Annotated in this window: 108 protein-coding genes and 1 tRNA gene; 47 read left to right on the top strand and 62 right to left on the bottom strand. The window is 63.1% G+C overall.

The genetic code is table 11. The features are described 5' to 3' along the window. From NKI32_RS13495 to NKI32_RS13470, 6 genes are all read right to left on the bottom strand, one after another. A partial coding sequence (locus NKI32_RS13495; RefSeq protein ID WP_353002812.1) for a pilus assembly protein TadG-related protein occupies positions 1-184 on the bottom strand: 184 nt, incomplete at its 3' end. A 381-nt stretch (positions 185-565) separates the two neighbouring features. Next, the gene (locus tag NKI32_RS13490; RefSeq protein WP_353002811.1) at positions 566-1,552 is read right to left on the bottom strand and encodes a methyltransferase; all 987 of its coding nucleotides are present in this window, start codon (positions 1,550-1,552) and stop codon (positions 566-568) included. Positions 1,553-1,789: 237 nt separating this feature from the next. Continuing rightward, positions 1,790-3,181: a chromate efflux transporter gene (gene chrA, locus NKI32_RS13485; protein WP_353002810.1), complete on the bottom strand. Its 1,392-nt coding sequence runs from the start codon at positions 3,179-3,181 to the stop codon at positions 1,790-1,792. Continuing rightward, complete coding sequence (locus NKI32_RS13480; protein WP_023683941.1) at positions 3,178-3,996, bottom strand: chromate resistance protein ChrB domain-containing protein; 819 nt, start codon at positions 3,994-3,996, stop codon at positions 3,178-3,180. Before NKI32_RS13480 ends, chrA begins: the two co-directional genes overlap by 4 nt. A 140-nt stretch (positions 3,997-4,136) precedes the next feature. Beyond that, complete coding sequence (locus NKI32_RS13475; RefSeq protein ID WP_023683942.1) at positions 4,137-4,925, bottom strand: 3-hydroxybutyrate dehydrogenase; 789 nt, start codon at positions 4,923-4,925, stop codon at positions 4,137-4,139. 332 nt (positions 4,926-5,257) lie between these two features. Continuing rightward, a complete protein-coding gene (locus NKI32_RS13470; RefSeq protein WP_023683943.1) occupies positions 5,258-5,794 on the bottom strand; it encodes a TetR/AcrR family transcriptional regulator in 537 nt (178 codons plus the stop codon). 149 nt (positions 5,795-5,943) lie between these two features. Here NKI32_RS13470 and NKI32_RS13465 point away from each other — a divergent pair, with 149 nt between their 5' ends. After that, positions 5,944-7,248 (top strand): efflux RND transporter periplasmic adaptor subunit, encoded by a 1,305-nt coding sequence (locus NKI32_RS13465; protein ID WP_023683944.1) that lies wholly within the window; start codon positions 5,944-5,946, stop codon positions 7,246-7,248. Continuing rightward, positions 7,245-10,328, top strand: a complete 3,084-nt coding sequence (locus NKI32_RS13460) for an efflux RND transporter permease subunit (RefSeq protein ID WP_023696405.1) — start codon at positions 7,245-7,247, stop codon at positions 10,326-10,328. Before NKI32_RS13465 ends, NKI32_RS13460 begins: the two co-directional genes overlap by 4 nt. Before the next feature lie 164 nt (positions 10,329-10,492). Here the strand turns inward: NKI32_RS13460 and NKI32_RS13455 are convergent, their stop codons facing one another. Then, positions 10,493-10,954, bottom strand: coding sequence for a L,D-transpeptidase (locus NKI32_RS13455; RefSeq protein ID WP_023727275.1), 462 nt, complete (start codon positions 10,952-10,954; stop codon positions 10,493-10,495). Positions 10,955-11,284: 330 nt separating this feature from the next. On the opposite strand from NKI32_RS13455, the gene NKI32_RS13450 reads away from it, so the two are divergent. Together NKI32_RS13450 and NKI32_RS13445 are read left to right on the top strand one after the other, a co-directional pair. Beyond that, on the top strand, positions 11,285-11,617 hold the full coding sequence (locus NKI32_RS13450; protein ID WP_023670061.1) for a hypothetical protein: 333 nt from the start codon (positions 11,285-11,287) through the stop codon (positions 11,615-11,617). Between the two features lie 32 nt (positions 11,618-11,649). Continuing rightward, positions 11,650-11,820 carry a hypothetical protein gene (locus NKI32_RS13445; protein ID WP_023670062.1) on the top strand — a complete coding sequence of 57 codons (171 nt, stop codon included), beginning with the start codon at positions 11,650-11,652 and terminating at the stop codon, positions 11,818-11,820. A 71-nt stretch (positions 11,821-11,891) separates the two neighbouring features. Here the strand turns inward: NKI32_RS13445 and NKI32_RS13440 are convergent, their stop codons facing one another. After that, entirely contained in the window at positions 11,892-12,596 is a 705-nt protein-coding gene (locus NKI32_RS13440) for a response regulator transcription factor (protein WP_023670063.1), read from the bottom strand. 94 nt (positions 12,597-12,690) lie between these two features. On the opposite strand from NKI32_RS13440, the gene NKI32_RS13435 reads away from it, so the two are divergent. Together NKI32_RS13435 and NKI32_RS13430 are read left to right on the top strand one after the other, a co-directional pair. After that, entirely contained in the window at positions 12,691-13,419 is a 729-nt protein-coding gene (locus tag NKI32_RS13435) for a response regulator (RefSeq protein ID WP_023690130.1), read from the top strand. 223 nt (positions 13,420-13,642) lie between these two features. Further along, the gene (locus NKI32_RS13430) at positions 13,643-15,733 is read left to right on the top strand and encodes a hybrid sensor histidine kinase/response regulator (RefSeq protein ID WP_023670065.1); all 2,091 of its coding nucleotides are present in this window, start codon (positions 13,643-13,645) and stop codon (positions 15,731-15,733) included. Positions 15,734-15,968: 235 nt separating this feature from the next. Here the strand turns inward: NKI32_RS13430 and NKI32_RS13425 are convergent, their stop codons facing one another. Further along, the gene (locus tag NKI32_RS13425; RefSeq protein ID WP_023670066.1) at positions 15,969-16,349 is read right to left on the bottom strand and encodes a hypothetical protein; all 381 of its coding nucleotides are present in this window, start codon (positions 16,347-16,349) and stop codon (positions 15,969-15,971) included. A gap of 503 nt (positions 16,350-16,852) precedes the next feature. Between NKI32_RS13425 and NKI32_RS13420 the strand changes: the two genes are divergently transcribed. Next, the gene (locus NKI32_RS13420; RefSeq protein WP_023670067.1) at positions 16,853-18,055 is read left to right on the top strand and encodes an aromatic ring-hydroxylating oxygenase subunit alpha; all 1,203 of its coding nucleotides are present in this window, start codon (positions 16,853-16,855) and stop codon (positions 18,053-18,055) included. Between the two features lie 15 nt (positions 18,056-18,070). Here NKI32_RS13420 and NKI32_RS13415 read toward each other — a convergent pair whose 3' ends face one another. Next, entirely contained in the window at positions 18,071-19,483 is a 1,413-nt protein-coding gene (locus tag NKI32_RS13415; protein ID WP_353002809.1) for an aminotransferase, read from the bottom strand. 289 nt (positions 19,484-19,772) lie between these two features. Between NKI32_RS13415 and NKI32_RS13410 the strand changes: the two genes are divergently transcribed. The 3 genes from NKI32_RS13410 to NKI32_RS13400 all read left to right on the top strand — a co-directional run bounded on the left by NKI32_RS13410 (position 19,773) and on the right by NKI32_RS13400 (position 22,676). Further along, entirely contained in the window at positions 19,773-20,690 is a 918-nt protein-coding gene (locus NKI32_RS13410) for an ABC transporter permease (protein ID WP_353002808.1), read from the top strand. After that, on the top strand, positions 20,687-21,511 hold the full coding sequence (locus NKI32_RS13405) for an ABC transporter permease (protein ID WP_353002807.1): 825 nt from the start codon (positions 20,687-20,689) through the stop codon (positions 21,509-21,511). Before NKI32_RS13410 ends, NKI32_RS13405 begins: the two co-directional genes overlap by 4 nt. Before the next feature lie 91 nt (positions 21,512-21,602). Next, entirely contained in the window at positions 21,603-22,676 is a 1,074-nt protein-coding gene (locus tag NKI32_RS13400; protein ID WP_352511856.1) for an ABC transporter ATP-binding protein, read from the top strand. Between the two features lie 50 nt (positions 22,677-22,726). Here NKI32_RS13400 and NKI32_RS13395 read toward each other — a convergent pair whose 3' ends face one another. From NKI32_RS13395 to NKI32_RS13375, 5 genes are all read right to left on the bottom strand, one after another. Then, positions 22,727-24,016: a flavin monoamine oxidase family protein gene (locus NKI32_RS13395; RefSeq protein ID WP_352511858.1), complete on the bottom strand. Its 1,290-nt coding sequence runs from the start codon at positions 24,014-24,016 to the stop codon at positions 22,727-22,729. Continuing rightward, positions 24,013-25,089 (bottom strand): extracellular solute-binding protein, encoded by a 1,077-nt coding sequence (locus NKI32_RS13390; protein ID WP_353002806.1) that lies wholly within the window; start codon positions 25,087-25,089, stop codon positions 24,013-24,015. Before NKI32_RS13390 ends, NKI32_RS13395 begins: the two co-directional genes overlap by 4 nt. A gap of 116 nt (positions 25,090-25,205) precedes the next feature. After that, positions 25,206-26,288, bottom strand: a complete 1,083-nt coding sequence (locus NKI32_RS13385; protein ID WP_352511860.1) for an ABC transporter substrate-binding protein — start codon at positions 26,286-26,288, stop codon at positions 25,206-25,208. A 58-nt stretch (positions 26,289-26,346) separates the two neighbouring features. Further along, positions 26,347-27,027: a transcriptional regulator BetI gene (gene betI, locus NKI32_RS13380; protein ID WP_023670076.1), complete on the bottom strand. Its 681-nt coding sequence runs from the start codon at positions 27,025-27,027 to the stop codon at positions 26,347-26,349. 27 nt (positions 27,028-27,054) lie between these two features. Next, positions 27,055-27,855: a class I SAM-dependent methyltransferase gene (locus NKI32_RS13375; protein ID WP_352511861.1), complete on the bottom strand. Its 801-nt coding sequence runs from the start codon at positions 27,853-27,855 to the stop codon at positions 27,055-27,057. Positions 27,856-28,055: 200 nt separating this feature from the next. Between NKI32_RS13375 and NKI32_RS13370 the strand changes: the two genes are divergently transcribed. From NKI32_RS13370 to NKI32_RS13355, 4 genes are read left to right on the top strand one after another with little or no spacing between them, the layout of a single operon-like run. Continuing rightward, the gene (locus NKI32_RS13370; protein ID WP_352623557.1) at positions 28,056-29,675 is read left to right on the top strand and encodes a phytoene desaturase family protein; all 1,620 of its coding nucleotides are present in this window, start codon (positions 28,056-28,058) and stop codon (positions 29,673-29,675) included. Further along, complete coding sequence (locus tag NKI32_RS13365; protein WP_353002805.1) at positions 29,662-31,227, top strand: phytoene desaturase family protein; 1,566 nt, start codon at positions 29,662-29,664, stop codon at positions 31,225-31,227. The genes NKI32_RS13370 and NKI32_RS13365 overlap by 14 nt, the downstream gene beginning before the upstream one ends. Before the next feature lie 51 nt (positions 31,228-31,278). After that, complete coding sequence (locus NKI32_RS13360) at positions 31,279-32,505, top strand: aminomethyl transferase family protein (protein ID WP_353002804.1); 1,227 nt, start codon at positions 31,279-31,281, stop codon at positions 32,503-32,505. A 2-nt stretch (positions 32,506-32,507) separates the two neighbouring features. Next, positions 32,508-32,753: a hypothetical protein gene (locus tag NKI32_RS13355; RefSeq protein ID WP_352623561.1), complete on the top strand. Its 246-nt coding sequence runs from the start codon at positions 32,508-32,510 to the stop codon at positions 32,751-32,753. A gap of 3 nt (positions 32,754-32,756) precedes the next feature. On the opposite strand, the gene NKI32_RS13350 is transcribed toward NKI32_RS13355, so the two are convergent. The 4 genes from NKI32_RS13350 to NKI32_RS13335 form a co-directional block, all read right to left on the bottom strand. Beyond that, the gene (locus tag NKI32_RS13350; RefSeq protein ID WP_353002803.1) at positions 32,757-33,815 is read right to left on the bottom strand and encodes a dipeptidase; all 1,059 of its coding nucleotides are present in this window, start codon (positions 33,813-33,815) and stop codon (positions 32,757-32,759) included. A gap of 249 nt (positions 33,816-34,064) precedes the next feature. Further along, positions 34,065-34,364, bottom strand: coding sequence for a GNAT family N-acetyltransferase (locus NKI32_RS13345; protein ID WP_023715014.1), 300 nt, complete (start codon positions 34,362-34,364; stop codon positions 34,065-34,067). Beyond that, on the bottom strand, positions 34,357-34,989 hold the full coding sequence (locus NKI32_RS13340; RefSeq protein WP_353002802.1) for an alpha/beta hydrolase: 633 nt from the start codon (positions 34,987-34,989) through the stop codon (positions 34,357-34,359). Before NKI32_RS13340 ends, NKI32_RS13345 begins: the two co-directional genes overlap by 8 nt. Positions 34,990-34,993: 4 nt before the next feature. Further along, positions 34,994-35,926: a VOC family protein gene (locus NKI32_RS13335; protein ID WP_353002801.1), complete on the bottom strand. Its 933-nt coding sequence runs from the start codon at positions 35,924-35,926 to the stop codon at positions 34,994-34,996. Between the two features lie 217 nt (positions 35,927-36,143). Between NKI32_RS13335 and NKI32_RS13330 the strand changes: the two genes are divergently transcribed. Beyond that, positions 36,144-37,697, top strand: coding sequence for an alkaline phosphatase family protein (locus NKI32_RS13330; protein ID WP_353002800.1), 1,554 nt, complete (start codon positions 36,144-36,146; stop codon positions 37,695-37,697). 77 nt (positions 37,698-37,774) lie between these two features. Here NKI32_RS13330 and NKI32_RS13325 read toward each other — a convergent pair whose 3' ends face one another. Beyond that, complete coding sequence (locus tag NKI32_RS13325) at positions 37,775-39,079, bottom strand: PRC-barrel domain-containing protein (RefSeq protein WP_353002799.1); 1,305 nt, start codon at positions 39,077-39,079, stop codon at positions 37,775-37,777. 258 nt (positions 39,080-39,337) lie between these two features. On the opposite strand from NKI32_RS13325, the gene NKI32_RS13320 reads away from it, so the two are divergent. Next, positions 39,338-40,258, top strand: a complete 921-nt coding sequence (locus NKI32_RS13320) for a diacylglycerol/lipid kinase family protein (RefSeq protein ID WP_353002798.1) — start codon at positions 39,338-39,340, stop codon at positions 40,256-40,258. 26 nt (positions 40,259-40,284) lie between these two features. Here the strand turns inward: NKI32_RS13320 and NKI32_RS13315 are convergent, their stop codons facing one another. Next, positions 40,285-40,512, bottom strand: a complete 228-nt coding sequence (locus NKI32_RS13315) for a hypothetical protein (protein WP_023693688.1) — start codon at positions 40,510-40,512, stop codon at positions 40,285-40,287. A gap of 112 nt (positions 40,513-40,624) precedes the next feature. Between NKI32_RS13315 and NKI32_RS13310 the strand changes: the two genes are divergently transcribed. After that, entirely contained in the window at positions 40,625-42,199 is a 1,575-nt protein-coding gene (locus NKI32_RS13310) for a sensor histidine kinase (protein ID WP_502897947.1), read from the top strand. A 162-nt stretch (positions 42,200-42,361) separates the two neighbouring features. Here the strand turns inward: NKI32_RS13310 and NKI32_RS13305 are convergent, their stop codons facing one another. The 3 genes from NKI32_RS13305 to NKI32_RS13295 all read right to left on the bottom strand — a co-directional run bounded on the left by NKI32_RS13305 (position 42,362) and on the right by NKI32_RS13295 (position 44,047). After that, positions 42,362-42,823: a hypothetical protein gene (locus NKI32_RS13305; protein ID WP_023754150.1), complete on the bottom strand. Its 462-nt coding sequence runs from the start codon at positions 42,821-42,823 to the stop codon at positions 42,362-42,364. An 11-nt stretch (positions 42,824-42,834) separates the two neighbouring features. Further along, the gene (locus NKI32_RS13300; RefSeq protein WP_023670092.1) at positions 42,835-43,161 is read right to left on the bottom strand and encodes an ElaB/YgaM/YqjD family protein; all 327 of its coding nucleotides are present in this window, start codon (positions 43,159-43,161) and stop codon (positions 42,835-42,837) included. 124 nt (positions 43,162-43,285) lie between these two features. Then, positions 43,286-44,047, bottom strand: a complete 762-nt coding sequence (locus tag NKI32_RS13295; protein ID WP_023670093.1) for a Crp/Fnr family transcriptional regulator — start codon at positions 44,045-44,047, stop codon at positions 43,286-43,288. Positions 44,048-44,387: 340 nt separating this feature from the next. Between NKI32_RS13295 and NKI32_RS13290 the strand changes: the two genes are divergently transcribed. Further along, a complete protein-coding gene (locus NKI32_RS13290; RefSeq protein WP_352759397.1) occupies positions 44,388-44,705 on the top strand; it encodes a response regulator in 318 nt (105 codons plus the stop codon). A 54-nt stretch (positions 44,706-44,759) separates the two neighbouring features. On the opposite strand, the gene NKI32_RS13285 is transcribed toward NKI32_RS13290, so the two are convergent. After that, the gene (locus NKI32_RS13285) at positions 44,760-45,311 is read right to left on the bottom strand and encodes a sigma-70 family RNA polymerase sigma factor (protein ID WP_023670095.1); all 552 of its coding nucleotides are present in this window, start codon (positions 45,309-45,311) and stop codon (positions 44,760-44,762) included. 3 nt (positions 45,312-45,314) lie between these two features. Next, positions 45,315-45,518 carry a NepR family anti-sigma factor gene (locus tag NKI32_RS13280; protein WP_023670096.1) on the bottom strand — a complete coding sequence of 68 codons (204 nt, stop codon included), beginning with the start codon at positions 45,516-45,518 and terminating at the stop codon, positions 45,315-45,317. Between the two features lie 212 nt (positions 45,519-45,730). Between NKI32_RS13280 and NKI32_RS13275 the strand changes: the two genes are divergently transcribed. The 6 genes from NKI32_RS13275 (at position 45,731) to NKI32_RS13250 (ending at position 49,212) form a co-directional block, all read left to right on the top strand. After that, positions 45,731-46,525, top strand: coding sequence for a response regulator (locus tag NKI32_RS13275; RefSeq protein WP_352759404.1), 795 nt, complete (start codon positions 45,731-45,733; stop codon positions 46,523-46,525). 220 nt (positions 46,526-46,745) lie between these two features. Then, positions 46,746-46,913, top strand: coding sequence for a DUF1328 domain-containing protein (locus NKI32_RS13270; RefSeq protein WP_023670098.1), 168 nt, complete (start codon positions 46,746-46,748; stop codon positions 46,911-46,913). 163 nt (positions 46,914-47,076) lie between these two features. Further along, entirely contained in the window at positions 47,077-48,111 is a 1,035-nt protein-coding gene (locus NKI32_RS13265) for a sensor histidine kinase (protein WP_023670099.1), read from the top strand. Between the two features lie 129 nt (positions 48,112-48,240). Continuing rightward, positions 48,241-48,417, top strand: a complete 177-nt coding sequence (locus NKI32_RS13260; RefSeq protein WP_023683964.1) for a hypothetical protein — start codon at positions 48,241-48,243, stop codon at positions 48,415-48,417. Positions 48,418-48,559: 142 nt separating this feature from the next. Then, a complete protein-coding gene (locus NKI32_RS13255) occupies positions 48,560-48,886 on the top strand; it encodes a hypothetical protein (protein ID WP_023670101.1) in 327 nt (108 codons plus the stop codon). An 83-nt stretch (positions 48,887-48,969) separates the two neighbouring features. Further along, positions 48,970-49,212, top strand: a complete 243-nt coding sequence (locus tag NKI32_RS13250; RefSeq protein WP_023670102.1) for a YMGG-like glycine zipper-containing protein — start codon at positions 48,970-48,972, stop codon at positions 49,210-49,212. 39 nt (positions 49,213-49,251) lie between these two features. On the opposite strand, the gene NKI32_RS13245 is transcribed toward NKI32_RS13250, so the two are convergent. The 4 genes from NKI32_RS13245 to xylF form a co-directional block, all read right to left on the bottom strand. After that, a complete protein-coding gene (locus tag NKI32_RS13245; protein ID WP_353002796.1) occupies positions 49,252-50,898 on the bottom strand; it encodes a CHASE domain-containing protein in 1,647 nt (548 codons plus the stop codon). 156 nt (positions 50,899-51,054) lie between these two features. Further along, the gene (locus tag NKI32_RS13240; RefSeq protein ID WP_023693682.1) at positions 51,055-51,852 is read right to left on the bottom strand and encodes an ATP-binding cassette domain-containing protein; all 798 of its coding nucleotides are present in this window, start codon (positions 51,850-51,852) and stop codon (positions 51,055-51,057) included. A gap of 12 nt (positions 51,853-51,864) precedes the next feature. Beyond that, positions 51,865-53,181: a sugar ABC transporter permease gene (locus NKI32_RS13235; RefSeq protein ID WP_023742931.1), complete on the bottom strand. Its 1,317-nt coding sequence runs from the start codon at positions 53,179-53,181 to the stop codon at positions 51,865-51,867. A 144-nt stretch (positions 53,182-53,325) separates the two neighbouring features. Further along, positions 53,326-54,366 (bottom strand): D-xylose ABC transporter substrate-binding protein, encoded by a 1,041-nt coding sequence (gene xylF / locus NKI32_RS13230; RefSeq protein ID WP_023742932.1) that lies wholly within the window; start codon positions 54,364-54,366, stop codon positions 53,326-53,328. Between the two features lie 265 nt (positions 54,367-54,631). Here xylF and NKI32_RS13225 point away from each other — a divergent pair, with 265 nt between their 5' ends. Continuing rightward, the gene (locus NKI32_RS13225) at positions 54,632-55,867 is read left to right on the top strand and encodes an ROK family protein (RefSeq protein ID WP_023834999.1); all 1,236 of its coding nucleotides are present in this window, start codon (positions 54,632-54,634) and stop codon (positions 55,865-55,867) included. A gap of 30 nt (positions 55,868-55,897) precedes the next feature. On the opposite strand, the gene phoB is transcribed toward NKI32_RS13225, so the two are convergent. From phoB to NKI32_RS13190, 7 genes are all read right to left on the bottom strand, one after another. Next, positions 55,898-56,587, bottom strand: coding sequence for a phosphate regulon transcriptional regulator PhoB (phoB, locus tag NKI32_RS13220; protein ID WP_023822590.1), 690 nt, complete (start codon positions 56,585-56,587; stop codon positions 55,898-55,900). A gap of 16 nt (positions 56,588-56,603) precedes the next feature. Continuing rightward, entirely contained in the window at positions 56,604-57,308 is a 705-nt protein-coding gene (gene phoU / locus NKI32_RS13215) for a phosphate signaling complex protein PhoU (protein WP_353002795.1), read from the bottom strand. Positions 57,309-57,349: 41 nt separating this feature from the next. Beyond that, positions 57,350-58,174, bottom strand: coding sequence for a phosphate ABC transporter ATP-binding protein PstB (gene pstB, locus NKI32_RS13210; protein ID WP_023670110.1), 825 nt, complete (start codon positions 58,172-58,174; stop codon positions 57,350-57,352). Between the two features lie 17 nt (positions 58,175-58,191). Further along, complete coding sequence (pstA, locus tag NKI32_RS13205) at positions 58,192-59,508, bottom strand: phosphate ABC transporter permease PstA (RefSeq protein WP_353002794.1); 1,317 nt, start codon at positions 59,506-59,508, stop codon at positions 58,192-58,194. Further along, entirely contained in the window at positions 59,505-60,965 is a 1,461-nt protein-coding gene (gene pstC, locus NKI32_RS13200; protein WP_353002793.1) for a phosphate ABC transporter permease subunit PstC, read from the bottom strand. Before pstC ends, pstA begins: the two co-directional genes overlap by 4 nt. 96 nt (positions 60,966-61,061) lie before the next feature. Then, positions 61,062-62,090 (bottom strand): substrate-binding domain-containing protein, encoded by a 1,029-nt coding sequence (locus NKI32_RS13195; protein ID WP_353002792.1) that lies wholly within the window; start codon positions 62,088-62,090, stop codon positions 61,062-61,064. Between the two features lie 496 nt (positions 62,091-62,586). Continuing rightward, complete coding sequence (locus NKI32_RS13190; protein WP_502897945.1) at positions 62,587-67,149, bottom strand: PAS domain-containing hybrid sensor histidine kinase/response regulator; 4,563 nt, start codon at positions 67,147-67,149, stop codon at positions 62,587-62,589. A gap of 187 nt (positions 67,150-67,336) precedes the next feature. On the opposite strand from NKI32_RS13190, the gene NKI32_RS13185 reads away from it, so the two are divergent. Next, positions 67,337-67,693 carry a hypothetical protein gene (locus NKI32_RS13185; protein ID WP_023693676.1) on the top strand — a complete coding sequence of 119 codons (357 nt, stop codon included), beginning with the start codon at positions 67,337-67,339 and terminating at the stop codon, positions 67,691-67,693. Between the two features lie 110 nt (positions 67,694-67,803). Here the strand turns inward: NKI32_RS13185 and NKI32_RS13180 are convergent, their stop codons facing one another. Further along, a complete protein-coding gene (locus tag NKI32_RS13180) occupies positions 67,804-68,472 on the bottom strand; it encodes a DUF2865 domain-containing protein (protein ID WP_353002790.1) in 669 nt (222 codons plus the stop codon). 534 nt (positions 68,473-69,006) lie between these two features. On the opposite strand from NKI32_RS13180, the gene NKI32_RS13175 reads away from it, so the two are divergent. Next, a complete protein-coding gene (locus NKI32_RS13175) occupies positions 69,007-69,222 on the top strand; it encodes a hypothetical protein (protein ID WP_023690098.1) in 216 nt (71 codons plus the stop codon). Between the two features lie 134 nt (positions 69,223-69,356). Here NKI32_RS13175 and tolA read toward each other — a convergent pair whose 3' ends face one another. The 6 genes from tolA to NKI32_RS13145 all read right to left on the bottom strand — a co-directional run bounded on the left by tolA (position 69,357) and on the right by NKI32_RS13145 (position 72,992). After that, entirely contained in the window at positions 69,357-69,725 is a 369-nt protein-coding gene (gene tolA / locus NKI32_RS13170) for a cell envelope integrity protein TolA (RefSeq protein WP_023701341.1), read from the bottom strand. Between the two features lie 225 nt (positions 69,726-69,950). Then, on the bottom strand, positions 69,951-70,826 hold the full coding sequence (locus NKI32_RS13165; RefSeq protein WP_353002789.1) for a glutathione S-transferase family protein: 876 nt from the start codon (positions 70,824-70,826) through the stop codon (positions 69,951-69,953). A gap of 25 nt (positions 70,827-70,851) precedes the next feature. Continuing rightward, positions 70,852-71,433 (bottom strand): VOC family protein, encoded by a 582-nt coding sequence (locus NKI32_RS13160; protein WP_023748344.1) that lies wholly within the window; start codon positions 71,431-71,433, stop codon positions 70,852-70,854. Positions 71,434-72,023: 590 nt separating this feature from the next. Beyond that, positions 72,024-72,098 (bottom strand) — tRNA-Glu (locus tag NKI32_RS13155). A gap of 92 nt (positions 72,099-72,190) precedes the next feature. Continuing rightward, positions 72,191-72,598: a VOC family protein gene (locus NKI32_RS13150; protein ID WP_353002788.1), complete on the bottom strand. Its 408-nt coding sequence runs from the start codon at positions 72,596-72,598 to the stop codon at positions 72,191-72,193. Between the two features lie 13 nt (positions 72,599-72,611). Continuing rightward, positions 72,612-72,992: a fimbrial protein gene (locus NKI32_RS13145; RefSeq protein WP_353002787.1), complete on the bottom strand. Its 381-nt coding sequence runs from the start codon at positions 72,990-72,992 to the stop codon at positions 72,612-72,614. A 25-nt stretch (positions 72,993-73,017) separates the two neighbouring features. Between NKI32_RS13145 and NKI32_RS13140 the strand changes: the two genes are divergently transcribed. Both NKI32_RS13140 and rpoH read left to right on the top strand, forming a co-directional pair. After that, positions 73,018-74,076, top strand: a complete 1,059-nt coding sequence (locus NKI32_RS13140; RefSeq protein WP_353002786.1) for an RluA family pseudouridine synthase — start codon at positions 73,018-73,020, stop codon at positions 74,074-74,076. Positions 74,077-74,264: 188 nt separating this feature from the next. Beyond that, positions 74,265-75,176, top strand: coding sequence for an RNA polymerase sigma factor RpoH (rpoH, locus tag NKI32_RS13135; protein ID WP_023670124.1), 912 nt, complete (start codon positions 74,265-74,267; stop codon positions 75,174-75,176). A 151-nt stretch (positions 75,177-75,327) separates the two neighbouring features. Here rpoH and NKI32_RS13130 read toward each other — a convergent pair whose 3' ends face one another. The 4 genes from NKI32_RS13130 to NKI32_RS13115 form a co-directional block, all read right to left on the bottom strand. Next, positions 75,328-76,200: an MBL fold metallo-hydrolase gene (locus tag NKI32_RS13130; RefSeq protein WP_353002785.1), complete on the bottom strand. Its 873-nt coding sequence runs from the start codon at positions 76,198-76,200 to the stop codon at positions 75,328-75,330. A 145-nt stretch (positions 76,201-76,345) separates the two neighbouring features. After that, positions 76,346-77,005, bottom strand: a complete 660-nt coding sequence (locus tag NKI32_RS13125) for a peroxiredoxin (protein ID WP_023670126.1) — start codon at positions 77,003-77,005, stop codon at positions 76,346-76,348. 190 nt (positions 77,006-77,195) lie between these two features. Then, a complete protein-coding gene (locus NKI32_RS13120; protein WP_353002784.1) occupies positions 77,196-77,561 on the bottom strand; it encodes a cell division protein ZapA in 366 nt (121 codons plus the stop codon). A 12-nt stretch (positions 77,562-77,573) separates the two neighbouring features. Further along, positions 77,574-77,846 carry a DUF4164 domain-containing protein gene (locus NKI32_RS13115; protein ID WP_023670128.1) on the bottom strand — a complete coding sequence of 91 codons (273 nt, stop codon included), beginning with the start codon at positions 77,844-77,846 and terminating at the stop codon, positions 77,574-77,576. A gap of 273 nt (positions 77,847-78,119) precedes the next feature. On the opposite strand from NKI32_RS13115, the gene tkt reads away from it, so the two are divergent. The 8 genes from tkt (at position 78,120) to NKI32_RS13075 (ending at position 87,815) form a co-directional block, all read left to right on the top strand. After that, complete coding sequence (gene tkt, locus NKI32_RS13110; RefSeq protein ID WP_023730802.1) at positions 78,120-80,111, top strand: transketolase; 1,992 nt, start codon at positions 78,120-78,122, stop codon at positions 80,109-80,111. A 154-nt stretch (positions 80,112-80,265) separates the two neighbouring features. Beyond that, positions 80,266-81,276, top strand: a complete 1,011-nt coding sequence (gap, locus tag NKI32_RS13105; protein WP_353002783.1) for a type I glyceraldehyde-3-phosphate dehydrogenase — start codon at positions 80,266-80,268, stop codon at positions 81,274-81,276. Between the two features lie 207 nt (positions 81,277-81,483). Beyond that, a complete protein-coding gene (locus NKI32_RS13100; protein WP_353002782.1) occupies positions 81,484-83,370 on the top strand; it encodes a potassium/proton antiporter in 1,887 nt (628 codons plus the stop codon). Between the two features lie 145 nt (positions 83,371-83,515). Then, positions 83,516-84,718 carry a phosphoglycerate kinase gene (locus NKI32_RS13095; RefSeq protein WP_353002781.1) on the top strand — a complete coding sequence of 401 codons (1,203 nt, stop codon included), beginning with the start codon at positions 83,516-83,518 and terminating at the stop codon, positions 84,716-84,718. Positions 84,719-84,838: 120 nt separating this feature from the next. After that, positions 84,839-85,864: a class I fructose-bisphosphate aldolase gene (locus NKI32_RS13090; RefSeq protein ID WP_352853701.1), complete on the top strand. Its 1,026-nt coding sequence runs from the start codon at positions 84,839-84,841 to the stop codon at positions 85,862-85,864. 171 nt (positions 85,865-86,035) lie between these two features. Beyond that, complete coding sequence (locus NKI32_RS13085) at positions 86,036-86,776, top strand: DUF899 domain-containing protein (protein ID WP_023693666.1); 741 nt, start codon at positions 86,036-86,038, stop codon at positions 86,774-86,776. A gap of 63 nt (positions 86,777-86,839) precedes the next feature. Beyond that, complete coding sequence (locus NKI32_RS13080; protein WP_023693665.1) at positions 86,840-87,553, top strand: SGNH/GDSL hydrolase family protein; 714 nt, start codon at positions 86,840-86,842, stop codon at positions 87,551-87,553. A 25-nt stretch (positions 87,554-87,578) separates the two neighbouring features. Next, on the top strand, positions 87,579-87,815 hold the full coding sequence (locus tag NKI32_RS13075; protein WP_353002780.1) for a hypothetical protein: 237 nt from the start codon (positions 87,579-87,581) through the stop codon (positions 87,813-87,815). A 92-nt stretch (positions 87,816-87,907) separates the two neighbouring features. Here the strand turns inward: NKI32_RS13075 and NKI32_RS13070 are convergent, their stop codons facing one another. After that, on the bottom strand, positions 87,908-88,069 hold the full coding sequence (locus tag NKI32_RS13070) for a hypothetical protein (RefSeq protein WP_023683991.1): 162 nt from the start codon (positions 88,067-88,069) through the stop codon (positions 87,908-87,910). A gap of 204 nt (positions 88,070-88,273) precedes the next feature. Here NKI32_RS13070 and NKI32_RS13065 point away from each other — a divergent pair, with 204 nt between their 5' ends. From NKI32_RS13065 to NKI32_RS13055, 3 genes are all read left to right on the top strand, one after another. After that, positions 88,274-88,444, top strand: a complete 171-nt coding sequence (locus NKI32_RS13065; protein WP_023670139.1) for a hypothetical protein — start codon at positions 88,274-88,276, stop codon at positions 88,442-88,444. A gap of 184 nt (positions 88,445-88,628) precedes the next feature. Next, the gene (locus tag NKI32_RS13060; protein WP_023690083.1) at positions 88,629-89,036 is read left to right on the top strand and encodes a hypothetical protein; all 408 of its coding nucleotides are present in this window, start codon (positions 88,629-88,631) and stop codon (positions 89,034-89,036) included. Positions 89,037-89,162: 126 nt separating this feature from the next. After that, positions 89,163-89,882, top strand: coding sequence for a helix-turn-helix transcriptional regulator (locus tag NKI32_RS13055; RefSeq protein ID WP_023683994.1), 720 nt, complete (start codon positions 89,163-89,165; stop codon positions 89,880-89,882). A 63-nt stretch (positions 89,883-89,945) separates the two neighbouring features. On the opposite strand, the gene NKI32_RS13050 is transcribed toward NKI32_RS13055, so the two are convergent. The 3 genes from NKI32_RS13050 to NKI32_RS13040 all read right to left on the bottom strand — a co-directional run bounded on the left by NKI32_RS13050 (position 89,946) and on the right by NKI32_RS13040 (position 92,472). Next, positions 89,946-90,638 carry a DUF1013 domain-containing protein gene (locus NKI32_RS13050; RefSeq protein ID WP_023670142.1) on the bottom strand — a complete coding sequence of 231 codons (693 nt, stop codon included), beginning with the start codon at positions 90,636-90,638 and terminating at the stop codon, positions 89,946-89,948. Between the two features lie 326 nt (positions 90,639-90,964). Next, positions 90,965-91,105 carry a DUF1127 domain-containing protein gene (locus tag NKI32_RS13045; protein WP_023670143.1) on the bottom strand — a complete coding sequence of 47 codons (141 nt, stop codon included), beginning with the start codon at positions 91,103-91,105 and terminating at the stop codon, positions 90,965-90,967. A gap of 356 nt (positions 91,106-91,461) precedes the next feature. After that, complete coding sequence (locus NKI32_RS13040; RefSeq protein ID WP_032903975.1) at positions 91,462-92,472, bottom strand: NAD(P)H-quinone oxidoreductase; 1,011 nt, start codon at positions 92,470-92,472, stop codon at positions 91,462-91,464. Positions 92,473-92,608: 136 nt separating this feature from the next. Here NKI32_RS13040 and NKI32_RS13035 point away from each other — a divergent pair, with 136 nt between their 5' ends. The 3 genes from NKI32_RS13035 to NKI32_RS13025 all read left to right on the top strand — a co-directional run bounded on the left by NKI32_RS13035 (position 92,609) and on the right by NKI32_RS13025 (position 94,434). Next, entirely contained in the window at positions 92,609-92,803 is a 195-nt protein-coding gene (locus tag NKI32_RS13035; protein WP_023670145.1) for a DUF1192 domain-containing protein, read from the top strand. Positions 92,804-92,899: 96 nt separating this feature from the next. Beyond that, positions 92,900-94,138 (top strand): MFS transporter, encoded by a 1,239-nt coding sequence (locus NKI32_RS13030; RefSeq protein ID WP_023683997.1) that lies wholly within the window; start codon positions 92,900-92,902, stop codon positions 94,136-94,138. A 32-nt stretch (positions 94,139-94,170) separates the two neighbouring features. Further along, on the top strand, positions 94,171-94,434 hold the full coding sequence (locus NKI32_RS13025) for an ArsR/SmtB family transcription factor (protein WP_023690079.1): 264 nt from the start codon (positions 94,171-94,173) through the stop codon (positions 94,432-94,434). Between the two features lie 29 nt (positions 94,435-94,463). On the opposite strand, the gene NKI32_RS13020 is transcribed toward NKI32_RS13025, so the two are convergent. The 5 genes from NKI32_RS13020 to NKI32_RS13000 form a co-directional block, all read right to left on the bottom strand. Beyond that, positions 94,464-94,928: an SRPBCC family protein gene (locus NKI32_RS13020; protein WP_023826733.1), complete on the bottom strand. Its 465-nt coding sequence runs from the start codon at positions 94,926-94,928 to the stop codon at positions 94,464-94,466. 16 nt (positions 94,929-94,944) lie between these two features. After that, positions 94,945-95,319, bottom strand: coding sequence for a nuclear transport factor 2 family protein (locus NKI32_RS13015; RefSeq protein WP_032904808.1), 375 nt, complete (start codon positions 95,317-95,319; stop codon positions 94,945-94,947). A gap of 23 nt (positions 95,320-95,342) precedes the next feature. Further along, positions 95,343-95,669, bottom strand: coding sequence for an ArsR/SmtB family transcription factor (locus NKI32_RS13010; RefSeq protein WP_031197100.1), 327 nt, complete (start codon positions 95,667-95,669; stop codon positions 95,343-95,345). Positions 95,670-95,674: 5 nt separating this feature from the next. Next, entirely contained in the window at positions 95,675-96,331 is a 657-nt protein-coding gene (locus NKI32_RS13005; RefSeq protein WP_353002779.1) for a glutathione S-transferase family protein, read from the bottom strand. Between the two features lie 117 nt (positions 96,332-96,448). Continuing rightward, positions 96,449-97,282 carry an alpha/beta fold hydrolase gene (locus NKI32_RS13000; protein WP_353002778.1) on the bottom strand — a complete coding sequence of 278 codons (834 nt, stop codon included), beginning with the start codon at positions 97,280-97,282 and terminating at the stop codon, positions 96,449-96,451. 115 nt (positions 97,283-97,397) lie between these two features. Here NKI32_RS13000 and NKI32_RS12995 point away from each other — a divergent pair, with 115 nt between their 5' ends. The 3 genes from NKI32_RS12995 to NKI32_RS12985 all read left to right on the top strand — a co-directional run bounded on the left by NKI32_RS12995 (position 97,398) and on the right by NKI32_RS12985 (position 98,845). Then, the gene (locus NKI32_RS12995) at positions 97,398-97,925 is read left to right on the top strand and encodes a winged helix-turn-helix transcriptional regulator (protein WP_353002777.1); all 528 of its coding nucleotides are present in this window, start codon (positions 97,398-97,400) and stop codon (positions 97,923-97,925) included. A gap of 79 nt (positions 97,926-98,004) precedes the next feature. Continuing rightward, a complete protein-coding gene (locus NKI32_RS12990; protein WP_023684002.1) occupies positions 98,005-98,238 on the top strand; it encodes a hypothetical protein in 234 nt (77 codons plus the stop codon). A gap of 175 nt (positions 98,239-98,413) precedes the next feature. Further along, on the top strand, positions 98,414-98,845 hold the full coding sequence (locus NKI32_RS12985) for a GlcG/HbpS family heme-binding protein (protein WP_023684003.1): 432 nt from the start codon (positions 98,414-98,416) through the stop codon (positions 98,843-98,845). A gap of 245 nt (positions 98,846-99,090) precedes the next feature. On the opposite strand, the gene NKI32_RS12980 is transcribed toward NKI32_RS12985, so the two are convergent. The 4 genes from NKI32_RS12980 to NKI32_RS12965 all read right to left on the bottom strand — a co-directional run bounded on the left by NKI32_RS12980 (position 99,091) and on the right by NKI32_RS12965 (position 101,876). Continuing rightward, positions 99,091-99,492 (bottom strand): hypothetical protein, encoded by a 402-nt coding sequence (locus NKI32_RS12980; protein ID WP_023670154.1) that lies wholly within the window; start codon positions 99,490-99,492, stop codon positions 99,091-99,093. Positions 99,493-99,684: 192 nt separating this feature from the next. Beyond that, entirely contained in the window at positions 99,685-100,632 is a 948-nt protein-coding gene (locus NKI32_RS12975; RefSeq protein ID WP_023690073.1) for an agmatinase, read from the bottom strand. Between the two features lie 200 nt (positions 100,633-100,832). Beyond that, entirely contained in the window at positions 100,833-101,015 is a 183-nt protein-coding gene (gene rpmF / locus NKI32_RS12970) for a 50S ribosomal protein L32 (RefSeq protein WP_008834724.1), read from the bottom strand. Between the two features lie 153 nt (positions 101,016-101,168). After that, positions 101,169-101,876, bottom strand: a complete 708-nt coding sequence (locus NKI32_RS12965; protein ID WP_353002819.1) for a biosynthetic peptidoglycan transglycosylase — start codon at positions 101,874-101,876, stop codon at positions 101,169-101,171. A 132-nt stretch (positions 101,877-102,008) separates the two neighbouring features. Here NKI32_RS12965 and NKI32_RS12960 point away from each other — a divergent pair, with 132 nt between their 5' ends. Continuing rightward, positions 102,009-102,926 (top strand): polyprenyl synthetase family protein, encoded by a 918-nt coding sequence (locus NKI32_RS12960; protein WP_353002776.1) that lies wholly within the window; start codon positions 102,009-102,011, stop codon positions 102,924-102,926. Between the two features lie 97 nt (positions 102,927-103,023). Here the strand turns inward: NKI32_RS12960 and NKI32_RS12955 are convergent, their stop codons facing one another. After that, a complete protein-coding gene (locus NKI32_RS12955) occupies positions 103,024-104,025 on the bottom strand; it encodes an NADP-dependent oxidoreductase (RefSeq protein ID WP_023745772.1) in 1,002 nt (333 codons plus the stop codon). Positions 104,026-104,043 lie beyond the last annotated feature (18 nt).

Here is a 104,043-nt window from a genome sequence, read left to right as displayed (position 1 = left end):
AACCCGCGACTTTCTCGAGCGCACCGGCATAGGCCGCGGCATCGGCAACGGCCTGCAGCTTGAGGCTGCTGTAGTACCAGAAGGATGTCTCCACACCGAGGCCGGCGCCGCCAACCACGACCGGCAAGGTGAAGGCAACGATGACGGCAACGTTACCGTTCGTGGCGCGCCTTAGGCGGCTCAAAGCAAACCAAATCCGGGTGAACGCGTTGGATGCCATATGTATTAGAAACCACGAATAGATAAACGAATGTCTAAAAACTCCATTCCGATTCGACGTAGTCGAACGGGCTAGTCTAGGCGCAAGTTGCAGCGACCGCGCAACATCCTGTCGGAGGTTCCGCCCCAATCGACGAATGCGAAATATGCCGCTATCCCGAACTTTGTTGTCGACCAAGTGACATTTAAATGCCCCCTCTGCGAAGAAGCTATCGAGAAGACAGGGGACACCGCGCTGCCCGGTAAGGGGAAAGATCGGCTCACGCCGCCTCAGGAACTTTGTGCAATCCGTCCGGGGCTGGCTCTGAGGGCCACACACGCCCGAAACCAACCACTCCAGCCACGATCAGTCCGTGAGGCGCCCACGAAACAACGTGGTGCCGTCGGTCAGCTGCGACCTGGAGATATCCCGGAACCCAGCCCCGGCCATCCACCCGCGATACTGACCTTCCGTGTACGATTCGCCTGCGCGGTAAAGGTTCAGGAAGGTGAGATTGAGAAAGACACCCTCAGGCGGGCCGAGACGGTCGTCATCGACGACACCCCACCCCGCAATTGCGATCTCGCCTCCTTGGGTGAGGCAACGCGCCGCGTTCAGGATCGAACTGCGCGCCTGGTCCGGCGGCAGGACCTGGACGACAGCCTTCAGGATTGCCAAGTCATGCCGGCCGGTCGATGGAGCGAACGTTATGTCGCCTTCTTCGACAACCACATCGCCGGCACCGTATTCCGACAGGATCGCTGGTGCGACCGCTGCGACCGTCGGGAGTTCCATCAAAGTCGCCGCAATATGCGGCCATCGCTCGCGAAGTCCGACCAGAATGGTCCCGGCGCCGCCGCCGATGTCGATCACCGAACGGACCGCCGAGAGGTCCAGCTCACGGGCCAGATTCCGGCCGAAAATCACCCCTCCCGGTGCGAGCATGCGGCTGAAGGCCGCTGCGGATTCTGGCCCCGCTTCAGAAAAGTCATGCAGCGCGGCCGGCCGGTTCTGCCGCAGCGACTCTGCGGTCAAAAGGTCGGCTCCCCAGAGTTCGCGCAGCAGCACATGATCGCCGCCGCGATAGGTCGGCTTGGACGCGTCGAGAAACTTCGACGCTTCGGCTCCGTTGCGAAACTGACCATCCTTGACGTCGAGGAGACCGATGCTGGCGAGCGCGTAGAGGAGCCGCGACAGACGAGCGGGCTCGACTTTGAGCGCTGCCCCAAGGCTGTCGGCAGTCGCAGCATCGCCGCCGAGCCGGGTGAAGATGCCAAGGTCCAGCCCGGCACGAAGCGCCAAGGCGGGGGGCACCCCTGCGATCAGCTTGTCGATCCGATCGGAATCCACCATGTCATATCCCGTTGTGCGATCCAGGATCGACTTTGAACAGATCGGCCAACCTCGTCAAATCAGTTCGCCAGCGCGCCGCTCTCCGCGTCGAGCAGGTTCAGCTTGGCGGTATCGGGTTCGACGTAAAGCGTATCTCCGGGGCCAGCGCTGATCCTACCAGCGCCCGCGACCGTTGTGCGCCGGCCCGGCATACCTCAAAAATCCGGCTGTGATAATGGCTGGTCGCGCCTTCGGACGCTACGCAGGCAAGGCCAGCAGCGCCAGTCCGGCCAGCGCCGAGCCGGCCAATGTCGGCAGCATGCCGATCCTCAGTTTCAGCATGGCGACCGTAGCGGCTGCCGCCAGCAGCGCGGCACGCCAATCCAGCGACGACAGCACCGGCACCTCCATGCCCAGGCCAACGCGGTGCACCGCGCCGAAGACGACATGCAGTGCGAACCACAGCGCAAGGTTCATCACCACGCCGACGACAGCCGCCGTGATCGCACTCAGCGCCGCCGACAGTGCCTTGTTGCCGCGCAGCGCTTCGATGTAGGGGGCACCGAGAAAGATCCAGAAGAAGCACGGCACGAACGTCACCCAGAGCGTCAGCAATGCGCCGAGCGATCCGGCGACAAGCGGTCCCATCGCACCGGCGTGCCGGTAGGCGGCGACGAAGCCGACGAATTGCAGCACCAGGATCAATGGTCCCGGCGTCGTCTCGGCCAGGCCAAGCCCATCGACCATTTCACCCGGCGCCAGCCAGCCGAACGACGTCACCGCTGCCTGCGCGACATAGGAGAGTGCGGCGTAGGCGCCGCCGAATGTGACCACCGCCATCAGGCTGAAGAAGCCGCCAAGCTGTGCCCAAACACTGGCAGGGCCGGTCAGCGCCAGGATCAGTACGACCGGCCCGAGCCAGATCGGCACCCAGATCGCGATGGTGCGCGGCGCGTGCCATTTCGTCGGCTTGGTGTGAGCGAGTTCGCCGCGTTCGAACATGACGTCGACGGCGCCCCTGACATCGGGCAAATTGTCCTTGCCACGTGCGGCTCCGGAAAAACGCGCCGGTGCCAGGCGGTTGCCGATCCAGCCGGTCAGCCCTGCAACCAGGATGATCAGCGGAAACGGCAGCCTGATGACATAAATGGCAAGGAACGCGGCCACCGCGATCGCCATCATCACCCGGTTCTTGAGCGCCCGTTTCCCGATGCGGAGGACCGCCTCCACGACGACGGCCAGCACCGCCGCCTTGATGCCGAAAAACAGCGCCTCGATGACGGGCGCATCATTGTAAAGCACGTAGAAGATGCTGAGGCCCAGCATGACAAACGCACCGGGCAGCACGAACAGGATGCCGGCAACGAGGCCGCCGGCGGTCCGGTGCAGCAGCCAGCCGATATAGATGGCGAGCTGCTGTGCCTCGGGGCCTGGCAGAAGCATGCAGTAGTTGAGCGCATGCAGGAACCGCTGCTCGCCGATCCAGCGGCGATCCTCGACCAATTCCTTGTGCATCAGCGCGATCTGTCCGGCCGGCCCGCCGAAGGAGAGCAGGCCGATCCTTGCCCACAGTTTCGCGGCTTGGCGGAAGGTCGGGACGACCGGAGCCTCGGTAGCCTGTGCATCGTCGTCCGCGGCGAGGGCGCTCATGGCGCTTTGCCCGCGCTGGGCCAATTGTGGGTTTCGTCAGTGGCATCGCGGCACCATCTGAAGAACGCATCGTAGAGCAGCATGCCGGCATCAAGCTGTTCGAGATCGTCGCGGAACATGCGCGACAGCCCGAGCGATGCAGCGAGGAACCCGGCCGCCTGCGGTACGAGATCGAGGCGCGCCGTATCGGCTGCACGCACGATCAGCGCAAGGCGATCGAGCGCTTCGGACCGCAACCCGAACTCTTCGATCATCGTGTCGAAGGTGCAGCGCTCGCCGCGATGGCTCCAGAACACGTCGTCGATGTCGAAGGCAACCGCCCCAAACCGATCGGCGGCCGCCAGCACTTCAGACGGCTCGACAAACAGGAACACCGCCGAGGGATCGACGAAGCGGCGGATCAGCCAGGGACAGGCGATGCGGTCGACCTTGGGGCGGGCACGCGTCACCCAGACCGTGCGGCCCTTGTCGTCGCGGGGCGGTATCTTGTCGGCCTTGACCAGAAGTCCCTTGGCCGCCTGCCACGCCTCGAAGCCGCCTTCAAGGGATTCGGCAGCAATGCCCTCATGGCGCAGCCATGCGGCAACGCCTTGCGAGAGCTTCAGCCCCTTCTGGCAGATGACGACAGCATGAGCCCCCGTGAACTCGGCCGCCCAGCTCGAAACAGACTTGAAGTCGCGCCGGCACGAGGCCGGAAGCAGCCGCGGATCGACGTCGTAGTCTTCGTCGATGCGGACATCGACAAGAACAGGCGCGTCGGACAGACCGACAAGGCGGGAAAGCTGCGCTACGGTGATTGCGGTTGTTGACGGCATGGCGTCCACCTCCAGAGTGAGAGTTTGGACGCGATCATTGGGCTGACGCCTCACGGGGTCGTCGCGAAGGAACCCCTTGCCACAATGCTGGATTGATCTTTCGTCTTTGTCAAGGAAAGAGCGGCGCCGGGGGAGCGCGCCTACTGCGCCGTCCAGCCGCCATCCATCGGCAAAGTCGTGCCGGTAATCTGCCTGGCCGAGTCCGAGCACAGAAACAGCGTCAGCGCGGCGAGCTCCTCGACGGTGACGAATTGCTTCGTCGGCTGTGCCGCCAGGAGCACGTCGCGCTTGACCTGTTCCTCGGTCATGCCGCGCGCCTTCATCGTGTCGGGGATCTGCTTTTCGACCAGTGACGTCCAGACATAGCCGGGCGCGATGGCGTTTACGGTGATGCCGTCCTGCGCGACTTCCAGCGCTACCGTCTTGGTCAGACCCGCTATGCCGTGCTTGGCCGAGACGTAAGCCGACTTGAACGGCGAGGCGACCAGTGCATGCGCCGACGCGGTGTTGATGATGCGGCCCCATTTGCGCGCCTTCATGCCGGGCACCACGGCCTTGATCGCGTAAAAGGCGGCAAGCAGATTGATGCGGATGATGGCTTCCCACTTGTCGTCGGGAAACTCCTCGATTGGCGCGACATGCTGTATCCCGGCATTGTTGACCAGAATGTCGAGGCTGCCCAAGGCCTGCTCGGCTTCGCGCACCATGGCGGTCACCGCTGCGCCGTCCATCATGTTGGCGCCGGAGTAGCGGCACTGGACGCCAAAATCCTTCTCGATGCCGGCGCGCTCCTGTTCGATCGCCGCGGCTTCGCCAAGGCCGTTGATCGTGACGTTGGCGCCCTCGGCGGCAAGGGCGCGGGCAATGGCCAGGCCAATGCCGCTGGTCGATCCGGTGACGAGCGCATTCTTCGAAGAAAGGGAACCCATGGAGATCTCGCGACTGTTAGGAGGACTACAAAGGCACATAGTTTGTGCGCCGCAACATGACAATGCCATAACCATATGTCGGCGCCATCACAGCCCTAAAACGCGCTTTGCCGGCCTCGCCGAGCGCCGTCTCAAGGCTGACACGGCAGTGTTATGGTGCGGCGCAACATAGTCGGCCGCGCATTCGCGCAGTCATTCCTGAACCATCGATCCAACGAATCAGGGGGCTGTAGCTTGAAATCGCCGATGTCGTGATGCGTGCCTATGCCATGCCGCTCACCAACCGTCCTTTCCGCCCGGCCCGTATCGCTTCTTCGATCCGACGCCCTGAGCTATCCTGCAATCTCCAGCAGGGCCGATACCAGCAAGTGGCGTTCGTCGGCGGACAGCACGTCGGAATCGAAGAGGTTCATGCTGCGCAGCCCTTCGATGGCCAGAAAGCAGACCAGCAGCGTCTTGAGGTCCGGCGTCTCGCTCTTCAGCCGCTGCAGCAGCTGCGACTTGAAGGCTTTTATCGGCGTCAGGAAATCCGGATCCTCGGCGATCGCCGAGAATATCCACGAAGCCGTCGGCTTCGGCTCCTCGCAATCATCCGCCGAGAGCCGGATATAGGTGGCGAGCAGGCTCTCGCCGCTGGCGCCGGCGACACGGCCCGATTCCAGCGCCAGCTCGAACGCGCGCAGGTAATTCTCCACCAGGCCCTGCATCAGTTTGGCCTTGGTCGGAAAGTTATATAACAGGCCGCCTTTCGACACGCCGGCGCGGCTGGCGACGGCGTCAAGCGACAGGCTGCCGGGACCGGCCTCGCGTGCGACATCGGCGGCGGCGGCGAGTATCTTGTCGCGCGAATTTGCCCTTTGGGTCTTCATCGATCCCTTCCCCCGCACCAGCCTAGGCGGAATTGACAAGACCGTCCAGACGGTACAGTAAGTCCGCCGTCATTTGTAATCGGGACCTGGCGTCGATAAGTGTCCCGCTATTCGGCTATTTTGCCGGACATCGGCCGAGGGGACAGTTCGTGAAGCGCTTCATCTCTATCACCGCAATTCTGCTTCTGCTCGCTCTGGTGTGCGTCGGCGTTGTCGGCTTCAACCTGTTCCGCGACAACGCTATCAAACAGTATTTCGCCACCATGAAGCCGCCGGCGACGACCGTATCGACGGTTGTCGTCAAGCCTTCCGACTGGACGCCGGGGGTCGAGGCGATCGGCACGGTACGCGCCGTGCGCGGTGTCGACCTTACCGTCGAGACCAGCGGCATCGTCAAGGACATCCTTTTCCATGCCAACCAGAAGGTGCCGGTCGATTCGGTCCTGCTGCAGCTCGACGATGCCGTCGAACGCGCGGATCTGGTCGCGGCCAAGGCGCAGTCCGTGTCCGACAAGACGGCGCTCGAACGCGCGCTGGAGCTGCAGCGGCGCGGCGTCGGAACGGATGCCACGCTCGACACCGCTCAAGCCGCTGCATCGGCCTCCGCCGCGCAGGTCAACAAGCTGCAGGCCGTGCTTGATCAGAAGCAGCTGACGGCGCCGTTCGCCGGCACCGTGGGCATCCCCAAGATCGACCTCGGCCAATATCTCTCGCCCGGCAACGCAGTGGTGACCTTGCAGGATCTGGACACCATGCGGGTCGATTTCTCGGTACCCGAACAGCAGCTGCCGCTGCTCAAGATAGGCCAGGCGGTGCGGCTCGGCCTCGGCGGCACCGGCGGCGGCGCCGACATGCCGTTTGCCGGCTCCATTCGCGGCATCGATCCCAAGATCGACGCTTCAAGCCGCCTGGTGTCCGTCCGCGGCGAGGTCGCCAACCCTGACGGCAAGCTGACGCCCGGCCAGTTCGTCCAGGTTCGCGTCGAGCTGCCGCAGGAGAAAAACATTCTGTCCTTGCCGCAGACGGCATTGACGTCGAGCCTCTATGGCGACTTCGTCTTCGTCGTCGTTCCGGCGAAGCCGGCGGAAGGCGCCCCAGCCGCGAAACCCGAGGAAAAGCCTGCTGCAGGGGCCGACGCGGCAAAGCCGGCGGCAGATGCAAAGCCGGCAGACGCGAAACCGGCTGCCGAAGACGCCGCGGCGAAGCCCGCGGACAAGCCGGCTGTCGACCCGGCGAAGCCCGCGGCAGAACCGGAAAAGCCGGCGCTCGTGCTGTCGCAGGTGTTCGTGAAGCCCGGCCGCCGCAACGACGGCATGGTCGAGATCGTCGAGGGCATCAAGGCTGGAGACGAGGTCGTCACCGCCGGCCAAAACCGTCTCTTCAACGGCATGTCCGTCGCTGTCGACAACACCATTGACCCCAGCAAGTCGGCGAACCAGCAGGCTCAGCAATGAACTTTTCCGACATCTTCATTCGCCGGCCGGTCCTCTCCACCGTCCTCGCCTGTATGATCCTGCTCCTGGGTTTCCAGGGCATCTTCAACCTGTCGATCCGGCAGTATCCCAAGGTTGACGAGACGGCGATCACCATCACCACCGCCTATCCCGGCGCCAGCGCCGACCTGATCCAGGGCTTCATCTCCGCCCCGATCGCGCGGGCCGTCGCCTCGACCGAGAACATCGACTACGTCACCTCGTCCAGCCGGCCGTCTTCGAGCACTGTGGTCGTCCAGATGAAGCTCGGCTCCAATCCGGATGTCGCGCTGACCGAGGTCCTGTCGAAAGTGCAGGGCGTACGCGGCACCTTGCCGGATGCATCTAAGGACCCGGTCATCGTCAAGGGCACCGGCCAAGAGTTCGCGATGATGTACATCTCGATGCAGAATCCGAACATGAGCAAGGAGCAACTCACCGAATATATCGAGCGCGTCGTGCGGCCCCGCATGTCGACGGTCGAAGGTGTCGCCGACGTGCAGATCTTCGGCGCCGAGGAATATTCGATGCGGGTCTGGATCGACCCGGTCAAGCTTGCTGCGCGTGGCGTCACCGCCGCCGAAGTGCTGGCGGCGATCAACAACTCCAACTTCCTGTCGGCGCCCGGCAACACCGAGAACGAATATGTCGTCTCCTCGATCACGGTTCGCTCGACGCTGCAGACGCCTGAGGCCTTTGCCGAGCTTCCGCTGCGCTCGACGGACGGCCAGGTGGTGCGCTTGCGCGACGTGGCGCGAGTCGAGCTTGCCGCCGAGAGCACCGACACGAGGGTGAGCTTCAATGGCAAGCCCGGCACCTTCCTCGCCATCTTCCCGACGCCGGCCGCCAACCCGCTGACAACGGCGGAGGCGATCCACAAGATCGTGCCTTTGATTCAAGAGACGCTGCCGAAAGGCATGACCATCGAAATCGTCTACGATTCCACCGAACAGATCAGCGCCTCGATCGATGAAGTGTTCAAGACCATCGCCGAAGCCGTCGCCATCGTCGTCGTGGTCATCCTGTTGTTCCTCGGCTCATTCCGCTCGGTGATGATGCCGATCGTGACCATCCCGCTGTCGCTGGTCGGCGTCTGCTTCCTTTTGTTTGCGGTCGGCTATTCGATCAACCTTCTGTCGCTGCTGGCCATGGTGCTGGCCATCGGCCTTGTCGTCGACGACGCTATCGTGGTGGTGGAGAACATCCATCGCCACATGGAGGAGGACCACATGTCGCCGATGCAGGCGGCCTTCAACGGCATGCGCGAGATTTTCTCCGCCATCGTGGCCATGACCATCACGCTCGCCGCCGTGTTCGCGCCGCTGGCCTTCACCGGCGGCCTGACCGGTGCGCTGTTCCGCGAGTTCGCGGTGACGCTCGCCGGTTCGGTGGTGCTGTCCGGCCTCATAGCCGTCACCATCACGCCGATGATGGCGGCGCGTCTGCTCAAGGCGGGATCGCACAGTCGCTTCCAGCGCGTCGTCGACGGAACCTTCAGCCGTGTCGAGCATGTCTATGAGCGGGCGGTAACCGCCTCCTTGAGAAATCGACCGGTGACGCTGCTGATGGTCGTGGCGCTGGTTGCGCTCACCGGCTTCATGTTCACCAAGACCTCGAGCGAACTGGCGCCGGAAGAGGACCAGGGCTTCCTGTTGTCGATCGTGACGGCACCGCGCTACGCGACCTCGGACTACACCGAGACCTACGTCAACCAGATCCTCGGCTTGGTGAAGGACATTCCCGAAACCAGGGCGCAATTCTCCGCCGTTGCCTTTGGCGGCGCCACCAACGGCGCCTTTGTCGGCTTCGCCTTCAAGGATTGGGCCGAGCGCCAGCGCAACTCAAAGGAGCTTCAAGCCGATATCCAGGGACGCCTCGGCAAGGTGGCCGGCGTCGAGGCCTTCGTCTTCGCGCCGCCGACGCTGCCGGGCTCCGGCGGCGGCCTGCCGATCTCCATGGTGGTGCGCTCGACCGGTGGTTCCGCCGAGGTCTACGAGGCGGCCGAGCAGATTAAGAACAAGGCGCAGGCCTCCGGCCGCTTCATCGTCGTGCAAAACTCGATGTCCTTTGACGCTCCGCAGGTGACGGTGACCATCGACCGCGACCGCGCGGCGGCTCTCAACCTGCCGATCGCCGACATCGGCCAGACGCTGACGCTGCTGGTCGGCGGCGCCGAAGTGGCTCAGTTCGACCGCGATTCCAACAGCTACGACATCATCCCGCAGGTGCCGAAGGAATTCCGCGACAATCCCGAGAAGCTCGGCGAATATTTCGTGCGTAGCGTGACCGGCGAAATGGTGCCGCTTTCAGCGGTAGTGAAGATTTCGACCAACGCCGCGCCGGCCGCGATCGAGCAGTTCAACCAGCTGAACTCGGCGACGATATCAGCGCTGCCGCTTCCCGGCGTCACCACGGGCGACGGGCTGCAGACCCTGGAGAACCTTGCCAAGGAGAGCCTGCCCGATACCTTCTTCATCGATTATTCCGGCCAGTCCCGGCAGGAGAAGGAGCAAGGCAACACGATCCTTATCGCGTTCGCAGCCGCCGTAATCGTCATCTATCTGGTGCTGGCGGCGCAGTTCGAAAGCTTCCGCGACCCGCTGATCATCATGATGGCGGTGCCACTGTCGATCTTTGGCGCCATCGTGCCGCTCAATCTGGGGCTTGGAACGCTCAATATCTACACGCAGGTCGGCCTGATCACACTGATAGGTCTGATCACCAAGCACGGCATTCTTCTGGTCGAGTTCGCCAACCAGCAGCGCGAGTTGCATGGCATGAGGCGGCGCGATGCGATCGTCGCCTCGGCCAAGGTGCGCTTGCGGCCGATCCTGATGACGACAGCGGCGATGGCGCTCGGCGTCGTGCCGCTGATCGTGTCCAGTGGTGCTGGTGCGGCGGCGCGCTATTCGATGGGCCTCGTAATCTTCACCGGCATCCTGGTCGGAACCATGTTCACCCTGTTCGTGGTGCCGATGTTCTACACCTTCATCGCCAGCAAGGACCTGCCGCACCACGCCGAAAAGCCAGACCCGAAGCTGATGCCGGTGCACGCGGACTGAGCGCGAACGGCGTCAGCGAACAAACGAAAAGAGGCCGGAAATTTCCGGCCTCTTTTTTGACTGGATTGATTTACCGCGAAGCCCCGATGGAGCTCCAAGGCGGGAACTTGCGGTGCGGCATGACCTGTCCGGCTGGGCTGCACCATCGCTCCAAACGCAGTCTGCTACTTGACGATGACGATGCTGGTGTTGGTCGGGCCGAAGGTTTCGACCAACTGGTAGAAGTCGGCGGCATTGTCGGGATGCAGCCGCACGCAGCCATGCGACGCCGGCCGTCCCAGCCGCTTGATGGCGTTGGTCGCATGCACGGCGTAGCCGCCGCTGAAGAAGACCGAGTGCGGCATCGGCGCGTTGTCGTATTTCTTCGAATGCCACATCTCGTACATGCGGGTCGGCTTGAACGAGCCGGTCGGCGTGACATGCGCACTGTCGCCGGTCGAGACCTTCCAGGCGAAACTCGGCCGGCCATCGACCAGCACTTCCATGGTCTGCTGCGACAGCGAAACACGCGCGACGATCTGGTTTGCCGCGGCATGGGCGGTGCTGTTGGCGGCGCCAAGCAGAAGCGCGGCGCCGGCGGCTGCGGCGGTGACGTTGATGAGTTTGGCGGAAATGGCTTTGTACATGATGGCTCCTCTTTGCCGGTCCTGCCGGCGTCAATTCGGTGGCCGCCTTATCCCTGCGCCATGTTTCAGACTGACTTCGCTGAGGCTCGTTTGTGTTTCGAATCTGTTTCCTCTGGTTAACAAGCAAGGTGGACAAGGAGCGTGCTCCCGTCTTCGCTGCGCACTCCCGATCACGCACCGCCCCCCAAACGAAAGTGCTGATGTCCTTATATGAAAGAAGATTGGCATCGCTCGAAACCGACTTGCAACAAAGCGCGGCCTGGGCGGCATGATCTGGTTACAGGCTCACGGCAAAGTCATCCCAACGAGAACAGCCGGCGCCAACGAAAAATGAGCATCAAATCGACAACCCTGTCCTGGCTCTTCAGGATAAGCATCGCCGCATTTGTCGTCGGCGGCATCGGCACAGTAGCCGGCACCCCGATGACGAAACTGGCGGTGATGAATTCGGGTGAGATTTCGACGCTGCATGCCGCGCTGTTCATAGCCTTGGTCTGGATTGTCTCCAGTCTGCGCATCAACCGTCTCAGGGCCCTCTGGCGGGTCGGCCTCGGGTTGAAGTGGATGCGCGGCCCCTCCGGCAACTTGCTGCCGAGAGGACCGAAGGCCCGCGTCGCAACGGGGGGCTCCGTGGGCGACGCGGGCACTTCGGGTTTATCCTGAAGCACCCGCGGTTCTGATTTTGGGGACAACCGATGAAGACGAAATCTGCAGCCTCCGTGCTTTCGGTACTGCTCTATGCACAAGGCCTGCTCGGCTTTGCCGGTCTCGCCACGGTTCTCCTGAAGGACCGCGCGCATGCCGCCAGCGAAATCGTAGTCGCCAGCGAATTGCCGTCGGGACCATCGCTTCTGGTGGTGCGCTGACGCCTATGCATGGCGCCCAAGATTGCGCAGCTTTTTTGGGCGAGCCGAGGAACAATCCAGCCTCCCAACCCTCAGTCGGCGCGCTGCGTCGGCGGGTCGAACCGGTAGCCTGCGCCGCGTATAGTTGTGATGGTTTCGGTGTCGAGCTTGCGGCGCAGCCGCACGATGCGCGAATCGATCGAGCGGTCGAAGGCATCGGCATTTTCGGCGGGCGCCGCCGCAATGATGTCGTCGCGCGTCAGCACCTTGCGCGGGCTGGCCAGAAACAGCCTGAGCAGCGCCACCTGGCCCGGCGACAGCTGTTCTTCCGTACCCGAACGGTGCATGACGATGGCCGACCGCAAATCGACGGTGGCATTTTCCAGCACGATCAGTTCCTGGGCGGACCTGCCGCGCCGCGTCAGCAGGCCGCCGATGCGCGCGGCAAGCTCCCTGACATTGAGCGGACTTTCGACGACATCTGCGGCGCCAAGCTCGAGCGCCAGCACCTTGTCGACCAGATCGGCCGGCCGGCAGATCAGGATGAAATCCGGCCCCGCCTTCCCGTCCGCGCTCTGGCCGCCGCCATAACGCCTGAGCAGGTCCCGCCCCTCCGCCTGGCTGAGGCTGTCGCCGACGATGACGATATCGATGCCTCCGGCCGAAAGCAGGGATTCAGCTTCCCAGGGCTGCCGCGCCTCGCGCACGTCATGGCCGCGCCGGTCGAGATGATCGGCAAGATCGCCGGCCACCACATCGGCGACGGAAACCAGCGCGATGACGGATCGTGCAGCCATGTTTTTCTTCCCGTTCCCCCGCAACCGGATATGAGTGCTGGACATCATGTTTATACCCAATCTACTTTCCGCTGAAAGCGGGAGCGAGGCCATAGTGCGGGCACGGATTGTCATCGTCGAGGACGAGCCCGATCTCCGGGACGCGGTCGCCGAGTATCTCGGCGCCAACGGCTACGATGTGACCCAGGCCGGAAGCGCGGCCGAGGCGCGCGCATTGCTGGAGACGGAATCGTTTCATTTGGCCATTCTCGACATCGCCATGCCGGGCGAGGACGGACTGTCGCTCGGCCGCTGGCTGCGCTCGCAAATACCGGTCGGCATCATCTATGCCACGGCTGCCGGCACCGCACTCGACCGCATTGTCGGGCTGGAGCTTGGCGCCGACGACTACATCGTCAAGCCCTACGAGTTGCGTGAGGTGCTGGCTCGTGTGCGCAGCGTGCTGCGCCGCGTTCCGCAGCCGAGCCCGCCCCAGGCGGCGAAGACACAAGCCGATGGCGGCCGCCGCCTGACCTTCGGCCCGTTCCAGGCCGACCTCGACGGCAGGCTTGTCACCGGCGCCAACGGCGCCGTCATCGACATGGCCAAGAGCGAGTTCGATGTGCTGGAGGTTTTCCTGACCCGCGCCAACCGGCTGTTGACGCGATCGGCGATCTCCGAGGCGATTGGTTTTGTTGAGGATCCTGAATCGTCGCGCGCCGTCGACATTCGCATCATGCGGCTGCGCAAGAAGATCGAAACCGATCCGGCCAATCCGAAATTTTTGCGCACAGTGCGCGGCGAAGGCTATATCTTCTCGCTGCCGACCGGTGACGGGCACTAGAGCAATTACAGGAAAAGTGTACGCGGTTTTCCGCCCGGAATTGCGTAAAAACAAAGAGATAGAGGCTTCTCCGTTTCCGTGAAACGGTGAAACGCTCTAGCAATTCCAGGAACAGTGCGTAGCGATTTTCCGTTCGGGATTGCATTGAAACATGGAGCGTTTCACCTTTTTCGTGAAATGCTCCATAGCTGCCTAATTCGACGGCCCTTTACTGATGGCTGACATGACCGCTGAACCAGCACCACGTATGGACCCGCAAGGCGCTCGCCAGAGCGCCGCGATGGCGGCTGTGCGCGTCGTCCGCCGGTTGCGCGATGCCGGCGACTGGCAGCGCGAGATGGAAACCATCCTCGAAACGCTCTGCAGCGCCATGAATTGCCAGCGCGGCATCCTGTTCAGGCTGCGCGAATTGCCCGGCCAGGGCTTCGCCCAATCGGTCGCCGCCTACTGGATCGATCCTCGCTTCGGCGGCGAACTGGCTTCGCCGACGGTGATCATGCAGTCGATCGTCGATACCGATCCGCTGCTGGAGCGGATTGGAGAGGACGAGCGGCAAGGCAAGATCTTCGCCGGCCATACACGCGATCTCGACGGGTTCCTCAGGGCCGATTTCGAAAAGCAGCACATCAAGTCGTTCCTGTCGGTATCGGTGTTCGCGCACGGTCATCTGTGGGGCACGTTCGCGGTCAATGACTGCCTAAACGAGCGCGAATGGACCGAAGAGGAAGAGGCGACGATGCACATCATCGCGCTCGCCATCGGCGACGCCATCGAGCACTCGCCGTCCGACGCCCATGCCAGCGAAGTCATCCGCCGCACCATGCTGCAGGCGTCGCTCGACGCCATCATCGTCATCGACGAGACCGGCTCGATCATCGAATTCAATCCGGCCGCCGAAAAGATGTTCGGCTATCAGCGCAGCGACATCCTCGGCAAGGACCTGCTCGATACCGTGGTGCCGGAATATTACCGCAAGGGCTATGTCTCGGGCGCCGAATACATGTCTGGCCGCGGCGCGCCGATGGTTGGCCAACGGCTTGAGACCGTGACACAGAATGCGGCCGGCGAGGTGTTTCCCATCGAATTGACGGCGACCGAGATGCGGGTGGCTGACCGTCAGCTCATCTTCGGTTCGATCCGCGATCTGCGCGATAAGCTGCGCGCCGAAGAAGAGATCAACCGCCAGCGCGAAAAACTGCACCAGAACGAGAAGATGGCGGCGATGGGTTCACTGCTGGCCGGTGTTTCGCACGAGCTCAACAACCCGCTCGCCGTGGTCGTTGCGCAGTCGACGCTGCTGCATGAATTCGCCACCGACCCGCAGACCAAGGTTCGCGCCGAGAAAGTGCGCGCCGCTGCCGAGCGCTGCGGCCGCATCGTCAAAAGCTTCCTGTCGATGGTGCGCCTGCATCCGGCGGCGCAGGCCGAGACCGATCTCAACCAGGTGATCCGCGCCGCACTCGAAGTAACCGCCTATGGCGCACGCTCGAGCGGCATCATCATCGACACCGATTTCGCGCCCGGCCCGCTGCTGGCGATGGCCGATGCCGACCACGTCACGCAGGTGGCCGCCAATTTCCTGATCAACAGCCAACACGCTCTGGCCGGTATCGGCGGCGACCGCCTGATCAAGGTGCGGACATTCCGCAGCGATCGCGGCAACCCCGGGTTTTCGGTCGAGGACAACGGACCGGGCATTCCCGAGGCGATCCGCAGCCGCATCTTCGAATCCTATTTCACCACCAAGCCGGTCGGCGTCGGCACCGGCATCGGCCTGTCGATCTCGAAATCGATCGTCGAGCGCCACAACGGCAATATCTGGTTCGAGGAGGTGCTGCCGCGTGGCGCGCGCTTCGTCGTCCAGCTGCCGGTAATCACCGGCGGCGCGGCAGCAGCCGGCGACAGCCCGGCTCGTTCCAGCGGCTTGCGCCATGCGCTGATCATCGACGACGAACCCGACGTCGCCGGCTCCCTCTCCGACATCCTGGAACTGATGGGTATCAAGTCGCGGGTCGTGCCGGCCTGGACGTCGGCGGCGGCGACCTTGACCGGCCACATGCCGCCAGACATCGTCTTTTCCGACTTGCGCATGCCCGGCACCAGCGGCATTGCCATCTACCGCGAATTGCTCGCCGATAACCTGGCGCTGGCCAAACGCTTCGTGCTGGTCACCGGCGACCTGATCGGCGCCAAGGCCGAGATCGAAGCCTTGCCGGCGCCGCAGCGCCCGCAAATCCTGGAAAAGCCGTTCTCGACGCTGGACGTCCGCGGCGTACTCTCGGCAATAGCCGACCAGGTCGCCGCCGCCGGCTAAGTTTTCGGAAGCACCCATGTAGGGTCTATCGAGATTCGGGTCAGGCCGAGTCGAGAATGGTGGTTCCCGAGAACCGGAGCGGAGCGTACTTGAAGTACGCGAGCACCGGAAGCGCAGGGAACCTCCATGCGCAGGCCGGCCTCACCCGAATATCGATAGGCCCTAAAAAAGAGGCTCCCGACCGAGGGAAGCGGCGGGAGCCAAGAACGAGCGCGGGAGGAAGCGCTCGGGAGGTTCAGAAAACGTTGGGTGTCGTGGTCAGCGGCGCTGCGTTGGCGATCATGCGGACGGAACGCGCCTTGTGCACGCCGGACTGGGCGGCGATGACGCGCAGGCACTCCGCGCTCTCGGCGCCCCAGGCCTGACCCTGGCAGGCAAAATCGATTTCCGGCTCCGGCAGCCGGGCGGTCTTGATGGTGGTCGGCGCGCCCTGGACAACATTGGCCGGCGGGTTGAGCGAAGCAAAAGCCGGACCGGAAGCCGGTGTCAGGAACATGACGGCCAGAGCGCAGGCGCCCAGCATGGAGAACATCGCAACCGGATGGTCGCTGGCGCGCTGACGCAGTGCCAGTTTGGCGCGTCGTTCGTTGCTAGTGATCTCGACTTTCGTATGCATTGCTGCTCCCCTTCGTTTTCTTATGAAACGAACCTAAGCGCGCCTGGTAACGGGCGAATGATGCGCTTGGCTTGCCCGCGTAACAGGTTTGAAACAAGAAATTCGGGCATATCCGGACAGATCCGGTCATGTGCCGACGGCAAGATGCGTTTGCGAAGCTGTTTCATCCGGGCAATCAAATGTTGACGACAGGCGGGCCGCGAACGCACCAAGCCCGCTTCCTGTCGGCCGCACTATGAACAAGCTCACACTGCGGATCGAATTTGCGGACGCCAGGTATTTTCGTCTCGGAGCGGGCCGTGTTTGCAAGCTCGGCACGGCCAAATCCGCATGCCGGACAGCTATTTCACGCCCCCGGTTAACGCCCGGATATTCCGGGATTTTCTGGCTTTCAGCTGGTCCTGTTGTGCCGACTTGAAAAGTTGTGATTTCTACAAGCCATTGCATTTCAATGTAAAATATGGTTTTATTGAATGAGTATTCAATAAAAGAAGAGCTTTTTTATGAACCCGCATCTCCGTGACGTGGCGATCCCCAATGATTGGGACCGGCGGGGTCTGCCGGGCTGGAGTTATCACTCCGACGCGCTTCTCGAACTTGAGAAGGAATACGTCTTCCGGAACCATTGGCAGATCGCCGGCCATGTCTGCGACGTGCCGAATGCCGGCGACTATCTGACTATGGACGTGGTCGGCGAGCGGGCGCTCATCGTGCGCGGCAAGGACGGCATCGTGCGCGCCTTCAACAACATGTGCCGGCATCGCGGCAGCCGCGTCGTCGCCGACAGCCAGGGCACCTGCAAGAACGCGCTGGTCTGCCCGTTCCATGGCTGGGTCTACAATCTCGACGGCACGCTGCGCGGCGCCGCCCGGCCGCGCTCCTTCCCCGAGCTCGACAAGACCGAATTCGGCCTGATGCCGCTCAACCTCGAGATATGGATGGGCTTCATCTTTGTCCGCTTTCGCAAGGGCGGCCCGCAGCCTTCGGTGGCCGAACTGTTGAAGCCGATCGAGGCCGAGATGGCACACTACAATGTGACCGAGATGGTGCCGTCCTGGGGCATCTGGACACAGAAGACGCCGGTCAACTGGAAGTCGGTGCGCGACGTCGACAATGAAGGCTACCACGTTGCCATGGCGCATCCGGCGCTGCAGGATCTCTACGGCTCAACCTATTTCGACGAGCCGTTCATCGACGGCGTGTCGCGCTCGTTTGCCACCTACAATCCGCATGCCGGCCGGCGCTGGAGCGTGCGCGAATACATCAAGCTCACGCCCGATGCCTCACACCTGCCGGAGCATCTGCGCAGGGCCTGGATCTATTACGGCATCTTCCCCAACAACGCGCTGTCGATCATGCCGGAATCGGTGCAGTTCTATCAGGAGTTCCCGCTGTCGACCGGCGAGACGCTGCTGCGCGGCGCCATCTACCGCTACCCCGACGAGACCCGGGAACAGGCGGCCGCCCGCTATCTCGCCTACCGCATCGACCGGGACACCATGAACGAGGACGTGCAGCTTTCCGTCTGGTCAAACGAGTCCATGATCTCGGAGGCCTTCGAGGGTTTTTATCTCTCCGACCTCGAATACGGTGTGCGCACCCACCACGACCATCTGCGCAAGCAGATCCCGGTGCTGGGCCTGGAGACGGCGCCGGAGGAGAAGGACATGTGGAACCTCAATGAGGCTATGCGCTCGCAGGTGTAGGGGCGGAACTGCCAGTCACCCCTGCCACACGCCCTCTTTGCGCAGATCATCCATGGTCCGCGAAATGCCTTCGCGCAGGATCGCCACCATGTCGTCGATCTGCTCTCGCGTGATGATCAGCGGCGGCGACATCACGCACATGTTGATCAGCGGCCGGACCAGGAGGCCGAGTTCGTGGCAATGCGCGTCGATGCGCTTGCCGACATCCTTGTCGAGCTGCAGCGGATCCTTGCTTTCGCGGTCGGCTACGCACTCGACGCAGCCCATCAGGCCCATGCCGCGGACTTCGCCAACCAGCGGCAGTTCCTCCAGCGTCTTCAACTGCGCCTGGAAATAGGGCGCGACATCGCGCGTGTGGGCCAGCACGCTGTCTTCCAGGATATCGAGGTTCTTCAGCGCCACCGCGCAGCCGATGGGATGACTGGTATAGGTCAGGCCATGGCCGAACATCGCATCGGGATGGTTGGAACGGCGCATTTCCTGAAGCAGCCGCTCCGAGATGATGACGCCGCCAAGCGGGAAATAGCCTGATGTAACGCCCTTGGCGAAGGTGATCATGTCGGGGTCGATGCCGAAGCCATCGCCGGAGGCAAAGACATGGCCGAGCCGCCCGAAGCCGGTCACCACCTCATCGGAGATATAGAGGATATCGTTGTCCCTGCAGATTTCGCGAATGCGCTTGAGATAGCCATCCGGCGGCACGACGACGCCGCCGGATGCCTGCACCGGTTCGCCGACGAAAGCACCGATCTTCTCTGCGCCGACGCGGGCGACCGTATCGCGAAACTGATCGACCAGGAAATCGCAGAAGGCGGCGATGTCAATGCCTTTCGGCCGCCGGAACGGGTCTGGCGAGGACAGTTTGACGACCAGATCGTCGGCGCCGTCCATCCAGTCGCGGTCGCGCGGCCGGCCGTTGAGCGAGGCCGACAGATAGGTCGAGCCGTGATAGGCGCCGCCGCGGCTGAGGATCAGCTTCTTTTCCGGCCGCCCGCGCACATTGTTGTAGAACTGCATGAAGCGCAGTGCCGTCTCGACAGCCGACGATCCGCCGGTGGTGAAGAAGGTATGGCTGAGATCGCCCGGCGCATGATCGGCGAGGCGCTTGGCGAGCTCGGCCGACGGCGCATTCATCGTATACCAGGGCGTGTTGTAGGACAGCATCATCGCCTGGTCGTACATCACCCTGGCCAGCTCCTCGCGGCGGTGGCCGACATTGATGCACCACATGCCGGCCGGCCCGTCGATCAGTCGCTTGCCTGTTACATCGGTGATGTAGATGCCATCGCCCTCGCCAATCAGCGCACGCGCTTCATTGCCGACCGAGCCGGCATAAGGCCAGGGCTGGATGAGATGGCGCTTGGCCAGCTCGACCGCATCGTTGTCGCCGGTCATCTCCATCGCTCGTAGGTCTCTTGCAGCCGCCATCATTGCCTCGCATCGTATGAGCGTAATTTCACCGGACAGAAAGCGAAGCGCCAAGGGCAGGAAAGCCGGCTTTCTTCACTTCATTTTGAATGTCCGTTCAATCAATATTACAGAAATAGCGCTTGATTTCAATGCACGGATGCGCTCATGATGAAAGAAAGCCGGCAAGCTTGGAGCGCAACCAGCAAAGCGCGCTCCGCAAAAATTGGGAACAGGCAGCCGGCCCGGTCAATGGGAGCATCATGGCGGAACAGTTCGAGCCAGCAACCGAGATCACAGGGTCGCTGCAATGACGGTAGCTGCCGAAGGGGTGCCCAAGCGACGCATGACGCGAGCAAGGCGAAACGCCCTTCTGCAGTCCGAATCCGTCCAGGGCCTTGCCCTGATCAGCCCGACCTTGGTCTACGCTTTGATCCTGCTGCTGGTGCCGATCCTGGTGGTCTTCGCCCACTCCTTCTGGACGCAGAACTACCTCACCATCGACCATGTATTCACGCTGGAGAATTATCGCATCGCGCTGACCGAGCCGATCTACCGCGATCTTCTGTGGCGCTCGCTCTACATTTCCCTGACGGTGAGCTTTTTCACCGTCATCCTCGCCTATCCGATCGCCTATTTCATCTCGTTCCATGGCGGTCGCCACAAAAGCCTGTGGCTGTTCCTGATTACCATCCCGTTCTGGACCAGCTATCTCCTGCGCGTGATGTCATGGAAAGTCATCCTCGGCTATAATGGCGTGCTGAATTCCGGCCTGATGGGCCTCGGCATCATCGACGAACCATCGACCGCGCTACTCTACAATTCCAGCGCCGTCATCATCACGCTCACACACGCCTGGGCGGCCTTCGCCATCCTGCCGATCTTCGTTTCGCTCGAGAAGGTCGACCGCACCTTGGTCGAGGCTGCCACCGATCTTGGCGACGGCCCGCTGCGCTCCTTCCTGCGCGTGACGCTGCCGCTGTCGGCGCCGGGCGTCATCTCGGCCGCTCTCATCGTCATGATCCCCACGGTCGGCGACTACGTCACCCCAAGGCTGGTCGGCGGCAAGGATGGCGTGATGATCGCCAATGCCATCGAGTCGCAGTTCCATAAGGCCTCCAACTGGCCACTCGGCGCGGCATTGTCCGTGACCACCATGCTGGTCGTGACGCTGATGGCGGGCGCCACCGTGCTCATCATCCGCGCGCTGCAGAGGCTGGCGCGATGACGGCGTGGCGGCGCCTTTTTCCCGGCGGCTGGCTGTCCGCCTACGCCTTCCTCTACGTCGTCTTTCTCTATCTGCCGGTGATCTTCCTGCCGATCTTCTCGATCAACACCGCGCCGACGCCAAAATTTCCTCTCACCGGCTATACGCTGAAATGGTACCAAGACCTGCCGAAGACGCCGGCGCTGCTTGACGCCGCCTGGAACAGCCTGATCGTCGGTATCTCGGCATCGGTGCTGGCGACGCTGCTCGGCATCCTCGCCGCCCGCTCGATCACCCGCTACCGCTATCCCGGCCGCCGCACAATCAATGGCCTGATCATGGCGCCGCTGGTGCTGCCGGAAATCATCCTCGCCATCTCCATGCTGCTGGTCATGCTGCAACTGGGCTTAAGCCTTTCGCTGTTCACCGTCGTACTCGGCCATGTCCTGATCTGCATTCCCTATTCGATGACGGTGCTGACCGCCGGTTTCGAGGGGTTCGACCGCAGCCTCGAAGAAGCCTCCGCCGATCTCGGCGAGAGTGTCTTCGGCACCTTCCGGCGGGTGACGCTGCCGATGGTGGCGCCGGCGATCATTTCCAGCCTCCTGGTCTGCTTCACCATCTCGCTCGACGAGTTCGTCATCGCTTTCTTCCTCACCGGCACCGAGACGACGCTGCCGATCTATATCTGGGGCCAGTTGCGCTTTGCCGCCAAGCTGCCGGGTGTGTTGGCGCTGGGCACGCTGCTGCTGGTTGCCTCTTTCGTTTTGATGACCGTTGCCGAGATCCTGCGCCGCCATGCGGCCAGACGCACCCAGAGCGAGGGAGGCCTCTATGCCTGAGCAGTCCCGGGCCGAACGGCCTCAGGATGAGCCATCCAAGCAAGATAAGTCCGAGCGGGCCCAATCTGATCGACCCCAAACCGACCGAGCAATGATCGAAATCCGCAGCGTTACCCGCAGCTATGGGGCGTTCAAGGCGCTCGACGACGCCTCGCTGACCATCAAGGAGGGCGAGTTCTTTTCGCTGCTCGGCCCTTCCGGCTGCGGCAAGACCACGCTGCTGCGCATGATTGCCGGTTTCGACAACCCGACCAGCGGCTCGATCTCGGTCGGCGGCCAGTCGATGGAAGGCATCCCCGCAAACCGCCGGCCGACCAACATGGTATTCCAGAGCTACGCCATCTTCCCGCATCTCAATGTCGAGCAGAATGTCGCCTATGGGCTGAAGCGGCTCAGGCTGGGCGGACCGGAAGAAAAGCGCCGCGTCGAGGAAGCGCTGGCGCAGGTGTCGCTCACCGGCCTCGGCAAACGCCTCGCCACCGAGCTTTCCGGCGGCCAGCGCCAGCGCGTGGCGCTCGCCCGCGCCTTGGTGATGCGGCCCAAGGTGCTGCTGCTCGACGAGCCGCTGTCGGCTCTCGACAAGAAATTGCGCGAGCAGATGCAGGTCGAACTGCGCCGCCTGCAGCAGGCGGTCGGCATCACCTTCGTGCTGGTCACCCATGACCAGTATGAGGCGCTCGCTATGTCCGACCGCATCGCCGTAATGTTCGGCGGCAAGATCGCCCAGGTCGCCTCGCCCAAGGAAATCTACCAGCGGCCGGTCAACCGCCAAGTCGCCGATTTCCTCGGCGGCATGAATTTCGTAAAAGCGCAGATCGTCGAGGAGAGCAGCGCCTCGCTGGTCGTCGACACGCTGGGCTTCGGCCGGGTCAGGACCGACAAGCCGAAGGCCTTCGTGCGCAATGGCGGCGGCGCCACTCTGGGCATCAGGCCGGAGCGATTGCGCGTGCTGTGGGACAATGCGACGGCGAAATTCGAAGTGGCCGGCAAGGTGGTCGAACGCCACTATTTTGGCGAGATCACCCACCTGATCGTCGAGATACCCGGATTGGAAAAGCCACTGTCGGTCACCGAGACCAACGACTTCGGCGCCGACGATATCCCCGTCGGCACTTCGATCCGCCTCGGCTACGATCCCGAGGCCCTGGTGGCGATGGCGGACTGAGCATGATCCCGAAAAGTGGGAACCGGTTTTCGGAATAAGATCATGCTCCACTAACTAAGAATTTTAAGTTCCGTCGCGATCTGTTTGGCTGCGATCCGCCCCATCACGATGGCGCCTTCGACATAGCCCGGGAATGACGGCGACAGTTCCGACGAGGCGAAATGAACCGGGGCAGCGCCGGCACGGATCGTGCGCTCGGCATCCCTTGCCGTCACATCGACAATAAGGTCGCTGTAGGCGCCGCCGCTCCAGCGGTCATCGATCCAGTCGCGCTGGCTGAAATCGATAATATCGGCCGCCTCCGGGCCAAGGGCATCAACGAGCCTTGCCGTGACCTCCGCACGCAGCGCCGCGTCCGCGAGCGGACGCCAACGCAACGCCAGTGGTCCGCCGACGAAGACGACCAGCGCGGCATGTTGCGCATCCTTGCTGGCGTCACAGGCGAACAGGCCCGGCAGGTCGCGCCACATCACCATGCCGCACAGGTCGCGCTCGCGCCAGAACGGCGTGGGATAGCGCACCAGGATCTTGATCATCACACCGCTTTCCCAGACGCCGAGCGCCTTTGCGAGAGCCGGCGGCAGAGCGGGCGCGAAATCCAGCTTCGCGGCCGTCGCCGGCGGCAGCGCGACCAGCACTTTTCGCGCTTCGATGGAGCTGCCTGCCGAGACGGCACGAACCCCTTGCGGGCCGTGCTCGATGCGCGTAACCGGCTCGTTCAGCCAAACCCTGTCGCCGAGATCTCCGGCCATATCCTCGGCCAGCGACTGCATGGTTTCGAGCAGCGAATATTGCAGCTCAGGCACCTCGTTGGTGATGCGCCGGTCATTGTCGATGAGGTACCACAGCGGCACCTTGTCCATCGCCAGGCACCACAGGCCTTCGATCATCGAGCGGAAAGCCGTCTTGGCGTCAGTGGGATCATGCTGGCGTTCGAGCCAGGCGGCAGCGCTCATGCCGGCGATCGAGGGATCGTCCGGCTCGATCGCATTCATCCGCTCGCGGATTGCCATCGCGCCATGATAGGTCCGTTCGGCCTCTTCGACCGACAGCGATGGATGGGTGATGAAATCGCCATTCACATAAGTTTCGACGAAGGCCTTGCCACGGGACGCGGCCAGCGCCGTCACCTCCGGCATGTCTTCGCAGAAAAACTGGCCGCCGCTGTCGATGCGCTCGCCAAGCCCGTTGCGAATAGCCTCGACCCTGCCGCCGACGCGGTCGCGTGCTTCGAGCAGCACGACATTGATGCCGGCCTTTCTCAGCTCAAGCGCAGCCGACAGGCCGGTGAAACCGGCGCCGACGATAACGACATCGGTTCTTTCAGTCCTGTCGCTCAATAGCCGGCCTTGATCTTCTCGAATTCCGTGACCATGCGCTGCTTGAGCTCAGGCGGCACCGGCTGCTGGAACAGCGTCTTGTCCAAGAACTTGTCGAGATTGTCGAAGCCACGGTCGCTCAGCACCTGATGGTCGATCGCGGCCATCCCGGCGCTGTTGCCGTGGCCGTAGCCGAAGGTCTTGACCAAGTAATCGGACACGGCATGCGCGTTGACCGCACTGAGGAAATCATAGGCCTGATCGAGCTTGCCCGGCGCATCCTTCATCAGCACATAGCCGCACACCCAGGTGGATATGCCTTCCCTGGTGTCGCGGTTCATGGCGATCGGCATGCCTTGGCCCTTGAGCGTCACGAAGGTCTCATTCCAGCCCCAGACGAGGTCGACCTCATTGCCGGTAAAGGCCTGGTTGAGGTCGGTGTCGTCGGTCCAGTAAAAGCGGATGTTCTTGTGGACGTCACGCAGGAAGGCGGACGCCTCCTGGAACTGCGCGTCGGTCATCTTGGTCCAGTCCTTGAGGCCGATGACCAGGCTGGCCAGCGCATAGGCGTCATCGACATTGTCGCCGATGGTGACGCGGCCCTTGAATTTGGAATCGGCGAAAATCTTCAGCGACTGCGCTTCCTCCGCCGTGACCTTGTCGGTGCGGTAGAGCAGCGAAGTGTTGCCCCAGTCGAACGGCATGAACCAGGCCTTGCCGTCGGCGGTGACGGCGAGATCCTTCATCGCCATGATGCCGGGATTGAGATCCTTCCAGCCGGCGATCCGGGAGGTGTCGAGCGGTTGCAGAATGCCGGCCGCGCGCCACTTGGTCACGCTTTGCGAGCAGGGGTGGGCGATGTCGGCCTTGAAGCCGGCGCGCATCTTCTGGAACGCTTCCTCCTCGTCGCCGAAGAAAGCAAAGGTCGGCTCGGCGCCGTATTTGGCGGTGTAGTCGGGGTGCAGCAACGGATCTTCATAGCCTGACCAGTCGAACACGACGAGGTCGCCGCCGCCTTCGGCATAAGCAAGCACGGCGCCGGCGCCGACTGTAAGAGCAGCGGCAAGGGCGAGGCGGCGAAGCATGGAATTCATGGCGCGAAACTCCTCATCGCGAAAAGCGGCCGGGCGACGTTACGGAATTTCAGCGGCCTTGGCGAGACCGTCTGCCCGGCGCACTGACAGGCAGACGGAGGAGGCCGGACAGAGCTTTAGTAGCCTGCCTTGATCTTCTCGAATTCGGCGATCATCTTGAGCTTGAGCGACGACGGCACGGGCGATTGGAACAGGGTCTTGTCGACGAATTTCTGCACGTCGTCATAGCCCTTTTCTTTCAGGATCGCCGGGTCGACGCCGGCCATGCCCTTGGCGTTGGCCTGGCCATAACCCCAGTCCTTGACCAGCACCTTGGCGGTCTCGGGATCGTTGATCGCATTGAGGTAGTCATAGGCCTTGTCGACATTGCCGGGTGCGTCCTTGAACAGCACGTAGCCGCAGACCCAGGTCGAGATGCCTTCGTCCGTATCCTTCTTGGACTTGATCGGCACACCGGCAGCGACGGATTGTACCGTGGCATCGTTCCATGCCCAGGCGAGATCGACCTCGCCGCCGCTCAGCAACTGGACGACGTCCGTGGTGTCGGTCCAGTAGGAGCGGACATTCTTGTGCACTTGGCGCAGGAAATCGGACGCCTGCTTGAACTGGTCGTCCGTCATCTTGGTCCAGTCCTTGAGCCCGATGGCAAGGCTGGCCAGCGCATAGGCGTCGTCGACATTGTCGCCGATCGAGACCCGCCCCTTGAACTTGGGATCGGCGAAGGCCTTCAGCGACTGCACATCCTTCGCGTCGATCTTGTCGGAGTTGTAGGTGAGCTGGGTGTTGCCCCAGTCCCACGGCATGAACCAGGCCTTGCCGTCCGAAGTGGTGGCCAGATCCTTCATCGCCATGATGCCGGGATTGAGATCCTTCCAGCCGGTGATCTTCGAGGTGTCGAGCGGCTGCAGCAGCCCCGCCTCGCGCCACTTTGTCACGCTCTGCGAGCAGGGATGACCAAGATCGGCCTTGAAGCCGGAGCGCACTTTCTCGAAGGCTTCGTCCTCGTCGCCGAAGAAGGCGAAGGTCGGCGAGTCGCCGTTCTTCTCGACATATCTGGGGTGGAAGCTCGGGTCCTCATAGCCCGACCAGTCGAACACGATCAGGTCCTTGTCGGCGGCGACCGCAAGCGCAGCGGCCGAAGCCGCCAGCGTCGCCGTCAGCGCCAATGTCAGTGTCAGGCGTCGGGTTATTCTTTTCATGCTGTTCCATCCTCTTTGTTTTTGATTGTTCGCTCCGGCTTGGATCCGCCGGTTGTTGTCAACGTCCGCTGTCTGGCGGGTAGTGCTTCGGAAAGGCGGCCGACAGGAATTCGTTTGCCGCCTGCAGCGCGCTCTCACGGGTGACGTCCTCGGTCCCCATCATCAGCCGCAGCCACAAGCCCTCCAGCATGGCGCTGAGCGCCAGCGCCATGACCTGCGGCTCATAGGCATAACCACCGCCCTGCTTGAGCGTGGCACAGAGGTCGATGAAGATCTTCTGGTAGGCCGCGTCGCGCGCGCCGCACAGCGCCTGGTAGGTCGGCCGCGACTTGGCCTCGCCCCAGAACGCGCACCACGCCGCGAGCTTGCGCTTGTTGCAGATCGAACGGTCGAAATCGGCGGCGACCAGCGCCCGCAGCTGCCGGGCTGGATCCTCGCCGGCCTTGGTCAGCGCGACGCGCCAATGCGCCGCATATTCGTCGGCCATATAGGCAAGCGTGGCGACGAGCAGCTTCTCCTTGCTCTCGAAATGGAAGTTGACGATGCCGCGCGACAGGCCGGCGCCGTCAGCGACATCGGCCATCGTCGTTTCCGAATAACCGCGCTTGGCCAGCGAATCGATGGTCGCTTCGATCAGCTGCTGTTGCCTGACCTCCTTCGACGCCTTGCGGCCGCGTTTTTCCGGTTCGGTTTTTCCAGACGTGTCGGAGGATCGCTCTTCGCGCGCTGCAGCTTTCATCGGTGCCGTCATGCTCCACATTGCCGGCTATCCCACCACAGCCGGCTTCCACCCGCGAAGATGAGTGGGACGGTGCTCGCCACTGTCAAGCACCTTCTGCATGGCTTCCCAGGTCTTGATGTTCTTGTCGACATAGGCCGCTCCGACCGCGACTGCCGCCGTCTCGTAGAGCGGGCCTTTCAGCCTTTCCAGTTCGCCGCGCGCGACCTTGCGATACCAAGAATTGCGGTCTCTGACGGCGACATCGGCAAAGCCGGCGCTGCGCATCGCTTGCGCATAGCGTGCCGGCGAGGCCATGGCGAAGGACAGGCCTTCGGCCGCGACATAGGCCTTCATCTCAGATGACGGCTCGCCGTCATGGCCGATCAGCCAGTCGGAGGCGGCAAAGACGCCGTCCGGCTTCAGCACACGGAAGATTTCGGCAAACAGCGCGTCCTTGTCGGGCACGTGCACCAGCGCATCCTTGGAGAAGACGACATCGAACGAAGCGTCGGCAAAAGGCAGCGGCCCCGGCGGCGCCTGGACGAAGCTGGCGCGGTCTGAAAGCCCTCGTACAGCGGCACGCTTTCTGGCCGCCTCGATCACCGGCCGCTCGATATCGAAGCCGGTGGCATGAGCGGCACCGTGGCGCTCCACCAGATGCAGCGCGATGCCGCCGGAGCCGCAGCCGATGTCGAGGATCGTCTTGCCCCTGAGCGACAGCCCTTCGACCACCCGGTCGACCTCGTCTGGTCCGCCGGGCGACAGATAACCCTCGCCCCACAGCGCCTCGAGGAAGCGGATCGCGGCGTCGTCATATTCCGGCTCGCCATCTGCCGTTTCGATCATCAGACCTTAAGTCCCGTCAGCCGAATTGCGAGGTTCGAATGCCGGCAAAGCGTAGTGTATTAACAGGAAAACGCAATATCATTTGTTGAACATTCATTCAGAATGGCTGGACAGAATAGCCGCTGCCGTGCCAAATTCCGCGCATTCGGCGACAAATCACGCGAAAATGAAGGGTCGAGCACCATGAAGGCTGGGCGCGAATGAAAGCTTGGGATGCGATCGTCATCGGCGGCGGACACAACGGCCTGGTCAACGCCTGCTATTTGCAACGCGCCGGGCTCGACGTGCTGGTGGTGGAAAAGAACGACTGGGTCGGCGGCGCCGCCACCAGCCGCGAGCTGACGCCGGGCTTCCTCTACTCCAACTGCTCCTATGTCTGCTCGCTGTTTCGCCCCGAGATCATGCGCGACCTCGAACTGCCGCGTTTCGGCTTGCAGGTTATTTCCTATGAAGGCGGCGCCGTGTTCACCCGCGACGGCGACTACCTCGCCAACTACCGTGACCACGATGCGCACCGGCGCGAATTCGCCCGCTTCTCCAGGCGCGACGCGGAGGCCTATGACCGCTATTCGCGCGACGTGACGCGGCAGTGCCGTTTCATCCAGCCGCTGCTGATGCGCACCGCACCGGACCCGGCCAGTCTCAAGCCGCGTGACCTCGGAGAGCTTCTCTATCTCGGCAAGAAATTCGCCGGCCTGTCATCAGAAGAAATGGCGCTGACGCTGCGCTTCTGGACCATGTCGATCTCGGAATTCCTCGACGAATATTTTGAGACCGATGTCATCAAGGCGAACTTCGCTTTGTCCGGCATTATCGGTACCGCGCTCGGGCCGATGTCGCCCGGCACGGCCTACGTGCTGCTGCACCACTATATGGGCGAGGTCGACGGCTCGGTCGGCGCCTGGGGCTATGCGCGCGGCGGCATGGGCGCCGTCACCAAGGCGCTCGCCGCTTCCTTCAAGGGGTCCGGCGGCACCATCCGTACCGGCGCCGAGGTCGGCCATGTGCTGGTGAGCCGAGGCAAGGCCAAGGGCGTGGTGCTGGCCGGCGGCGAGGAGGTCTACGGCAAGCTCGTCGTCTCCAACGCCGACGTCAAACGCACATTCCTGAAACTGGTCGAGGAGAAGGAACTGCCCGACATTTTCCTGCGGCGGGTCAGGAACTTCAAGATCCGCGGCTCCTCCGGCAAGGTCAACATCGCGCTGGATTCCCTGCCGGAATTCCCGGCACTGCCGAAGGATTCACCCGTTTATCGCGGCGACATGCATTTCACCGATTCCATGGAGCGCATGGAGCGCGCCTATGACGACTGGAAGGCCGGTCGCTGGTCGGCCGACCCATTCCTCGACATGGTCATCCCAACGACGCTCGACCCGACCATGGCGCCGCCGGGCAAGCATTTCATGAGCTGCTTCGTGCAGTACGCGCCGCCCAAGGTGAACGGCTGCGACTGGACAGATACCGACCGCAACGGCTTCGCCGAAAGCGTGGTCGCGCAGATCGCGGAATACTCGCCGGGCTTCCGCGACCGCATCGTTCACATGGAGGTTCGCACGCCGCGCGAGATCGAAGCCGAGGTCGGCCTCACCGAAGGCAATATTTTCCAGGGCGAGCTGACCTTCGACCAGCTGCTGTTCAACCGTCCCGTGCCGGGCTATGCTCAATACCGCTCGCCGGTCGGCGGGCTCTATATGTGCGGCTCCTCGACCCATCCCGGCGGCGGCGTCATGGGCGCACCCGGCCGCAATGCGGCAGCCGAGATCCTGCGCGACCTCGCCAAATCGACCTCCCATATGAGCCCGGCCCATGACGTCATTTGATGCCATCATCATAGGCGGCGGCCATAACGGCCTTGTCGCTGCCGCCACTCTGGCGAAAGCCGGCCGCAAGGTGCTGGTGCTGGAAGCGGCCGGCGATGTCGGCGGCGCGGCGCGCACCGAAGAGTTTGCGCCGGGTTTTCGGGTCTCCTCGATCGCCCATGTGCTGAACCGCCTGCACCCCGACGTGGTGAAGACATTGGAGCTGGAGAAACACGGGCTGCAGGTCACCCGTACAGACTTCATGCCGTCGGTCGCCTTGGCGAAGGACGGCCCGCTGCTTGTCCTGCATGGCGCCTATGGCGAAGTGCTGACCGGCTCCACTCCGTCCGAGCAGTCCGCCTGGAAGGAATTGCGTGCGCAACTCATGCGCTATGCCGGCATCCTGAAACCGTTCCTGTCGCGGCGCCCCCCCGATCTCGGTGGCATGTCGCTGCTTGAAACCGCAGCGCTCGGCCAGACGGCCGCGGCGCTGAAAAAGCTCGGAAAGGAAGACATGCGCGACTTCCTGCGCGTTCTCCTGATGAACGTCGCCGACCTGCTCGACGAGCAGCTTGCCGATATCAGGCTGAAGGGCCTGCTTGCCTTCGACGCCACGCTTGGTAGCCATCTCGGTCCGCGCTCGCCGACCTCCCTGCTCGGCCTCTACTATCGGCTGGCCGGCGAGACCGGCGGCAAAACCGGCGCGCAGATGCTGCCGAAAGGTGGGATGGGTGCAGTCGTCGCCGCGATCCGCGCGGCGGCGGAGAAAGCCGGCGTCACCATCCGCACGGCAGCGCCCGTGGCCAGGATAGTCGTCGAGAAAGGCCGCGCCGTCGGCGTGACCCTCGACGGCGGCGAGGTGCTGCACGCCAGAACGATCGTCTCCGCCATCAACCCGGCGACCACCATGCTCGGCCTGGTCGGGTCACGCGAGATCGACACCGGCTTCGTGCGCAAGGTGAAAAACATCCGCATGAGGGGCGACGCGGCGAAGCTCCATCTGGCGCTCGATCGGCCACCGCAATTTTCCGGCGTCGACGCCGCCAGCCACAAGGGCCGCCTGGTCATCGCGCCCTCGCCCGACCATGTCGAGCGCGCCTTCAACCCTTCGAAATATGGCGAGTTCTCAGCCGAACCGGTGATGGAGATCACACTGCCCTCGCTCTCCGACTCGTCGCTCGCGCCAAGTGGCGCCTGCGTGCTGTCGGCGATCGTGCAATACGCGCCTTACGCGCTGAAAGAGGGTTGGGATGCCGGCAAGCCGAAATTCCTCAAGGCTGTTATGGCGCAGCTCGAAGCCTACGCGCCCGGTATCGGCAAGTCCGTGCTGCATGCCGAGCTTTTGACGCCAGCCGGTATCGAAGCCAACTACCGCATGCCGGGCGGCCATTGGCACCACGGCGAATTGCAGGCCGACCAGATGTTGATGTCGCGGCCCGTCTCCGGCTGGTCGGGCTACAACACGCCGATCGAGGGGCTGTTCCTGGCCGGCGCCGGTTCGCATCCGGGCGGCGGTGTTTCGGGTGCTCCCGGTTTGAATGCGGCGCGGCGCATCATCGCGATGAAGGGATGATCGGATGTTTCAACCAGTCAACGCCGCACTCTACGGCGAAGGAATGCCGTCATGACGAGTCCGATCAACAACGCCGCCCGCACCACAGCGCAGTCGCATTTCCGCACACTGCGTCTCGGCACGCCGTTCCAGCCGCGCATCGATGCGCTGGCCAGAACCCAGGACTGGTACAATTGGGCCGGCTATCGCGCGCCGCATTCGCTGTGGGACGAGGAACTCGAATATTTCGCCATTCGCAGCCAGGCGGCTTTGTTCGACATCTCGCCGATGACGAAATACCGGATCGAGGGTCCGGATGCCGAAGCCTTCCTCAACCGCGTCACCTTGCGCGATGTCACCAAGCTCAAACCCGGCCGCGTCCACTACACCGCATGGTGCGACGACGAGAGTTTCGTCCTCGATGACGGCACGCTGTTCCGGCTGTCGCCGACCCGCTTCCGCCTGTGTTCGCAGGAGCGGCACCTGCCCTGGCTGCTCGACAGCGCCATCGGTTTCGAAGTGACCGTCGAGGAAGAGACTGAAAGCGTCGCTGATCTCGCGCTGCAAGGCCCAACCTCCTTCGCCGTGCTGCGCGAGGCGGGTTTCGCCGGCGTCGAGAAGTTGAAGATATTCGACCTCGCCGAGTTTCCGCACGACAGCGGCACCGTAACCATCTCGCGCACCGGCTTCACCGGCGATCTCGGCTACGAACTGTTCGTGCCGGCCGAAAAAGCGCTCAGCCTCTGGGACCGCCTGATGACGGCAGGCGAACTGCGCGGCATCTGCGCCATCGGATACGCCGCCCTCAACCGCGCCCGGCTGGAAGCCGGCCTGATCGTCGCCAATGCCGACTTCACCACCGCAGACCATGCCATTCGCGCCGACCGTCTGCGCATGCCGGACGTGTTCGGTCTCGGCTTTATGGTCGATTTGGGAAAAGGCCATTTCAATGGCCGCCGCGCCATGCTCGAAGCGCGCGCCAAACGCAAGCTGCGCCATGTGCTGGTCGGGCTGGAGATCGAAGGCAACATCCCGGCCGAACACGCCATCGTCTATCACAAGAAGCATCAGGAGGTCGGGCTGGTCAGCGCCGCCATCTGGTCGCCGATGGCCAAGCGCAATATCGCCATCGCCTCGCTGACGCGTCCCTATGGTGATACGATGGTGGAAGACCTCTGGGTCGAGATCTACGCCATGCGCGAGTTGCAGTACCAGAAGCTGATGAAGCGGGCCAAGGTGGTGGCCCGTCCTTTCATCAAGCTCGACCGCCGCACCGCCAATCCGCCGGCGGATTTCTGATCATGGCCAACGAACCGGATGATGAGACGGAAGCCGCCGAACAGTGGCAGCTGGTCAACACGCCGCTCGGCGAAAAATGGTCGGGTCGTACCCGCTATGCCGCCGCCATGTACTTCTACAAGCGCGGCGAAATGAGCGCCGAGACGCTCGAAGTCTACCGCATCTGCGCGCGGCTGGACTGGGAGAACCCGCTGCCGATGATCAGGGATCGCGGCGGCCAGGATTGGCTGAAGCGCATGGGCGCTTAAGCCTCAGCCTATGGTTCTTTCGAGAACGCTCAGCCAGTTGCGATAGGCGATCTTCTCGATCAACGCGCGTCCGAAACCGCGCGCGGCCAGCGCATCTATCAGCTTCGGCAGACCGGCAACGTCGCCGATGACCGCCGGGATCATGGCGCCGTCGAAATCGGAGCCGAGACCGACGCCGTCCTCGCCCAGCGCCTGCAGCAGCGAGTCGACATGGCGCACCATGATGTCGAGGCTGGTGTCCGAGTTCATCCGTCCGTCTTCACGCAGGAAGCCGGTTGCGAAGTTGAGCCCGACCATGCCGCCGGTCTCGCGGATGGCGCCGAGCTGCCAGTCCGTCAGGTTGCGCGAATGGGTGCACAGCGCATGCACGTTCGAATGGGTGGCGACCAGCGGCGCATCGCTGAGTGCGGCGACATCGCGAAAGCCCTTTTCGTTGAGATGCGACAGGTCGACCATGATCTTGAGCTGATTGCAGGCCTTGATCAGCGCCTTGCCGGCATCGGTCAGCCCCGGTCCGGTATCGGGCGACGACGGAAAGCGGAACGGGACGCCATGGCCGAAGGCGTTGGGTCGGCTCCAGACAATGCCGAGCGAGCGCAGGCCGGCTTCGTAGAGCACGTCGAGCAAGGTAAGTTCGGGATCGATCGCCTCGACGCCTTCAATATGAAACAACGCCGCGATCGACCCTTTCGCCATCGCCTCGCGAATGTCACCGGCACTGCGGCAGACGGTCAGCGCCCCCGCTCGCTCCAGCCGAAACAGGATCGAGGCCATGCCGATGGTGGAATTGAGCGCATCAGCGCGTGGCAGTTCCGGCGGCAATGGCTCATTGTCGCTCGGCGCCGGCGGCACCGCAGAGCGTTTGCTCTTCTCTACCGGCGGCGGGAAGATCGCGAACATGCCGCCGGCAAAGCCGCCCTTCTTGGCGCGCGGCAGATCTATATGACCGCCCTGCGTCCCCTCGATGAACAGCTTTTCGACGTCGGTGTCTTTCGACTGGTACAGTCGCAGCAGCGTGTCGTTGTGGCCGTCGAAGACGGGGACGAGATCGGGTTCGGTCATCAGGAAGCCATTCGGTCAGTTGGCAGGAGCGGACGAACCGCAGCGAACTGTGTACTTAGGCAAGAAGGCCGAACTGCGCAAATGCCAGAGAGGTGTTCGCTCTTGTGGCTGAGCGACTCCGACCACCTGCCGGGTCCCCGCTGCTTCGCAGCGTCCCGGCGTTCGCCGGCCTTTCATCGTGCCACCGGCACGATGAATTCGCCTTCGGCGACCGGCAACTCACCCCGCAAGGGGAGAAGGGAAAAAGGTCTATTGCTTCAGCACATCCGCCCATTCCGGATGGCGGCGGAACTGGGCGTTGGCGAAGGGGCAGAGCGGGATGATCTTCTTGCCCACTGCCCGCGCGTCCTCGACGGCGCGTGTGACAAGCCGAAGGCCGGCGCCCTGGCCGCGAAACACGTCCGGCACTTCGGTGTGATCGATGATGATCTGGTGCTCGCCGATCTTGGTGAAGGTCATTTCCGCCTCGGCGCCACCGGGCCCGCGCAGGACATAACGTCCCTTCGAGCCGCGGTCCTCGAGTTCGATCTCAGGTAACTGGTCAGGCATCGCTTGCTCCTTCAACCGGCGCATCGGCAAAAAGCCGCTTCGCCGCTTCGATCTCGTTGGGCCGAATTTCGTGGCCGCCATCGTGCCACTCCACTGTGACATCGGCGCCATCGGCACGCAAACAGGCTTCCAGCCGCGACGTCAGGTTGGGCGGGCAAATCGGATCGCGTTTGCCGGCGGTGACCAGGATGCGGCGTCCGGCAAGGCTGCCCTGCACCTGCGGTTCGAACGGGATCAGCGGGTGCATCAGCACCGCCGCATCGAACAGCTCGGGCGCGGCGAACATTACCGACGCCAGGATGTTGGCGCCGTTGGAATAGCCGAGACCCAAGACCGAAGATGGTCTTGCCGCCGCCACCTGCGCCTTGATGAAACCGGCCATCTTGGCGGTCGCCCGCGCGAGGTCGTCCATGTCGTAGACGCCCTCGCCGGTGCGGCGGAAGAAACGCGCCGCACCATGCTCGGAAACATCGCCGCGCGGCGATACGATCGTCGCCTGTGGCGCGAGGTCGCGCCCGAGCGACAGCAGCTGGCTCTCGTCCGCGCCGGTGCCGTGAAAGGCGAAGAGCAGCGGGCCGCCGGGCGAACCCGGCAGCGCCTTATGGATGTAAGCTTCCTTGCTCATCGTCTCAGCCTTCCAGCTTCTGCAGATGCTCTTTAAGATAGGGCCGCAGATGCTGGTGCTGCGTCGGCAGTTTCAGGGCTTCGCCGAGATGGGCGGTGTCCTCGTCGCGGTCGAAGCCCGGCTCATTGGTAGCGACTTCGAACAGCACGCCGCCCGGCGTTCGGAAGTAGATCGCCCAGAAATAGTCGCGGTCGATCACCGGCGTTACGCCATAACCCGTATCGATCAGCGCCTTGCGCACTTCGAGTTGCTGGGCGCGGTTCTCCACCGCGAAGGCGACATGGTGGACCGAGCCGGCGCCGAGATTGGCAAAGCCCGCGGTAGGCAGCGATTCGATATCGACGACATCAGCGCCGTTGCCGTTCTTGATGGCGAGCCGGCTGACACTGCCGGACTTGTCCACTTGCTCATAGCCCATGAACTTCAACAGCTCTTCCGTGGCGCCACCATCCTTCAATCTGAGCGAGACCGAGTGGAAGCCGCGTATCGCCTCATCAGCGGGAATGCCGCCTTTCAACCATGGCGCGCGGCTGTCCGCCTTGTCTTCGACCAGCGCGAAACCGTCGCCGTCGGGACCGGCGAAGGCCAGCCGCTTCTCGCCGAACGTCTCTTCGCGGGAGACACCCGCAACGCCTTCATCGGCGAAGCGCTTTTCCCAATAGCCGAGCGTGCCGGCCGGCACCGAATAGGCCGTCGTCCCGACCTCGCCGACGCCGTGGCGACCCCTGGCAATGTCCGGGAACGGAAAATAGGTCATCACCGAGCCGGGCGTACCGTGCTCGTCGCCATAATAGAGGTGATAGACATCTGGCGCGTCGAAGTTGACGGTTTTCTTGACCCGGCGCAGGCCGAGCTTGTGCGTGAAGAAATCATTGTTCTGGCGCGCATCGCCGGCCATCGACGTCACGTGATGCAGGCCCTTGATCTGGTCGAGCATTGTCTTGCTCCTTCCCTTGGGTTTGCGGCCCTTGCCGCTGTCCACGCCTATATGAGGGGCCGCCCGGCAATGGCAAAGGCGGCAAACTCAGAATGGACTGTATCCTAATAGTGAACAGCAGGAAATTTTCGTTCACCATTTAAGCAAGACCGACAGGCTTGCGCCGCAGCCAAATTCCGGTTCATTGAACGTCTTCCCGACGTGACAGGATAGAGCATTGGCCGCGAAAAGCAGACGCCCGAACATCCTATTGATCTCCTGCGACCAATGGCGGGGCGATTGCCTGTCGGCTGCTGGCCATCCCGTGGTGAAGACGCCGAATGCCGATGCGCTCGCCGCCGAAGGCGTCCTTTTCATGCGGCATTACGGCGGCGCGGCGCCCTGCTCGCCGGCCCGCGCGTGCCTCTACACCGGCCTCTACCAGATGAACAATCGCGTCTGCCGCAACGGCACGCCGCTCGACGCCCGCCACGGCAACATGGCGCTTTCGGCCCGCGCCCTCGGCTATGATCCGACTTTGTTCGGCTACACCGACGTCTCGCCCGATCCGCGCACGATGGCGCCGGGCGATCCCCGGCTGAAAAGCTATGAGGGCGTGCTGCCCGGCTTCAGCGTTCGCCAGTTCCTGCCTGAGCATCAGAAACCATGGCTGTCATGGCTGAAGGCACGTGGCGTCGACACCAGCGCGGGCTCTCCCGGCATTCACCGCCCCTTGGGCGGGGAAGCGGGCGACGCCGTGACCAGCGCGCCGCCTGTCTATTCCAGGGACGAGACGCCGACCGCTTTTCTTGCCGGCGAATTCATTCGCTGGCTGGACGAACAGGATTCGCCATGGTTCGCGCATGTCTCCTTCATCAGCCCGCATCCGCCCTTTGTCGTACCGCAGCCCTACAACACGCTGTATGATCCGGCGGACGGACCGCCCTTCCGCCATGTCGAGACTTGGCAGGCCGAGGCGCAAAGGCATCCCTATCTGGCTTACGACCTTGGTCGCCAGAAGCGGAGAAGCTTCCGCCCCGGCACCGACGGCCACGTGCGCGACTGGGGCGACGACAACATCCGGGCCATCCGCGCGATCTATTACGGCATGATCTCGGAGGTCGACGCGCAGCTTGGCCGCATCTGGCAAGCGATCAAGACGGCGAATGCATGGGATGACACCATCATCGTGCTGACTTCGGACCACGCCGAGATGATGGGCGACCATTTCATGCTGGGCAAAGGCGGCTTCTTCGACGGCAGCTATCACATCCCATTGATCGTGCGCGACCCGCGTCACGGCAATGCAGCCGGCTCGACCGTCAACCACTTCACCGAGGCCGTCGACATCTTCCCGACCTTGCTCGATCTGCTGGACGCCGACGCCCAGCTGCATCTCGACGGCCGCTCGCTAAAACCGTTCCTGCAAGATGAACCGCCTAAGGATTGGCGCGACGCGGCGCATTGGGAGTTCGACTTCCGCTCGATTGCCAGCGGTGAGGCCGAACGGCATTTCGGTATCGGCTCGCGCCAGTGCAACCTCGCCGTCATCCGTACGGAAAAATTCAAATACGTGCATTTCGGCGGCGGCCTGCCGCCGCTGCTCTTCGACATGCAGAAGGATCCGGGCGAACTGGCCAACGTTGCCGCCGACCCGGCCTATCTCAGCGAGCGGCTTGAATTTGCCGAGCGACTGCTTGCCTGGCGCGCCGAGCATCTCGACCAGTCGCTGGCGCTTGCAGAGCTGACGGACGAGGGGGTGGTGGGTATGTGGGTAGGCAGTAGGCAGTAGGCAGTAGAATGTTCCTGGCGGCCTGGTGCCTGATCGCCTAGTTTTCGCCTACTGCCTAATCCCTACTGCCTATTCCCTTACTGTACCATCATCCGCTGCTGGTCGCGCTTCTCGGCATAGCTGCCCTTGTCATACGCGGCCTGCGCCTGCAGCTGCTCCTTGGTGAAGTTGGTGTAGAGATATTTGTTGCCGTCCTTGTCGGTCATGAACTTGAGCTTGTCCATGCCGACCGCGACCTCCTTGGCGCCGATGCCTAGAAAGCCGCCGACATCGATGATGACGGCATCCGGCTTGCTGTCGGGCGTGAGCACGACGTCGCCGATCTCGCCGACCTTGGCGTCGTTGGCGCCATAGACGGTGGTGCCCTTCAGGTCGTCGCCTCTGATGTTACCGACCGACATTTCGGTCAGTGTGGACTTGTCGATCGCTGCCGTTTGCGTCGGATCGGTAGCCTTTGTGCCGGCCGGAGCTTCCGCGGTCTTGTCCGCTGGCTGAGCATTGTCAGCCGGTGCAACGGCCGTCGGGGCAGCGGGAGCAGTCGGCTGCGTTGCGTCGGAGGTTGTCGTCACCGGCGCCGGATCATAGGGCTTGCGGTCGAAATCAGGCTGCGCCTGCAGTTCCTCCTTGGTCGTCTGCGCCACCAGCCAGCGATCGCCGTTCTTTTCGGCCCACTGCGCCTTGGCGAAATCATAGGTGACATTCTTTTCACCCATGCCGAGGAAGCCGCCGACGCCGATCACCAGCGACTGCGCCTTGCCATCCTTGGTCAGCACGATGTCGTTGACGTCACCGATATTCTGGGCATCGTCGCCAGTGCCATTGTAGACATTCTCGCCGATGATGTTGGTTGCGAGATTGCCGTCAGCGCGTTTCACCGCCGGTTCTGACGGCGCGGCGTTGAGATCAACCGGCTTCTGCGGGTCGTTCTGCGCCGTGGAAACAGCGGCCGGGGCCGGATCGTAAGGCTTGCGGTCGAAGTCGGGCAGCGCCGTCAACGCTTCTTTCGTCGTCTCGGCGACGAGCCAGCGGTCACCATTCCTCTCGACCCATTGCAACTTGCCGTAGTCGAAGGCGACGTTCTTGCTGCCTATGCCGAGGAAGCCGCCAACGCCGATAATGGCGGATTTCGCCTGGCCGTTTTCATCGAGGACGACGTCGCTGACGTCACCGATCTTCTGCGCATCGTCGCCAGTGCCATTGTACACGGACTCGCCGATGATATTGGTCATCAGCGCGCCGTCGGCCTGTTGCGGCGCCGGCGCGATGGTAGCAGGGGCTTCAGCCGGCGCTGGGGTCGTCGCCGGGGCCGTCGTTGACTGCGCAAACGCACCGGTAGCGATCAGCGTTGCGAGTGCAGTCGTCGCGAACAGTGTGCGGATCATGATTAAGTCTCCTCTTGCGTGATCTCATGCGCGCCGCAATCGGCAAACCACTTGCCGGGAGACCGAAGGCGGCGCCTCCAATGGGATCACAACGTTGTGACAAGGCGCTTGTTCCGAAAAAACGGGAGCATCGAAATACCCTGGGCAAGTCCGCGGAATCGCCCGACATTCCCGCCCGGCCGATGGAACCTTTGCCAAGCTTGCCCGTTTCAGCCTGCGGCTGGCATTCTGGCCGCTAAAAAGAATACGGAGTGGGGCATGCGATTTGCAGCGGTGCTGAACCGGGACGGCGGCACCTTGCGGACCACCGATCTTTCCGCGCTAACCGACCGCATGCGCCAGACGCTTGAGGCGGCTGGTCACTCCATCGATATCGACATCGTCGCCGGCAAAGAGATTGTCGCGGCGCTCGACAAGGTCGCCGCGCGGCGCGACATCGACGTCGTGCTGGCCGGTGGCGGCGACGGCACCATTTCGGCCGCCGCGGGGCGGCTGATGAATGGCAAGAAGGCGCTGGCCGTCCTGCCTGCAGGAACCATGAACCTGTTTGCCCGTGGCCTTGGAATTCCGCAGACCGTCGATGGCGCGCTGAAGTCCTTTGCCGACGGCGAGATCATGGCGGTTGATATCGCGAGCGCGAATGGCCGGCCGTTCGTGCATCAGTTCTCGATCGGCCTGCACGCCAGGATGGTGAAGCTGCGCGACAATATGGAATTCGCCTCGCGCCTGGGAAAGATTCGCGCTTCGGCCAAGGCCGCCTGGACTACGATCAACAATCCTCCCGCCATGAAGGTGACATTGACGGTCGGCGAAGCCGAGATCGTGACCCGCATCAGCGGCATCGGCATTTCCAACAATCTGTTTGGCGAAGGCCATCTGCCTTATGCCGACAATCCTGCCGGCGGCGTGCTCGGCATCTATGTCACCGTGGCGCGGCAGCGTGGCGAGCTGGTCAGGGCGCTCTTCGACATGGCTCGAGGCAGGTGGCGCGACAGCGATCATGTCGAAACTCATCAGGCCGACAAGGCAATCGTGAAGATCCATACAGGGAGCAAGAAATTCGGCGCCGTCATCGACGGCGAACTGGTCAAGCTGGAGCGTGAAACGACAATCCAGATCCACCCTGGCGCGCTGAACGTCCTGGTTCCGGCGCAAGCCGCCCAGGCAAAGGCCGCCTGATGCGATTACGAATGACGAGGAAAACCCTAGCCGCCCGACTGCCCCTCGCCGGCTGGCGCGCTCTGGTCGGCCGGCGCGGTCTGGCCGGTGGGCTGCCCCTGGCTTTCAGGGGTATCTGGATCGATCTTTTGGCCATAAATCTCGGCCGCTCCCCAAGCAATGAAAGCCAGGAGCAGCGCGGCGACCAGTATGCGCAAGCCGTGCCAACCCCAGCGCCCCTGACGGGCTTTGTTTTCAGGGGCGATCTTGGTCATCGGCGGCGTTCCTATCGTGCAACCGGCATGGTGGATAAAACCATCGCCAGCGAAGCATGGTGGGGTAACGATTGCTTGCTACAAAAGTTCCGGCGCGCGACGGCCGCGCAAGATGCGCGCCACCGCGGGTGGGGCCTGCAAGCGAGGGGGCTTGGTGGATAGCAAGGTGCCGAAGCAGGTTTGTTTGCCGGTTGAAGTCCGCCGCGCCGTGGCGGCGCCGGAGCGGCTTGCCGTACTGCACGGGCTTGACGCGATCGACACCGACTCCGATCCCGACTTCGATCGCATCACCGGCCTAGCCGCCGCCGTGATGCGGGCGCCGATCGCGCTCGTCACGCTGCTCGACACCGAACGACAGTGGTTCAAATCCTGTGTCGGCTTCAACGAGACCGAAACCGCGACCGACATATCGTTCTGCGCCCATACCATTGCCGCCGGCGACGAGCCCATGGTGGTGCCGGATGCCAGCATCGACCCTCGCTTCTCCCGCAACCCGCTGGTCACCGGCGAACACCATGTCCGCTTTTATGTCGGCGCGCCGATGGTGGTTGCCGGCGCGCGCGTCGGTACGGTGTGCGTACTCGACCGGGAGCCGCATGAATTTCCGTCCGCTGCCGCGCTCGATCATTTGAAATCGCTGGCCAGCCTCGCCGCCAGCCTGTTTACCCTCAAGGACGCCACCCGCAGCGGCGCCATTGCCACGGCTGCTTTGGCGCAGGAGGAAAAGCGCCGAGCCATAGCGCTCGATGCCGCCTCGCTCGCCAGTTGGGCCTGGGATATCCGCACCGACATGATCGAATGCGACGTGCGTTTGTCGGAGCTGTTCAACCTGCCGCGTTCGAACCGGCTGCGGGCGCGCGACATTTTGGCCGCCATCGACCCGCGCGACGTCTACCAGACCGAGACGCGCTTTCGCGATGCCCTGACCGGCAGCGACGACTATTTCGGCGAATACCGGGTCAAAGGCTTCGATCCGCCGCGCTGGATAGTCACCCGCGGCCGCGTCATCGAGCGCGACGGCGAAGGCAAGCCGACGCTTATCTTTGGCGTCAACTACGACATCTCGGAACGCAAGCTCGGCGAGGACCGGCAAAGGCTGCTGCTGCGCGAGCTCAACCATCGGGTCAAGAACACGCTGGCAACGGTGCAGGCGCTGGCGACGCAGACCGTTCGCCACGCTCGCCGCCCAAGCGAATTCCTGGAAGCCTTCGGCGCCAGGCTGCAGGCGCTGGGCGCTGCCCATAACCTGCTGTCGGATCGCGAATGGCGCGGAATCGGTATTCGCGAACTGATGCAGATCGAGGTCAAGCCGTTCGATTCGGCAGAACGGCCGCGCATCGTGATCTCCGGTCCGGAGCTGCTGCTTTCGCCCGACCAGGCGGTGGGGCTCGGCCTGATCATGCACGAACTGGCCAGCAACGCGCTGCAATACGGATCGCTGTCGGTTGGCTCGGGGAAGGTCGATATCGACTGGAAGGCGGCGGGCAAGAAAGGCGCGCGCCGCCTTGTGCTGACCTGGATCGAAAGCGGCGGGCCGAAAGTCGACCCGCCGGAACGCCAGGGCTTCGGCTCTATCCTGATCCGCCGCAGCCTCGCCAAGGTTTTATCGAGCGAGGTGACCCACGAATTCCGCAGCGAAGGCGTGTTCGCCGAAATATCGATGCCGCTTGAAGATCTGCCGGCCTAAAGCGCGTCACGCTGAAACGGATTCATACGACGCGCTTTAAGTCTTTGTTTTGATGCATGTCGTTGTCCCAGAACCGCGGCACACTTCTGGGCGACATGCATTAAAGCGATTCCAGAAGTGCAGAGCGATTTTCCCGGGAAAAGCGCATCAGCGCGACGCGCTTTAGTCGGCTTCGCTGTCTGGATCGCCCGGATCCGGTTTGACGTTCTCGCGGTAGATAGCATAGGCCGCGAGCGCGATCATCGGGCCGAGAATGACGCCCTTCCCGCCTTTCCCCTTGAGCAAGGCCGGCAGCACGGCAAGCGCCGCGGTGATACCGAGCGCCTTCAGGTCGGCATTGCGCCTTCGCACACGTCGGCGTGCACGCGTTCCAGCCGCAAGTTGATGAATGAGCACGATAAGCCCGGCCAGTACCAGGAAACCAGCGGCGAAGCCAAGACAGGCGGCCATCGAGCCATAACGGTCAGCCGCCCAGATGTAGGCCGCCCCCAGGAGAAACCCGAGGCCGCACAGGGCAGCCACGGCGGCGAGCCCGTAGACGATTGCCGCCGTGCGCGCGCGGCGCATGGCGGCAATGGCTTCACCCGAGGCCAAGGCCGAGATAAGCGGTGCCAGCATGCCCATCTCTGTCGAAACTAGCGCCGGGCAAGAAGCGCAAACAGGAAGCCGACGCCGGCCGCGATCGCCAGTGAAGTGACCGGCTTCTCGCGCACATTGGCCGTGATCTGGGCCTCAAGATCCTTGGCGTTGCCACGCAGGCTGTCGAAGACGGCTTCGCCCTGCGCGCGCAACTGGTCGACGCCTTCGGCAGCAGCGCGCCGCGCCGTGCCGTAACCATGTTCGCCGGTCTTGGCCAATTGCTTGGTCAACTTTTCAATATCCGCCTTCAACTGCCGAATGTCGGCTTCCAGGTCGGCGTTCGTCTGACTTTCGTTGGCGGTTTTTCCTGCGGCAGTTGCCATTCTAAACTCCTTGCGTTTGCTTGGCTTCAAACGCCCGACACACGTCATGGTTCCGAAATCGGAGACCGTATCCATGAAAGGGTGTTTGCAAGTGCGAGTCCAGCCCCAGATGGAGGCCTGCCTGTCAGATCAGCGGCCGACGGCCTTCGCTTAGGCCCTCCCAGCGCGCGAGATCCTTCAGCCCCTCCCCGTCGATCACTTCGCAACCGCCGTCGCGCCAGGCGATCAGCTTGCGATCGATGAGCTTGCGGATCGTCTTGTTGGTGTGGACCAGCGACAGGCCGAGCGTATCGGCGACATGCTGCTGGGTAATCGGGATTTGCACCGGCGCCTTGCCGTTGAGCCCGACTGCCGCCGCGCGGCTGGCGATGAAGGCAATGAGATAGGCGGTGCGCTCGACCGCCGTGCGCCGACCGACGCTGAGCAGGTTCTCGTCCAGCATGCGCTCCTCGCGCGACGCCAGCCAGGTAATGTCGTAAGCAAGGCCCGGATGGTTGCGGTAGAGCTCGTGCAGGTTTTCACGCTCGAAGACGCACAACAGCATGGGCGACAGCGCCTCGACCGAGTGCTGCATTTCGCCCATCAGGCTGCCCTGCAGCCCGATAAGATCGCCGGGCATGGAGTAGTTCAGGATCTGGCGCCTGCCGTCCGACAATAGTTTGTAGCGGAAGGCCCAGCCCGAAAGCACGGTGTAGAGATGAGCACTTTGGCTGCCTTCGACCAGCACTGTGGCGCCCTTGTCGACGGCCAGTTCGCCCTTCTTGAACATGCTGACATAGGCAAGCTCCTGCTTCTCGAATTCCCGGAACACCGGCAATGGCCGAAGCGGGCAGATCTCGCATGGGTACTGACGGCTGGAAAACGAACGACCATTCTGGCCAGACATTTCGATCCCTCTTTCGAAAGTCTCTTGCCAGAGACTGAGTGCTACGCCTTTGCAAGGCCGCGGTTCCGCTGCCGATGGCATGTCTTTTTTAAATGACAGGATGGCAAATAGCGATCATGACTCGCTACACTCCATTGAGGCGAATTCGAAGCTCGCTTGTGGAGTAGAGCCGGTGGGCGAACTTTTCGGATTAAGGCCTGACCGATCCCCCCAAGGTCCGCGATGCGGTTGACTGGAGTCACTGTACCCGATGCTGCAAGAATTGAGGAGAGATTGCCAAGTGCCGCCATTGCTTGAGGGATTGCGAATTCTTGTCTTGGAGGATGAATTCCTGATCGCCATGGATGTCGAGCAGCTTTGCCGCGACCATGGCGCGAGCGACGTAGTGATTGCCCGCGCTCTGGCCGAGATCGATGAGCAGAAGGTCGTTGGCGAGTTCGACGCCGCTATCGTGGACCTCATGCTGGGCGGAACGTCCACACTCGATTTCGCCGCGCGGCTGCGCCAATTGGGCCTGCCGTTTGTCTTTGCCTCCGGCTATTCGGACCCGGATGAGATCAAAGTGTCTTTTCCCGGCATCCGCCTGGTCACCAAGCCTTATTCGGGGACCGATCTCGTCGAGGCTCTGGCGGCGGCCTGCGGACGCGCGCCAGTCTGAGATATCTTCGATGCGTATGTGTAGAGAGCCCAAGCCCGAGACGGGCCTCCGCCGTCAGGCAGCGTTTGAACCCGTCACCTGGGACGAGATTGCGTCCGGCCCGTATTCGTCTTCACCGGAGATTTTCAGGATCTCCTGCAACCGCGTGCGGGCCCGGCTGACCCGGCTCTTGATCGTTCCGACCGCACAGCCGCAGATTTCGGCGGCCTCTTCATAGGAAAAGCCTGAAGCGCCGATGAGGATGATGGCTTCGCGCTGGTCCTCGGGGAGTTGCTCGAGCGCGCCGCGGAAATCCTTGAGGTCAAGCTGGCCGTGCTGAGCCGGATGAACGGCAAGCCTAGCCGTCATGATGCCGTCGCTGTCCTGCACCTCTCGGCCGCGCTTGCGCATCTGGGAATAGAACTCGTTGCGCAGGATGGTGAACAGCCATGCCTTGAGATTGGTGCCGGGCTGAAAGCTCTCATGCTTGTCCCAAGCCTTGACCAGCGTCTCCTGCACCAGATCGTCGGCCTTGTCGGCATTCTGCGTCAGCGACACGGCAAAGGCCCGCAGGCTCGGGATCGAGCCGAGCAGGTCGGTCTTGAACCCTTGTGAGACAGCTGCCATGCCTCAGTCCTTCTTCTGTGCGGGTTCGGCCTTTTCCAGTTGGCTGAGCAACTGGGCAAAGCGATCCGGCACATTGTCCGAGACCAGCTCGTCATAATACTGTTTGAGTTTACGGCCAATTTCCGAATTCGCCCCGAGCGGGTCGCCGGAATTGGCCCGGCGCCTGTCAGCGGCGCCAGCCAGCGTTTCTTTATTCATGTCCTTCATTTCGCCCTTAAATCCAGCGCCCCGAGCCGCCCCATTACACAACGCAAAGCGGCCCCCTCGTCTGGTTGCCCATCGCACCACAAACGTCGCCCGTACAGTTTCGTTCCACAAGTCTCGGAACTTTTTCGCAAAACCCGCGTTTGGGTGTTGGGGCTTGCAATCAGCTTGACCTGCAATCTATGCAATCACGTCATCTGAGGGAGACGTCTACCATGAGCCTTTCCGCAACCATCGCTCCGCACCTGCCGTTCCTGCGCCGCTTTTCACGCGCCGTATCCGGATCGCAGGAGAGTGGCGATGCGCTGGTCGCCGCGATGCTCGAAGCCATCATCGCCGACGTCGACATCTTCCCGCAAGCGTCAAGCGACCGCATCGCGCTCTACAAGGTATTCGCCAAACTGTTCACCTCCATTGCCATCCGCATTCCGCAGGAGCAGGCGCAATCGGCATGGGAGCAGCGCGCCGCCGCCAATCTGAACGCCATTGCGCCACGGCCACGCCAGGCTTTCCTGCTGGTCGCGGTCGAAGGCTTCGGTGAAGACGAGGCAGCTGAAATTCTCGATGTCGACGCCAAGGAATTCTCCGAACTGCTTGCCCAGGCGAGCAACGAGATCTCTCGCCAGGTGGCGACCGATGTGCTGATCATCGAGGACGAGCCGCTGATCGCCATGGACATCGAGGAAATGGTCGAGAGCCTCGGCCACCACGTGGTCGGAACCGCGCGCACCCATACCGAGGCGGTGGCGATGTTCGGCAAGACAAGGCCGAAGATGGTGCTGGCCGACATTCAGCTTGCCGATGGCAGCTCGGGTATCGATGCGGTCAACGAAATCCTGTCGTCGACTTCGGTGCCGGTAATCTTCATCACCGCCTTCCCCGAACGTCTGCTGACCGGCGAGCGGCCTGAACCGGCCTTCCTCGTCACCAAGCCGTTCAATCCCGACATGGTCAAGGCGCTGATCAGCCAAGCGCTGTTCTTCGACCGGCAGGCCAAGGCCGCCGCGTGAAGTAGGGCCTTCAATCTCCAACTTTTCGCCGCCTCGCAGCGTTGGCGGCACTGGCGATCGCCTAACCCGGCGATCGGCGGCTGCCCGTCGCGCCGTATGGCGCTCACGCGCGCGAATCAATTCGCGTCCGGGCCCCTTCCAAAGACCTTCTTTTTCGGCAAATGGTGGAACAAACAGCAATCACTCACGTTCTTGATCCAGTATCGGAAGGAGACAGATCATGCTCTACTGGGCGCTCGTATTTCTCGTCGTGGCGATCATCGCCGGCGCGCTTGGTTTCGGCGGCATCGCCGGTACCTCGGCCGGTATCGCGCAAATATTGTTCTTCATCTTTCTCGCCTTCCTCGTCATCTCGCTTCTGGCCGGCCTGTTCAGACGGGCATCGTAGGAGCGGGCGAAGAACACTGGAAGCCGCACCCCTCAAACGGTTTCCAGCCACCGCCGGGCGATGTCCTCCAACGGGACATCGTCCGGCGGACCTTTTCTGGGGACCTACTCAGGAACTGAGTCCAAGTGAATCGTTCGGTCCTGATCAGGTGGACAGGTGATTGATGCGTTCCATTGGCGGAGGCGAGAGCGGACAGGGCGACGAGGTGATCGCACTGCACCCGGCTGAAAGCGGAATGCAGCTTGGCCGGGCCTTGCTTCACGCTCTGCACAATGCCGGCATTTCCGTCCTCTATCAGGATCGTGAATTGAAGACTGTATGGGCCCGCAACATGCGTGCGCCGTGGGTTTCCGACACAGCCGACAGCAACGGCGCGTTGCCACCGGCGCAAGCTGAGCAAATCGCCGCCGCCAAAAGCAATGTGATCGCTTCCGGCAATCCGGAACGCCTTGAACTGAGTGTTCCCACCGGTGATGGCATGCGCTGGTTCCAGGTATGGGTCGATGCCGATCGGGGCCATCGCGGCGACGTGCAGGGCGTCGTCACCACGATGGTGGAAACCACCGAGCAGAAACGCCGCGAACAGACGCTGAAGACGCTGTTGCGCGAAGTCAGCCACCGCTCCAAGAACCTGTTGGCTATCATCCAGAGTATTGCCACCCAGACCGGCCGCTATTCCGAGACACCGGACGATTTCCTGAAGCGCTTTCGCGGCCGCCTGCAGTCACTGGCTTCCTCGCAGGACCTGGTGACGTCGTCGAACTGGCGGGGTGCAGCACTTCGCGAGCTTATCCGCGGCCAGGTCGTTCGCTACGGCGCCGATCCCGCGCAGAGCCTGCGCTTCAATGGCGTCAACCCCTACCTCAATCCCAACGCGGCCATTCATATCGGCCTGGCCATGCACGAACTCGCCGTCAATTCATTCAGCTACGGCGCCCTGGCGCGGCCGGACGGCTTTGTCGAGGTAACCGCCGATCTGTCGAACGTCGCAGAGGCCGCAGACAAGCCGGCTTTGTCGCTGACCTGGGTCGAGGCCATTGTCGCCAATGATAACAGGCGCACCGAGAAACGCTTCGGCAGCGTTGCCCTCGAACGTGTCGTGCCGGCATCGCTGAACGGCACGGCGACGCTGGAGATCACCAGTGACCGCCTCGAATATCGCCTCGTCGTTCCGCACGGCAATTTCGAAACCGAATGAGCGGCGGGATTCCTTAACCGGCTGTTCACCATAAAATCCGATGCTGTGGTTCCCAGAGATTGCTGGATCTTGACCGATTCAACCGATGTTTCGGCCGCAGCCTGCAACGCGAGTATGGGAGGAATGATCATGACGGTTGCCGATATGAACAGGCTGGAGCAGGCCGCCCGGGTGTCGATGAGCGGCTTTCAGGATCCTGACGCTTCAGCCTCGCCTTTGCAGCACGCCTGGCATCCCTTGCTTCGCGTCGCCGCTGTCGCGCTCGTTGCCGCTGTTGTGCTGATCGTGGCGTCGCAATTGGTCTGAGCCAGATGCTCAGGTTCACGCTGCTCCCAAGCAGCCTGGCTCAGAAACTGTCCAGCTCGTAGCCGACCAATTATTAACGCCCCTTTCGGCACAGGAACTTTGACGGCTGTGCACCGTTCTTATGGCGAGAGGACGTGTCGCCGTGGAACACATCGCCGCTTTGCTTTTGGTAATTGGCTGTTCGAACAACATGACCGAATGCCGTGAACTGCCGGTGCCGGTCAGTGTTTTCGAAACCGCCGAAGCATGCACGGCAGAACGTCCATTCGCTGCCGGCGACGTGCAGGGTCAGGCCGAGCACGTCGTTGCCAAATGTCTTACGGTCGACCCCGCGCTGGAGGATGATTACGACCAGATCGTCTGGAACGTGCGCCCGGACGGCACCCTCGACGCGTCTTTGCAGATTTCCAGTGTCGTGGTCGCGTCGAACGCCACGCGCCGCGAAAAAGACTCTCTTAGCCAACAATAAGATCGAGCGGGCAAAGGCTGCTGTTTCGTGCTAAATAGCGGCTGGAGCTTACTAAAGTGAGGACAAAAGTGAGGAGAGATTCCATGCGGAAATTGATTATTGCCATGGTTGCGGTGGTCGCCGTCAGCGGCTGCAGCACGACCGAGCAGGATGTCGGTGTCGGCGCCGGTGTCGGTGCTTTGGCCGGCGGACTGATCGGCGGCGGCAAGGGTGCGCTGATCGGCGCAGCCGTTGGCGCCGGTTCCGGCCTGCTGGTGCGCAACCTGCGCAACGGCTATTGCCAGTATCGCGACAATCGCGGCCGGCTCTACACCGCTCGCTGCTGATCCGCTTCAAAAGCGTCAGACAATCGCGACGGAGACCGGTCAGCCGGTCTCCGTTTGTTTGACTGCATCAGGCTGCGGGATCCTGATTTCCACCGTAAGCCCATCGATGCGAAAATCTCGGGCAATCGTGCCGCGCAATTCGCGCGTGACATTGAGGTCGATCAGCTTGGTGCCGAAGCCGGTCTTCGCCGGCGCTTCGAGTTCCTTCTGCCCGGCCTCGCGCCAGTTCAGAACCAGCATCCGCTCGGACCCGCGCCCCTCGAACGACCAGTCGACCTTGAGCGCACCCACGGAATTGCCGGCCTCGCCATATTTCAGCGCATTCGTCGCCAGTTCGTGAAAGGTCAGGCCAAGCGCCTGCGTCGTCCTCTCGTCGAGCAGCACCTGAGGCCCTGACAATATCCCTTCCGGAAGCTCCTTGCCGAACACCTGGCCGAGCTCGATGCGCAGCAGGTCGCCAAGATCGGCCTTCTGCCAGCGCGAACGCGTCAGCATATCCTGGGAAGCCGCCATTGCCTGCAGGCGGGCTGAGAAGGAAGTTGAGAACTCCTTCACGTCGGTTGCTTGCGCTGCCGTCTGGCGCGCAATCGCCAGCACCCTCGTGATCGAATTCTTGATCCGATGCTTCATCTCCTGCAGCATCAAATCCTTTTCGAGCAGGCTTTTTTCCGTCGTTTCATGCAGCAGCGACTTGGCGTCGTAGGCGCGCTCCTGGTAGCGCGCCACCAACGCGATGGCCCCGGCCAGAAGCAAGCCGAACAGCCCGAGCATGACCGGAATGGCGCGCGAGGACGGTTGCGAAAATGCACTTGTCGGCCGAAACAGCACCGTCCACGGCCGACCGGCGACGATGATCTTGCGCGTCACCAACAGCCTGTCGCCAAAGCTCGCAACCGGCGGCGTCTCCGACTGGAACAGAAGATTGTCGGCGTCGGCCGTGCCGTCATAGACCGCGGTGTTGACCGGCAGCAAAGGCGTGCGGCTGAGCGCGGTCTGGAACAGGTCGCGGGCGCGGAAGGCCGCGTAGAGAAGGCCTGATGTCGATGATCTGGACGCATTGATACCATCCGGCGCGGTTTCGACATTGAGCCTGACGAAGACCAGGAAACCGATAAAGGTCTGCGCCGCGCCAGTGTCCTGGCCGAGCTGGACCAGACCGCTTGCGTGCTGTGCGTCATCGGCCAACGCTTTTTCGATCGCCACGCGCCGCACCGGCTCGGTGAACATGTCGTAGCCGATGGTGGATTCGTTGGCAGGGTCGAGCGGCTCGAACAGCACGACGGGCGTGCGCCATGGCTGTGTCGTGTCCGGATAGACCGTGTGGGCGGCGCCGCGGTCGCGCAACATGTCGCGCTCGACCGCCGCTTCGTCACCGGTCTTGGCCAGCCTGAGATAGCCGATGCCGCGCAGGCCGGCGAAATTGTTATCGACATCGAGGGCGCTGAAGAAGGCCTTGAATTCGCTACCTGAAATCTCGCCATTGCGGGCGTCGAACAGCGCCTGCGTCGAGCGCAGCAGTGACAGATGCAGATCGATACGGCTTTCGATGCGGTTGAGCGCGTCGTCGGCCGTCGCCTCGAACTTGATGCGCGCCGCTTCCTGGGTCGCGAAATAGGCGAAGCCCGCCATCGTCAGGCTGATCAGTGCAACGGCAATGAAGGCAAGGATCGGGAAAAACTTCTTCAACGCAGGCCCATGGACGGTTCGGGACCTTTATGGGCAAGTCGCCGCGGCAAGACAATGGCGCGGCCAAGCCATAATGACAGCTGGCATATCATGCATATTTAGCCGGCTTATCGATCTCGAGCATCAGTGAACATGACAGCTGACGATAGCGTGGTCTCAGGCCGCGATCTTCAGCGCACCCGGACCGGGAATGGCGCCGGGCGGGCACTTTCCCAGGATGATCATGCCGAGCACTTCGTCCTGGGTCACATCGGTGGTGCGCGCGGTGCCGACGACCTGGCCGTTCTTCATCACGCAGACTCGGTCGGCAAGCTCGAACACGTCGTGAATGTCGTGGCTGATCAGGAAAATGCCGATGCCGTCGGCCTTGAGCTGCTTGACCAGTTCGCCGACCTGCGCCGTCTCCTGCGGCCCAAGCGCGGCCGTCGGTTCGTCCATGATCAGGATGCGGGCGTTGAACAGGATGGCGCGTGCGATCGCCACCGACTGGCGCTGGCCGCCCGACAGCTTGATTACCGGCTCCTTGAACCGCTGGAAGCGCGGATTGAGCCGGCCCATCACCTTGCGCGCCTCGGCCTCCATGGCGACATCGTCGAGTGTCCCCCACGCGGTCATCAGTTCGCGGCCGAGGAAGAGGTTGGCGGCAGCGTCGACATTGTCGGCCAGCGCAAGCGTCTGGTAGATCGTTTCGATGCCGTATTTCTTGGCGTCGCGCGGATTGGAGATCGAGGCCTCCTGGCCGTTGACCAAGATCTGGCCGGCATCGCGCTTGTAGGCGCCCGACAGGATCTTGATCAGCGTCGACTTACCGGCGCCGTTGTGGCCAAGCAGCGCCACCACTTCGCCCGGGAAAAGATCGATGGACGCATCGTCGACGGCGCGAATGCCACCGAACGCGATCGAGATGTTGCGCATGTCGATCAGTGGCGTACCGGTGGGAGCCGTTTTTTCCATAATCGTTCCTCCCTAGACGCGCTTGCGGTAGACGGTGTCGAGCCAGACGGCGATGACCAGGACAGCGCCAACGACAATGCTCTGCAGCGGCGAGTCGATGCCGAGCAGCACCATGCCGGATTGCAGCGACTGCATCAGAAGCGCGCCGAGCATGGCGCCCATCACCGTTCCGGCGCCGCCCGCGAGCGACGTGCCGCCGATGACGGCGGCCGCGATCACCAAAAGCTCGTCCAGTGTGCCCAGCGCATTGGTTGACGCATTGAGACGGGCCGACGAGATCGCCGCGCTGATTGCAGCCAGCACACCCATGATCATGAACACCTTCATGGTCACCCAGCGCGTGTTGATGCCGGCGAGTTCCGCTGCCTCCGGATTGCCCCCGATGGCGAAGACATAGCGGCCGAAACGCGTGCGCTTGGTGATGAACGTCATGATGATGCCGACAATCACCGCCATCAGCACCGGTATGGCGATGCCATGCGCGATGAACAGCCCGCCTTCGGGAACGGTGATGCCGTTCTGCTGTGCGTACTGGCGCACGATGCCGATCGGCCATGGATAGGAATTGGCGATCCACACGGCGCCGAGGATGGCCGCGCAAGTGACCACGCCAAGCAAGGTCTCGGCCCAGACGGGGCGCAGTGGAAAGCTGAAGCGCTTGCGCTGCGAGCGACCGTTGAGCAGCGCGAAGGCGACCGCCGCGCAGGCGACGATGCCGACGATCCAGCTGGCAGCGGCGCCAATCGAGCCGCGTGGTCCGCCGCCCATCAGCTGGAAGGTGGCGTCGAGTGGCGCGACCGTGCGCCCGCTGGTGATGAGCCATGCCATGCCACGCCAGACCAGCAGGCCACCAAGCGTCACGATGAAGGCCGGAACCTGCATATAGGCGATGATGAAGCCCTGGAACGCGCCGATCAGCAGACCAAACACCACGCCGGCGGCAAGCGCGACGACCCAGAGCCAGGGGTTTCCAAGCTGGAAGCCGATGACGCGAATCAGGAATTCGGCCTGTGCCACGCCCATGATCATGCCGATCACGCCTTCGACCGAGCCCACCGAAAGGTCGATGTTGCGCATCACGATGACCAGTACCATGCCGGTAGCCATGATCGCGACCGAGGACGTCTGCACCGACAGGTTCCAAAGATTGCGCGGCGTCAGGAAAAGCCCGCCCGACAGGATATGTATGCCGACCCAGATGACCAGCAGCGCGCCGACCATGCCGAGCATGCGCGTGTCGAGCTCGGTCGCCTTCAGGAACCGGGCGACCGCGCCGAGTTCAGACGCTCGTGCCGTATCGGCCTGCGGATTTGAGGTCGTGTCGGTCATGATGTCCTCCAGCGGCTTGCCGTCTGGCGCGGATGCCGGACCACAGCCTAGAAGTTTGCCGCCGATGGCGGAAACACACAATTCTCGTAGAGAAAACGCCGCGGCGGCCCCGCCGCGGCGCCTCATTTCTTCAAGTCGTCGAGATCAGTCGCAAGCCGCGACGCTGCCGGCGGCGACGCCCGTGCAGACTTCGTCCTTCTTGATCCAGCCGGCGTCGATGACGACGTTGAGGTTGTCCTTGGTGATCGCGACGGGGGTCAGGAACAGCGACTTGACGGTGTTGCCGCCAGGCGTGGTAAAGTCCTTGGCGCCGGCAATGTCGCCCGTCTTCTTGCCATCGGCAAGCTGCGAGGCGATCTCGGCGGCGTTCTTGCCGAGTTCGCGCGCGTCCTTCCACACCGACACCGTCTGCGTGCCGAGCGCGATGCGGTTCAGAGCGGCATGGTCGCCGTCCTGGCCCGAGACCGGAACCGTTCCGGCGAGGCCCTGCGCCGTCAGCGCGGCGACAACGCCGCCGGCGGTGCCGTCATTCGCCGCAACCACGGCATCGACCTTGTTGTCGTTGGCGGTCAAGAACTGTTCCATGTTCTTCTGGGCGTTGGCCGGCAGCCAGCCATCGGTATAGGCCTCGCCGACATTCTTGATCTTGCCCGAGTCGATGGCTTCCTTGAGCACTTCCATCGAGCCCGAGAACAGGAAATCGGCATTCGGATCCGAGCCAGAGCCCTTGATGAAGACATAGTTGCCTTCGGGCTTCGCCTTGAACACTTCGCGGGCCTGCATGCGGCCGACTTCCTTGTTGTCGAAGGTCAGGTAGAAGACGTCCTTGTTCTCGATCAGGCGGTCATAGCCGACGACCGGAATGCCTTCGTCCAGCGCCTTCTGCACCGCCGGGCCGATGGCCGAGGCGTCCTGCGCCAGGATGATCAGCGAGTTGGCGCCCTGCGAGATCAGGCTTTCGACGTCGGTCAGCTGCTTGCCGGGATTGGACTGCGCGTCGGCGGAAATGTACTTGTCGCCGGCAGCCTCGATCGCCGTTTTCATCGCCGCCTCGTCGGTCTTCCAGCGCTCTTCCTGGAAGTTCGACCACGACACGCCGATGACCTTGTCCTTCGCCTGCGCGACCGACATCAGCGCCAGCGACATGGCGACACCCGCCAGCATGGCGGCTGCGAATCTGTTCATCATAATCCTCCCTGCGCCGCGTGCGGCGCGACAAAACTGGCCCGAGGGCCGGCACACAGAGGCCCTATTTTTTCGAGCCTCGAAAAAATACTGGTTCAATGATAAGGCGCTGTCAACATCGATTCTGATGGATTCTGATGGCCTTGCCGAATTTTTTCGAGGTCCGCAATAAACAATGACAGGGCTGCCGGCGTCTGCCAATATTTGGCTGGTGCCGTCGAACGCCTTCACTATCATGAGGCGCGAGGAGGCCGGGAGGAAACAAATGTCGGTTGGAATCCGCCACGACGATCTGCGCCGTCGCAACCGTGCGATGGTGATTTCAGCCGTGCGCCGGGCCGGCCAGCCGTCGCGGACCGAGATTGCGGCGACCACCGGCCTCAGCCACTCGACCATATCGGCAATCTCGTCTGATCTGATTCAAGAAGGCATCCTGATTGAAGGCAAACCTGGCGAGACCGGCGCACTGAAACGCGGCCGGCCGCAGGTGGGCCTTGGTCTCAACCCGGAAGCGGCGGCGGTGATGACCGTCGTGCTGTCGCTCAATTTCCTGTCCGTCACCGTCATCGACTATGCCGGCCACGTCGTCGCCGAGGAACAGCGCCGGCTGGACACGCTGACCAAGCCGCGCGACGAGCTGATTGGCGAATGCGTAGCAATCGTCCGGCGGCGGCTTGAGGATCCCGACCTCGATGTCCAGAGCATCGCCCGCATTGCCATGGGCATCCAGGGCATCACCGATTCGCAGGCGCGCGCCATGCTGTGGTCGCCGATCACGCCACTGACCGACATTGCCTTCGCCGACATGTTGGAAGCGGAATTCGGCATTCCGGCCACCATGGAGAACGACTGCAATATGATGGCGGTGGCGCTGCAATGGCGCCAGCCCGAGCGCTACCGCGACAACTTTATCGCCATCCTCTTGTCGCACGGCATCGGCATGGGACTGGTGCTGAAAGGCGAACTGTTCACCGGCACCCATTCCTCGGGCGGCGAGTTCGGCCACATGATCCACCGTCCGGGCGGCGCGCTCTGCCGCTGCGGGCGGCGCGGCTGCGTCGAGGCCTATGCCGGAAACTACGCCATCTGGCGCAGCGCCAAAATGATGGGCGAGGATGCCGAGCCGGTCGATATCGGCGACGCTGATATGCGCGCACTCGCCGCGCGCGCCCGCGAAACCGATGGCCCGGAGCGCGAAGCCTATCGCAGGGCCGGTGAGGCGCTCGGCTTCGGCCTCGGCAGCCTGTTTGCTCTGATCGATCCGGCACCCGTCGCCATGGTCGGCGTCAGCGCCGCCGCCTTCGACCTGATCGAACCGGCATTGCGCGAAGCGATCGCCCAGACTGCCGGCGGCCAGCACTCGAAATCGATCTCCTTCGACACCGAGCCCAACGAGCTGCCGCTGATCCGCGAAGGCTGCGCCATGCGCGCGCTCGGCTTCGTCGACCAGGAGATTTTCGCGCCGGGCATTCAGGCGAAATCCGGCAAGCATGTCGCCTGAATGGCCGGCAACGGCGCGACGCGCAGCATCCTAGTCTTCCCTGATAGCGTAGCCGGCGCCGCGAATGGTACGGATGACATCCGGCATGCGGCCATTGTTGACGGCCTTGCGCAGCCGCCCGACATGCACGTCGACGGTTCGCTCGTCTATATAGATCGTCTCGCCCCAGACATTGTCGAGCAGTTGGCTGCGCGAGAACACGCGGCCGGGATGGCGCATCATGAATTCGAGCAGCCGGAACTCGGTCGGTCCGAGCCTGATCTCGCTCTTCTTGCGGTAGACCCGGTGCGATTCTCGATCGAGCACGATGTCGCCGACCTTGAGCACGCTCGACAGCACTTCCGGCTTGGCGCGGCGCAGCAGCGCTTTCACGCGCGCCATGAACTCCGGCGTCGAGAATGGCTTGACCAGATAGTCGTCGGCACCGGTGGACAGGCCGCGCACGCGGTCGCTTTCCTCACCGCGCGCGGTCAGCATGATGATCGGCAGCCGCTCGGTTTCGGGCCGCACTCTAAGCCGCCGGCAGAGCTCGATGCCGGAAACAGCCGGCACCATCCAGTCGAGCACCAGGAGATCGGGCACGTTTTCCTGCAGGCGGATCTCGGCCTCGTCGCCGCGTGTCACCACCTCGACCTGATAGCCTTCGGATTCGAGGTTGTAGCGGAGGAGCACGCCTAGTGGCTCCTCGTCCTCCACGACCATGATGCGTGGCGCGATCATAGGCAGTTCACCCTCATCAGGCCGGCGTGGCCATCGCCGTCTCGTCCTGCTTCGGACGATTGGCGGGCAATTGCTGGCCGGTCAGCACATAATACGCATTTTCGGCGATGTTGGTGACATGATCGCCGATGCGCTCAAGATTCTTGGCGCAGAACAAGAGATGCGTGCAGGCGGTGATGTTGCGAGGGTCTTCCATCATGTAGGTCAAGAGCTCACGAAACACGGACGTGTATTTGACGTCGATGCGCTCGTCGTTATTCCTGAGTTTTGCAAGCGCTGCCGCATCGGTGGCGGCATATTCCTCGACGACGCCTTGCACCTGGATCAGCACCAGTTGCGCCATGGCGTCGATGGAGTGCGAGAGGTCGCGCGGCGTGACGCTCAAGCCCACGGTGCCGACGCGTTTGGCGATGTTCTTGGCGAGGTCGCCGATGCGCTCGAGGTCGCCCGCCATGCGGATCGAGCCGACCACGGCGCGCAGATCGTTGGCCATCGGCTGGCGCTTGGCGATCAGCGTGATGGCGCGGTCGTCCAGTTCGCGCTGGCGCGCATCCATGATGGCGTCGTCGGACACGACACGCTGTGCCAGCGCATTGTCCGAATTGAGCAGCGCCCTCGTCGAGCCGCTGACCATCGAGCCTGCCAGATCGCCCATGTCGCGGATCAGCTTGCTGATCTGCCCGAGCTCTTCATCGAAGGAGGCGACGGTATGTTCACCCATGATCTTGGTCCTCGTGCCTGAAAATTCACCCGCCGGACGGCTCAGCCGAAGCGGCCGGTAATGTAGTCCTGGGTGCGCTTGTCGTCGGGGTTGGTGAACATCTTGTCGGTGGCGCCCTCCTCGACGAGATAGCCGAGATGGAACATCGCTGTACGCTGCGACACGCGCGCCGCCTGCTGCATCGAGTGGGTGACGATGACGATCGTGTAGTTCTGGCGCAGTTCGTCGATCAGCTCCTCGACACGGGCGGTGGCGATCGGATCGAGCGCCGAGCAGGGCTCGTCCATCAGGATCACCTCCGGCGACACGGCGATGGCGCGCGCGATGCACAGGCGCTGCTGCTGGCCGCCGGACAGGCCGGTGCCGGGCTCCTGCAGGCGGTCCTTGACCTCGTTCCAGATCGCAGCCTTCTTCAGGCTCTGCTCGACGATCTGGTCCATGTCGGACTTGCGCTTGGCCAGCCCATGGATGCGCGGGCCGTAGGCGACGTTCTCGTAGATCGACTTCGGGAACGGGTTGGGTTTCTGGAACACCATGCCGACGCGGGCGCGCAGTTCGACGACATCGATGTTCTTGTCGTAGATGTCGTCTTCATCGAGCGTGATCTTGCCGGTCACCCGCGCCGAATCGATGGTGTCGTTCATGCGGTTGAGGCAGCGCAGGAAGGTCGACTTGCCGCAGCCGGACGGGCCGATCAGCGCCGTCACCTGGTTCTGGCGGACGTCGAGATTGACGTCGAACAACGCCTGCTTCTCGCCGTAGAAGACGCCGACCTTGTCGCCGCGCATCTTGATGACTTCGTTCGACTTGGCGTTCATTTTGTCGCCCACTGCATTCTCAAGGGACTGTTCGGTCATGATGTTCATACCAAATTGCCTTTTTTCTACCAGCGCCGCTCGAACCGGCGCCGGAGCACGATCGCGGTGATGTTCATGGCCATGAGGAAGACGAGCAGGATGATGATGGCGCCGGACATGCGCTCGACAAAAGCGCGCTCAGCCTCGTTTGCCCACATATAGATCTGAACCGGCAGCGCGGTCGCCGGATCGAAAGGCGTCGTCGGATAATCGGCGACGAAAGCGACCATGCCGATCAAGAGCAGCGGTGCTGTCTCGCCGAGCGCACGCGCCAGGCCGATGATGGTGCCGGTAAGGATGCCTGGGGCGGCAAGCGGCAGGATGTGATGGAACACCATCTGCATCTTGGAGGCGCCGAGACCTAGGGCCGCCGAGCGGATCGACGGCGGCACCGCGGCGAGGGCGGCGCGCGTGGCGATGATTATGGTCGGCAATGTCATCAAGGTCAGCACCAGGCCGCCGACGAAGGAAGCCGAGCGCGGCATGCCGAGGAAGTTGATGAACACGGCAAGGCCAAGCAGACCGAAGACGATCGACGGCACAGCCGCCAGATTGTTGATGTTGACTTCGATCAGGTCGGTGAAGCGGTTCTTCTTGGCGAACTCCTCCAGATAGATGGAGGCGGCGACGCCGATCGGCAGCGCCAGCAAAAGCACGATCACCATCATGTAGAACGAACCGATGATGGCCACGCCCATGCCCGACGTTTCGGGCCGGCTGGAGGCGCCATAGCTGAACAGGCCGGTGTTGAAATGCTCGGCCATCGCGCCATCGGCTTTGAGCTTGTTCATCCAGTCGATCTGCTGGTTGGATACCTTGCGGCGCGCTTCATCGACGCCGAGGTCGATCTGGCCCTTGAAGGCCGAGTCGAGATTGGCGGCGGCCAGGATGTCGACGTCACGCGTCGTGCCGATCACCGACGGATCGGCGGAGACGATGTCGCGCAGCTGGACGCGGGCGCCTTCCGACAGGAAGCCCTTGAGCTTCAGCATCATCGGCTTGTTGGCCGGATCGATGCCGAGCTTGGCCACCAGCGCGTTTTCGGCGAGCTTGGGATAGTTCGCCTTGATCAGCACGGTAGGGTCGGTCGCGCGCTTGCCGGAGGGATCGATCACCTTCTCGTCGAAGGTGACCGGCAGCGTCACCGTCGTCTGCCAGAAGGCGGTGTAGCCTTTCGAGACGATGGTGATCAACATGATGGCCAGGAACGCCAGGCCCACCGAGATCGCAATCACGCCATAGATGCGGAACCGGCGTTCGGCGGCGTAGCGCGCCTTCAGCCCGATGTCGCGGCGCGGACGCGCGACGGCACCCGCCATCGTGTCCAGGGGGATGTCGGTCATTCGTACTGCTCCCGGTACTTGCGCACGATGTAGAGGGCGACGATGTTCATCACCAGCGTCAGCGCGAACAGCGTCAGGCCGAGCGCGAAGGCGACCAGCGTCTGCGGCGAGTTGAACTCGAGGTCGCCGGTCAGCTGGTTGACAATCTTGACGGTGATGGTCGTCATCGCCTCGAACGGATTGGCCGTCAGATTGGCGGCGACGCCCGCCGCCAGCACGACGATCATCGTCTCGCCGATGGCGCGCGAGGCCGTCAACAGGATGGCGCCGACGATGCCGGGCAGTGCCGCCGGCAGGATCACCCGCTTGATCGTCTCGGAGCGCGTGGCACCGAGGCCGAGCGAGCCGTCACGCATTGCGCGCGGCACCGCGGTGATGATGTCGTCGGACAAAGAGGACACGACCGGGATCAGCATGACGCCCATCACCAGGCCGGCGGTGAAGATGCTCTGGCCCTGGATGAAGGGAGAGCCGCCGGTGAGGGCTGCCGAGAGGTCGCGCAGGAACGGTCCGAGCGTGACCACGGCGAAGATGCCGTAGACGATGGTCGGGATGCCGGCCAGCAGTTCAAGCGCGGGCTTGACCACCGACCGGACGCTGCGCGAGGCGTATTCGGACATGTAGACCGCCGACATCAGCCCGACCGGCACTGCGACCAGAAGCGCAACGGCGGCGATGTAGAGCGTGCCGGCGAGTAGCGGGATCAGGCCGAACTGACCCTGGCTGCCGCCGGAACCGGCGGCGGCGAAACGCGGATCCCACACCGTGCCGAAGAAGAAGCTCATCGGCGATACGCTTTCGAAGAAGGTGATTGTCTGGAACAGCATCGACAGCACGATGCCGACCGTGGTCAGGATGGCGATGGTCGAGGCCGCAAGCAGCCCCCACAGCATCAGCTTCTCGACATTGTTGCGCGCCCTGGCGCGCGGCGCGATCTGCCTCAGCGCATAGAAGGCGCCGGCGACCGACAGCGCGAAGGTCAGCACGGCGCCGAACAGGCCGAGCCGGTCCTGGACCTGGTTCGCCTCGACCGCGATCGGGATCATATAGTCCTGTGTGTCGCTGGCCAGTGCCACGCCCTTGGCGGCGAGCAGCGGCTGCAATTCGGCGAAAGTAGCGGGAAGTGCGGTATCGCCATCGAGCCGGCGCAGGCCCTTGGCCAGGCTCTTCACCAGGCTGGCGTCGAGCGCTTCGCTGGCCACCTTTGTGTCGGCGGTGCGCTCGGGCAAAGCGGCATGGATGTGCCGGTCGAGATAGAAGGAAGAGCCGATATCCCAGACGGCGAGCAGCAGGACGGCAGGCAGGACCGCGAGCAGAAAGGCCCACCAGCCATGATAATGCGCGCGCGAATGCGGCTTGACCTTGCCGGTATCCTGCGCCGCTGCGCGCTGGCGGCCGATCACAAAAGCGACCACGCCTATGGCGATGACTATGGCGAGTACGAGCAAGGACGACATCACCCACCCCAGGGAAAATTCAGATCGCCGCCACCGTTGCGGCAAGCGGCGAAATCAGGGCGCGGATTTGGTCCGCGCCCTGATCCGGTCGGTTGATTACATCGTCTTTCCGGCGGCGAAGGCGTCGCGCTGGCCCTGACGTTCGGCGTCGGGAGCGGAAACCAGGCCGTACTGGGCGAGCGGGCTTTCCGGGCCGATCATCTGGTCATCAAGGAAGAACTCGACATATTCCTTTAGGCCGGGAACGACGCCCAGATGCGCCTTCTTGACGTAGAAGAACAACGGCCGCGACACGGGGTACGTGCCATCGGCGATGGTCTGCGTCGAAGGCACGATGCCTTCGACGGTGGCGACCTTCAGCTTGTCGGCATTGTTCTCGTAGAAGGCGAGGCCGAACACGCCAACGCCGCTCTTGTTGGAGTCGATGCGGGCCAGCGTCTCGGTGTAGTCGCCGTCAATGTCGACAGCCTTGCCGTCCTTGCGGATGGCGATGCAGGTCTTGCCGATTTCCTTGTCGTCGGCGATGCCGGCAGCCTTCAAAGCGGCCTTGTCGCAGCCGGCGTCGAGCAGCTTGGTCTCGAACACTTCACGGGTGCCGTGCTTCTCACCCGGGATATAGGCGGCGATATCCCAGTCGGGCAGCTTCGGATTGACCTGGTTCCACTTGGTGTTCGGGTTGTCGACCAGCTTGCCGTCGACCACCAGCTTGGCGGCGAGCGCCTTGTAGATGTCGGCGGGAACCAGCGCCCAGTCCGGACCCTTGATGTCGGTGGCAAAGACGATGCCGTCATAGCCGATGCGGACTTCCTGGACGTCCTTGACGCCGGCGTCGGCGCAGGACTTCAGCTCGTCCTTCTTGATCGGGCGCGAGGAGTCGGCGATATCGATCGTGTCTTCGCCGACGCCCTTGCAGAACTCCTTGATGCCGGCGCCGCTGCCGCCGGACTCGACCACCGGGGTCTTGAAGTTGGTGAAGGTTTCGCCGAACTGCTCGGCGACGATCTTGGCGTAAGGCAGCACGGTCGACGAACCGGCGACCTGGATCTGGTCACGCGCAGCGGCGACACCGGACGATGCGGCGAACGCTACCGCCACGGCCGATGCCGTAACGAGGAATTTCTTCATGTGGCCTGCTCCTGTTCGGAAGATGGTCTCTTGGCGCCCTCTTCAAACCGGCGCCCGCTGAGGCCAATAGCCTTCGATTATTACAGTCGCATGACAGTTTCGTGTCAGCCCGGTAACGTCGCACAGACGTCTTGTGGGCCGCACCCTTTAAGCCGGTTTGTGGGAATGGAAGTTGCCGCTGGAATCAGACGCTTGCGCAATTCGTGCTGGCATCAAGTCCCGGCACACCGCAGGCCGCGATGCCGAGAAAGAAAAACCGGACGGGAGCGCGTTGCCCGTGACCAGAGCGAATCTTGGCCGAGCCATCGCCAAAAACAGGTCCGTTGGGGTAGATTCGACGCTGTTTCTTGTCGGCGGTCGCTTGCTCCCGCCCGTAACTGAATGAGCGGTTTCGTTGCGACCATTGTCCTGACTGGGCGCCAGCTTTGATATGGTGCGATCGCACCATATCCTTGGCTGTTGCGGCGCGGCCGAATCCCGGCGGCGCCGCAGGTTGCTATCCAGCGTCTCGTTGGGCTTCGCCTGATATGCCGACCCAGCGCTCGACCTTTTCGAGCAGCGCCCTGGGGCTGATCGGCTTGGGCAGATAGTCGTCCATGCCGGCTTCCAGGCAGCGCTCACGGTCGCCCTTCAAGGCATGCGCGGTGACGCCGACGATCGGGATATGCATACCCGTATGTTCTTCCAGCCGGCGAATTGCGGCGGTGGCCTCGAGCCCGTTCATCTCCGGCATCGAGACGTCCATCAGGATCATGCGCGGATTAAGCCGGCCGAAGGCGTCGAGCGCCTTGCGGCCGTTGCCGACGATTTCGAAACTGTAGCCGGTTTCGCCGATTATCTGGGTGAACACCATCTGGTTCACCTCATTGTCCTCGGCAACGAGAATGTCGAGCCGGCGTTCATCCCCGGCGGCCCGGGCGCGGGCACGAACCGGCGGCGGTTGCAGCAAGGCGCGTTCCGATGCAGCGAGCGGCGGCTTTGCCGGCGACGGTTCGTTCCTGCCGCCGCCGGAACCGCTGCTTGCCGCCGGCAGCACACGGCCGTCCGTGATATTGTGATGGTGCCGCTGGATGGTGGCGACCAGCGTTTCCAGAAGCACCGAGGAACGCGCCGGCTTGATCAGCTGGGCGTCGATGCCGAGATCGCGATAGCTGGTGTTGGCGAGCGACTGGTCGACCGAGGTCAGCATGATGATCGGCGTGTCGGCCAGCCCTGCGGTGTTGCGCACGACGCGCGCCATTTCGGCGCCGCTCATCCCCGGCATCTGATAATCGAGCACGACGCAGTCGACCGGCACGCCGTAGGCAGCCGCGGCGACCAGCACCTTGAGCCCTTCGGGTCCGCTTTCGGCGGCGCAGGAATCGAAGGTCCATGACGCCATCTGCTCGCTCAGGATCGATCGGTTGACGGCATTGTCGTCGACGATCAGCACCCGTGAGCCGGTCACGTCGACCGGCATGATCCGCCGTCCGGTCTGTTCCTCGGCCCTGGGCAATGTCACGGTGAACCAGAAGGTCGAGCCCTTGCCTTCGGCGCTCTCGACACCGATCTCGCCGCCCATCAACTCGACCAGCCGCGAGGTGATGGCGAGCCCGAGCCCTGTGCCTTCGTGGCGTCTGGTCGACGAGGTGTCGGCCTGACTGAATTTTTCGAAGACGAGCTTTAATTTCTGCTGCGGAATGCCGATGCCGGTGTCGGTGACCGAAACGGTAAGCTTTGTCCCCGTCGGCCCCCTTTGTCCGGTCACGTCGACCAGCACGTGGCCTTCGTCGGTAAACTTCACCGCGTTGCCGACCAGATTGGTGACGATCTGCCTGACGCGACCGACATCGCCGACGAACAGGCTTTCCAGGCCCGGCTCGACGCGCACGATGAGCTCGAGGTCCTTCTCCTTGGCGCGCGTCGATATCAGCGTCGCCACATCCTCGATCGCTTCGGGCAGGTTGAAGGGCGCAGGGTCGAGCACCAGCTGTCCGGCATCGATCTTGGAGAAGTCCAGTATGTCGTTGATGATGGTCAAGAGCGCGTTACCCGACTTGACGATGATATCGGTGAACGTCTTCTGCTTGGGATCGAGGTCGGATTTGGCCAGCAACTCGGCCATGCCGAGTACGCCGTTCATCGGCGTGCGGATCTCGTGGCTCATATTGGCCAGGAATTCCGACTTGGCGCGGTCGGCCAGCACGGCGCGCTGGCGCGCCTCGCGCAGTTCGGCCTCGCGCAGCTTCAGTTCGGTGATGTCGGTGGTCGACCCAATCAGATAGAGCGAACCGTCGGACGCGATCATCGCGCCCTTGCGGGCGAACTGGTGGCGCACGCTGCCGTCGGCAAGCGTCACCGTTTCCTCGATCTCCTGTGTATCGCCTGTGCGCAGCACGGCGAGATCGCTGTTGACGAAGGCTTCGCCGTCTTCGCCGAAAATCTCGATGTCCGTCTTGCCGATCGCGTCTTCCCTGCGGAGGCCGGTGAGGTCGCACCAGCCCTTGTTGACGTAGAACTGCCTGAGGTCGGAGCGCTTGGCGTAGATCGACACCGGCACGTTGTCGATGAGATTGCGGAACACCTCGTTCTCGCGCATGCTCTCTTCCAGCGCCTGCTCGCGCGCCTTGACGTCGGTGATGTCGGTGCTGGAGCCGACAAGGTGCACCGACCCATCGAGCGCCACCAGCCGGCTCTTGCGCGTCATCAATTGCCGCACCGTGCCGTCGCGATGGGTAACGGGCTCCTCGATCTCGCGGCCGCGGCCGGTGACGACGACCTCGGTGTCGTCATGGGTGTAGGTTTCGGCGTCGTCGATGCCGAAAAGCTGGAGATCGGTCCGGCCGATGACTTCCTCCTTGGGGATGCCGGTCAGCGCGCACCAGGCCTTGTTGACGAATTCCATGCTCAGATCCTGCGCCTTGATGAAGGCGGCGACCGGCAGTTCGTCCATGACGTGGCGGAACAGGTCGATCTGGCGCATGCTTTCCTGCAGCGCCTTTTCGCGGCTCTTGATCTCCGAGATGTCGACGCGCACGCCGATGAAGGTGCCGTCCTCGGTGCGCATATCGTAGACCTGATACCAGCGGCCGTCCGCATTGAGGCGCTCATAGGACGAGTTGGGCAGGCGATAGCGGGCGAGGATGGCATTGAGCCAGACATCGGGGTCGCCTTCATAGAGCCTATCGATTTCTCGATCGCCGCTCGATCGGAAATAGCCGACCGAATGTCCGAGTTCCAGGGCCTCGCGGAAGCTGCGGCCGGGCTGCCATGCCGGTTTCAGCTCCGGCAGCGTGTCCTGCAGCTTGCGGTTTGCAAAGACGAACTTGTCGTCGCGGTCATAGATGATGACGGCCGCCGGCAGCGACTCCAGCACCGTGGTGAGGTTCTTGCGGGCGTCCTCGGCTTCGGTCTCGCGGCGCTTCATGTCGGAGATGTCGAACAGGAAACCGGCGACATAGTTGCGGCCGCTGGGCATGCCGACGCGGTTCTTGCGCACGATGCGCGAGCGGCTGGCGCCCTCGGCGTCGAAAGTCTCCTCGACCTCGTAGGGCGTGCCGGTCGCCAGCACGGCGCGTTCGCTGTCTTCGAATTGCGCGGCGTCCTTTTGCTTGAGGAAGTCGCCGCCGGGCCTGCCCAGCATCGCTTGCGGGCTCTGTCCGAACAGTGCCGAAAACGCCTCATTGACGAAGACGAAACGCAGATTGTCGTCCTTGACGAAGATCGGGTCCTTGACGCCGTTGATCACCGCCTCGGCCAGCCGCGATTTCTCCAGCGCTTGGGCGAGTTCAGCCTCGCGATCCTTCATGTTGGTGACGTCGACATAGGAGATCAGCCTTTTGCCGCCGGCGAGCGGCGCCAGCGAGGCAATCAGCGTACGGCCGTCATTGCGTGGCAGTTGCCTGGAGCCCACCAGGCCGGCCGAGATTTCTGCTTCGCGCTCGGCGATGTGGCCCTGCCATTCGGCATCGTCAGCACCGTAAGGGTCCATATCGCGGCTGGCCTGCATCAGTTCGCGGAAGCCGCAGCCGATGCCGGCGCGTCGGGGATCGATTTCCCAGAAATCATAGAAGGCGCGGTTGATCACCTCCGCGCGCATCTCCGCATCGAGGACGAGCACGCCGATCGGCATCTGGTCGACCATCGTGCGAAGATTGGCGAAGGTCTCCGTAATTTTGGCGTTGGCACTCTCGATCTCGGCGTCGCGACGCTTGAGCTCGGAGACGTCGTAGTAGGTCAACAGCCGCTTGCCGCCGGACAACGCCGTCACGGAGAACATCATCGTCCTGCCATTGGCATGGAGAAATTCGCGTGGCGCAACCGAGCCGGCGCTGATCTCCTCGATGCGGGTGGCTAGGTAGTGCTGCCACTGCTGTTCATCGAGATCGCCGTAGATGCCGTTGCGGCGGTTGAGTTCCATCAACAGACTGAACGGCGCGCCGACAGTGACGGCGCCATCGGGAATCCTGGAGAGCTCGCGATAGGCCTTGTTGACGATGAGTGTGCCGAGCTTTTCGTCAAGCAGCACGACGCCCATATGCATGGCATCCATCGTCCGCTCGAGATCGGCGAGGTGCTGCGTGGCCTCGCCGGCCGGCGGATCGCTCTCCTCCTCCCGCAGTTCGTCCAGCGCACCGGCCAGTGCCGTGACGTTGCGGCCGATGCCGCGATAGCCGATGAATTCGCCTTCGCCGTCGAACCGCGGGGAACCGGTGATCGAAACCCAGCGGCAGCCGGGACGGCCGCCCTTCAACTCATAAACAAAGTCGCGAAACGGCCGATGCGCCTGCAGATCCTCCAGATGCGCGGCGGCGTGTCGATTGCCGTGCACCATCTGCTTGAGGAAATCGAAGCGGAAACGGCCAAGAATGCTGGCCGGATCGATGCCGGTGGCGGCCTGGTAGTTCTCCGAAAGCCAGGAAAAGCGCAGCTCGGCGTCGGTCTCCCAGACCCAGTCGGCGCCGGCCCCGACCAGTTCGCGCAGCGCTTCGGGCGAAACCCCGACGGACGTATCCTGGCCGTTCACCACCCCTTTTCGGGAACCGCGTCCGCCGCGTGTTCCAACAGTCCCGTCAGCCATCCCGTTCCCACCCCGAAAGCCAAGGCCGAACCCCCTCAGCGGTTCGCCGGCGGAATGTGCCCGAGAAGCATTAATGATCCGCTAACCATAACCATCCAGACTGCGGCCAGAGCCACATTGCCCTGCGGTATTCCGCCGGTTGTCGGCGGAACCCCGGCCGGGCTATAAGTCGGCGGGGGTGTTGCTGATGACCGGTTGGATCGTGCCTTGTTTCCTGTGCCTGGCGCTGCTTGCGGGCAGCGGCTGCGCACGCAGCTATGACGGCACGGTGGTGATCCCGAAGCCGCTCGATATCAGGCGGGTCTGGGATCGCGATCCGTCGCAGACTGAGGCCAGCCGGATGCAGGCGGCAGCCGGTGTGTTTCCGACGCCGCCGCCGCAGGAGCCCTACCGGCCCGCGGCACGCAGGCACACAACACAAATAGCTGCGCCAAGGCGGCACGTCAGGTCCAGCCCGCCCAGCATGGCTTCCGAACCGGCCAATCCGCTCACCTGCAAGAATGTCAGCGAACCCGGCAAACGCTACAGGATGGTTTGCGAATAGCTGGTACTAGAGCAATTCCAGGAAAAGTGTGAAACGGTTTTCCGTCCGGAATTGCGTAAAACAAAGACATAGAGCGGTTCGCCGTTTCGGTGAAACGCTCTAGGCGCAGGTTACTCCGCCGGGAAGAAAGCCGGCCCGACCACCCTGACCGGCCGCGAGCCGGCCAATGGCTCGGCCGACTGTCGCTGGGCGGCGCCCCTGGCCTCTGCAGCGTCTGCGCCAGGCTGGGGAAGTTGCGCCACGGTGCCAAGATCCGGCTTCGCTGACGGCAAAGGAATGATCGCGTTGGCCATATTGGCTGGCGTCACCGTGCGCGCTCTCAGCTCGGCAACGCGCCGGTGATAGCGCTTGAGGTCGCAGGCCCTGAAGTTCGCATCATTGCGATATTTGAAGGCCGTCGGCAGGTCCTTGTAGGATGTGCGCGTATTGAGCGCGACCATCTCTTCGGTTTCAAGGCTTGGATCACTGAGCGTGTACAGGTCGACGCCGGCATCGTCGCAGATGTAGCGGCACTGATCGACCATCTCCTTGACATCGCCGCCTTGCACGAACTGCGATTTCGGCGCCGGGAAGAAATAGCCGTCCGAGAGACGAACGCAAAACAGCATCGAATTGCTGCCGATCAGGGCGCCAGCCGGACGCTGTCTTTGTTGCTCGGCGGCGGGCGTGCAGCCGAGCGCGACGAGCCTGGCCTGCAGTCCGGACGCATCCCGGCGCGAAATCGCGGCGCCGCGATCTGGCGTTGCACCTGTGTGCGGCTTTTGGCGAGGTCGGCGCAAGCATTGAAGAAGCCCCCCACCGCACTTTGCGCCGTGCACCGGCGTTGCCTCTCCAGCCCCTGGATCGCCGCTAGCTGGCGACGTAGCTGCGCAAGCTCGGAGCTGATCCCGCCGCTGCGGCCGGACGGTGCCAGCTGGCTCCTGAGCGCGGCGCATGGATCGGCAAGGGAAGCCGAAATGCCGAGGACGCTTGCCGCTACCGACACCAGTGCAAAGGTCACGACAAGCCACAAATGCATCATCGGCGACACCTGGTCCTTGTACCCCTGTGGAGCCGATCGCCGGCCCAGCCGATTGAGCCTCAATGCGTGAGGCAAGTCTAATTGAAGAGACGCCAAGAACCGCCAGGTATTTTATGCCGAGTGTATTATGCCGGTTCCTGTAAATTCGCTATTACACTTTTGTTTCAAGATTGAGACGTAGCCAGGCTCCGGCGAGCCCAGGCCGCCGCAATCATCGATCCCGCGTTATCGGCCCTTGCGGATGAAACCTTTCTCCGGTGTCTCGCGTTGTGTCGGGCAAAGGAGACCGAAGATGTCTATTCACTTCACTGTCTCTGGCCTGACCAGGAACCTGTTCCACTCGCTGGGGCTGGACCATGAGCGGGCGCCGAGAGCGCTCGATCCCGAACAGAGCCTGTTGCTGGAATGCTATCTCGCCGGACAGATTCCGGAATCCGCCTGGGCCGACTACGTCTTCGAGACGCCGGAACTGCAACGGCATGTCGATATCAGACGCCCGCACAACTGATCAGAGCAACTTCAGGAAAAGTGTGAGTCGTTTTTCCGGGAAAAGCGCGTAGCGCTTTCCCCTGGGAATTGCGTCAAGACAACGAGAGAGGGGGTCGCCGTTTCTGTGAAACGGTGAAACGCTCGCCCGCTCGCCTACTGCTTGGGCGAAGCGAATTGCACGGTGAAGACATTGCCCGCGACGCCTTGCGCCAGCGTCGGCGAGAAGCTCAACGGCAGGCACTTTTGCAGGGCAGTGGTTGCGGCGTCGACGAACGACTTCCTGGTATCCGCATCGCCATCGACCTTGATCGCCGTCGGCCGCGGCGGACCGATCAGCGTGCCGTCGCGCTTGAAGCTGAAGCTCAAGGTGACGCTGGCATTTCCAGCACCCGCCGGCGGCGTCCAGCACGCCTGGATGGCATCGCCGACCTCCGCCATCGTGTCGAGCGGCGCGGCATTGCACGGGTAGCCTCCGACCAACACAACACCGGCAATCGCAAACACTCTCGCTACGCCCTTCATCGCAAAGCTCCTCGTGTGTCGTCCGCCGACCATGATGGTAGGGTCGAAGCAGACTGTGGCAATATGCCTGATGTCAGACTTTACGGCATGAGACGCGCCTGATGGCGCATCGGCGAAAAGCAAAAGGCCGGCATTGCGCCGACCTTTCCCTTCACCCTTGCGCCAGTACATCCGTGGTCGCGCGGTGCCTTCAATAGACAGCGTTCTGGTTAATGAATCCTTAGCTTACGCGCTGGCCTGCGACTTCACATAGGCGATGTAGCCGCGCACGTCGCCGGCCGGCTCGGCATAGGCCTTGCCGAGTTTCTTCTCCATCGCCGCGACATACTCCTTGGTCCATTTTGGCAGCGCATAGTCGATGACGGCCAGGAACTCCAGCGTCGATGCCAGGCGTATGTCGGCGATCGACGGGTGCTTGCCGCCGATGAACGGCTTGCCGTCCCTGAAGAAGGAGTGAAACACCTCCAGCGGCTCGGCAATCGCCGCCATGGCGGCCTTCTGCGCCTCGGACTTCTTCTCCGGATGAGCGTCGCTATGGCCGACCTCGCCGGCATAGTGCGGGAAACCCAGCGCCGGATAGGTGGCGCGCGCCACATACGGGTAGAGCGTGCCGATCAGGTAGAACATGGCGCTGTCGACCATCGCCCGCTTGGCCGGTGCCTTGGGATAGAATTTCTCCAGCCCGTGCTTGTTGGCGAGATACTGCATGATGGCACAGCTCTCCCACAGCACGCCGCGCGGCAGCCCCTTGTCCTCGATCATCGGCGTCAGATGCGCCGGATTGCGCGCCATATATTCCGGCGACCGCGTGTGGCCCCAGGCGTCGGTCTCGGCGGCGTCGAACCCGGCTGCACGGGCAAACACCCGAACGGTCATGTTGTTGACGCTTGGCTTCAGCATCGAGAGCTTCAGCGCCGGTTTTTTCGCCGCCTTGGCCTTCGGCGCGGATTTCTTGGCAGCCGGCCTCGTCGCGGTTTTGGCGGCCGGCTTTGCGGCTGCCTTCGGCGCGGCCTTTACGGCCGCTTTTGCCGCCGGCTTCACTGCCTCTTTTACTGCTGGCTTGGCCGCTGGTTTGCCAGCGCTCTTAACTGTCTTTGCCATTGTGGTCCTCCCCTTTTGCTGGCCGTCAGTATGGATTCTTCGGCGTCCGGTCGTCTGACAAGGTCGCGCGCGACCATTCGACCAGCGTCTGGATTGCGTCGGCAAGGTGCACTTCGGCGATGTTGTAGTCGCCGCGCACAACGCGCAGCTTGTGCGCCTGCATCAGCACATCGGCGTGGGTGAAGCCGGCCGGCGGCTCGAAGCGGTAGGACGCCAGCTCGATCAACAGGCCGAGCGGATCCTCGAAATAGATCGAATCCATGAAGCCGCGATCCTTGACGCCGCTGTGCTTGATGGCGCGTTCGTCGAGCCGGGCGACCGCCTGCAGGAAAGTGACGCGCGACACCGAGAACGCAATATGATGGACGCAGCCCGGTTCGGTGGGCGTGCGCCGCTTGACCGGCGTGCGGCTCTCGTCGGTGAAGACGGTGATCAACCTGCCGTCGCCGGGATCGAAATAGAGATGGCTTTCGCTTGGCTTGTCGAGATTGGGTTGCTCGAAAATGAACGGCATGCCGAGCACGCCCTCCCAGAAATCGATCGAGGTCTGGCGGCCGGCGCCGACGAGGGTGATGTGATGGACGCCCTGCGACTGCAGTTTCTGCATCGGTCTCCTCCTCGCCGACCCTCGCCTATGTTCCCCGGCGTCTTGCGCGCCGCAACGCCCTTTGGCGAGGCTTCGTACATGATGCTAGTGCAATTGGCCGCGCCGCGCCAGAAGCTCGCGGAAACTGCCGGCGCTGGATGGTGAACGGGGCTTGAGTTGCATGACCTGAGGCTATGCAACAGCTCTGAGCTCGGCTTCCGCCAGCGTACCCAGGCCCGCGCATTCGGCGCATGCCATCGTCTGCCCGGGACAGCCGGCCCGATGCGTGCCTTGCGGGCAGCAATGCCCTTTCGACTCGCGCCATTTCAAGCAATCGAAAACCTGCCCGCTGCCGTGACAGCACGGGCATATCATTATTGCCGAATTCATGCCTGCTATGCCCAACCAAATCCGCGTTGCCGCAGATGCTACCCCCGCACCGCAAGTAACAGAGATCGCTACGCTTTCAAGCGTCGCGGCCTGACTTAAATTGGGTGTATTCGGGTACGCGGACTTGCCGAATTTCGCTGATGCCGCCGACCTCGCGGTCACGCGCGATCCGCGCGGCTGCTGCCCGAAATTTTCGATGATGCGGAAGGAAAGTCGTTGCTTGGTACGCCCAAGGGGAATCGAACCCCTGTTCCCGCCGTGAGAGGGCGGTGTCCTGACCGCTAGACGATGGGCGCGTTCAAGAACCGGCGATATAGGCTGACGGTTTGGAAAAAGCAACTGGGCTTCGAACGGCCGGACCGCTTCTGTGCAATCTCGGTTTGCGGACTTAGCGTTTCGGCTCGATCAGGTCCCACAGATTGCCGTAGAGATCGGCGAAAACCGCCACGGTGCCGTACGGCTCATGGCGTGGCGTTTCATGGAAATCGACGCCGTTTTCCAGCATGGTCGCATGGTCACTGTCAAAATCATCGGTTTCGAGAAACAAAACCACGCGGCCTCCGGTCTGGTCGCCGACGCGGCTCTTCTGCACATCGTCCAACGCTTCCGCCAGAAGCAGCCGGGGCCCTTGCCCGACCGCCGGCGTTACCGTCACCCAGCGCTTGCCGTCGCCGAGCTCGATGTCGTCGCAGAGGACAAAGCCAAGCTTGCCGACATACCAGGCGATCGCCTCGTCATAGTCGGGGACGACGAGCGTGATGGTTGCGATGCCGCGATGTTCGGCAAACCCGGTCATTGTTTCGGCCCGGCTATTTGTTGCGGATGGCGAAGCGGCCGATGATACGGCGCTCCGCGATGTCGTAGACAAAGACGGTGCGGCTGCCGTCGCTGAGCTCGGCGTCGATCGAAATGCGATTGCCCGACAGAGCCTGGCTGATCACCTTGGCTCCGACCGGGAGCACTATGTCGGCCGCGAGCGGCTCGCCGGGCGGAACTGGAATGTCGTTGGCGAGCGGCGGGTTCGCGGGCGGCGCTTTGCGCGATTTGTAGACAATGGCCGCGATCACCACCATAAGGGCCAGCAAAAGCAGGCCGAGATTGATGGCCATGAAACGGATGAGCCTGCCGCGCACCTTTTCGATCTCGGGATCGAGCGGCTTTTCTTCTTCATCGGCAACGGGCCGGGCCATGGCAGAACTTCCGGAACTTTTTTCGATGAGCGCTCATAGCGAAGAGACCCCTGAATTGATAGAGGCTGGACAATTCATAGAGGCGGCGCCGACCGTGCTCGAAGCCGGCGCGGAAGCGGCCGGCCAGCGCCTCGACCAGTGGCTGGCGAGCGCCCTCGGGCCTGACATGTCGCGCAGCCGGGTGCAGATGCTGATCCGGCAAGGTGCCGTTTCGATCGACGGCAAGCCGGTCGACGAGACCAAGCGCAAGATGAGTGCCGGCGAGCGCGTATCGGTCGTCATGCCCGAGCCGGAACCGGCCGAACCGCAAGGCGAGCCCATCGCGCTCGACGTGCTTTATGAGGACGACGAGCTGATCGTCATCAACAAGCCGGCCGGCCTCGTCGTCCATCCCGGCGCCGGCAACTGGACCGGCACGCTGGTCAATGCCCTGATCCACCACTGCGGCGACAGCCTTTCAGGGATTGGCGGCGTCAGGCGGCCGGGCATCGTCCATCGGCTGGACAAGGAAACCAGCGGCGTCATGGTGGTGGCTAAGACCGACCGCGCCCACAAGGCGCTGTCGGAGGCCTTTGCCGACCACGGCCGCACCGGCGACCTCGAACGTGCTTATTTGGCGCTGGTTTGGGGCATCCCTCCACGGCCGACCGGAACGGTCGACGCGCCGCTTGGCCGTGCCGCCGACCGCGTGCGCCGCGCCGTCGTGCCGGAAGGCCGTGACGATGCCCGCCACGCCGTGACCCATTTCACCGTCAAGGAGCGTTTCGGCGAGGGCCAGCAGGCGTTCGCCACCGCCAGCCTGGTCGAATGCCGGCTGGAAACCGGCCGCACCCACCAGATCCGCGTCCACATGGCTCATATCGGCCATCCCGTCATCGGTGACCCCGATTACGGCCAGGCCTTCCGCACCAAGGCCAACCGGCTGCCCGAACTGCTGAAGGGTCAGGTCAAGGCATTTTCCAGGCAAGCTTTGCATGCCTGGCTTCTTGCATTTCGGCACCCGGCTACCCATTTATCGATGAGGTTCGAGGCGCCGATACCGGGGGACATGGAGGAACTCGTCGGCGGCTTCCGCAAGCTCTGAACCAGCCAGCTAAAACCTGAGCGGCATTGTTCACTTCAGCGTGACACACTGTTTCGTGTTGAACAAATGCCTGTCTTTTCTGGTTTTGTTCCTATATAAATCAGTTGCCGCGGGCGAGCCTTTTGGTGCTCGCGTCACATGCCCGCCGCGTTTCGGGGGCATCACTCCAATAGAGAGGGGGCGCAATCATGGCCCAGTCACTACCTAGTATTGTTTCCGGCGAAGGCGGCCTCAGCCGCTACCTGGAAGAAATCCGCCGCTTTCCGATGCTTCAGCCGCAGGAAGAGTACATGCTCGCCAAGCGTTACGCCGAGCATGAAGACACCAGCGCTGCGCACAAGCTCGTCACCAGCCACCTTCGGCTTGTTGCCAAGATTGCCATGGGCTATCGCGGCTACGGCCTGCCGATCGGCGAAGTGATCTCGGAAGGCAATGTCGGCCTGATGCAGGCCGTCAAGAAATTCGAACCCGAGCGTGGCTTCCGCCTCGCGACCTACGCCATGTGGTGGATCAAGGCCTCGATCCAGGAGTACATCCTGCGCTCGTGGAGCCTGGTCAAGATGGGCACGACCGCCAATCAGAAGCGCCTGTTCTTCAACCTGCGCAAGGTGAAGGGCAAGATCCAGGCGCTGGACGATGGCGACCTCAAGCCCGACCAGATCACCGAGATCGCCACCAGGCTGAACGTGTCGGAAGCCGAAGTCGTGTCGATGAACCGCCGCCTGTCGGGCGACGCGTCGCTGAACGCGCCGATCCGCGCCAGCGAAGGTGAATCCGGCGAATGGCAGGACTGGCTGGTCGATGACCACGAAAGCCAGGAAGACATGCTGATCGAGCAGGACGAGCTGGAAAACCGCCGCGGCATGCTGTCGGGCGCTCTGGCCGTGCTCAACGATCGTGAGCGGCGCATCTTCGAGGCCCGCCGCCTCGCCGAGGAGCCACTGACGCTGGAAGAGCTGTCTTCCGAGTTCGACATCAGCCGCGAGCGCGTGCGCCAGATCGAGGTGCGCGCCTTCGAGAAGGTGCAGGACGCGGTCAAGGCCGCCGCCAAGCGCCAGATGCAGGCGCTGCGCACGATCGAGGCGCAGCCGGCGGCGTAAAGCCGGGTTCGGCTAAGGAACAGAAGGCGGCGTCGGGAAACCGGCGCCGCCTTTTTTATGTCTTACGCTTACGCTGGCGATTGGCGAAAGCATTCTTGACATCCAATCTCCCCCCTTGCGGGGGAGATCGGCAGCTTCGCCAACTGCCCTCTCAAAGCCCATCCAGCGGAAACTTCAGATACCGCCTTCCATTGGCCTCCGGTTCCGGCAGCCGTCCACCATTCATGTTGACCTGCAGCGCATGCAGGATCAGCCGCGGCATCGGCAGTGTCTTGTCGCGCGCTTCGCGCAAGTCGACGAACTCGGCTTCGCTGCGCGCCGCAAGGAGGTGGATATTCTTTGCCCTCTGCTCGGCGACCGTGCTCTCCCAGCACGGCTCGCGGCCGCCGGCCTGATAGTCGTGGCCGACAAACACCCGCGTTTCGTCCGGCAGCGCCAGAACGCCCTCAATCGAATGCCACAGCCGCGCGGCACTGCCGCCGGGAAAATCCGTCCTTGCCGAGCCGCTGTCGGGCATGAACAGCGTGTCGTGGACGAAGGCTGCGTCGCCAATGACATAGGTGATCGAGGCCAGCGTGTGGCCGGGCGAGAACAGCACCTTGACCGGAAGGTTGCCGATCATGAACGTTTCGCCTTCCCCAAACAGCCGGTCCCACTGCGAGCCGTCTGCGGGGAAATCCGGCCAGTTGTAGATCGCCTTCCACAGCGCCTGGACTTCGATGATCCTGTCGCCGATCGCCGTCGGCGCGCCGGTCTTTTCCCGGAGATAGTGCGCCGCCGAGAAATGATCGGCATGCGGATGGGTGTCCAGGATCCACTCGAGCTCCAGCCCGTTTTCGCGGATAAAATCCAGCAAGGCGTCGGCATTCTTCGTCGCCGTCGCGCCGGATTTTTCGTCGAAATCGAGGATCGGGTCGATGACGGCGCAGCGTCTTGTCACCGGGTCGGTGACGACATACTGGATGGCGCCGGTCGGCTTGTCGTAGAAGCCGGCGACCTCAGGTTTGGCCGAAGCGATGTCCAATGTCCGGCCCCCCTGCCCCTTGCCCGACAGGAACCGTTTTCTCCGTCGGGTTGAACAAGAGCATGGTCATCTGGCAAAGCGCGCCGGTCAAGCACGCCTTGCCACAAATAGGACTGAAGCCCCAAATAGCTCCGACGGAGAAAACCTAGGCTGACGGCTGCTTGGTCTTCCTGAGATAGGGCAGGATCGTCTCGAAAGCGCCAAAACGCTTGACCGCATCTTCGTTCGAAACCGCGGCGGTGATGATCACATCCTCGCCCTGCTTCCAGTTGGCCGGCGTCGCCACCTGGTGCTTGGCCGTCAGCTGCATGGAATCGACCGCGCGCAGGATCTCGTCGAAGTTGCGGCCCGTCGTCATTGGGTAAGTCAGCACCAGCTTGATCTTCTTGTCCGGCCCGATGACATAGACCGAGCGCACCGTGGCGTTGTCGGCCGGCGTACGGCCTTCCGACGTCTCGCCGGCGCCCGCCGGCAGCATGTCATAAAGCTTGGCCACCTTGAGGTCCTTGTCGCCGATCAGCGGGTAGTTCACCGTCTGGCCGGTCGCCGTCTTGATGTCGGCCTGCCACTTGTCGTGGCTCGCAACGGGATCGACGGAAATGCCGATGACCTTGACGTTGCGCTTCTTGAACTCGCCTTCGAGCCCCGCCATCGTGCCCAGCTCGGTGGTGCAGACCGGGGTGAAATTCTTCGGATGGCTGAACAGGATCGCCCAGCCGTCGCCGATCCAGTCATGAAACTTGATCGGCCCTTGCGTGGTCTCGGCGGTGAAGTCAGGCGCGATGTCGTTGATACGAAGGCTCATGGCATTATTTCCCCAGCAACAGATTTCGTCAGGAGCGGCCGTGGACGGCGTCAACGCTCCGGCATTCCCGCATCTTAGCGCAAAAATCGCGGCTGCAGGACAATAGGAAACTATTATTGGCGACGGAACGAGCACTTTCGTTCTACGGACCGACGTTGGGCCGACAATCTTTCGTTTGTGCGGGGAAGGCTCAGGCCTTGTTGACCGCCAGCGACGTGGCCAGGTCTTCCATGCGCTGGGCGAGCGCGCCGAGCGCACTGGTCAGCGCGGTGTCGTTCTTGTCGGCCTTGGTCAGCGCTTCGTCGCGCGTCTTGCGCAGCGTCTGCACTTCGGTCTCCATGCCCTTGACCCGCTTCTGCAGCTCCGAAAGCTCGTCCATCACCATGATACCGGCCATCACCGTCAGCCGCTGGTCGCCGATCTCGCCGAACGAATCCTTCAGATGCGAGACATAACGGTCGAACCGCTCGGCGAGGTCGATCAGGTGCTCTTCCTGACCCTCGTCGCAAGCCATGCGATACTGCTTGCCGTCGATGGAAACCGTGACCTGTGCCATGGCCTGCAGCTCCTACCTGTCCAGCACCGCGCGGATGGTTTCCATGGCGGTCACCAAGCGGCGCGACACTTCCTTGTTGGCATCTTCCAGCCGTTCGGCGCGGGCTTCGGAATTGTCGAGTTCCTGCGCCAGCCGTGAACGGTCGGCGTTCATGCGCTGCACCTCAGCCTCGGCTTCGGAATAGTCGCGCTCGTGCTCGAGCTTGGCCGCGACGGCGTTTTCCAGCCCCTCGATGGCCTTGCCCAGCCTGTGGATGACTTCCTTGAGTGTGGTTTCGCCGGTCATGGCCTTCGTCCTGTGCCCTGCCCATCACCGAATCGCTTCGCGTTCAGAACGCGTTAACAAGGAAACATTAGGCACCGGGTGAAGGCAACGTCAACAAAGCTCTCGCGACTGTCCCCCGCTAACGCTAATGTAGGTCGCCCCATAAGGTCTCAAAGCCATCACAAGACCGGCAAATGTGCAGCCGATTTGTTGACTAAAAGCCCGTGGCTGCTATGTGTCGCGCACTCTTTCCTGGGCTCTGCCAAGCCCGCAAATCCCCACCCCGGAGGTACCATGACGTCGCGTGAACAACATGACCGGATGGCCAATGCGATCCGTTTTCTCTCCATGGACGCCGTCGAGAAGTCCCAGTCCGGCCATCCCGGCCTGCCCATGGGCTGCGCCGACATCGCCACAGTGCTGTTCACCCGCTTCCTGAAATATGATCCGAAGAACCCCCATTGGCCGGACCGCGACCGCTTCATCCTGTCGGCCGGCCATGGTTCGATGCTGCTCTACTCGCTGCTGCATCTGACCGGTTACGAGGACATGACCCTCGACCAGATCAAGCATTTCCGCCAGCTGGGTTCCAAGACCGCCGGCCATCCCGAATACGGCCATGCCACCGGCATCGAGACGACGACCGGCCCGCTCGGCCAGGGTCTCGCCAATTCGGTCGGCTTCGCGCTCGGCGAGCGCATCATGAACGCCGCCTTCGGCAACGACCTCGTCGACCACTACACCTATGTGCTGGCCGGCGACGGCTGCCTGATGGAAGGGGTTTCGCAGGAAGCCATCGCGCTGGCCGGCCACCTCAAGCTCAACAAGCTGATCGTCTTCTGGGACAACAACAACATCTCGATCGACGGTCCGGTTTCGCTTGCCGACAACACCGACCAGGTCGCCCGCTTCCAGGCCTCGGGCTGGAACGCCAGCCACATTGACGGCACCGATCCCGAGGCAATCGCCTACGCCATCGAGGCCGCCCGCCATTCCGACAAGCCGACGATGATCGCCTGCAAGACGACCATCGGCTTCGGCGCCCCGACCAAGGCCGGCACCAACAAGGCGCACGGCTCGCCGCTCGGCGCCGACGAGATCGCCGGCGCGCGGAAATTCTTCAACTGGGACTCGCCGCCCTTCGAGATCCCGGCCGACATCCTCGACGCCTGGCGCACCGCCGGCAAGGCCGGCGCCAAGCCGCGCACCGACTGGGAGGGCCGGCTCGCCAAGGCCAAGCCCGAGATGAAGGCCGAGTTCGAGCGCCGCCTCGCCGGCAAGCTGCCGTCGAACTTCGATGCCGTCATTGCCGACTACAAGAAGAAGCTGTCGGCCGACAAGCCGAAGGTCGCCACCCGCAAATCGTCGGAAATGGCGCTGGAAGTCATCAACGGCGCCGTGCCCGAGACCATCGGCGGCTCTGCCGACCTGACGGGCTCCAACAACACCAAGACCAGCCAGACCAAGAACATCACGCCGGACGATTACGGCCAGCGCTATGTCCACTACGGCATCCGCGAGCATGGCATGGCGGCCGCCCTCAACGGCCTGACGCTGCATGGCGGCCTCATCGCCTATGGTGGCACCTTCATGTGCTTCTCCGACTATGCCCGTCCGTCGATGCGGCTGGCGTCGCTGATGGGCATCCGCTCGATCTTCGTCATGACCCATGATTCGATCGGTCTGGGCGAAGACGGCCCGACCCACCAGCCGGTCGAGCATCTGGCGGCGCTCCGCGCCATCCCCAACCACAATGTCTTCCGCCCGGCCGACGCGGTGGAAACCGCCGAATGCTGGCAGATTGCCATTGAATCGGAAAAGACCCCGTCCACCCTGGCGCTGACCCGCCAGAACCTGCCGACGGTGCGCACCGAGCACTCGGCCAGGAACCTCTCGAGCCAGGGCGCCTATGAGCTGGCCGCGGCGAGCGGCGAAGCGGCGGTGACGATCTTCGCCACCGGCTCCGAGGTCGAGATCGCTCTCGGCGCCCGAGACCTCCTGGAAAAGCACGGTCACCCGACCCGCGTCGTCTCGGTGCCTTGCTTCGAACTGTTCGACCAGCAGAGCGACGCCTATCGCAAGGAGACGATCGGCAACGCGCCGATCAAGATGGCGATCGAGGCCGGCATCCGCCAGGGCTGGGATCACCTGATCGGCTCCGACGGCATCTTCATCGGCATGACGGGCTTCGGCGCTTCCGGCACCATCGAGCAGCTCTACCCGCATTTCGGCATCACCGCCGAAGCCGCGGCCAAGGCAGCGGAAGCCCGCCTGCACGGCAAGTAAGATCAGGGTCAGTCCCGCGCACCTCCGAGGCGGATTCGCGGGGTGGACCAACCTAATCGATTTAAATTCGGCCTTCTGCGGCTGGATTCTTGTGCCATCCGCCGCTATGAAGCTGCGGACCCATCTGCCGCCTCCAGCTCCCAGGGAGAGTAAAATGACCGTCAGAGTTGCCATCAACGGATTTGGCCGCATCGGCCGCAACATCCTGCGCGCCATCCATGAATCCGGCCGCAAGGACATCGACGTCGTCGCCGTCAACGACCTCGGCCCGGTCGAGACCAACGCGCATCTGCTGCGCTATGACAGCGTGCACGGCCGCTTCCCGCATGAAGTGTCGGTCTCGGACGACCAGATCACCGTCGGCAAGGAGAGCTTCAAGGTCACCGCGATCAAGGACCCGGCGCAACTGCCGTGGAAGGAACTCGGCATCGACATCGCGCTCGAATGCACCGGCATCTTCACCGCCCGCGACAAGGCTGCCGCGCACTTGACCGCCGGCGCCAAGCGCGTCGTCGTCTCCGCGCCTGCCGAAGGTGCTGACCTCACCGTCGTCTACGGCATCAACCACGACAAGCTGAGCAAGGACCACATCGTCATCTCGAATGCGTCCTGCACCACCAACTGCCTGGCGCCGCTCGCCGCCGTGCTGCACGAGACCGTCGGCATCGAAAAGGGCATGATGACGACGATCCACTCCTACACCGGCGACCAGCCGACGCTGGACACCATGCACAAGGATCTCTACCGCGGCCGCGCAGCTGCCCTGTCGCAGATCCCGACCTCGACCGGTGCGGCCAAGGCGATCGGCCTGGTGCTGCCCGACCTCAAGGGCAAGCTCGACGGCATCTCGATCCGCGTGCCGACCCCTAACGTCTCGGTCGTCGACTTCAAGTTCATCGCCAAGCGCGCCACCACCGTGCAGGAGATCAACGAAGCGGTGATCGCCGCCTCCAACGGCAAGCTCAAGGGCATTCTCGGCGTCACCCATCATCCGAATGTGTCGATCGACTTCAACCACGATCCGCGCTCGTCGATCCTGGCGCTCGACCAGACCAAGGTCATGGACGGCAACTTCGTTTCGGTGCTGTCCTGGTACGACAATGAGTGGGGCTTCTCCAACCGCATGGCCGACACCTCGGTCGCCTTCGGCAAGACCATCGCCTGACCTGAAGGCATCGTCTTGCAGCTTCGAACGCCCGGCTTTGCCCGGGCGTTTTTCGTCAGCGCGCCGGGCAACGCGCGCCGAGCCGCCAAACGCCGGAAAATCAGCGGCATAAGGCAAAAAAGCCATCCTTGCGCCTTGCACCGGCCATGCCTTCGCCCCACTCTCCCGTGAATCGGTAGAAAGAGGAATTCGAGGGGCAAATCACGGATGGAGCATGCGATCTATCTCGTCACGCTGGTCGGCACAGCGCTAGTCGTCGCCGCAGCGTTCTCGAGCCTGATCGCCTTTCGCTTCGGCGCCCCTTTGCTGCTGCTCTTCCTCTGCATCGGCCTCGCCAGCGGCGTCGATGGTCTCGGTATCGAATTCGACAATGCGCGCGTGGCATATTTTGCCGGCTCACTGGCGCTGGCGGTCATCCTGTTCGATTCCGGTTTCGGCACGCCGCTCAACGCGCTGCGCCAGGCGGCCGGCCCGGCGCTGTCGCTGGCGACCTTCGGCGTAATCCTGACCACTGGCCTGTTCGGCGCCGCCGCCTATTACCTGCTCGACCTCAGCTGGCTGGAATCCTTCCTGCTTGGAGCTGCCGTCGCCTCGACCGATGCGGCTGCGGTGTTCTTCCTGCTGCGCGCCGGCGAAATCAATCTGCGCGAGCGCGTGCGCGCGACACTGGAAGTCGAATCCGGCACCAACGACCCGATCGCCATCTTCCTGACCATCACGCTGGTCGAGATCATCGCCGCCCACGCCAATCCCGAGACCCATGTGCTGGTCACCGACCTGATCCTGGGCTTCCTGCTCAATATGGGGCTCGGCGCCGTCGTCGGCGTGCTTGGCGGGCTCGGCATCGTGCGCCTCGTCGACCGGCTCAACCTCGACCATGGCCTGCTGCCGATCTTCGTGCTGACCCTGTCACTGATGGTGTTCGCCGCCGCCGGCGCCATTGGCGGCTCGGGCTTCCTGGCGGTCTATCTCGCCGGGCTGATTGCCGGCAACTCCGACATCCGCGCCGTCACCATCCTGAAGCGCTTCCAGGACGGCATGTCGTGGCTGGCACAGATCATCATGTTCCTGATCCTCGGCCTGTTCGCGACACCCTCGCAGTTTCCGGCGATCATGGTGCCGGCGGTGCTGCTCGGCCTGTTCCTGATGTTTGTCGCGCGCCCTGTCGCCGTCTGGCTCTGCCTGATCCCGTTCCGCCTGCCGCGTCCCGAGATCGCCTTCGTCTCCTGGGTCGGCCTGCGCGGCGCCGTGTCCATCCTGCTTGCCATCACCCCGCTGCTCGGCGGACTGGAGAACGGCCGCACCATCTTCAACGTCGCCTTCATCATCGTTCTGGTATCGCTGGTGGTGCAGGGCTGGTCGGTCGGTCCGCTGGCGCGCCGGCTCGGCCTGATCGTGCCGGCGAGACTCGGGCCGCTCGACAAGGTCGAACTCGAACTGCCGGGCTCCGCCCACCACGAACTGCTCGCCTACCGTGTTGCGCCCGGCAGCCCGGTGGCGCGCGGCGAGCGTATCCCGCGCTGGGCACGGCCCTCGTTGGTGCTGCGCGACGGCCGCTCGATGCGTTTCCAGGACATGGGCCGGCTCGCGGCCGGCGACCAGGTTTACATCTTCGTGCCCGACCGCTATCCGCGCCTGCTTGACAAGCTGTTTGCCAGCCGCGCCGTAGTCGACCCCGAGGATGCCGACTTCTTCGGCGCCTTCGCCGTCGATCCCGCCCGCTCGGCCGCAGAGCTCGAGGCCGCATACACTCCGGGATTGAGCGAAGCCGAGCAGAAGCTCACCGTCGGCGCGCTGGTGACCGCGCGGCTCGGCGGCCATGCCGAATATGCCGACCGGGTGCTGATCGGCCCGATCGAATTGATCGTCCGCGACGTCGACGACAAGGGCAAGATCACCGGTCTCGGCCTGTCCTTCGAGCCGACCGCGCCGATGGCGCGGGTTCCGGTGTTCCTGAGCGCCGGCGAGATCGGCGATCGTGTCTCCGCCTTCATCCGCAACTGGCGCAAGCCGACCGAGACGCAGACTGCAGAGGCGACAGCCAATGAGAAGGCCCTTGAGCCGACGGCGGAAAAGATAACGACCGAAGGCTGACAAGCGATCGGTTCACGCTGACGTCCCGCATCATCACGACAGCCTTCGCCTTGATCTCAAAATTTAGCTCGCACCCCGGCTCAAGCCTTGCATCGTCATCGATGCGAGGTATGGTCCCGGCGATTTTCCACGGAAAGGAACCCGCATGGCCGCCTTCAAGACACTCGACGATATCGGCAATATCAGCGGCAAGCGCGTGCTGGTGCGCGTCGACCTCAACGTGCCCGTCGCCGACGGCAAGGTCACCGACGCCACCCGCATCGAACGCATCGCGCCGACCATCGCCGAGCTGTCCGGCAAGGGCGCCAAGGTCATACTGCTCGCGCATTTCGGCCGCCCGAAGGATGGTCCCTCGCCCGAATTCTCGCTGGAGCCGATCGCCAAGGCTGCCGCGGAGGTGCTTGGCCGCCCGGTCGGCTTTGCCGGCGATTGCGTCGGCGACACGGCGGGCAGTGCGGTCGCCGCCATGAACAAGGGCGATGTGCTGCTGCTGGAAAACACCCGCTTCCACAAGACCGAGGAGAAGAACGATCCTGATTTCACAGAGCGGCTCGCCGCCAATGGCGATATCTTCGTCAATGATGCCTTTTCCGCCGCCCACCGGGCGCACTCCTCGACCGAAGGCCTGGCGCGGCTGTTGCCGTCCTATGCCGGCCGCACCATGCAGGCCGAGCTCGAGGCGCTGGAGAAGGGGCTCGGCAATCCGGTCCGCCCTGTCGTCGCCATTGTCGGCGGCGCCAAGGTGTCGACCAAGATCGACCTGTTGATGAACCTGGTGAAGAAGGTCGACGCGCTGGTCATCGGCGGCGGCATGGCCAACACTTTTCTCGCCGCGCGTGGCACCGCTGTCGGCAAGTCGCTGTGCGAGCATGACCTTGCCGCGACCGCCAAGCAGATCATGATCGAGGCCGCCGAGGCAGGCTGCGCCATCATCCTGCCTGTCGACGGTGTCGTCGCCAAGGAATTCAAGGCGGGTGCGGCCAGCGAGACCGTTGCCATTTCGGATGTCCCGGCTGACGGCATGATCCTCGATGTCGGCGAAAAGACCGTGAAGACGATCGGTGAATGGATCGACCGCGCCGCGACCCTGGTCTGGAACGGCCCGCTTGGCGCCTTCGAAATCGAGCCTTTCGACCACGCCACGGTGGCGGCGGCCAGGCACGCGGCGGCCCGCACCAGGGCCGGCAAGCTGGTCTCGGTCGCCGGTGGCGGCGATACGGTGGCCGCCCTCAACCATGCCGGCGTCGCCGACGACTTCACCTATGTCTCGACCGCCGGCGGCGCTTTCCTCGAATGGATGGAAGGCAAGCCGCTGCCCGGCGTCGACGTGCTGAAGAAACAAGCCTGACCGGATCGGGGGCGCAAAAACGGACGCCAGGAACTTTCAATCGATTCGAGCTTTCCGATCCCATTCCTTTGGCGGTAGACTTCCGTTACGCGCGGAACGTACCCCCTTAGGAGAAGAAAAATGAGCGAACGTCTCGAAGACATTGCCGCCGCGATGGTGGCCGGCGGCAAGGGCCTGCTGGCCGCCGATGAGAGCTCCGGCACCATCAAGAAGCGCTTCGACGTTATCGGCGTCGAATCGACCGCCGATAGCCGCCGCGACTACCGCGAGATGATGTTCCGCGCCAAGGACGCAATGACGAAGTACATCTCCGGCGTCATTCTCTACGACGAGACCATCCGTCAGAAGGCTGCCGACGGCACGCCTCTGGTCGACATCATCAAGGCGGCGGGCGCCATTCCCGGCATCAAGGTCGATGCCGGCGCCAAGCCGCTCGCCGGCTTTCCCGGCGATACCGTTACCGAAGGCCTCGACGGCTTGCGCGAGCGGCTCGCAGATTATTACAAGCTCGGCGCCCGCTTCGCCAAATGGCGCGCGGTGATCGACATCGACACCGGCAAGGGCGTGCCCTCGGTCAATTCGATTGCCTCCAACGCCCATGCGCTGGCCCGCTATGCCGCACTGTGCCAGGAGGCCGGCATCGTGCCGATCGTCGAGCCGGAAGTGCTGATGGACGGCGCGCACGACATCGACACCTGCTACGACATCTCGAAGGCAACGCTGATCAAGCTCTATGACGAGCTGCATGCGGCGCGCGTTGTGCTGGAAGGCACCATCCTGAAGCCGAACATGGTGCTGGCCGGCAGGAAGTCGGGCAAGGTGAGCAGCCCCGAAGAGGTCGCGGAAAAGACCATAAAACTGTTCCGCGAAACCGTACCGGCAGCGGTGCCGGGCATCGCCTTCCTTTCGGGCGGGCAGTCGGACGAGGAGGCTACCGCCAACCTCAACGCCATCAACGCCATCGGCCCGCATCCGTGGAAGCTGACCTTCTCCTATGGCCGCGCCTTGCAGGCCGCCCCGCAAAAGGCCTGGAGCGGCAAGGCATCGAACGTCGCCGCCGGCCAGGCCGCCTTCACCCATCGTGCCCACATGAACCATCTGGCGGCGCTGGGACAATGGACGGCGAGCCTCGAACAGGCCGCCTGAGCGCAGTCCTCCCGTTGTCATACAACCCGGGCCGATGCGCCCGGGTTTGTTTATGCAAAGCCCGGCTTGGACGGAGTTCGTCCATCCTTATCTCCTTTCGGCAAAAGCTGACGGCGATGTCGGTTTCTGCCCACCCCAAACGTCCTTGGGTGAACAGACAGGGAGAACTTCATGACTCGCAGCAAGGTGGTTTCGCGTGAAGACTGGTTTGAGGCGCACAAGGCGCATCTGGCGCGCGAGAAGGAATTGACACGGTTGCGTGAGCGCATCGCCGCCGAGCGGCGTGAACTGCCCTGGATGAAAATCCGCAAGGACTATGTCTTCGAGACCGAGCAGGGTCCGAAGAACCTGGCCGGACTGTTCGGCGCCAACAGCCAACTGATCGTCTACCACTTCATGATGACGCCAGGATCGAACCACCGCTGCGAAGGATGCTCCTTCCTTGCCGACCATATAGACGGCGCCGATCAGCATCTCAGGCACCACGACGTGTCGCTGGTGGTGGTTGCGCGCGCGCCGCTGGCGGAACTGCTGCCTTACAAGCAGCGTATGGGCTGGAAATTCGACTGGGTGTCGTCCTACGCCTCGGATTTCAACTTCGACATGCAGGTCTCCTTCACCGACAAGCAGATCGCGGCCGGCGACACCACCTACAATTTCGAGACGCGTCCGCGCACGTCAAAGGACCTTCCCGGCACCAGTGTTTTCTACAAGGAAGAGAACGGCGACATATTCCTTACCTTTATGTCGCGCGCCCGCGGCGGCGAGGCCCAGATCGGCACTTACGACTATCTCGACATGACACCGAAGGGCCGCGGCGAAAATGGCCCTTATCATAGCCTGATGGACTGGGTGCGGCTGCATGACGAATATCAGGACAAGCAGGCGGACAAGCCGAACTGCTGCGACTAGAAGCTCGTTCACCTCAGGCGAAACTTGCGCTAAGGCTGCGGCTTATCTCTAAACGGTATCGCCATGCGCTTCCCGGCCCTTCTTACCTGGCTCGCCTACCCCGTTTATGTCTGGCAGGGCCTCGGCGTGCGCCGCCGCACCACCCGCATGCTGCCGGCACAAGGGCCGGTCATGCACGAAGTATCGGGCAAGGCGCCGGCCATCTCGCTGCTGGTGCTGGGCGATTCCTCGGCCGCTTCCGTCGGCATCGGCAATTCCGAGAACGGGCTTGCCGCGCAGCTTGCAATGCTGGTCGCAAAACGAACCGGCCTTGCCGTGCGCTGGCGCGCCGCCGGGTTCAACTCGGCAACGTCGGGCCAGATCCGCGACCATGTGCTGCCCAATCTGTCGGCCGATCGGTGGACGCATATAGTGCTGGCCATCGGCACCAACGACACCAAGAATTTCCACTCGGTGCCGCGCTTCAAGAAAGAGTTCGGCGGCCTGCTTTACGCGCTGCGCGCCAAATGGCCGGAGGCCCGCGTCGTCTGGTCGCCGGTGCTGGAGTTCACCCGCGCGCCGGCCATGCCGCCGCTGCTCGGCAAGATTCTCGAAATCCGCGCTACCGCAATGAACCGCATGGGCGAGCGCCTCTGTTTCGAGCGCGGCGCCGTGCCGGCGCCACGGCTGCCGATCACCAACCCGGAGGCCGGCTTTGCCTCCGATGGCTTTCATGCCTCGGAAGCCGGTTACCGCGCCTGGGCCGAACATCTGGTCGGATGGGTGCTCGCCGATTGACCTGAGGGGGCACAAGCTCGGACTGGTGGGCTTCAGAGAACTGACGCGAGTATTTCCAAATACTGTTGATTGCAGCCTGCTTCCAATGGATCTGAGCCAGAATATCATCCAGCAGCAATGGATGAGCTACGGCCTGGATTCCGAAACCGGCAACGACACCTGCACGCTGACCGGCAACCGCGCCGAATCGAGCAAGCATGTCATTCCGGCCGCCCGGCCAACGCCACGCCTTTTATTGCGGCGAACCTGCCGGAATTCATGACGACGCGCGGTGGCGATTACTTCTTCGTGCCCAGCCTCAACGCCATCCGGATGATTGCCATGGGAACGGTGGACCCGACCTGACCCTCAAGGCTATGCCCAGTGCCCCAGCGCACCCGCCAGCGCGATGGCCGCCATGGCGATCAGGGCCAGCTTCCAGAAATCGCCGCGCCGCTTCAGGCCCGGCCAGCCGAGCGGCTTGATCAGCTGAATGGCCATCATGCCGATGATGACGAGCGCGAGGAGTTTCGACATGCCCGCCTTTGAGCAGCATCGCGACAGGCTGTCAAAGCGGTTCTTGCATGGTCTCGGTCGACTTGGCCATTCCTGACAAAAGGCTCGTTTCCGAACCGACCGCAAAGCACCTCGCAGCTTTCTTCAACGAGCTGACATGCTCCTGACAGACTGCTGTCAGGAGGGGTATGCAATAGTGTCTCCATCAGAGAAGAGGAGATGGTCATGAACAGCTTTGGTATTTTGAACAGCGTACAGCACTATGTCGGCAAGATCCGCACGATGCGCAATGAAGTCCGTACCCAGCGCTTCCTGAACTCCTTGCCGGCGGACATCCGCAAGGACATTGGCTGGCCGGATATGTATGAGGGTCACAGCCGCATTCGCGAGATCTGAGGCGTTTTACATGACAATGCTTGGATGCGGACCCCGCAACGCCCGGATCATTGACATGGACCCCCGGCGGCGACGCCTTGGGCTGGCGCAAAGACTTTTGGCGCCTGCTACGGACAATGCTGAAGGCTCCTGACAGAATGCTGTCAGGAGCACCATGCCATAAACGTGTCAGGAGACATGAACGGTGAAAAGCTGGAACGACAGGCTGAACACGCCGGGCGTCAACGGCGTGAAGCCGACGCCACGCACAATGGGCGACGTCGTCGAGGGCCAGCCGATGCTGGTGCCGACGGCCCGTCAGGTCGATGATTTCATCCGCACGATCCCCAACGGCCTCGAGATGGATGTACGCGCCTTGCGCACCGCGCTCGCCATCGAGCATGGGGCGCAAGTGACATGTCCGGTCACCATCGGCTATCATCTGCGAACCGTCGCCGAAGCCGCCAATGAGGATCTCGAACGCGGCATGACGCTGAACGATATCACGCCGTACTGGCGTGTGCTCGACGTGAACACGCCGACAACGAAGAAGTTGTCCTTCGGCGCGGAATTCGTCGCCGTGCAGCGCAAGCGCGAAGGACTTAAACCATAATGCGTGTCGCCCAAAAGTGCGCAGCGGTTTTTGGGAGAACGACAAGCATAAAACAGGACATGGATGTCACCCGGAACCGGTTTTGGGACCATGACATTCATAGACAAGCAGCCGAGGGACCATACGATGCGACGTGCCGACAGGCTCTTTCAGATCGTGCAGCACCTGCGTGGCGGCCGGCTGGTCACCGCCCAGAAGCTCGGCACATGGCTCGAGGTTTCCGAGCGGACCATCTACCGCGATATCGCCGATTTGCAGTCGACCGGAGTGCCGATCGACGGCGAGGCCGGCGTCGGCTACATGATGAGGGAGGGTTTCGACCTTCCGCCGCTGATGTTCACGCGTGACGAAATCGTCGCGCTGGTCGCCGGCGCCCGCATGGTGCGGGCCTTTGGCGGCGCGGCTATGGCGCGTGCGGCCGACGAGGCGCTGGTCAAGATCGGCGCCGTCCTGCCCGACGCCGAGAAGGACCGCATCGCCCGCACCGAGATCCACACCCCGATGTGGGTGGTGAGCGACGCCGCGCGTGAGGCGATCGACGTGATCGAGCGCGCTGTCGAGAAGCGACAGGTGCTGACCATCGACTACCGCGACGAGGCCGGCCGCGGCACCGGGCGTGACATCCGTCCGCTCGGTCTGTGGTTCTGGGGCAAGGTATGGACGCTGGTTGCCTGGTGCGAGATGCGCGACGATTTCCGCGCCTTCCGCATCGACCGCATCGCCTCGGTGGTCATCGCCGGCCGCATCTTCAAGCCGGAGCGCGGCAAGCAGCTTGCCGACTTCTACCGCGCCGTCGAACGCTCGGAGGACTATGGCATGACGCCGGACCGGGCGGCGCGCAGCTGAGACTTCGACAATCAATGAAAAAGCCCGCTCGAAGCGGGCTTTTTTGATGAACTGTCGCAAACCTTACTCGTCGTCCGCATCTTCCTTCTTGGACTTGAGCGCCGAGAGCTTGGCGAACACGGCGTTTGCGTCGAGCTCGGCATCCTCGTCCTTCGGCTTCTCCGGCGCCGGCACCAGGCGCTCGGTCACGGCAGCCGGCAGCAGCGTGTCGCCGACAGGCTGCGCCTGCTCGCGGCCGCGCGAGGCGCGGTTGACTTCCATGTCGAGGTCGATCTGCGAAGCGAGACCCAGCGTCACCGGGTCCATCGGCTGCAGATTGGCCGAATTCCAGTGCTTGCGCTCGCGGATCTGTTCGATCGTCGACTTGGTCGTGCCGACCAGGCGCGAAATCTGCGCATCCTTCAATTCCGGATGGTTGCGGACCAGCCACAGGATAGCGTTGGGCCGGTCCTGGCGCTTCGACAGCGGCGTGTAGCGGGGACCCTTGCGCTTGGATTCCGGCACCCGCACCTTGGGGTCGGACAGTTTCAGGCGCTGGTTCGGATCCTTCTCGGCGCGCGCGATCTCGTCGCGGGTCAGCTGTCCGGTCATGATCGGGTCCATGCCCTTGATGCCTTGCGCCGATTCGCCGTCGGCGATCGCCTTGACCTCGAGCGGATGCAACCCGCAGAACTGCGCGATCTGCTCGAAGGACAGCGCGGTGTTGTCGACCAGCCAGACGGCGGTCGCCTTGGGCATCAGCAGCGTATTGGCCATTTCAAAAATCCTTCTCGTTCGCCCGCGTTCCCGCGCGGGCGGTGGTTTAGAGCCACCAAAATGGGAAATTCGCGGCCTGTATAACCGCTCCGTTGCCATTTCGCAATGTTTTTGGCGCAGGGCGCAGCCGTCGGACACCGGACAGCAGGGGAGGCCAGGAGGACCTCGGCTCCGGCGATCATTGATGCCGAGTTGTAACAGGGGTCCAAAACGACAAAACCCGCCGGACAGGGTCCAGCGGGTTCGGAACCGGCGACGGGATACCGTCTGCGGCGGCTCTTGCTTCTGCCGCGTGGTCAGGCCTCATCGGCCGACCAGGCTTCGAATTAGATGGCCTTGCGGGCAATCCTCTCGATGTCGCCGCGGCTGATGCCGAGGTCGCTGAGCTGACGGGCGTTGAGCTTGTTCAGCTCGCGCACGGTTTCGTTGTACATACGCCAGTTACGGAAAGCGCGGATCGGGTTCATGGTTGTCCTCCAGTTGTTGGATCAAATCGTTTCGATGACGCTTAGATAGGCAGTGCTGCCCACGAATTGAACAGACGTCTTTGCATAGCCGCAATGCAAATGCTGCATTGCAGCATTAAGCTTGTGTTCATCTTGCCGACAGGCTGAGCGCGGAGCATGGCGCGAGGTTCAGGTCAGGCCGAGCAGAGAATGGCGGCTCCCGAGAACCGGAGCGAAGCGTACTTCAGTACGAAGCACCGGCCTACGCCGGCCGTAGCCTTAACTGCCGCAACGCCTCATGAGGGCTTCGGCCGGCGAAGGCCGGAAGCGCAGGGAGCCGCCATTCGCAGGCCGGCCTCACCTAAATCTCGCCCCATCTAGCCGACGTCGAGAACGATCTTGCCTATATGCTCGCCCTCTTCCATGCGCTCATGCGCCCGCCAGGCGTCGGTCAGCGGGAAGATCATGTCCATCACCGGCGCTACCTTCCGGGTGCCGAGCAGCGGCCACACCTGTGCTTCCAGTGCGGCGGCGAGCGCCGCCTTGAACTCGACCGTGCGAGGCCGCAGCGTCGAGCCGGTGTGGGTCAGCCGCTTGACCATGATTTTCGAGAAATCGGCGCTCGCCACCGCGCCGGCCTGGACGGCGATCTGGACGATCCTGCCCTCGACCGCGGCGGCCTCGTAGTTGCGCGCGATATAGTCGCCGCCGACCATGTCGAGAATGACGTCGGCCCCCTTGCCGCCGGTCGCATCCTTGACCGCCGCGACGAAATCCTCCTCGCGGTAGTTGATCGCCCGGTCGGCGCCGAGTTTCAGGCAGGCGTCGCATTTTTCCTTGCTGCCGGCGGTGGTGACGACATAGGCGCCGAAGGCCGACGCCAGCTGGATCGCCGTGGTGCCGATGCCCGATGAGCCGCCATGGACCAGCAGCGTCTCACCCTTTTTCAGGCCGCCGCGCTCGAACACATTGTGCCAGACGGTGAAATAGTTTTCCGGAACCGCGGCCGCCTCCGTGTGGGTGAAGCCGGCGGGCAGCGGCAGCACGCTGCCGGCATGAACCTTTACATATTCGGCATAACCGCCCCCCGGCGTCAGCGCGCAGACCCGGTCGCCGATGCGCCAGCGCGATATGTCGTCGCCAAGGACGGCCACTTCGCCCGATGCCTCGAGACCGGGCAGGTCGGAAGCGCCGGGCGGCGCCGGATAGGCGCCCTTGCGCTGCTGCACGTCGGGGCGGTTGACGCCGGCCGCACGCACCCGGATCAGGATTTCGCCGGGACCAGGCACCGGCACGTCGCGCGTTTCCGGTTTCAGCACCCGCGGCCCGCCCGGTTGCGAGATTGCAATGGCCGTCATCGTGGCTGGAATTTTATGTCCGCTCGCCATGAAATTTCCCGTCTCGGTCCGCCGGCTGCCAGCTTCTTGCCGGCTGTTTGCATCTACGCCCCTGCCCTATGTATGCTGATTGCCGGATCAGGCAAATGGCCAAATCAGCCCCAATACTGAATAGGGAGGAGCGACGATGGCGATCTTCGACGACGAACCCAAGAAGAAAGCCCGCCCGCATGAGATCGGACAGGATCTGTCGCTGCTTTCGGTCGGTGACCTGACCGAACGGATCAGCATCCTGCGCGAGGAGATTGCCCGGCTCGAAGCCGAGCTCCAGACCAAGGGCAGCACCAAATCGGCGGCCGAAGCCCTGTTTCGCCGCGGCTAGTTTTCGCGTTAGTTTCGGCGTTGAGCATCCGCCGCCGAAAAGCCCGAATGCGCCTGTCTTCAGACCCCGCCACCGAATCTCCAGACGGATCAAACAATGTTTGCAAGCTACAGGCCGATCCTCTCGCTGCTTCGCGGCACCGCTTTCCTGCTCGCGGCTTCGGGATTGCACGGCCTGTTGTTGCCGTTGCGCGGCCAGCTCGAAGGGTTTTCGACCGCATCGCTCGGCCTGATGGGCACGGCCTGGGCCGGTGGCTTCGTCACCGGCTGCTTCTTCGCACCGCGCCTGGTGCGCCGCGCCGGCCACGTCCGGGCGTTCGGCGCCTTTGCCGCTTCGGGCGCCATCGTGGCGTTGCTTACCGGCCTGATCATCGACGAATATGTCTGGATCCTGCTGCGCGCCTTCACCGGCTTCACCATGGCCGGAGCCTTCATGGTCATCGAAAGCTGGCTGAACGAGAAGGCCACCAACGAGAACCGCGGCACCGTCTTCGGCCTCTACATGATGGTCACCTATGCCTCGATCATGGGCGGCCAGATGATCGTTGCCGGCGGCGACGTCAGATCGGCATCGCTGTTCATGATCACCGGCATATTGTTCTGCCTGTCGCTGATCCCGACCGCGGTGTCGTCGGCTTCGTCTCCCAAGCCTTTGCAGGACGTCAAGCTCGACGTCAAAGGTCTCTACGCCAACTCGCCGGTGTCGGCGATCGCCTGCCTGTTGGTCGGCATCGCCAATGGCGCCTGGGGCACGCTTGGCGCCGTCTACGGCGCCCGTATCGGCATCTCCACCGCCCAGATCGCACTGATGATGAGCCTTGTCGTTATTGCCGGCGCGGCCATGCAGCTTCCGGCCGGACGCCTCTCCGACAAGACCGACCGCCGTTTCGTGCTGGCGGGCGCGGCTTTCGGCGCCGCACTGTTCGCCATCCTGATCTTCCTGTTCGAACCGCGTTCCGCCGTCCTCGTCATTGTCTTCGCCGCTGCCTACGGCGCCTTTGCCTACACGCTCTATTCGATCGCCGTGGCGCATGCCAACGACCACGCCCGATCGGAGGATTTCGTCAAGGTCTCGGGCGGCCTGCTGCTTCTGTATGGCTTCGGAACCATGATCGGGCCCTTGCTGGCTGCCGCCCTGATGGGCTGGCTCCGCCCCGAAGGCCTGTTCCTGGCCACCGCGCTGGCGCATCTCAGCCTCGCCGCCTACACGTTGCTGCGCATCAGCCGCCGCGCGCCGGTGCCGATCGAAGACCGCGATGCCTTCAAGACCCAGCCGGCCGATCGCTCGGTCACCCCTGAAGCACTGCGGCTCAGAAAAGCGGAAGCCGACGGTTGAGATTTGAAAAGCTTTGCCCCACAAGTATAGGCATGATCTTTTCTGACGCCTTCATGGCGATTGCCGACCCCAACCGGCGCTATCTTCTGGAAGAGCTCCGGCGTGGCCCGAAAACCGTCAACGAGCTGGCTTCGGGCCTTCCAGTCTCCCGCCCGGCCGTGTCCCAGCACTTGAAAGTGTTGCTGGACGCCGGTCTGGTTCAGGCCAGGGCCGAGGGCACGAGGCGCGTCTATACAGTCAGCAGTGCCGGCTTCCTCAAGCTCAATATTTGGCTTGATCAGTTCTGGGAAGCATAGGCCGAGATTCCAGCTCGCCTCCCTGGCTTTCAAGTGTCCGTTGCCAGCGCCTTGCCCAGCGCATCGAGCAGGAATCGGGTACCATGCTCGCGCGATGACGGTGTGTCGTGCCCATCGAGAAACGCGCCCTGCTCGGTGAGCACCAGACGCGTGCCCGTGCCTTCCGGGCGAAGCTCAATTGTCGCCAGCGAAACCGAGATTCTGACATCACCGAACAGCATGTCGTAGCTGTAGACGATGCGCTGGTTGGGCACGATGTCCTGATAGGTGGCGGTATAGGTGTGGATCGGCCCGTCCTTCGGCCCGCCGGCATTGACCTCCTGGCCGCCGACGCAAAAATCCATTTCGTGCCTGTGGGTCATCGGGTTGTCGGGGTCGGCGAACCAGCGCCGCTTGGCGGCCGGATCGCTGAGCGCGAAATAGACTTTCGCCGGCGCAACTGGATAGAGGCGCTCGAGGACGAAGGTGGAGTGGACGACGGATCGTTCGGCCATGGTCGGGTCCTCTTGGTCAGCTTGATGGTTTCTGCGCGACGAAGACGCCGTCGCGATAGGACGCGCCGAAATAGACTTCGACGGCGCGCAACCTGTCGCCATGGAACAGATGCAGTTCGGTGTTGCGGAAGGTCTTTCCGTCCGCCGTCTCGCAGCGATAGAGGACAAAGGCGGCGTCCTCGTCCTCGCATATCCGCTCGATGACGATCGAGCTGAAGGCCGGGCTGTCCGGCCAGCAGCGCTCGAAATAGGTCGCACGGTCGATGGCGTCGTCATAGGGGCTGGTGAAGGTGAAATCGTTGGCGAGCACCGCCGCGACGGCAGGCTTGTTATTCGCCTGGTAGGCGGAAAAATAGCCGCGGATCAACTCCGCTCTGCTTTTGCCGGGCATGGTCATTTCTCCTCTGCTTCAGGTCATTCGGTCTCGGCGAGAAAATCGCCGAGCCGGTCGAGCCGACGCTCCCATGTCAGCCGCCGTTCGTTGATCCAGTGTTCTGCGCTGCGCAGCGCCTGCGGCGCGATCTGGCAGGTGCGCACACGGCCGAGCTTTTCCGAGCGCACCAGCCCGCTTGCTTCGAGCACGTTGAGATGCTGGACGACGGCCGACAGCGACATCGCCAGCGGTTCGGCCAACTGGCTGACCGAGGCCGGCCCACGCGACAGCCGTTCGACCATGCTGCGCCTGGCCGGGTCTGCGAGCGCCTGGAACATCAGGTCGAACTGGGCGGGATCGTGCAGCATCGCGATCAGCCGTTATTGTAGGGAAAGAACTTGAAGTAGGGCTGCGCCTCCTCGACCACCCAGGCGAAGGACGGCCGCTTGAGCAGGCGGTCGTGGTAGTGTTTCACGGCCGGATAGCTGTCGCCGAATGGCTCGACCTTGTTGGCGTAGAACAGCGCCGGCGAGGCCGCGCAGTCGGCCATGGTGAAGGTAGGCCCGGCCGCCCAGAGTTTCGAGCGCATCTCCTCCTCGATGATCGCATAGGCGTTGCGCAGTTGCGCGCGCGCCTCATCGACCCCGAACGGATCGGTCTTGTCCTGCGGGCGCAACCTGTCGCCGACGATCTTCTGCATCGGCGCCTGCACGTAGAAATCGTAGAAACGGTCGGCCTGGCGGACCTGGAGAGCAAGGTCGGCCTCGGCCGGGATAAGCTCAACCGGCCCGGGATAATGCGCCGCCAGATATTCGATGACGATGGTCGATTCCAGCACCGTGCGGTTGCGTGCATCGTCACGCAGCGCCGGCATCTTGCCGGTCGGGGACACCTTCAGGAACGCTGCCCGCGACTGCTCATCGCCGAGGTCGACCATAACCGGCGTAAAGGGCGTATCGTTCTCGTAAAACGCAATCAGCGGTTTCCAGCAGAGCGATGCCAGCGGATGGAAATGGAACGTCAGGGACATTTTTTGCTCGTCTGTTTGCGATTCGTCGGATGCTGGAGCGGTGCCAGCCAGCGCCAACACTGAAGCATTTACTTAACTATTTCCGTGAGGCGAATGTGTCAAGGTTCCAGACTGCCTTCAGGGTTTGGTATGCGCCACGATGGCGGCGACGATCGTGCCCCAGTCGTCGGGATGCAGTTCGTGGCCACCGCCTTCGACGCGGACAAGCCGCCCGCCGGCAACAGCGTCGGCAAGGGCTGCGCCATGCTCGACCGGAAAGATCGGATCCGATGTCCCGTGAATGACGAGCAGCGGAACCTTGATCTCGCGCAGGCGTCCTTTCATATCCTCGCCGCCCTTCAGCATGAAATGGTTGGTCGCGCTCAGGAAGCCGCCGGATCGGTCGTAGTCCTGTTCAACGAACGCCCGCATCGCCTTCTCGTCGAAGGGATGCGCGGTGCTGGCGATCGCACGCGCGTCCTTGACGACGAAGCCGATCACCTGGTCGCGGTTCGACCAGTCGACCTTGGCGCCACCGGCCGAGTGCTCCACATAGGCTTCGGTCGCTCCCGGCAGCTGCGATGTGTCGATCCCCACCGGCGAACTGCTGATCACCGTCAGCGAGATGACACGCAAGGGATGTTTCAACACCAGTCGTTGCGCGATCATGCCGCCCATCGACATCCCGATCACATGCGCCTTGCCGATGCCGCAACTGTCGAGGACGCGCACCGCATCGTCCGCCATGTCGTCGAACGTATACGGCGGCTCGCCCGGCGTATATTTGGTCGACAGGCCGGTGTCACGATTGTCGTAGCGGATCACGAAGTGGCCTTCGCCGGCGAGCTTTTTGCAGAGCGCCTCCGGCCACCAGAGCATCGAGGCCATGGCGCCCATGATCAGCAGAATGGCTGGATCTCCGGGATCGCCAAACGTCTGGGAGACGATTTCGGGTGCTGCGGCCCTTGTCATGGGACTCTCCTCCTATCGGCCAATCAAAGGCCAATCAAACTGGTTGCATTTTGCAATCGGTTGCACGATAATAAAACTGATACGATAATGCAACCGGTTTTTTGAGGAGAGTCGGATGAAAACCGAACACCGCTCGGGATGCCCTATCAATCTGTCGCTGGAAGTGTTCGGCGATCGCTGGAGCCTGATCATCCTGCGCGACATGATTTTTGGCGGCAAACGCCACTTTCGCGAACTGCTCAACGGCTCGATCGAGGGCATCGCTTCCAATATCCTGGCCGACCGGATGAAGCGGCTGATGGAACTCGGCATGCTGACCAAGGCCGACGACCCCTCGCACAAGCAGAAGGCGATCTACAGCCTGACCGAGATGGCCATCACGCTGGTGCCGATCATGGCGCATCTCGGCGCTTGGGGCCGCGTCTGGCTGCCGGTGAGCGAGGAGCTTTCGATCCGGGCCGAGCTGCTGGAGAAAGGCGGACCGCCAATGTGGGAGCAGTTCATGGACGAGTTGCGCCACGACCATCTGGGCACGCCTGTCGCCACACCCGCGCGGCCTTCCGTCCGCGCTACATTGCAGGCCGGATATGAGGCGGTGGTCGCCCGCAAGGCGTCGAGCGGCATCGAGGCCCCCGCCGCTTGACCAACTTATTTCCCCATTATCAGGCCGGCTCTGCTATCAAGGGGCTGAAAAACATAATTTACGGGATTGGATAACGCTCTTGGTCGAGAACTCTAAGGATACTGCCCGCGCCCGGGCGGATATGCGTTTCAAGAAGCAGGAAGAGGCAGCCACGGTGCGGCAAAAGGCGATGGCGGAGTATGTCGCCGAGGCCGACGCCCGCCAGGCCAAGACCAACAAGCTCCGGGCATTGCGCCTTGCCAAGGAAGCGGAAGACCTCGCCAACGCCCCTGCCGTTCCGGTCAAGAAAGCGCCCCGAGCCAAGAAAAAATAGCGCGGCCTTCTTCATCGACGCCCGATCTGGATGCCGGCGGATCGTATCCGCCATGTGCCACGATCAGCAATGCCCGCCATTTCCGCTTTCCCACGCGAAGCAATTTCAACCGCAACCGGGATTTCGCATCCCGCATGTCAGGCGATGATTGACGCGTTTTGATCAGGAGACAGCCATGACCGCACTGACCCTCGAAAAAGCCAAGCACATCATCGACGCCGCCTTCGCCAAGGGCGCCGAGCTGAAGCTCAAGCCGCTCGGCGTTTCCGTGCTGGACGCCGGCGCGCATCTCGTCGCCTTCCAGCGTCAGGACGGAGCCTCGTTCCTGCGCCCGCAAATGTCGGCCGGCAAGGCCTATGGCGCGCTCGCCATCGGGATGGGCTCGCGCCGTGTCGAGGCTTTCGCCAAGGAGCGGCCGCATCTCGTCGCCGGCATTTCCGACGTCTCGGGTGGACGCGTGTTGCCAGTCGTCGGCGGCGTGCTGATCCGCGACAAGGCAGGCGCCGCCATCGGCGCCGTCGGAATTTCGGGCGATACGTCGGACAATGACGAGGCCGCCGCCATCGCTGGCATCGAAGCCGCCGGCTTCACCGCCGATCCGGGCTGAGGGGGAGCTTCGTCATCCCAGGGCGAAGCAGGAGCGAAGCTCCGTCGCGAAGACCCCGGGATCCATGCCGCGACCTTTGCCGCAAGTGTAAGCGGAGCAGAATTCTGAACCGTTGCAACGCCTTAGCTTCACGGAATGGATCCCAAGGTCTGCGCCGCGTCGCTTCGCTCCTTGCTTCGCCCCAGGAGGACCAGAAAGAGCAGCCACGCCAATCGCGAACGGATGCGACCATCCAACGAAGGCGGCTAGTTCAAATTTATGTCTCTACTCGCCGACCGCATCGACACCGAAAACCCGGCCAGCACATCGAACAGGGCGATCACCATCAGCGTGAAGAAGACGGAGTGCGCCGCGCCCTTCACCAGCAGGAACTCGACCAGGAACGCCACGAAGACCAGCGTCGACAACAGATGGTCCATGATCGAGGCGTTCGTGGTGCGCACCGACTTCACCATTTCGAGGAACAGGAAGATCAGCCCGATCACCACCATCAGGTCGCCGAGCGTCATCGAGAACACCCCGCCCGACATCATGCTGAACGAGAAGATCTCGGTCGCCCACGGATCGTCGCCGCTGCCGAATATTCCGAGGAGTCCGAGATTGTAGGCCACGAAGGGCACGATCAGCAGCGGGATGGCACCGAACATCAGGCGTCTCCTCTAGCAGTTCCAGGAAAGCGGTTTCCCAAGGAATTGCCTAAACAATGGGGGCACCTTCTGTAGAATGCCCCGCAGGCACGCCGTCAAGATTTTTCGCTAGCGCCCGCAAACACGGAAAAAGACCGTGCGAAACAACCCTGTCAGCCACAGTTGCCCCGGCTGACCACCGACACGCCGGATTCAGCGCTTGAACTGGCCTGTCCGCACGGCGGCGCCGATAGCGTTGAGGATGAAAAGGCCGGCGGTCATCGAGGTGATCTCGTTGACGTCGCGCGCCGGCGCGATCTCGACGATGTCGATGCCGACGACACGTCCCTTGGCGAACAGCCCCTTGATCAGTTCGATCGTCTGCCGGTAGCTGATGCCGCCAGGCGCCGGCCCTTCGACCGCCGGCATGACAGCGGGATCGAGACCGTCGGCATCGATGGTCAGGTAATAGCGGCCACGGTCCGGGATGCGCTTGAGCAGCGCCGCCGTACCGATATCCTGCCATTCATTGGCGGTGACGATGTTGGAGCCGTAGGCGCGGGCCGCCTCGACCTCCTCGAGCCGGGCGCTGCCCTGGCCGCGGATGCCGAGCTGGAAAATCCCGGCTATATGCGCCATCTCCGAAGCGCGGCGGATGGGGCTGGAATAGCCTTCCCTGACCCCGTTGACATTGTCGCGCCAGTCGAGATGGGCATCGATCTGAACCAGGGTGATCGGCCCTTCGCCGTCCAGCGCCCGCAGGATCGGGATTGGAATGCCGTGATCGCCGCCAATGGTGATCGGCAAGGCGCCGGCGACGCGGATCTTGCGGATCGCCGTTTCGGCCAACCTGTAGTGGCTGCCGGCGGCATCGCCGGGGACATCGCCGACATCGACCACCTTGACGTCCTGCCCGTCGAACAGGGTTCCGCCAATGTCGAAATCATAGCGGTCGAGCCCGAGGCTGATGCGCTGCGAGGCGCGCCGCACCGCGGTCGGCGCGTTGGTCTGGTCGTTGACCAGCTCGTCGATCGTGTAGGGACTGCCGTAAGGCATGCCGATGATGGCGACATCCGCCTTCAGCGCATCGAGGTCCTCGACCAGCGGGAAGTTCATGAAGGTCTGGAAGATATCGCGGGGTGCTGTGGTGAGCTTGGTCATGCGGTCCCTCTGAAGCCGGTCGATCATCGCGCGGAAGCGCCGCGACAAGGCATGCGGACTCAATACAGCACCGCCGCCGCAGCTTGTATCGCCACGGACGCCCGGTCTTTGGCATAGTTGGCGGCGCGGCGCGCACCAAACGCAAAAAAACCGGCCAATGGCCGGTTCTTTTGGCATTCAAAACCTTCGGAAAGCTGGTCTCAGCTTTCCTTGGGCGTCAGAACCTGGCGGCCGCGATACATGCCGGTCTTCAGGTCGATATGGTGCGGACGGCGCATTTCGCCGGAATTCTTGTCCTCGACATAGGTCGGGGCCTTGAGAGCGTCGGCCGAGCGGCGCATGCCGCGCTTGGACGGAGAGGTTTTTCGTTTCGGAACGGCCATGGATATGCTCCACTACATGGTCAAAATGCCCCGATAGCCCTCGTGAAAGGGCCGCGTCAGGGCCATAATCTGAGAAAGTCGGGTGCCTATACACGCCCTGCGCCGTTTTGGCCAGCACCGTGGCGATTTTTTTTGAGCCGGCAGCGGTTCGACCTAATCAAGACAACCGACATACGCGCCCGAACGGCCGGCGCGGCGTTCGATCAGCGACGCCAGCCGCCGCAGCCCCGGACCGGGCTTGGCCGGATTGCGGGCGATCGGATTGGGCAGCGAGACGGCGAGCAGTGCCGCCTGCCGCCGCGACAGTTGTTTGGCCGAAACGCCGAAATGATGCTGGGCCGCCGCCTCGATGCCGTAGATGCCCGGCCCCCATTCGGCGATGTTGAGGTAGATCTCCATGATCCGCCGTTTCGACATCACCGCGTCGAAATAGACGGCCAGCGGCAGTTCGACCACCTTGCGCACCGAGCCCAGCGGCCGCGACCACAGGAAAAGGTTCTTCACCGTCTGCATGGTGATGGTCGAAGCGCCGCGCGTCGCTTCGCCGGCCAGCGCATCGTCGACGACGCCGCGCAATTCGCCGAGATCGATGCCGCGATGGAAGCAGAACTGCCCGTCCTCCGACATGATCACCGAATTGGCCAGCACCGGCGACACATCGTCGATCGACACCCAGCGCCGGTCGTAACCGGAAAACGTCGCGAGGTCTTTCACCATCAAGGTCGATATCGGATGCACGAAGGACGGCAAATAAAGGAAGGTCAGCACAACGGGTATCGCCGCCAGCACGACGGCGACGACCAGGCCGCGCCGTGCCAGGCGCTTCAGACCGGCGCGGTTCACGCGCCTTGGTCGCGCCATCTCAAACCCTTCGGTTTCATGATCGACGATCGGTTCCGTCAAGCCGCCCCCACCCGCGCCACTCTCCCGCCTCCGGCATAATGGCGCGAGGCTTCTTGCGCAACGTCTGAGTGTCGGCTACCGCTCCCGGCCATGACGAAAGACGAGCAATTGGCCTTTGAGGCCGCACTTCTGGGGCGGGCGGCGGCGATCGAGGCCGGGCTCAGGCTGCTGCTCGACGGCCGCACGCTTGCCGGCGAGATCGCCCGGCCGGAGCGTCTGATGGCGGCCATGCGCCATGGCGTGCTGAACGGCGGCAAGCGGCTGCGCCCCTTCCTGGTCATGGAAAGTGCCGCCCTTTTTGGCGCCGATGGCGAGGCGGCGATGCGCGTGGCGGCGGCGCTCGAATGCGTGCATTGCTATTCGCTGATCCATGACGATCTGCCTGCCATGGACGACGACGATCTGCGCCGCGGCCAGCCGACCGTGCACAAGGCCTTCGATGAAGCCACCGCCATACTTGCCGGCGATGCGCTTCTGACGCTTGCCTTCGATGTCCTCGCCGATGAGGCGACGGCGCTGCCGGCGGAGCGCAGGGCGGCACTGGTGCTGGCGCTGGCGCGCGCGGCCGGCACTGGGGGCATGGTCGGCGGGCAGACGCTCGATCTCGAAGCCGAGCGCAACAGGCCGGACGAGGCCGGCATCGTCCGGCTGCAGGCGATGAAAACCGGCGCGCTGATCCGCTTCGCCTGCGAAGCCGGCGCGATCATTGCCGGCGCTGCACCGCAGGACCGCGACCGGCTGGCCGAATTCGGCTCGGCGGTCGGGCTTGCCTTCCAGCTTGCCGACGACCTGCTCGACCTGACCGCCGATGCCAGCCAGATGGGCAAGGCGACCGGCAAGGACGCAGCCGCCGGCAAGGCGACGCTGGTGGCGCTGCATGGCGCGAACTGGGCGCGCAGCCAGCTCCATGGGCTGGTCAAGCAGGCCCATGAATTGCTCGAGCCTTACGGTGAACAGGCAGCCTTGCTGAAGGCAGCGGCAAGCTTCGTGGCAATCCGCAACAACTGAGGTTTGGGCGATCGGATGCCGAACCGTTTTCGGAATTTGTCGGCCTTGCGCTGCCTTGCTTTGGTGTCTCTCAAATGCCCCAAAGCAACTGGGCGCGCTATCTGACCTTGACGACGACCTTGCCCTTGGCGCGTCCTGTTTCGACGTAAGCCAGCGCCTCATTGGTCGCTTCAAAAGGAAAGACCCTGTCGACGACCGGGCGAATCGCCCCATCTTCGATGAGGGACGTGATTTTGCTCAGTTGCTCACCTTGCGCCGACATGAACAGGAACGAAAATCCCACGCCCCGGCGCTTGGCTTTGGTCCTGATACCACGGCTCAGCAGCCGCAGCAGCAGCCTTAGCACCACGTTCAGTCCCTGTTTCCTGGCAAATTCGGGATCCGGAGGACCGGAAATCGAGATGAGCTTCCCACCCGGTTTCAGCACAGTCAGGGATTTCTCAAGCGTCTTGGCGTCCTGGCTGTTCAGGACGACGTCGTAGCCCGACAGGATTTTCTCGAAGTCGTCCTTCCTGTAGTCGACGACGACATCGGCGCCGAGATCCCTGACCAGATCGTTGCTTGCCGCGCCCGCTGTTGTCGCAACGATCGCGCCGAGGTGCTTTGCCAACTGGATGGCGAATGTCCCCACGCCGCCGGAGCCAGCCTGGATGAAGATCTTCTGGCCTGTCTTCAGACCCGCCCTCTCGATGAGAGCCTGCCAAGCGGTCAGACCGACCAGCGGGATCGAGGCCGCCTCTTCCATGCTGAGGTTCGCCGGCTTCAGCGCCACGTCGGCTTCATCGATTGCGATGAATTCGGCGAATGTCCCGATCCGGCCGTCGCGCGGCCGCGCATAGACGGCGTCGCCGGGTTTGAATTTGCGGACTTTCGAGCCCACCCTGACAACCCTCCCGGCAACGTCGTGACCGAGGATGAAGGGCCGGCGATAGGGAAGGACGAGTTTGAATTCGCCGGTTCTGATTTTGGAATCCAGCAGGTTCACCCCGGCGGCATGGACCTCGACCAGGACGTCATTGTCCAGCAGCTCCGGCTCCGGCATCTCGGCCAGCCGCAAAATGCCTTTCTTGCTATATTTATCGACAACGAATGCCTTCATGGCAGTGACTTTCTGAGA

The sequence above is a fragment of the Mesorhizobium sp. M0761 genome, assembly GCF_040320205.1.
Classification (GTDB): domain Bacteria; phylum Pseudomonadota; class Alphaproteobacteria; order Rhizobiales; family Rhizobiaceae; genus Mesorhizobium.
The sequence above is the reverse complement of the archived record's forward strand: the minus strand, read 5'-3'. Positions and strand labels throughout refer to the sequence as shown.

Excerpts from the sequence above, each read along its gene's own strand:
- NKI32_RS13490 (WP_353002811.1), bottom strand. The coding sequence starts at position 1,552 with ATGGTGGATTCCGATCGGATCGACAAGCTGATCGCAGGGGTGCCCCCC.
- chrA (WP_353002810.1), bottom strand. The coding sequence starts at position 3,181 with ATGAGCGCCCTCGCCGCGGACGACGATGCACAGGCTACCGAGGCTCCG.
- NKI32_RS13480 (WP_023683941.1), bottom strand. The coding sequence starts at position 3,996 with ATGCCGTCAACAACCGCAATCACCGTAGCGCAGCTTTCCCGCCTTGTC.
- NKI32_RS13475 (WP_023683942.1), bottom strand. The coding sequence starts at position 4,925 with ATGGGTTCCCTTTCTTCGAAGAATGCGCTCGTCACCGGATCGACCAGC.
- NKI32_RS13470 (WP_023683943.1), bottom strand. The coding sequence starts at position 5,794 with ATGAAGACCCAAAGGGCAAATTCGCGCGACAAGATACTCGCCGCCGCC.
- NKI32_RS13460 (WP_023696405.1), top strand. The coding sequence starts at position 7,245 with ATGAACTTTTCCGACATCTTCATTCGCCGGCCGGTCCTCTCCACCGTC.
- NKI32_RS13455 (WP_023727275.1), bottom strand. The coding sequence starts at position 10,954 with ATGTACAAAGCCATTTCCGCCAAACTCATCAACGTCACCGCCGCAGCC.
- NKI32_RS13450 (WP_023670061.1), top strand. The coding sequence starts at position 11,285 with ATGAGCATCAAATCGACAACCCTGTCCTGGCTCTTCAGGATAAGCATC.
- NKI32_RS13445 (WP_023670062.1), top strand. The coding sequence starts at position 11,650 with ATGAAGACGAAATCTGCAGCCTCCGTGCTTTCGGTACTGCTCTATGCA.
- NKI32_RS13440 (WP_023670063.1), bottom strand. The coding sequence starts at position 12,596 with ATGGCTGCACGATCCGTCATCGCGCTGGTTTCCGTCGCCGATGTGGTG.
- NKI32_RS13430 (WP_023670065.1), top strand. The coding sequence starts at position 13,643 with ATGACCGCTGAACCAGCACCACGTATGGACCCGCAAGGCGCTCGCCAG.
- NKI32_RS13425 (WP_023670066.1), bottom strand. The coding sequence starts at position 16,349 with ATGCATACGAAAGTCGAGATCACTAGCAACGAACGACGCGCCAAACTG.
- NKI32_RS13420 (WP_023670067.1), top strand. The coding sequence starts at position 16,853 with ATGAACCCGCATCTCCGTGACGTGGCGATCCCCAATGATTGGGACCGG.
- NKI32_RS13415 (WP_353002809.1), bottom strand. The coding sequence starts at position 19,483 with ATGGCGGCTGCAAGAGACCTACGAGCGATGGAGATGACCGGCGACAAC.
- NKI32_RS13410 (WP_353002808.1), top strand. The coding sequence starts at position 19,773 with ATGACGGTAGCTGCCGAAGGGGTGCCCAAGCGACGCATGACGCGAGCA.
- NKI32_RS13405 (WP_353002807.1), top strand. The coding sequence starts at position 20,687 with ATGACGGCGTGGCGGCGCCTTTTTCCCGGCGGCTGGCTGTCCGCCTAC.
- NKI32_RS13400 (WP_352511856.1), top strand. The coding sequence starts at position 21,603 with ATGATCGAAATCCGCAGCGTTACCCGCAGCTATGGGGCGTTCAAGGCG.
- NKI32_RS13390 (WP_353002806.1), bottom strand. The coding sequence starts at position 25,089 with ATGAATTCCATGCTTCGCCGCCTCGCCCTTGCCGCTGCTCTTACAGTC.
- NKI32_RS13385 (WP_352511860.1), bottom strand. The coding sequence starts at position 26,288 with ATGAAAAGAATAACCCGACGCCTGACACTGACATTGGCGCTGACGGCG.
- betI (WP_023670076.1), bottom strand. The coding sequence starts at position 27,027 with ATGAAAGCTGCAGCGCGCGAAGAGCGATCCTCCGACACGTCTGGAAAA.
- NKI32_RS13375 (WP_352511861.1), bottom strand. The coding sequence starts at position 27,855 with ATGATCGAAACGGCAGATGGCGAGCCGGAATATGACGACGCCGCGATC.
- NKI32_RS13370 (WP_352623557.1), top strand. The coding sequence starts at position 28,056 with ATGAAAGCTTGGGATGCGATCGTCATCGGCGGCGGACACAACGGCCTG.
- NKI32_RS13365 (WP_353002805.1), top strand. The coding sequence starts at position 29,662 with ATGACGTCATTTGATGCCATCATCATAGGCGGCGGCCATAACGGCCTT.
- NKI32_RS13360 (WP_353002804.1), top strand. The coding sequence starts at position 31,279 with ATGACGAGTCCGATCAACAACGCCGCCCGCACCACAGCGCAGTCGCAT.
- NKI32_RS13355 (WP_352623561.1), top strand. The coding sequence starts at position 32,508 with ATGGCCAACGAACCGGATGATGAGACGGAAGCCGCCGAACAGTGGCAG.
- NKI32_RS13350 (WP_353002803.1), bottom strand. The coding sequence starts at position 33,815 with ATGACCGAACCCGATCTCGTCCCCGTCTTCGACGGCCACAACGACACG.
- NKI32_RS13345 (WP_023715014.1), bottom strand. The coding sequence starts at position 34,364 with ATGCCTGACCAGTTACCTGAGATCGAACTCGAGGACCGCGGCTCGAAG.
- NKI32_RS13340 (WP_353002802.1), bottom strand. The coding sequence starts at position 34,989 with ATGAGCAAGGAAGCTTACATCCATAAGGCGCTGCCGGGTTCGCCCGGC.
- NKI32_RS13335 (WP_353002801.1), bottom strand. The coding sequence starts at position 35,926 with ATGCTCGACCAGATCAAGGGCCTGCATCACGTGACGTCGATGGCCGGC.
- NKI32_RS13325 (WP_353002799.1), bottom strand. The coding sequence starts at position 39,079 with ATGATCCGCACACTGTTCGCGACGACTGCACTCGCAACGCTGATCGCT.
- NKI32_RS13320 (WP_353002798.1), top strand. The coding sequence starts at position 39,338 with ATGCGATTTGCAGCGGTGCTGAACCGGGACGGCGGCACCTTGCGGACC.
- NKI32_RS13315 (WP_023693688.1), bottom strand. The coding sequence starts at position 40,512 with ATGACCAAGATCGCCCCTGAAAACAAAGCCCGTCAGGGGCGCTGGGGT.
- NKI32_RS13310 (WP_502897947.1), top strand. The coding sequence starts at position 40,625 with ATGCGCGCCACCGCGGGTGGGGCCTGCAAGCGAGGGGGCTTGGTGGAT.
- NKI32_RS13305 (WP_023754150.1), bottom strand. The coding sequence starts at position 42,823 with ATGGGCATGCTGGCACCGCTTATCTCGGCCTTGGCCTCGGGTGAAGCC.
- NKI32_RS13300 (WP_023670092.1), bottom strand. The coding sequence starts at position 43,161 with ATGGCAACTGCCGCAGGAAAAACCGCCAACGAAAGTCAGACGAACGCC.
- NKI32_RS13295 (WP_023670093.1), bottom strand. The coding sequence starts at position 44,047 with ATGTCTGGCCAGAATGGTCGTTCGTTTTCCAGCCGTCAGTACCCATGC.
- NKI32_RS13290 (WP_352759397.1), top strand. The coding sequence starts at position 44,388 with ATGGATGTCGAGCAGCTTTGCCGCGACCATGGCGCGAGCGACGTAGTG.
- NKI32_RS13285 (WP_023670095.1), bottom strand. The coding sequence starts at position 45,311 with ATGGCAGCTGTCTCACAAGGGTTCAAGACCGACCTGCTCGGCTCGATC.
- NKI32_RS13280 (WP_023670096.1), bottom strand. The coding sequence starts at position 45,518 with ATGAAGGACATGAATAAAGAAACGCTGGCTGGCGCCGCTGACAGGCGC.
- NKI32_RS13275 (WP_352759404.1), top strand. The coding sequence starts at position 45,731 with ATGAGCCTTTCCGCAACCATCGCTCCGCACCTGCCGTTCCTGCGCCGC.
- NKI32_RS13270 (WP_023670098.1), top strand. The coding sequence starts at position 46,746 with ATGCTCTACTGGGCGCTCGTATTTCTCGTCGTGGCGATCATCGCCGGC.
- NKI32_RS13265 (WP_023670099.1), top strand. The coding sequence starts at position 47,077 with ATGCGTTCCATTGGCGGAGGCGAGAGCGGACAGGGCGACGAGGTGATC.
- NKI32_RS13260 (WP_023683964.1), top strand. The coding sequence starts at position 48,241 with ATGACGGTTGCCGATATGAACAGGCTGGAGCAGGCCGCCCGGGTGTCG.
- NKI32_RS13250 (WP_023670102.1), top strand. The coding sequence starts at position 48,970 with ATGCGGAAATTGATTATTGCCATGGTTGCGGTGGTCGCCGTCAGCGGC.
- NKI32_RS13240 (WP_023693682.1), bottom strand. The coding sequence starts at position 51,852 with ATGGAAAAAACGGCTCCCACCGGTACGCCACTGATCGACATGCGCAAC.
- NKI32_RS13235 (WP_023742931.1), bottom strand. The coding sequence starts at position 53,181 with ATGACCGACACGACCTCAAATCCGCAGGCCGATACGGCACGAGCGTCT.
- xylF (WP_023742932.1), bottom strand. The coding sequence starts at position 54,366 with ATGAACAGATTCGCAGCCGCCATGCTGGCGGGTGTCGCCATGTCGCTG.
- NKI32_RS13225 (WP_023834999.1), top strand. The coding sequence starts at position 54,632 with ATGTCGGTTGGAATCCGCCACGACGATCTGCGCCGTCGCAACCGTGCG.
- phoB (WP_023822590.1), bottom strand. The coding sequence starts at position 56,587 with ATGATCGCGCCACGCATCATGGTCGTGGAGGACGAGGAGCCACTAGGC.
- phoU (WP_353002795.1), bottom strand. The coding sequence starts at position 57,308 with ATGGGTGAACATACCGTCGCCTCCTTCGATGAAGAGCTCGGGCAGATC.
- pstB (WP_023670110.1), bottom strand. The coding sequence starts at position 58,174 with ATGAACATCATGACCGAACAGTCCCTTGAGAATGCAGTGGGCGACAAA.
- pstA (WP_353002794.1), bottom strand. The coding sequence starts at position 59,508 with ATGACCGACATCCCCCTGGACACGATGGCGGGTGCCGTCGCGCGTCCG.
- pstC (WP_353002793.1), bottom strand. The coding sequence starts at position 60,965 with ATGTCGTCCTTGCTCGTACTCGCCATAGTCATCGCCATAGGCGTGGTC.
- NKI32_RS13195 (WP_353002792.1), bottom strand. The coding sequence starts at position 62,090 with ATGAAGAAATTCCTCGTTACGGCATCGGCCGTGGCGGTAGCGTTCGCC.
- NKI32_RS13190 (WP_502897945.1), bottom strand. The coding sequence starts at position 67,149 with ATGGCTGACGGGACTGTTGGAACACGCGGCGGACGCGGTTCCCGAAAA.
- NKI32_RS13185 (WP_023693676.1), top strand. The coding sequence starts at position 67,337 with ATGACCGGTTGGATCGTGCCTTGTTTCCTGTGCCTGGCGCTGCTTGCG.
- NKI32_RS13175 (WP_023690098.1), top strand. The coding sequence starts at position 69,007 with ATGTCTATTCACTTCACTGTCTCTGGCCTGACCAGGAACCTGTTCCAC.
- tolA (WP_023701341.1), bottom strand. The coding sequence starts at position 69,725 with ATGAAGGGCGTAGCGAGAGTGTTTGCGATTGCCGGTGTTGTGTTGGTC.
- NKI32_RS13165 (WP_353002789.1), bottom strand. The coding sequence starts at position 70,826 with ATGGCAAAGACAGTTAAGAGCGCTGGCAAACCAGCGGCCAAGCCAGCA.
- NKI32_RS13160 (WP_023748344.1), bottom strand. The coding sequence starts at position 71,433 with ATGCAGAAACTGCAGTCGCAGGGCGTCCATCACATCACCCTCGTCGGC.
- NKI32_RS13150 (WP_353002788.1), bottom strand. The coding sequence starts at position 72,598 with ATGACCGGGTTTGCCGAACATCGCGGCATCGCAACCATCACGCTCGTC.
- NKI32_RS13145 (WP_353002787.1), bottom strand. The coding sequence starts at position 72,992 with ATGGCCCGGCCCGTTGCCGATGAAGAAGAAAAGCCGCTCGATCCCGAG.
- NKI32_RS13140 (WP_353002786.1), top strand. The coding sequence starts at position 73,018 with ATGAGCGCTCATAGCGAAGAGACCCCTGAATTGATAGAGGCTGGACAA.
- rpoH (WP_023670124.1), top strand. The coding sequence starts at position 74,265 with ATGGCCCAGTCACTACCTAGTATTGTTTCCGGCGAAGGCGGCCTCAGC.
- NKI32_RS13125 (WP_023670126.1), bottom strand. The coding sequence starts at position 77,005 with ATGAGCCTTCGTATCAACGACATCGCGCCTGACTTCACCGCCGAGACC.
- NKI32_RS13120 (WP_353002784.1), bottom strand. The coding sequence starts at position 77,561 with ATGGCACAGGTCACGGTTTCCATCGACGGCAAGCAGTATCGCATGGCT.
- NKI32_RS13115 (WP_023670128.1), bottom strand. The coding sequence starts at position 77,846 with ATGACCGGCGAAACCACACTCAAGGAAGTCATCCACAGGCTGGGCAAG.
- tkt (WP_023730802.1), top strand. The coding sequence starts at position 78,120 with ATGACGTCGCGTGAACAACATGACCGGATGGCCAATGCGATCCGTTTT.
- gap (WP_353002783.1), top strand. The coding sequence starts at position 80,266 with ATGACCGTCAGAGTTGCCATCAACGGATTTGGCCGCATCGGCCGCAAC.
- NKI32_RS13100 (WP_353002782.1), top strand. The coding sequence starts at position 81,484 with ATGGAGCATGCGATCTATCTCGTCACGCTGGTCGGCACAGCGCTAGTC.
- NKI32_RS13095 (WP_353002781.1), top strand. The coding sequence starts at position 83,516 with ATGGCCGCCTTCAAGACACTCGACGATATCGGCAATATCAGCGGCAAG.
- NKI32_RS13090 (WP_352853701.1), top strand. The coding sequence starts at position 84,839 with ATGAGCGAACGTCTCGAAGACATTGCCGCCGCGATGGTGGCCGGCGGC.
- NKI32_RS13085 (WP_023693666.1), top strand. The coding sequence starts at position 86,036 with ATGACTCGCAGCAAGGTGGTTTCGCGTGAAGACTGGTTTGAGGCGCAC.
- NKI32_RS13080 (WP_023693665.1), top strand. The coding sequence starts at position 86,840 with ATGCGCTTCCCGGCCCTTCTTACCTGGCTCGCCTACCCCGTTTATGTC.
- NKI32_RS13070 (WP_023683991.1), bottom strand. The coding sequence starts at position 88,069 with ATGTCGAAACTCCTCGCGCTCGTCATCATCGGCATGATGGCCATTCAG.
- NKI32_RS13065 (WP_023670139.1), top strand. The coding sequence starts at position 88,274 with ATGAACAGCTTTGGTATTTTGAACAGCGTACAGCACTATGTCGGCAAG.
- NKI32_RS13055 (WP_023683994.1), top strand. The coding sequence starts at position 89,163 with ATGCGACGTGCCGACAGGCTCTTTCAGATCGTGCAGCACCTGCGTGGC.
- NKI32_RS13050 (WP_023670142.1), bottom strand. The coding sequence starts at position 90,638 with ATGGCCAATACGCTGCTGATGCCCAAGGCGACCGCCGTCTGGCTGGTC.
- NKI32_RS13045 (WP_023670143.1), bottom strand. The coding sequence starts at position 91,105 with ATGAACCCGATCCGCGCTTTCCGTAACTGGCGTATGTACAACGAAACC.
- NKI32_RS13040 (WP_032903975.1), bottom strand. The coding sequence starts at position 92,472 with ATGGCGAGCGGACATAAAATTCCAGCCACGATGACGGCCATTGCAATC.
- NKI32_RS13035 (WP_023670145.1), top strand. The coding sequence starts at position 92,609 with ATGGCGATCTTCGACGACGAACCCAAGAAGAAAGCCCGCCCGCATGAG.
- NKI32_RS13030 (WP_023683997.1), top strand. The coding sequence starts at position 92,900 with ATGTTTGCAAGCTACAGGCCGATCCTCTCGCTGCTTCGCGGCACCGCT.
- NKI32_RS13025 (WP_023690079.1), top strand. The coding sequence starts at position 94,171 with ATGATCTTTTCTGACGCCTTCATGGCGATTGCCGACCCCAACCGGCGC.
- NKI32_RS13020 (WP_023826733.1), bottom strand. The coding sequence starts at position 94,928 with ATGGCCGAACGATCCGTCGTCCACTCCACCTTCGTCCTCGAGCGCCTC.
- NKI32_RS13015 (WP_032904808.1), bottom strand. The coding sequence starts at position 95,319 with ATGCCCGGCAAAAGCAGAGCGGAGTTGATCCGCGGCTATTTTTCCGCC.
- NKI32_RS13010 (WP_031197100.1), bottom strand. The coding sequence starts at position 95,669 with ATGCTGCACGATCCCGCCCAGTTCGACCTGATGTTCCAGGCGCTCGCA.
- NKI32_RS13005 (WP_353002779.1), bottom strand. The coding sequence starts at position 96,331 with ATGTCCCTGACGTTCCATTTCCATCCGCTGGCATCGCTCTGCTGGAAA.
- NKI32_RS13000 (WP_353002778.1), bottom strand. The coding sequence starts at position 97,282 with ATGACAAGGGCCGCAGCACCCGAAATCGTCTCCCAGACGTTTGGCGAT.
- NKI32_RS12995 (WP_353002777.1), top strand. The coding sequence starts at position 97,398 with ATGAAAACCGAACACCGCTCGGGATGCCCTATCAATCTGTCGCTGGAA.
- NKI32_RS12985 (WP_023684003.1), top strand. The coding sequence starts at position 98,414 with ATGACCGCACTGACCCTCGAAAAAGCCAAGCACATCATCGACGCCGCC.
- NKI32_RS12980 (WP_023670154.1), bottom strand. The coding sequence starts at position 99,492 with ATGTTCGGTGCCATCCCGCTGCTGATCGTGCCCTTCGTGGCCTACAAT.
- NKI32_RS12975 (WP_023690073.1), bottom strand. The coding sequence starts at position 100,632 with ATGACCAAGCTCACCACAGCACCCCGCGATATCTTCCAGACCTTCATG.
- rpmF (WP_008834724.1), bottom strand. The coding sequence starts at position 101,015 with ATGGCCGTTCCGAAACGAAAAACCTCTCCGTCCAAGCGCGGCATGCGC.
- NKI32_RS12965 (WP_353002819.1), bottom strand. The coding sequence starts at position 101,876 with ATGGCGCGACCAAGGCGCGTGAACCGCGCCGGTCTGAAGCGCCTGGCA.
- NKI32_RS12960 (WP_353002776.1), top strand. The coding sequence starts at position 102,009 with ATGACGAAAGACGAGCAATTGGCCTTTGAGGCCGCACTTCTGGGGCGG.
- NKI32_RS12955 (WP_023745772.1), bottom strand. The coding sequence starts at position 104,025 with ATGAAGGCATTCGTTGTCGATAAATATAGCAAGAAAGGCATTTTGCGG.